At 68.0% G+C, this 109,847-nt stretch carries 114 protein-coding genes, 1 tRNA gene and 1 riboswitch (1 of these 116 only partly in view); of the genes, 60 read left to right on the top strand and 55 right to left on the bottom strand.

The window, feature by feature from the left end; genetic code table 11:
• Both ACGFH6_RS33700 and thiC read right to left on the bottom strand, forming a co-directional pair.
• A protein-coding gene (locus ACGFH6_RS33700; protein ID WP_393392088.1) for a transposase crosses the window boundary here: on the bottom strand, positions 1-68 show its start. It extends 490 nt beyond the left edge of the window; only the first 68 of its 558 coding nucleotides appear in the window; the start codon lies at positions 66-68; its stop codon lies beyond the left edge, outside the window.
• Between the two features lie 246 nt (positions 69-314).
• Complete coding sequence (thiC, locus tag ACGFH6_RS33695; RefSeq protein ID WP_393392085.1) at positions 315-1,934, bottom strand: phosphomethylpyrimidine synthase ThiC; 1,620 nt, start codon at positions 1,932-1,934, stop codon at positions 315-317.
• A riboswitch (TPP riboswitch) is annotated at positions 1,925-2,057 on the bottom strand. (Overlaps the previous gene by 10 nt.)
• A 51-nt stretch (positions 2,058-2,108) precedes the next feature.
• On the opposite strand from thiC, the gene ACGFH6_RS33690 reads away from it, so the two are divergent.
• Together ACGFH6_RS33690 and ACGFH6_RS33685 are read left to right on the top strand one after the other, a co-directional pair.
• Entirely contained in the window at positions 2,109-2,855 is a 747-nt protein-coding gene (locus ACGFH6_RS33690) for a lysophospholipid acyltransferase family protein (protein WP_393392082.1), read from the top strand.
• A gap of 144 nt (positions 2,856-2,999) precedes the next feature.
• Positions 3,000-3,524, top strand: coding sequence for a hypothetical protein (locus ACGFH6_RS33685; RefSeq protein ID WP_393392079.1), 525 nt, complete (start codon positions 3,000-3,002; stop codon positions 3,522-3,524).
• Positions 3,525-3,526: 2 nt separating this feature from the next.
• Here the strand turns inward: ACGFH6_RS33685 and ACGFH6_RS33680 are convergent, their stop codons facing one another.
• From ACGFH6_RS33680 to ACGFH6_RS33640, 9 genes are all read right to left on the bottom strand, one after another.
• Complete coding sequence (locus ACGFH6_RS33680) at positions 3,527-3,760, bottom strand: hypothetical protein (RefSeq protein ID WP_393392076.1); 234 nt, start codon at positions 3,758-3,760, stop codon at positions 3,527-3,529.
• A 13-nt stretch (positions 3,761-3,773) separates the two neighbouring features.
• Entirely contained in the window at positions 3,774-4,913 is a 1,140-nt protein-coding gene (locus tag ACGFH6_RS33675; RefSeq protein WP_393392073.1) for an anion permease, read from the bottom strand.
• A gap of 87 nt (positions 4,914-5,000) precedes the next feature.
• Positions 5,001-5,999: an anion permease gene (locus ACGFH6_RS33670; RefSeq protein ID WP_393392070.1), complete on the bottom strand. Its 999-nt coding sequence runs from the start codon at positions 5,997-5,999 to the stop codon at positions 5,001-5,003.
• 2 nt (positions 6,000-6,001) lie between these two features.
• Positions 6,002-6,634, bottom strand: coding sequence for a DUF47 domain-containing protein (locus tag ACGFH6_RS33665; protein ID WP_393392067.1), 633 nt, complete (start codon positions 6,632-6,634; stop codon positions 6,002-6,004).
• 139 nt (positions 6,635-6,773) lie between these two features.
• Entirely contained in the window at positions 6,774-7,082 is a 309-nt protein-coding gene (locus tag ACGFH6_RS33660; RefSeq protein WP_165554306.1) for a DUF202 domain-containing protein, read from the bottom strand.
• Positions 7,079-7,423 carry a YidH family protein gene (locus ACGFH6_RS33655; RefSeq protein WP_393392063.1) on the bottom strand — a complete coding sequence of 115 codons (345 nt, stop codon included), beginning with the start codon at positions 7,421-7,423 and terminating at the stop codon, positions 7,079-7,081. Before ACGFH6_RS33655 ends, ACGFH6_RS33660 begins: the two co-directional genes overlap by 4 nt.
• Positions 7,420-8,661 (bottom strand): glycoside hydrolase family 3 N-terminal domain-containing protein, encoded by a 1,242-nt coding sequence (locus ACGFH6_RS33650; protein WP_393392060.1) that lies wholly within the window; start codon positions 8,659-8,661, stop codon positions 7,420-7,422. The genes ACGFH6_RS33655 and ACGFH6_RS33650 overlap by 4 nt, the downstream gene beginning before the upstream one ends.
• Positions 8,662-8,663: 2 nt before the next feature.
• On the bottom strand, positions 8,664-9,149 hold the full coding sequence (locus ACGFH6_RS33645) for a MarR family winged helix-turn-helix transcriptional regulator (RefSeq protein WP_393392057.1): 486 nt from the start codon (positions 9,147-9,149) through the stop codon (positions 8,664-8,666).
• Positions 9,128-10,066, bottom strand: a complete 939-nt coding sequence (locus ACGFH6_RS33640) for a DMT family transporter (RefSeq protein ID WP_393392054.1) — start codon at positions 10,064-10,066, stop codon at positions 9,128-9,130. The genes ACGFH6_RS33645 and ACGFH6_RS33640 overlap by 22 nt, the downstream gene beginning before the upstream one ends.
• Positions 10,067-10,119: 53 nt before the next feature.
• On the opposite strand from ACGFH6_RS33640, the gene ACGFH6_RS33635 reads away from it, so the two are divergent.
• On the top strand, positions 10,120-10,725 hold the full coding sequence (locus ACGFH6_RS33635; protein ID WP_393392051.1) for a TetR/AcrR family transcriptional regulator: 606 nt from the start codon (positions 10,120-10,122) through the stop codon (positions 10,723-10,725).
• Here the strand turns inward: ACGFH6_RS33635 and ACGFH6_RS33630 are convergent.
• Positions 10,722-11,384 carry a potassium channel family protein gene (locus ACGFH6_RS33630; RefSeq protein ID WP_393392048.1) on the bottom strand — a complete coding sequence of 221 codons (663 nt, stop codon included), beginning with the start codon at positions 11,382-11,384 and terminating at the stop codon, positions 10,722-10,724. The two genes, ACGFH6_RS33635 and ACGFH6_RS33630, sit on opposite strands and share 4 nt — an antisense overlap.
• Entirely contained in the window at positions 11,381-11,899 is a 519-nt protein-coding gene (locus tag ACGFH6_RS33625) for an acyl-CoA thioesterase (RefSeq protein ID WP_393392043.1), read from the bottom strand. The genes ACGFH6_RS33630 and ACGFH6_RS33625 overlap by 4 nt, the downstream gene beginning before the upstream one ends.
• A 133-nt stretch (positions 11,900-12,032) precedes the next feature.
• Here ACGFH6_RS33625 and ACGFH6_RS33620 point away from each other — a divergent pair, with 133 nt between their 5' ends.
• Entirely contained in the window at positions 12,033-12,992 is a 960-nt protein-coding gene (locus ACGFH6_RS33620; protein ID WP_393392040.1) for a hypothetical protein, read from the top strand.
• Between the two features lie 48 nt (positions 12,993-13,040).
• Positions 13,041-13,658, top strand: a complete 618-nt coding sequence (locus ACGFH6_RS33615) for a hypothetical protein (RefSeq protein ID WP_393392038.1) — start codon at positions 13,041-13,043, stop codon at positions 13,656-13,658.
• Between the two features lie 14 nt (positions 13,659-13,672).
• On the opposite strand, the gene ACGFH6_RS33610 is transcribed toward ACGFH6_RS33615, so the two are convergent.
• Positions 13,673-14,296 carry a flavin reductase family protein gene (locus ACGFH6_RS33610; RefSeq protein ID WP_393392036.1) on the bottom strand — a complete coding sequence of 208 codons (624 nt, stop codon included), beginning with the start codon at positions 14,294-14,296 and terminating at the stop codon, positions 13,673-13,675.
• A gap of 21 nt (positions 14,297-14,317) precedes the next feature.
• On the opposite strand from ACGFH6_RS33610, the gene ACGFH6_RS33605 reads away from it, so the two are divergent.
• The 3 genes from ACGFH6_RS33605 (at position 14,318) to ACGFH6_RS33595 (ending at position 17,140) form a co-directional block, all read left to right on the top strand.
• Positions 14,318-15,262 carry a phosphotransferase family protein gene (locus ACGFH6_RS33605; RefSeq protein WP_393392034.1) on the top strand — a complete coding sequence of 315 codons (945 nt, stop codon included), beginning with the start codon at positions 14,318-14,320 and terminating at the stop codon, positions 15,260-15,262.
• 93 nt (positions 15,263-15,355) lie between these two features.
• Positions 15,356-16,390 (top strand): L-glyceraldehyde 3-phosphate reductase, encoded by a 1,035-nt coding sequence (gene mgrA / locus ACGFH6_RS33600; RefSeq protein ID WP_393392031.1) that lies wholly within the window; start codon positions 15,356-15,358, stop codon positions 16,388-16,390.
• A gap of 93 nt (positions 16,391-16,483) precedes the next feature.
• Positions 16,484-17,140, top strand: a complete 657-nt coding sequence (locus ACGFH6_RS33595; RefSeq protein WP_393392028.1) for a hypothetical protein — start codon at positions 16,484-16,486, stop codon at positions 17,138-17,140.
• Positions 17,141-17,321: 181 nt separating this feature from the next.
• Here the strand turns inward: ACGFH6_RS33595 and ACGFH6_RS33590 are convergent, their stop codons facing one another.
• Both ACGFH6_RS33590 and ACGFH6_RS33585 read right to left on the bottom strand, forming a co-directional pair.
• On the bottom strand, positions 17,322-18,299 hold the full coding sequence (locus ACGFH6_RS33590) for a TAXI family TRAP transporter solute-binding subunit (protein WP_393392025.1): 978 nt from the start codon (positions 18,297-18,299) through the stop codon (positions 17,322-17,324).
• Positions 18,296-20,326 carry a TRAP transporter permease gene (locus tag ACGFH6_RS33585; protein ID WP_393392022.1) on the bottom strand — a complete coding sequence of 677 codons (2,031 nt, stop codon included), beginning with the start codon at positions 20,324-20,326 and terminating at the stop codon, positions 18,296-18,298. Before ACGFH6_RS33585 ends, ACGFH6_RS33590 begins: the two co-directional genes overlap by 4 nt.
• Positions 20,327-20,444: 118 nt before the next feature.
• Between ACGFH6_RS33585 and ACGFH6_RS33580 the strand changes: the two genes are divergently transcribed.
• Complete coding sequence (locus ACGFH6_RS33580) at positions 20,445-21,110, top strand: response regulator transcription factor (RefSeq protein WP_012918592.1); 666 nt, start codon at positions 20,445-20,447, stop codon at positions 21,108-21,110.
• Positions 21,111-21,146: 36 nt separating this feature from the next.
• Positions 21,147-22,490 carry a sensor histidine kinase gene (locus ACGFH6_RS33575; protein ID WP_393392019.1) on the top strand — a complete coding sequence of 448 codons (1,344 nt, stop codon included), beginning with the start codon at positions 21,147-21,149 and terminating at the stop codon, positions 22,488-22,490.
• Between the two features lie 78 nt (positions 22,491-22,568).
• Here the strand turns inward: ACGFH6_RS33575 and ACGFH6_RS33570 are convergent, their stop codons facing one another.
• Positions 22,569-23,603, bottom strand: a complete 1,035-nt coding sequence (locus ACGFH6_RS33570) for a TAXI family TRAP transporter solute-binding subunit (protein ID WP_393392016.1) — start codon at positions 23,601-23,603, stop codon at positions 22,569-22,571.
• A gap of 188 nt (positions 23,604-23,791) precedes the next feature.
• Between ACGFH6_RS33570 and ACGFH6_RS33565 the strand changes: the two genes are divergently transcribed.
• The gene (locus ACGFH6_RS33565) at positions 23,792-26,812 is read left to right on the top strand and encodes an alpha-mannosidase (RefSeq protein ID WP_393392013.1); all 3,021 of its coding nucleotides are present in this window, start codon (positions 23,792-23,794) and stop codon (positions 26,810-26,812) included.
• Positions 26,813-26,861: 49 nt separating this feature from the next.
• On the opposite strand, the gene ACGFH6_RS33560 is transcribed toward ACGFH6_RS33565, so the two are convergent.
• Genes ACGFH6_RS33560 through ACGFH6_RS33550 form a run of 3 tightly spaced genes read right to left on the bottom strand, consistent with a single transcriptional unit; the run spans position 26,862 to position 29,553 of the window.
• Positions 26,862-27,713, bottom strand: coding sequence for an ABC transporter permease (locus ACGFH6_RS33560; RefSeq protein WP_393392010.1), 852 nt, complete (start codon positions 27,711-27,713; stop codon positions 26,862-26,864).
• On the bottom strand, positions 27,710-28,522 hold the full coding sequence (locus tag ACGFH6_RS33555) for an ABC transporter permease (protein WP_393392008.1): 813 nt from the start codon (positions 28,520-28,522) through the stop codon (positions 27,710-27,712). Before ACGFH6_RS33555 ends, ACGFH6_RS33560 begins: the two co-directional genes overlap by 4 nt.
• Complete coding sequence (locus tag ACGFH6_RS33550) at positions 28,519-29,553, bottom strand: ATP-binding cassette domain-containing protein (RefSeq protein WP_393392005.1); 1,035 nt, start codon at positions 29,551-29,553, stop codon at positions 28,519-28,521. Before ACGFH6_RS33550 ends, ACGFH6_RS33555 begins: the two co-directional genes overlap by 4 nt.
• 349 nt (positions 29,554-29,902) lie before the next feature.
• Between ACGFH6_RS33550 and ACGFH6_RS33545 the strand changes: the two genes are divergently transcribed.
• On the top strand, positions 29,903-31,228 hold the full coding sequence (locus tag ACGFH6_RS33545) for a cytochrome P450 (protein ID WP_393392003.1): 1,326 nt from the start codon (positions 29,903-29,905) through the stop codon (positions 31,226-31,228).
• A gap of 461 nt (positions 31,229-31,689) precedes the next feature.
• Here ACGFH6_RS33545 and ACGFH6_RS33540 read toward each other — a convergent pair whose 3' ends face one another.
• Positions 31,690-32,193, bottom strand: a complete 504-nt coding sequence (locus ACGFH6_RS33540; protein ID WP_393392000.1) for a DUF5709 domain-containing protein — start codon at positions 32,191-32,193, stop codon at positions 31,690-31,692.
• Positions 32,194-32,260: 67 nt separating this feature from the next.
• On the opposite strand from ACGFH6_RS33540, the gene ACGFH6_RS33535 reads away from it, so the two are divergent.
• Together ACGFH6_RS33535 and ACGFH6_RS33530 are read left to right on the top strand one after the other, a co-directional pair.
• Positions 32,261-33,415, top strand: coding sequence for an aromatic acid exporter family protein (locus ACGFH6_RS33535; RefSeq protein WP_393391997.1), 1,155 nt, complete (start codon positions 32,261-32,263; stop codon positions 33,413-33,415).
• A gap of 62 nt (positions 33,416-33,477) precedes the next feature.
• Complete coding sequence (locus ACGFH6_RS33530; protein WP_272949120.1) at positions 33,478-33,600, top strand: hypothetical protein; 123 nt, start codon at positions 33,478-33,480, stop codon at positions 33,598-33,600.
• A 225-nt stretch (positions 33,601-33,825) separates the two neighbouring features.
• Here the strand turns inward: ACGFH6_RS33530 and ACGFH6_RS33525 are convergent, their stop codons facing one another.
• Together ACGFH6_RS33525 and ACGFH6_RS33520 are read right to left on the bottom strand one after the other, a co-directional pair.
• Positions 33,826-34,275: an OsmC family protein gene (locus ACGFH6_RS33525; protein ID WP_393391993.1), complete on the bottom strand. Its 450-nt coding sequence runs from the start codon at positions 34,273-34,275 to the stop codon at positions 33,826-33,828.
• Positions 34,276-34,282: 7 nt separating this feature from the next.
• Positions 34,283-35,449, bottom strand: coding sequence for a phosphatidylinositol-specific phospholipase C1-like protein (locus ACGFH6_RS33520; protein ID WP_393391991.1), 1,167 nt, complete (start codon positions 35,447-35,449; stop codon positions 34,283-34,285).
• Between the two features lie 125 nt (positions 35,450-35,574).
• Between ACGFH6_RS33520 and ACGFH6_RS33515 the strand changes: the two genes are divergently transcribed.
• Complete coding sequence (locus tag ACGFH6_RS33515) at positions 35,575-36,192, top strand: TetR/AcrR family transcriptional regulator (protein ID WP_393391988.1); 618 nt, start codon at positions 35,575-35,577, stop codon at positions 36,190-36,192.
• A 73-nt stretch (positions 36,193-36,265) separates the two neighbouring features.
• On the opposite strand, the gene ACGFH6_RS33510 is transcribed toward ACGFH6_RS33515, so the two are convergent.
• Both ACGFH6_RS33510 and ACGFH6_RS33505 read right to left on the bottom strand, forming a co-directional pair.
• Entirely contained in the window at positions 36,266-36,673 is a 408-nt protein-coding gene (locus ACGFH6_RS33510; protein WP_393391985.1) for a DUF3592 domain-containing protein, read from the bottom strand.
• Positions 36,674-36,808: 135 nt separating this feature from the next.
• Positions 36,809-38,701, bottom strand: a complete 1,893-nt coding sequence (locus tag ACGFH6_RS33505) for a DUF5107 domain-containing protein (protein WP_393391982.1) — start codon at positions 38,699-38,701, stop codon at positions 36,809-36,811.
• Between the two features lie 88 nt (positions 38,702-38,789).
• On the opposite strand from ACGFH6_RS33505, the gene ACGFH6_RS33500 reads away from it, so the two are divergent.
• Together ACGFH6_RS33500 and ACGFH6_RS33495 are read left to right on the top strand one after the other, a co-directional pair.
• Positions 38,790-40,445: an FAD-binding dehydrogenase gene (locus ACGFH6_RS33500; RefSeq protein ID WP_393391979.1), complete on the top strand. Its 1,656-nt coding sequence runs from the start codon at positions 38,790-38,792 to the stop codon at positions 40,443-40,445.
• A gap of 75 nt (positions 40,446-40,520) precedes the next feature.
• Complete coding sequence (locus ACGFH6_RS33495) at positions 40,521-41,684, top strand: tannase/feruloyl esterase family alpha/beta hydrolase (RefSeq protein ID WP_393391976.1); 1,164 nt, start codon at positions 40,521-40,523, stop codon at positions 41,682-41,684.
• On the opposite strand, the gene ACGFH6_RS33490 is transcribed toward ACGFH6_RS33495, so the two are convergent.
• The 3 genes from ACGFH6_RS33490 to ACGFH6_RS33480 form a co-directional block, all read right to left on the bottom strand.
• Positions 41,668-42,606, bottom strand: coding sequence for a serine protein kinase RIO (locus ACGFH6_RS33490; protein WP_393391973.1), 939 nt, complete (start codon positions 42,604-42,606; stop codon positions 41,668-41,670). The genes ACGFH6_RS33495 and ACGFH6_RS33490 overlap by 17 nt on opposite strands.
• A 148-nt stretch (positions 42,607-42,754) precedes the next feature.
• Positions 42,755-43,480 (bottom strand): NIPSNAP family protein, encoded by a 726-nt coding sequence (locus tag ACGFH6_RS33485; RefSeq protein WP_393391970.1) that lies wholly within the window; start codon positions 43,478-43,480, stop codon positions 42,755-42,757.
• 35 nt (positions 43,481-43,515) lie between these two features.
• Complete coding sequence (locus tag ACGFH6_RS33480; RefSeq protein WP_393391967.1) at positions 43,516-44,946, bottom strand: PLP-dependent aminotransferase family protein; 1,431 nt, start codon at positions 44,944-44,946, stop codon at positions 43,516-43,518.
• On the opposite strand from ACGFH6_RS33480, the gene ACGFH6_RS33475 reads away from it, so the two are divergent.
• From ACGFH6_RS33475 to ACGFH6_RS33460, 4 genes are all read left to right on the top strand, one after another.
• Complete coding sequence (locus tag ACGFH6_RS33475; RefSeq protein WP_393391964.1) at positions 44,945-45,847, top strand: DMT family transporter; 903 nt, start codon at positions 44,945-44,947, stop codon at positions 45,845-45,847. The genes ACGFH6_RS33480 and ACGFH6_RS33475 overlap by 2 nt on opposite strands.
• Positions 45,848-45,974: 127 nt before the next feature.
• The gene (locus ACGFH6_RS33470; RefSeq protein WP_393391961.1) at positions 45,975-46,775 is read left to right on the top strand and encodes a sigma-70 family RNA polymerase sigma factor; all 801 of its coding nucleotides are present in this window, start codon (positions 45,975-45,977) and stop codon (positions 46,773-46,775) included.
• Positions 46,776-46,795: 20 nt separating this feature from the next.
• Positions 46,796-47,662, top strand: a complete 867-nt coding sequence (locus tag ACGFH6_RS33465; protein WP_393391959.1) for a hypothetical protein — start codon at positions 46,796-46,798, stop codon at positions 47,660-47,662.
• A gap of 38 nt (positions 47,663-47,700) precedes the next feature.
• Positions 47,701-48,585, top strand: coding sequence for a Ku protein (locus tag ACGFH6_RS33460; RefSeq protein ID WP_393391956.1), 885 nt, complete (start codon positions 47,701-47,703; stop codon positions 48,583-48,585).
• A gap of 1 nt (position 48,586) precedes the next feature.
• Here ACGFH6_RS33460 and ACGFH6_RS33455 read toward each other — a convergent pair whose 3' ends face one another.
• Both ACGFH6_RS33455 and ACGFH6_RS33450 read right to left on the bottom strand, forming a co-directional pair.
• On the bottom strand, positions 48,587-49,252 hold the full coding sequence (locus tag ACGFH6_RS33455; RefSeq protein WP_393391953.1) for a hypothetical protein: 666 nt from the start codon (positions 49,250-49,252) through the stop codon (positions 48,587-48,589).
• 58 nt (positions 49,253-49,310) lie between these two features.
• A complete protein-coding gene (locus ACGFH6_RS33450) occupies positions 49,311-50,609 on the bottom strand; it encodes an MFS transporter (protein WP_393391950.1) in 1,299 nt (432 codons plus the stop codon).
• A gap of 94 nt (positions 50,610-50,703) precedes the next feature.
• Between ACGFH6_RS33450 and ACGFH6_RS33445 the strand changes: the two genes are divergently transcribed.
• Both ACGFH6_RS33445 and ACGFH6_RS33440 read left to right on the top strand, forming a co-directional pair.
• The gene (locus ACGFH6_RS33445; RefSeq protein ID WP_393391947.1) at positions 50,704-51,180 is read left to right on the top strand and encodes a MarR family winged helix-turn-helix transcriptional regulator; all 477 of its coding nucleotides are present in this window, start codon (positions 50,704-50,706) and stop codon (positions 51,178-51,180) included.
• A gap of 39 nt (positions 51,181-51,219) precedes the next feature.
• The gene (locus tag ACGFH6_RS33440; protein WP_393391944.1) at positions 51,220-53,322 is read left to right on the top strand and encodes a thiamine pyrophosphate-dependent enzyme; all 2,103 of its coding nucleotides are present in this window, start codon (positions 51,220-51,222) and stop codon (positions 53,320-53,322) included.
• Here ACGFH6_RS33440 and ACGFH6_RS33435 read toward each other — a convergent pair.
• Positions 53,315-53,797: a DUF1992 domain-containing protein gene (locus ACGFH6_RS33435; protein WP_393391942.1), complete on the bottom strand. Its 483-nt coding sequence runs from the start codon at positions 53,795-53,797 to the stop codon at positions 53,315-53,317. The genes ACGFH6_RS33440 and ACGFH6_RS33435 overlap by 8 nt on opposite strands.
• Before the next feature lie 86 nt (positions 53,798-53,883).
• On the opposite strand from ACGFH6_RS33435, the gene ACGFH6_RS33430 reads away from it, so the two are divergent.
• From ACGFH6_RS33430 to ACGFH6_RS33420, 3 genes are all read left to right on the top strand, one after another.
• On the top strand, positions 53,884-54,480 hold the full coding sequence (locus ACGFH6_RS33430; RefSeq protein WP_393391939.1) for a hypothetical protein: 597 nt from the start codon (positions 53,884-53,886) through the stop codon (positions 54,478-54,480).
• A gap of 166 nt (positions 54,481-54,646) precedes the next feature.
• The gene (locus ACGFH6_RS33425) at positions 54,647-56,191 is read left to right on the top strand and encodes an aldehyde dehydrogenase family protein (RefSeq protein WP_393391936.1); all 1,545 of its coding nucleotides are present in this window, start codon (positions 54,647-54,649) and stop codon (positions 56,189-56,191) included.
• Complete coding sequence (locus tag ACGFH6_RS33420; RefSeq protein ID WP_393391933.1) at positions 56,191-57,348, top strand: NAD(P)/FAD-dependent oxidoreductase; 1,158 nt, start codon at positions 56,191-56,193, stop codon at positions 57,346-57,348. Before ACGFH6_RS33425 ends, ACGFH6_RS33420 begins: the two co-directional genes overlap by 1 nt.
• Here the strand turns inward: ACGFH6_RS33420 and ACGFH6_RS33415 are convergent, their stop codons facing one another.
• The 3 genes from ACGFH6_RS33415 to ACGFH6_RS33405 form a co-directional block, all read right to left on the bottom strand.
• Positions 57,349-58,005 (bottom strand): hypothetical protein, encoded by a 657-nt coding sequence (locus ACGFH6_RS33415; RefSeq protein ID WP_393391930.1) that lies wholly within the window; start codon positions 58,003-58,005, stop codon positions 57,349-57,351.
• A gap of 289 nt (positions 58,006-58,294) precedes the next feature.
• Positions 58,295-59,632, bottom strand: coding sequence for an aromatic amino acid lyase (locus tag ACGFH6_RS33410; RefSeq protein ID WP_393391927.1), 1,338 nt, complete (start codon positions 59,630-59,632; stop codon positions 58,295-58,297).
• Between the two features lies 1 nt (position 59,633).
• Entirely contained in the window at positions 59,634-60,647 is a 1,014-nt protein-coding gene (locus ACGFH6_RS33405; protein ID WP_393391924.1) for an ornithine cyclodeaminase family protein, read from the bottom strand.
• Between the two features lie 64 nt (positions 60,648-60,711).
• Between ACGFH6_RS33405 and ACGFH6_RS33400 the strand changes: the two genes are divergently transcribed.
• Positions 60,712-61,428, top strand: coding sequence for a hypothetical protein (locus ACGFH6_RS33400; protein WP_393391921.1), 717 nt, complete (start codon positions 60,712-60,714; stop codon positions 61,426-61,428).
• Positions 61,429-61,440: 12 nt separating this feature from the next.
• Here the strand turns inward: ACGFH6_RS33400 and ACGFH6_RS33395 are convergent, their stop codons facing one another.
• The 3 genes from ACGFH6_RS33395 to ACGFH6_RS33385 form a co-directional block, all read right to left on the bottom strand.
• Positions 61,441-61,827, bottom strand: a complete 387-nt coding sequence (locus ACGFH6_RS33395; RefSeq protein ID WP_393391918.1) for a pilus assembly protein CpaE — start codon at positions 61,825-61,827, stop codon at positions 61,441-61,443.
• Between the two features lie 64 nt (positions 61,828-61,891).
• Positions 61,892-62,263, bottom strand: a complete 372-nt coding sequence (locus ACGFH6_RS33390) for a hypothetical protein (protein WP_393391915.1) — start codon at positions 62,261-62,263, stop codon at positions 61,892-61,894.
• A 36-nt stretch (positions 62,264-62,299) separates the two neighbouring features.
• A complete protein-coding gene (locus tag ACGFH6_RS33385) occupies positions 62,300-63,016 on the bottom strand; it encodes a D-alanyl-D-alanine carboxypeptidase family protein (RefSeq protein ID WP_393391912.1) in 717 nt (238 codons plus the stop codon).
• Between the two features lie 177 nt (positions 63,017-63,193).
• Between ACGFH6_RS33385 and ACGFH6_RS33380 the strand changes: the two genes are divergently transcribed.
• Both ACGFH6_RS33380 and ACGFH6_RS33375 read left to right on the top strand, forming a co-directional pair.
• Positions 63,194-64,555, top strand: coding sequence for a sensor histidine kinase (locus tag ACGFH6_RS33380; protein WP_393391909.1), 1,362 nt, complete (start codon positions 63,194-63,196; stop codon positions 64,553-64,555).
• Entirely contained in the window at positions 64,534-65,301 is a 768-nt protein-coding gene (locus tag ACGFH6_RS33375) for a response regulator (protein ID WP_393391906.1), read from the top strand. The genes ACGFH6_RS33380 and ACGFH6_RS33375 overlap by 22 nt, the downstream gene beginning before the upstream one ends.
• Positions 65,302-65,314: 13 nt before the next feature.
• On the opposite strand, the gene ACGFH6_RS33370 is transcribed toward ACGFH6_RS33375, so the two are convergent.
• Positions 65,315-66,286: a GlxA family transcriptional regulator gene (locus tag ACGFH6_RS33370; RefSeq protein WP_393391903.1), complete on the bottom strand. Its 972-nt coding sequence runs from the start codon at positions 66,284-66,286 to the stop codon at positions 65,315-65,317.
• 92 nt (positions 66,287-66,378) lie between these two features.
• Between ACGFH6_RS33370 and ACGFH6_RS33365 the strand changes: the two genes are divergently transcribed.
• Together ACGFH6_RS33365 and ACGFH6_RS33360 are read left to right on the top strand one after the other, a co-directional pair.
• Positions 66,379-67,191 (top strand): dienelactone hydrolase family protein, encoded by an 813-nt coding sequence (locus tag ACGFH6_RS33365; protein WP_393391900.1) that lies wholly within the window; start codon positions 66,379-66,381, stop codon positions 67,189-67,191.
• Positions 67,192-67,238: 47 nt separating this feature from the next.
• Entirely contained in the window at positions 67,239-67,802 is a 564-nt protein-coding gene (locus tag ACGFH6_RS33360; protein ID WP_393391898.1) for an MSMEG_1061 family FMN-dependent PPOX-type flavoprotein, read from the top strand.
• 234 nt (positions 67,803-68,036) lie between these two features.
• Here ACGFH6_RS33360 and ACGFH6_RS33355 read toward each other — a convergent pair whose 3' ends face one another.
• Both ACGFH6_RS33355 and ACGFH6_RS33350 read right to left on the bottom strand, forming a co-directional pair.
• Positions 68,037-68,378, bottom strand: coding sequence for an MmcQ/YjbR family DNA-binding protein (locus ACGFH6_RS33355; protein WP_393391895.1), 342 nt, complete (start codon positions 68,376-68,378; stop codon positions 68,037-68,039).
• Positions 68,379-68,456: 78 nt separating this feature from the next.
• Positions 68,457-69,185: a GAF and ANTAR domain-containing protein gene (locus ACGFH6_RS33350; RefSeq protein WP_393391893.1), complete on the bottom strand. Its 729-nt coding sequence runs from the start codon at positions 69,183-69,185 to the stop codon at positions 68,457-68,459.
• Between the two features lie 111 nt (positions 69,186-69,296).
• On the opposite strand from ACGFH6_RS33350, the gene ACGFH6_RS33345 reads away from it, so the two are divergent.
• Genes ACGFH6_RS33345 through ACGFH6_RS33335 form a run of 3 tightly spaced genes read left to right on the top strand, consistent with a single transcriptional unit; the run spans position 69,297 to position 72,325 of the window.
• Complete coding sequence (locus ACGFH6_RS33345; RefSeq protein ID WP_393391890.1) at positions 69,297-70,373, top strand: alpha/beta hydrolase; 1,077 nt, start codon at positions 69,297-69,299, stop codon at positions 70,371-70,373.
• Positions 70,333-71,079 (top strand): esterase family protein, encoded by a 747-nt coding sequence (locus ACGFH6_RS33340; RefSeq protein ID WP_393391888.1) that lies wholly within the window; start codon positions 70,333-70,335, stop codon positions 71,077-71,079. The genes ACGFH6_RS33345 and ACGFH6_RS33340 overlap by 41 nt, the downstream gene beginning before the upstream one ends.
• A 10-nt stretch (positions 71,080-71,089) precedes the next feature.
• The gene (locus tag ACGFH6_RS33335) at positions 71,090-72,325 is read left to right on the top strand and encodes a RimK family alpha-L-glutamate ligase (RefSeq protein ID WP_393391886.1); all 1,236 of its coding nucleotides are present in this window, start codon (positions 71,090-71,092) and stop codon (positions 72,323-72,325) included.
• On the opposite strand, the gene ACGFH6_RS33330 is transcribed toward ACGFH6_RS33335, so the two are convergent.
• Positions 72,322-72,741: an ArsR/SmtB family transcription factor gene (locus tag ACGFH6_RS33330; RefSeq protein WP_393391884.1), complete on the bottom strand. Its 420-nt coding sequence runs from the start codon at positions 72,739-72,741 to the stop codon at positions 72,322-72,324. The two genes, ACGFH6_RS33335 and ACGFH6_RS33330, sit on opposite strands and share 4 nt — an antisense overlap.
• Before the next feature lie 262 nt (positions 72,742-73,003).
• Between ACGFH6_RS33330 and ACGFH6_RS33325 the strand changes: the two genes are divergently transcribed.
• A complete protein-coding gene (locus ACGFH6_RS33325) occupies positions 73,004-73,876 on the top strand; it encodes an amidohydrolase family protein (RefSeq protein WP_393391881.1) in 873 nt (290 codons plus the stop codon).
• A 6-nt stretch (positions 73,877-73,882) separates the two neighbouring features.
• Here ACGFH6_RS33325 and ACGFH6_RS33320 read toward each other — a convergent pair whose 3' ends face one another.
• Positions 73,883-74,293 carry a hypothetical protein gene (locus ACGFH6_RS33320; protein ID WP_393391879.1) on the bottom strand — a complete coding sequence of 137 codons (411 nt, stop codon included), beginning with the start codon at positions 74,291-74,293 and terminating at the stop codon, positions 73,883-73,885.
• A gap of 28 nt (positions 74,294-74,321) precedes the next feature.
• A complete protein-coding gene (locus tag ACGFH6_RS33315; protein ID WP_393391877.1) occupies positions 74,322-74,774 on the bottom strand; it encodes a DoxX family protein in 453 nt (150 codons plus the stop codon).
• Between the two features lie 100 nt (positions 74,775-74,874).
• Here ACGFH6_RS33315 and ACGFH6_RS33310 point away from each other — a divergent pair, with 100 nt between their 5' ends.
• The 3 genes from ACGFH6_RS33310 to ACGFH6_RS33300 all read left to right on the top strand — a co-directional run bounded on the left by ACGFH6_RS33310 (position 74,875) and on the right by ACGFH6_RS33300 (position 77,797).
• Entirely contained in the window at positions 74,875-75,528 is a 654-nt protein-coding gene (locus ACGFH6_RS33310) for a TetR/AcrR family transcriptional regulator (RefSeq protein ID WP_393391874.1), read from the top strand.
• Positions 75,529-75,634: 106 nt separating this feature from the next.
• Positions 75,635-76,063, top strand: coding sequence for a MarR family winged helix-turn-helix transcriptional regulator (locus ACGFH6_RS33305; protein WP_393391871.1), 429 nt, complete (start codon positions 75,635-75,637; stop codon positions 76,061-76,063).
• A gap of 12 nt (positions 76,064-76,075) precedes the next feature.
• Entirely contained in the window at positions 76,076-77,797 is a 1,722-nt protein-coding gene (locus ACGFH6_RS33300) for an MFS transporter (protein WP_393391869.1), read from the top strand.
• A 3-nt stretch (positions 77,798-77,800) separates the two neighbouring features.
• Here the strand turns inward: ACGFH6_RS33300 and ACGFH6_RS33295 are convergent, their stop codons facing one another.
• Entirely contained in the window at positions 77,801-78,817 is a 1,017-nt protein-coding gene (locus tag ACGFH6_RS33295) for a methyltransferase domain-containing protein (protein ID WP_393391867.1), read from the bottom strand.
• A 198-nt stretch (positions 78,818-79,015) separates the two neighbouring features.
• Between ACGFH6_RS33295 and ACGFH6_RS33290 the strand changes: the two genes are divergently transcribed.
• The gene (locus ACGFH6_RS33290) at positions 79,016-79,756 is read left to right on the top strand and encodes an SAM-dependent methyltransferase (protein WP_393391865.1); all 741 of its coding nucleotides are present in this window, start codon (positions 79,016-79,018) and stop codon (positions 79,754-79,756) included.
• A gap of 87 nt (positions 79,757-79,843) precedes the next feature.
• Here ACGFH6_RS33290 and ACGFH6_RS33285 read toward each other — a convergent pair whose 3' ends face one another.
• Positions 79,844-80,272, bottom strand: coding sequence for a VOC family protein (locus tag ACGFH6_RS33285; RefSeq protein WP_393391861.1), 429 nt, complete (start codon positions 80,270-80,272; stop codon positions 79,844-79,846).
• Positions 80,273-80,434: 162 nt separating this feature from the next.
• On the opposite strand from ACGFH6_RS33285, the gene ACGFH6_RS33280 reads away from it, so the two are divergent.
• A complete protein-coding gene (locus ACGFH6_RS33280; protein ID WP_393391858.1) occupies positions 80,435-82,246 on the top strand; it encodes a glycoside hydrolase family 2 protein in 1,812 nt (603 codons plus the stop codon).
• Here the strand turns inward: ACGFH6_RS33280 and ACGFH6_RS33275 are convergent.
• Positions 82,231-83,226, bottom strand: a complete 996-nt coding sequence (locus ACGFH6_RS33275) for a YeiH family protein (RefSeq protein ID WP_393391855.1) — start codon at positions 83,224-83,226, stop codon at positions 82,231-82,233. The genes ACGFH6_RS33280 and ACGFH6_RS33275 overlap by 16 nt on opposite strands.
• A 185-nt stretch (positions 83,227-83,411) precedes the next feature.
• Between ACGFH6_RS33275 and ACGFH6_RS33270 the strand changes: the two genes are divergently transcribed.
• Positions 83,412-84,185 (top strand): GntR family transcriptional regulator, encoded by a 774-nt coding sequence (locus ACGFH6_RS33270; protein WP_393391852.1) that lies wholly within the window; start codon positions 83,412-83,414, stop codon positions 84,183-84,185.
• Here the strand turns inward: ACGFH6_RS33270 and ACGFH6_RS33265 are convergent.
• Entirely contained in the window at positions 84,154-85,086 is a 933-nt protein-coding gene (locus tag ACGFH6_RS33265) for a LysR family transcriptional regulator (protein ID WP_393391850.1), read from the bottom strand. The two genes, ACGFH6_RS33270 and ACGFH6_RS33265, sit on opposite strands and share 32 nt — an antisense overlap.
• A gap of 108 nt (positions 85,087-85,194) precedes the next feature.
• On the opposite strand from ACGFH6_RS33265, the gene ACGFH6_RS33260 reads away from it, so the two are divergent.
• The 5 genes from ACGFH6_RS33260 to ACGFH6_RS33240 are packed head-to-tail and all read left to right on the top strand — an operon-like array spanning position 85,195 to position 87,923.
• A complete protein-coding gene (locus tag ACGFH6_RS33260) occupies positions 85,195-85,902 on the top strand; it encodes an SDR family NAD(P)-dependent oxidoreductase (protein ID WP_393391847.1) in 708 nt (235 codons plus the stop codon).
• A 5-nt stretch (positions 85,903-85,907) separates the two neighbouring features.
• Complete coding sequence (locus ACGFH6_RS33255; RefSeq protein WP_393391845.1) at positions 85,908-86,264, top strand: YybH family protein; 357 nt, start codon at positions 85,908-85,910, stop codon at positions 86,262-86,264.
• A gap of 44 nt (positions 86,265-86,308) precedes the next feature.
• Complete coding sequence (locus ACGFH6_RS33250; RefSeq protein WP_393391842.1) at positions 86,309-86,707, top strand: nuclear transport factor 2 family protein; 399 nt, start codon at positions 86,309-86,311, stop codon at positions 86,705-86,707.
• 10 nt (positions 86,708-86,717) lie between these two features.
• Positions 86,718-87,113 (top strand): VOC family protein, encoded by a 396-nt coding sequence (locus tag ACGFH6_RS33245; RefSeq protein WP_393391840.1) that lies wholly within the window; start codon positions 86,718-86,720, stop codon positions 87,111-87,113.
• A 24-nt stretch (positions 87,114-87,137) separates the two neighbouring features.
• On the top strand, positions 87,138-87,923 hold the full coding sequence (locus tag ACGFH6_RS33240) for an arylamine N-acetyltransferase (RefSeq protein WP_393391837.1): 786 nt from the start codon (positions 87,138-87,140) through the stop codon (positions 87,921-87,923).
• Here ACGFH6_RS33240 and ACGFH6_RS33235 read toward each other — a convergent pair.
• On the bottom strand, positions 87,886-88,518 hold the full coding sequence (locus ACGFH6_RS33235; protein WP_393391834.1) for a flavin reductase family protein: 633 nt from the start codon (positions 88,516-88,518) through the stop codon (positions 87,886-87,888). The genes ACGFH6_RS33240 and ACGFH6_RS33235 overlap by 38 nt on opposite strands.
• 65 nt (positions 88,519-88,583) lie before the next feature.
• Between ACGFH6_RS33235 and ACGFH6_RS33230 the strand changes: the two genes are divergently transcribed.
• Positions 88,584-89,285: an ArsR/SmtB family transcription factor gene (locus tag ACGFH6_RS33230; protein WP_393391832.1), complete on the top strand. Its 702-nt coding sequence runs from the start codon at positions 88,584-88,586 to the stop codon at positions 89,283-89,285.
• 62 nt (positions 89,286-89,347) lie between these two features.
• Entirely contained in the window at positions 89,348-89,587 is a 240-nt protein-coding gene (locus ACGFH6_RS33225) for a hypothetical protein (protein ID WP_393391829.1), read from the top strand.
• Positions 89,588-89,978: 391 nt separating this feature from the next.
• Here the strand turns inward: ACGFH6_RS33225 and ACGFH6_RS33220 are convergent, their stop codons facing one another.
• The 4 genes from ACGFH6_RS33220 to ACGFH6_RS33205 all read right to left on the bottom strand — a co-directional run bounded on the left by ACGFH6_RS33220 (position 89,979) and on the right by ACGFH6_RS33205 (position 92,176).
• Positions 89,979-90,641, bottom strand: coding sequence for an anti-sigma factor family protein (locus tag ACGFH6_RS33220; RefSeq protein WP_393391826.1), 663 nt, complete (start codon positions 90,639-90,641; stop codon positions 89,979-89,981).
• Positions 90,638-91,147 (bottom strand): sigma-70 family RNA polymerase sigma factor, encoded by a 510-nt coding sequence (locus ACGFH6_RS33215; RefSeq protein WP_393391823.1) that lies wholly within the window; start codon positions 91,145-91,147, stop codon positions 90,638-90,640. Before ACGFH6_RS33215 ends, ACGFH6_RS33220 begins: the two co-directional genes overlap by 4 nt.
• Before the next feature lie 49 nt (positions 91,148-91,196).
• On the bottom strand, positions 91,197-91,607 hold the full coding sequence (locus ACGFH6_RS33210; RefSeq protein ID WP_393391821.1) for a DoxX family protein: 411 nt from the start codon (positions 91,605-91,607) through the stop codon (positions 91,197-91,199).
• Positions 91,608-91,750: 143 nt separating this feature from the next.
• Entirely contained in the window at positions 91,751-92,176 is a 426-nt protein-coding gene (locus ACGFH6_RS33205; RefSeq protein ID WP_393391818.1) for a MarR family winged helix-turn-helix transcriptional regulator, read from the bottom strand.
• 52 nt (positions 92,177-92,228) lie between these two features.
• On the opposite strand from ACGFH6_RS33205, the gene ACGFH6_RS33200 reads away from it, so the two are divergent.
• Genes ACGFH6_RS33200 through ACGFH6_RS33190 form a run of 3 tightly spaced genes read left to right on the top strand, consistent with a single transcriptional unit; the run spans position 92,229 to position 93,467 of the window.
• The gene (locus ACGFH6_RS33200) at positions 92,229-92,816 is read left to right on the top strand and encodes a TIGR03086 family metal-binding protein (protein ID WP_393391816.1); all 588 of its coding nucleotides are present in this window, start codon (positions 92,229-92,231) and stop codon (positions 92,814-92,816) included.
• A gap of 54 nt (positions 92,817-92,870) precedes the next feature.
• Positions 92,871-93,251 (top strand): hypothetical protein, encoded by a 381-nt coding sequence (locus tag ACGFH6_RS33195; RefSeq protein ID WP_393391813.1) that lies wholly within the window; start codon positions 92,871-92,873, stop codon positions 93,249-93,251.
• A 48-nt stretch (positions 93,252-93,299) separates the two neighbouring features.
• A complete protein-coding gene (locus ACGFH6_RS33190) occupies positions 93,300-93,467 on the top strand; it encodes a hypothetical protein (RefSeq protein ID WP_165554299.1) in 168 nt (55 codons plus the stop codon).
• Between the two features lie 22 nt (positions 93,468-93,489).
• Here the strand turns inward: ACGFH6_RS33190 and ACGFH6_RS33185 are convergent, their stop codons facing one another.
• From ACGFH6_RS33185 to ACGFH6_RS33175, 3 genes are all read right to left on the bottom strand, one after another.
• Positions 93,490-94,137: a G5 domain-containing protein gene (locus ACGFH6_RS33185; protein WP_393391809.1), complete on the bottom strand. Its 648-nt coding sequence runs from the start codon at positions 94,135-94,137 to the stop codon at positions 93,490-93,492.
• Positions 94,138-94,294: 157 nt separating this feature from the next.
• Positions 94,295-95,281 (bottom strand): ArsR/SmtB family transcription factor, encoded by a 987-nt coding sequence (locus ACGFH6_RS33180; RefSeq protein WP_393391806.1) that lies wholly within the window; start codon positions 95,279-95,281, stop codon positions 94,295-94,297.
• A 95-nt stretch (positions 95,282-95,376) separates the two neighbouring features.
• Positions 95,377-96,042, bottom strand: a complete 666-nt coding sequence (locus ACGFH6_RS33175; RefSeq protein ID WP_393391803.1) for a hypothetical protein — start codon at positions 96,040-96,042, stop codon at positions 95,377-95,379.
• 164 nt (positions 96,043-96,206) lie between these two features.
• Between ACGFH6_RS33175 and ACGFH6_RS33170 the strand changes: the two genes are divergently transcribed.
• The 9 genes from ACGFH6_RS33170 to ACGFH6_RS33130 all read left to right on the top strand — a co-directional run bounded on the left by ACGFH6_RS33170 (position 96,207) and on the right by ACGFH6_RS33130 (position 109,678).
• Positions 96,207-96,282: transfer RNA gene (locus ACGFH6_RS33170), tRNA-Lys, on the top strand.
• A 123-nt stretch (positions 96,283-96,405) separates the two neighbouring features.
• Positions 96,406-98,196, top strand: a complete 1,791-nt coding sequence (locus tag ACGFH6_RS33165; RefSeq protein ID WP_393391801.1) for a tyrosine-type recombinase/integrase — start codon at positions 96,406-96,408, stop codon at positions 98,194-98,196.
• Positions 98,197-98,884: 688 nt separating this feature from the next.
• Positions 98,885-99,301 (top strand): hypothetical protein, encoded by a 417-nt coding sequence (locus ACGFH6_RS33160; protein WP_393391798.1) that lies wholly within the window; start codon positions 98,885-98,887, stop codon positions 99,299-99,301.
• 373 nt (positions 99,302-99,674) lie between these two features.
• Positions 99,675-100,646, top strand: coding sequence for an IS481 family transposase (locus tag ACGFH6_RS33155; protein WP_393391796.1), 972 nt, complete (start codon positions 99,675-99,677; stop codon positions 100,644-100,646).
• 113 nt (positions 100,647-100,759) lie between these two features.
• Positions 100,760-102,046 carry a DUF3892 domain-containing protein gene (locus ACGFH6_RS33150; protein ID WP_393391794.1) on the top strand — a complete coding sequence of 429 codons (1,287 nt, stop codon included), beginning with the start codon at positions 100,760-100,762 and terminating at the stop codon, positions 102,044-102,046.
• 771 nt (positions 102,047-102,817) lie between these two features.
• On the top strand, positions 102,818-103,363 hold the full coding sequence (locus tag ACGFH6_RS33145) for a hypothetical protein (protein ID WP_393391791.1): 546 nt from the start codon (positions 102,818-102,820) through the stop codon (positions 103,361-103,363).
• 611 nt (positions 103,364-103,974) lie between these two features.
• The gene (locus ACGFH6_RS33140; RefSeq protein ID WP_393391788.1) at positions 103,975-106,386 is read left to right on the top strand and encodes a hypothetical protein; all 2,412 of its coding nucleotides are present in this window, start codon (positions 103,975-103,977) and stop codon (positions 106,384-106,386) included.
• Between the two features lie 351 nt (positions 106,387-106,737).
• Positions 106,738-107,532: a helix-turn-helix domain-containing protein gene (locus tag ACGFH6_RS33135; protein WP_393391785.1), complete on the top strand. Its 795-nt coding sequence runs from the start codon at positions 106,738-106,740 to the stop codon at positions 107,530-107,532.
• Between the two features lie 646 nt (positions 107,533-108,178).
• The gene (locus ACGFH6_RS33130) at positions 108,179-109,678 is read left to right on the top strand and encodes an ATP-binding protein (protein WP_393391783.1); all 1,500 of its coding nucleotides are present in this window, start codon (positions 108,179-108,181) and stop codon (positions 109,676-109,678) included.
• Positions 109,679-109,847 lie beyond the last annotated feature (169 nt).

The following is a 109,847-nucleotide window of genomic DNA, read 5'->3' as shown; positions in this document are numbered from 1 at the left end:
CGGAGCAATCCGGTCCGCCGCGGCCGGCGGTTCAGGATGTTCAGTAGCTCGGGTACGAGATCGGTCATGCTTCGGCTGCCCCGCTGATCTACCGTGAGAACGAAGACCACTGTGCTGCACCTCCTTCCCGACGCTGTTAAGGCTACAGTCTTATTCACGTAGAGTGAAGGAAAAAACCTGAATCGGTTCATCCGATCACTCCTCGTGATCGCCTCGCAGAACCGCCGGTCCCCTAATTCTCCGCTGGATCCGGGGGCCGAGGCATCTCGACTCGCCCCCCGGATCTCACCGAGAGTCAGCGGGAAACAGGACGCTCACTCGGCGAGCGGCAGGTACAGCTTCTTGTCGTGGGCCTTGAAGGTCTCCGACATCTCGGCGAAGCCGGCCTCGATCGCCTCGGTGGAGGTCAGGCCGCGTTCCTCGGCGTACGCGCGGATGTCGGCGGTGATCCGCATCGAGCAGAACTTCGGGCCGCACATCGAGCAGAAGTGCGCGGTCTTGGCAGGCTCGGCCGGCAGGGTCTCGTCGTGGAAGGACCGCGCGGTGTCAGGATCCAGCGAGAGGTTGAACTGGTCCTCCCAGCGGAACTCGAACCTTGCCTTCGACAACGTGTCGTCCCAGGCCTGCGCCCCCGGGTGTCCCTTGGCCAGATCCGCCGCGTGGGCAGCGATCTTGTACGTGATCACGCCGGTCTTCACGTCGTCGCGATCCGGCAGGCCGAGGTGTTCCTTGGGCGTGACGTAGCAAAGCATCGCCGTACCCAGCCAGCCGATCTGGGCCGCGCCGATCGCGCTGGTGATGTGGTCGTACGCCGGAGCCACATCAGTTGCCAACGGCCCCAATGTGTAGAACGGCGCCTCGCCGCACAGCTCCTCCTCGAGCCGGACGTTCTCGGCGATCTTGTCCATCGGCACGTGCCCCGGACCCTCGATCATCACCTGGACGTCGTGCTCCCAGGCGATCTTCGTCAGCTCGCCCAGGGTCCGCAGCTCGGCGAACTGGGCCGCGTCGTTGGCATCCGCGATACATCCCGGTCGGAGACCGTCGCCGAGTGAGAACGTGACGTCGTACTCGCGCAGGATGTCGCACAGCTCGGCGAAATGCGTGTACAGGAAGGACTCCTGGTGATGCGCGAGGCACCAGGCGGCCATGATCGACCCGCCTCGCGACACGATCCCGGTGACCCGCCGCGCGGTCAGCGGGACGTACCGCAGCAGGACGCCCGCGTGCACGGTCATGTAGTCGACGCCCTGCTCGCACTGCTCGATCACCGTGTCGCGGTACACCTCCCACGACAAGTCGGCCGGATCGCCCTTCACCTTCTCCAGCGCCTGGTACAGCGGCACGGTCCCGATCGGCACCGGCGAGTTGCGCAGGATCCACTCCCGCGTCTCGTGGATGTTCTTGCCGGTGGACAGGTCCATCACCGTGTCCGCGCCCCACCGGGTGGCCCAGACCAGCTTCTCCACTTCCTCCTCGACCGAACTGGTCACCGCCGAGTTGCCGATGTTCGCGTTCACCTTCACCAGGAACTTCTTCCCGATGATCATCGGCTCGCTCTCCGGGTGCCGCCGGTTCGCCGGGATCACGGCCCGGCCGCGCGCGACCTCGGACCGGACGAACTCCGGGTCCATGCCCTCCCGCAGGGCGACGTACTCCATCTCCTCGGTGATGGTGCCGGCTCGCGCATGCGCCAACTGGGTCAGCGGCGCGCGCCCGGCGATCCAGTCCCGCCGAAGCGCGGGCAGACCGGCTTGTACGTCGATCCGCGCCGACGCGTCCGTGTACGGACCGGACGTGTCGTACAGGTCGAAGTGTTCGCCGTTGGTGAGGTGGACGCGGCGGGCCGGAACCTCCAGCTCGCCGCGATAAATCTTCTCCGAGCCCGAAATGGGGCCGGTGGTGACAGTGGGCCGAATCGTGCTGACAGTCACTGTGCTGCTCCCTACGCCGGAATTACCCGGACAGGTTCGGCGGTCGGCGGCGCCGGACAGGTGTCGTTCTCCTGCCAGCCGCCCTCTCAGCCCGCTACGGTGCGAGCTCCCGCGATCTCCAATTGTCACGGTTACTCTAACCCGTCGTCTTGACCGGGCCGGTAGCGTCGGGGGATGCGAGACCTCGTGTACCCGCCCGTGATCGGCTTCGCGAAGACCGCGTTCAAGGTGCTGGACCTGAAGATCCGGATGACCGGGACGGAGAACGTGCCGCGGACCGGTGGCGCGGTGATCGCGCTGAATCACATCAGCTATGTCGACTTCATCCTGGGCGGGTTCGGTGCGGTGCCGAGCAAGCGGCTGGTTCGCTTCATGGCCAAGGACGTGCTGTTCCGCAACCGGTACTCCGGCCCGTTGATGCGCGGCATGCACCACATCCCGGTGGACCGGTCGGCGGGTACGGCGTCGTACCGGGAGGCGATCCGCTACCTGAACGACGGCGAGATCGTCGGGGTGTTCCCCGAGGCAACGATCAGCCGGTCGTTCGAGCTGAAGGAGTTCAAGTCCGGCACGGTCCGGATGGCCGCGGAGGCCGGCGTACCGGTCATCCCGCTGATCCTGTGGGGGACGCAGCGGATGCTGACGAAGGACCATCCGCGCGACTTCTCCCGGCACCGCGCGATCGCGATCACCGTCGGCGAGCCGATCACGGTCGACACCGACGACGACGCGGCCGAGGCGACCGCGCACCTGCGCACGACGATGGCCGGGATGCTCGATCGGACCATCCGCGACTACCCCGAGCAGCCGGCCGGCGCCTGGTGGCTGCCCGCGTCGTACGGCGGTGGTGCCCCGTCACCCGCGGAAGCGGAACGCCTGGACCAGGAGGAGCTCGCCCGGCGGGCGGCCCGCCGCAAGTAAGCACACCGTCAGTAACGCGGACAAGACCTTGACCCCCGGGTGACCCCGAGGGTACGAAAGGCTCTTGTTGACAGTGCAGGAAACCTGGGGGGTCCCTGTGACGCCGGCCGGTCGGCGGCGGTACTCGGGTAGGCGGGGAAGGTTGTGTTCGATTCACCGGAAGAGCTGCATCTCTTCGAACCGGGGATGCTCGCGGTGGCACCGCATGTCGCGGAGCACATCCCGGACGCCGGCGTCTACTTCGTCGACTGGGCCGTCCAGGACCTGCCGGCGGACCGCGCCCGCGAGGTCGAGTCCGCTGTGAACGGCAGGCGCTGCCAGAACGGCTGGTTCCCGCTGGAGAGCCTGGACAGCATCGGCAGCCGGGGGTACTGGCGTGGTCCGCTCACCTACCTGGCCCGGATGACGGCCGACGACACCACGATCCTGCAGGAGTGGTCGGCCAACGGGCTCACCGGCGACGGCCAGAGCCGGATCGAGGCGACCGTGAACCACCTGCTCTACCAGCAGGGTCACGCGGCCGCGGCGACCTGGGCCGTCGCGGTCCGCCCGCAGACCTACCTGGACGCGGCGCTGCTTGGCGACCGGCTGGCCGCCGCGTGGGAGTACAACCTCGGCTCGATCCGCTCCAAGGACGTTGCCAAGTCGGTACGGCGCTGGAACCGCTGACGTCAGTGGAACTGCGGGATGATCAGGTACAGCCCGTAGAGCACGGCCGCCAGGCACGCGGCGAAGCAGAGTCCGGCCACCGAGGTGTCGATGATGGACGGCGGCTTCTTCTCGTCGATCGCCACCGCCCGCCGCGCCATCGCCGCCACTCCGAGCGCGAACACGACCGCCACCCCGACCCCGAAGATCAGGCTGACCAGGGCCACCTCACCGAGGGCACTCCAGTCCATGTGCATCGCCGTACTCCTCTCAGGCCGCCGTGGCCGTGGTCGGGGCGGGCGCCGTGCTGCCCGGGTACTCGTTGACGTTCTCCGCCGTCACCGGCCTGCGCCGCGCCGCCACATAGAGTCCACCGCCGGCCACGATCGCGAGGGTCGCGACGATGACGACGCCGGCGTTGCCGGTGTCGGCCACCCGGCCGGCCATGGCGCCGATGATCGCGGCGGAGGGCAGCGTGAACAGCCAGGCCATCGCCATCCGCCCGGCGACTGACCAGCGCACCTGCGCGAGCCGCTTGCCGAGGCCGGCGCCGAGGATGCTGCCGGAGCAGACCTGGGTTGTGGACAGTGGGAAGCCCAGGTGCGACGAGGTCAGCAGGACCGCGGTCGAGCTGGTCTCGGCGGTGAAGCCCTGCGGCGACTCGATCTCGGTCAGGCCCTTGCCCATCGTCCGGATGATCCGCCAGCCACCGAAGTACGTGCCCAGGGCGATCGCGAGGCCTGCCGCGAAGATCACCCAGGTCGGCGGGGCCGACCCCTGCGCGAGACTGCCCGAGGTGATCAGGACCAGCGTGATGACGCCCATCGTCTTCTGTGCGTCACCGGTGCCGTGGGCGAGTGAGACCAGTGATGCGGACGCGACCTGACCGGCCCTGAACCCGTCGTTGACCGACTTCTTCCGGGCCCGCTGAGTGATCTTGTAGGCCAGGAAGGTGCCCAGCAGCGCGACCACGCCGGCCACGATCGGCGCGGCGACCGCGGGGATGAGGATCTTCTGCACCACCGTCGCGAAGTTCACCGCGCTGGCGCCGGCCGCGATCCAGGTGGCGCCGATCAGGCCGCCGAACAGGGCGTGCGACGAGGAGCTCGGGAGCCCGAAGTACCAGGTCACCAGGTTCCACAGGATCGCACCGACCAGGCCGCCGAAGATGATCGGCACGGTCATCTTGGAGTCGTCGACGAGGCCGCTGGAGATCGTCTTGGCCACTGCGGTGGAGAGGAACGCGCCGACCAGGTTCAGCACCGCGGACACGGCGACGGCGACCTTGGGTCTGAGCGCACCCGTGGCGATCGATGTCGCCATCGCGTTGGCGGTGTCGTGGAAACCGTTGGTGAAGTCGAACACCAACGCCGTAATGATCACCACGACGACGAGAAACGAGAGGTCCATCGCTATCACTCCCCCTGGACGGACGGCGATACCGTCGATCGACGGTAGGCCCGGCGAGTGAATTCGAAATGAACTCTCGGCTGCGACTTACTCCAGGATCAGATGCGCAACGCCGTAAACGAGTGCGGCCACCAACCCGGCGGCAGGAATGGTCAGCACCCAGGCGGTCACGATCCCCCTCGCGACGCCCCAGCGGACCGCGGACAGTCGCTTGGTCGCACCGGAGCCCATCACCGCCGACGTGATCGTGTGGGTGGTGGAGACCGGCGCGTGCAGGCCGATCGCCATCACGTACAGGACCCCTGCGGCGACCGTCTCGGAGGCGAATCCGCGGGCCGGGTCCAGGTGGATGATCCGGCGGCCGAGCGTCCGCATGATCCGCCAGCCGCCGGAGTAGGTGCCGAGCGAGATCGCGGTCGCGGCGCTGATCTTCACCCACAGGGGGATGCCGTCGTTCTCGTTCACGTGGCCGGTGGCGAGCAGGGCGAGAAAGATCACGCCCATCGTCTTCTGCGCGTCCTGCAGGCCGTGCCCGAGCGCCACCGCGGCGGCCGACAGCGACTGCGCCATCCGGAAGCCACGCGTCGTCTTGCCAGGGTTGCGGTGCCGGAACAGCCAGAGGATTGCCAGCATCAGCAGGAAGGCCCCGGCGAAGCCGATCACGGGCGACAGCACCATCGGAATGACGACCTTGTCGACGATCCCGGACCACTCCACGACGCTCGCCGAGGCGAGTCCGGCGCCCACCAGACCGCCGATCAGCGCGTGCGTCGAGGAGCTGGGCAGGCCGAGGCGCCAGGTGATCAGGTTCCAGGTGATCGCACCGAGCAGTGCGGCGATCACGATCACCAGGCCGGGTTCGCCGGCCGGAATGCTGATGATGCCCTCGCCAATGGTTTCGGCCACCTCGGTGCCGGCCAGCGCACCGACGAAGTTGCACACCGCGGCCATCGCCAGCGCCAACCGGGGTGTGAGCGCCCGGGTCGAGACCGAGGTCGCGATCGCGTTCGCCGCGTCATGGAAGCCGTTGGTGTAGTCGAACGACAGCGCGATGACCACGACGGCGATGACGAGCGCCAGCTCCACGCTCAGCTCTCCTTGACGGCGATCTGCTCGACCGTGTTGGCGACGTGTTCGAAGGCGTCGATCCCGGCCTCCAGCAGGTCGACCACGGTCTTGAGCTTCATCACGGTCAGCGCGTCGTACTCCCCGCTGAACAGCTTGGCGACCAGCCGCCGATGCACCGCGTCACCGGTGTTCTCCAGCCGGTTGATCTCGATCCAGTACTCGGCCAGGTCCTTCATCGTCCGCAGCCGGGGCATCGTCTCGGCGGTCAGCTGCGCCATCCGCTGGAGTACCTCGATCTGCTCGGCGATCTCCTCCGGCAACTTGTCCAGGTTGAACAGGTGGACCGAATCGACGGCCTCCTCCATGAAATCCATCACGTCGTCGAGATCGGAGGCCAGCCGGTAGATGTCCTCGCGGTCGAACGGGGTGACGAACGTCGAGTTCACCCGGCGGATGATCGAGTGCGTGGTCTCGTCGGCCGCGTGCTCGGCGTCCTTCATCTGGGCGGCGATCTGATGGCTCGACGACAGCCCGGTTCCGGCGGTGCTGCCGAGCAATTCGGCCAGGATCCGGGATCCGTCCACGAGGTGGTTGGCGGATTCGGTGAAAAGGTCGTAGAACGTCGGGTCGTTCGGACGCAGACGTAACGGCACTTCAAGCTCCGGATGAACGAGGGACAAACCGTGAACATGCTAGGGGGAACACGCGGTTGACGCGGCATCCGCCTGGTCAACCTAGCGCGTCGGGATGAACTGGTGCGCACTGATGGGACCGGAGAGTAATCAGACTGTTTCAGCGAGTGATCACGGCGTACAGGTCGAAGAGGCCCACCACGAGCACCAGTCCGGCCGCGATCCGGAGCACCCGGTCGTGGCCGAGGGCATGGACCGCGGCACCTCCGGTCCGCCGGTAGACGGCGCTCACCGCCGCCCAGCAGGACAGGGACAAGACAAGTACGACGATGCCGAGGCCGGTGCGGACGTCCGACGTACCGTGGCCGGAGGCAAGCAACAGGACGCCGTTCGCGATCAGCCCGAGGGCGGTCCGGCGCCAGGCGAGCAGGGTGCGCTCGGGCTGCAGCCCGGGATCGGGTGTGCTCATCGCCACAGTGAGAAGATCAGGCCGATCAGGCCGACCACGGCGATCGTTGCCCCCAGCATCAGCGGCAGGCGGGTTAACGGGAGCGGCCCACCGCGGCGGATCGCGTCCAGGTTCTGCTGCCAGCGGCGGAAGGCGCCGGCCGTGGTGATGATACCGACAGTGACCAGAACGACACCGATGATGCGAGCGGGCCACCGGTCCGGACCGAGGTCAAGGAACTGCACCGCGGACAGACCGCCGGCGTAGCAGGCCAGTGAGGTCCGCAGGTAGGCCAGATAGGTGCGTTCGTTCGCCAGGGTGAAGCGGTAGTCGGGTTCGCGCTCTTCGTACTCCTCCGTCATCCGCAGCTCACCAGGCCGTACTTCTGCTTCAGTGTCAGCACACGCCTCACGCTACTGCTCAGCTGCGCGGAGAACGTCCTGTCCTGCTCGGCCTTGGACACCAGGGCGTTCACCATGGTGGCGGTCTGCGAGGCCGTGGCGTTGATCACGATGTCCCCGCCGGCCGCCACGAACCGCGTGGCCCGCTGCCCCACCGGCACCGACTTGACCTCCGCGGCCGCTCCGACGTCGTCGGTGATCACCACTCCGCCGAACCCGAGGTCTCCCCGCACCATCCCCTGGATGACGGTCCGCGAGAACACGGCCCGGTTCTTCGGATCGATCTTGGCGTACGTGACGGTGGCGATCATCACCATGTCACTCCCCGCCCGGACGCCGTCCGCGAACGGCTTGAGGTCGGCGTCCCCGCGGACGGTGACGTTGTCGACCACTCCGGACGAGAAGTCCGTGTTGCCGCGCACCCGGCCGAGCCCCGGGAAGTGCTTGACCGAGGTCATCACTCCGGCCGACCGCATGCCGCGTATGAATGCCTGGACCGGCGGCCCGACCTCGGCCGGGGTGTTGCCGTACTCACGATCCAGACTGCCGATCGGTGCGTTCTGACTCTTGAGAGAGCTCGGTACGACGTCCGCCACCGGAGCGAGGTTGAGGTTCACACCGGCCTCCTTGAGCTGGTCGCCCCAGTGGTCCGCGTTGCTGGTGAGCTTGGAGCTCGACCAGGTGCCCTGCACAGTGGCCGCGGGGATGCGGTCGAACCCGGGTCCCTTGAGGCGCTGGATCTGTCCGCCCTCCTGGTCCGCAGCGATCAGCGGCCGGACGCCCTTGACCGTGGCGGCTGTCCTGGCGGCAGCCATCGCCGTACGGGTGTGGGAGAGGCTGCCACCGGTGCCGAGCAGGAGTACGCCGCCGGGCTTCTGCTGCTGGACGATGGAGCGCTGGCTCGAGGTCATGCCGTTGGCGCTGATGCCGGTCAGGATCAGCTGGGCCGCCTTCTCGTCGAGCGTGAGGGCTTTGAGCTTCTGGTCGATGCAACTCGTCGGTGTTGCGGTCGGCGTGGGGGTCGGCGTCGCTGACGGCGTCGGCGTCGTGGGTGCCTCGGTGGTCGGCGGCTGCGTTGTCGGCAGCGGCACCGAGGACGAGGGCGCCGTACTCGGACCCGCCGTGGGTGGAGAGTCCGTGTCGCCGCAGCCTGCGAGCAGGAGAGCCGTCAGCAGGACCAGAGCGGCTGGATGCCTCATCGTCAGCGTCGCTCCCAGGCGGCGCGGTCGATTGTGTCGCCGGAGTGCCGGACCAGCGTCACGCAGAGGTCGTAGAGGTGCTCGACCTGCTCCTCGCTGAGCGCGTCGAAGATCGACTTGCGGACTTCCTCCACATGACCGGGTGCCGTCTCGACCAGCTTCTGCCGGCCGAGGTCGGTGATGATCGCCACCTGGCCGCGACGGTCGGACTCGATCGCCTCCCGCCGTACCCATCCGGTCTGCTCCAGCCGGTTCACCGCATGCGACAGGCGGCTGCGTGAACCAAGGGTGGCGACGGCGAGCTCACTCATCCGCAGCCGGCCGTCAGGCGCGTCGGACAACCGGACCAGGATCTCGTAGTAGGTGTGCGGGATTCCGGCATCGCGTTGCAGCTGCTGCTCGATCCGGGTGTTCACCACGCGCTGGGCCGCGATGAACGCTCGCCATGCCTGCTGCTCTGTCTGGTTCAGCCACCGGGGTTCCGCCATCCCCGCAGCGTAGCCAGTACGGCTCCGTCATGCTCGTTGAGCCTGATCAGCAGTACGGCGGCCGCACAGACCAGCATGCCGACCACCGCCAGCGCACCGATCGTCTCGTCGAACATCAGGAAGGCCGTCACCATCGTGGTCGGCGGCACGAGGTACAGCAGACTGCTGATCCGAGTGGCACCGGACAGCTTCAGGTTGACCAGGTACAGACCCCAGCCGCCGCCCGTTGCCAGCAGCACCAACCAGAAGACAGCACCGTAGAAGCCCGGCTCGTTCGGAACCGTCAGCTGGCCGGTGGTCGCGGCCAGCGCGACGAACAGCACGGTGGAAACGAGGCTCTGGATGCAGAGTGCGTCGAGCGAACTGGTGCTGGGCTTGCGGCGGCGTTCCAGACACGTGCCGGCGACCATGCCGAGCACGCCCCCGAATGGCACCAGGAAGAGCAGCGGTGAGAGGTGGCCGGCGTGGAGGTCGTCCGCGACGACGAGAGCCACTCCGGCGAGGCCGAGAGCCAGACCGATCCACTGACGTCGATCGACGGGTTCGCTCAGCAACGGTCCGGCGACTGTGGCGATCAGGATCGGTTGCAGCGACCCGATGAGGGCCGTGACGCCCGCGCTGATGCCATGGTCGATCCCGGTGAAGATGAGGCCCAGATAGACGAACTGGGTGAGGACAGCCATCCACACCTGGGTCACCAGGTCCCGCTTGGTGACTCGCGGGCGGCGGATGGCGAGGATCACCAGAGCCAGCGCGCCCGCGACCACATAGCGCCAGGCAAGCAGGTCGAAGGCGGTCGTGTACTGCGTCCCCCACCGGGCGCCGATGAACCCCGAGCTCCAGAACACGACGAACCCGGCGCCCGCGATCACAGTCACCGCGGGCAGACGTCGTACCGGAAGGGCCTGTGTGGTCATGAGGACACGGTAAACATACAGGTCGGTATACTGTCAGTGTGCTAGCTCAGGAGATGAGACTGCGGGTGGATCGCGGGCTGTCCGAGGAGGCCCGGCTGACGCCGGCCGGGGAGCGGATCCTGGCCGCGGCGTCGACGCTGTTCTACGAGCAGGGGATCCGGACGGTCGGCGTGGACACGATCGCCGCGGCCGCCGACGTGACCAAGAAGACGCTGTACGACCGGTTCGGGTCGAAGGATCGGCTGATCGCGGCGTACCTGGACCGGCGGAACCGGGTCTGGCACGCGTTCCTCGACGAGCAACTGGAAGCGCGCAACCCCGGTACGCCGGAGGAGGTCATCCTGGCGTTGTTCGGGGCTCTGACCGACTGGGTGGCGGGGTCGCGGAACGGTTGCGGGTTCATCAACGCGAGCGTCGAGCTGGCCGCGCCGGACCATCCCGCGATGCCGGTGATCGTCGGGCAGAAGCAGTGGATGCGGTCCGAGTTCAAGGCACAGGCGGAGCTGGCAGGGCTTGCGGACGCGGATGAGCTCGCGGATCGTCTGCTCCTGCTGCACGAGGGCGCACTGGTGAGCTACCGGGTGGCGGCGATGGACGATGCGCCCCAGGTGGCGAGCCGCGCGGCCGCCGACATGCTGGCCACGTGGCCGCGGATCTAACTGTTGCTCCGTCTCATGATGGTCAGACCGACCAGGCGGGACACCACCATGGCGACGTACCCGAGCCCGGCGAGCTGCTCGAGCATCACCACCGACCTGCCCCAGGACGTGATGGGGATGATGTCGCTCAGCCCCGTGCTCGAGAGCGTGGTGAAGCTGAGGAACAGCAGCTCCATCCAGGTGCGATCGCTGGCCGGGTCAACGGCTGCGGTGAAGCTGCCGGGCACGAGAGCCTGCACGACCACGTAAAGGTAGGCGAAACCCCAAGCCACCAAGGTGAACGTGGCACCGGTGGCGTACAGCTCGTCGGCGCTCACGTCATGGTCGGACAGCATGTAGCGGAGCAGGCTGTACGCCGCGTAGAAGTAGAAGGCGGCGTGTAGTACGCCGGAGATCGCGATCACCGGCTCGGTCGGGTTGACTGCGTCGACCAGTGACAGTGCGACGGCTGGGATGCCCAGACAGATGCTGACCCAGGTCAGCCCCGGCGTGGCCCGCACCGAGAACACGGCGAGTGCCAGTACGACGATCCCGAGGATCTCGAACGCGACCCGTCCGCCCCGGGATCCCTCCATCGCCGGATAGACCAGCACTCCGAGCAACTGCACCACGAGCAGAACTGCGGACGGGTGCCGCCGCGCACTCCCGACGACAGTCATGTCCCGGCCTCCCCCATCTTGCGGGACTCGATAATCGCCGCGCGGCGCGCCAGCCGGTGGTGCCGCCGGATCTCCGCCTCCCGAAGCCGCCGCCGCTCCTCGTCGGTCTCGGCAATCACCTGTGGGACCTCGCGAGGCTTGCCGTGCTCGTCGACCGCGACGAACACCAGGTACGCCGAGGCGACGTGCACCTCCGGTCCGACGGCGTCCCACCGGTCCGCGGTGATCCGGACGCCGACCTCCATCGAGCTCCGGCCGGTCCAGTTGACCTGGCCGCTCAGGTGGATGACGTCACCGACCCGGACCGGCACCAGGAACACCATCTCGTCCATCGACGCGGTGACCGCCGCGCCGCCGGAGTGCCGGGCCGCGACCACGCCGGCGACCGAGTCGACCAGAGTCATGATCACGCCACCGTGCACTGTCCCCAGCAGGTTGGTCTCGTTCTGCGCGGTGATGTGCGACAACGACAACCGCGTCACCGACGTCGGCCGGGACGACGGGGTGCTGGACATGCCGACTCCTTCTGGGTGGGGCCTTCTGGCGGGTCTGCGCAGACTATCCCGGGCGGGTTGTCCACAGGTTCGGAATCACCGGCCGCGACGGGTGCCGATCCTCGTACTTTCTCTGGGCGAGGAGGTGGTCCCGATGACCATCGACACCTGCACCGACCATGCCCAAGGCAACCACTCCGACCGGCCCGATCCGGTCCTGACTCCCCTGACCCGCGGCCAGGCCGCGCGGTTGATCAGCCTCGGCCTGTCCACCGCGGCCCGACTCGGTCTCGACGTCGCGTACGAGGGCGGCGCCGCCCTCGTCCCGGTCGAGCCGTCCGCAGCCGGCCCGGTCCTCGGCCTGAGCAACCTGGCCCGCGTCATCGCCCGGTACGACGAGGACCGCTGGCCGGCCCTGGTCGAGGAGCACTTCGTCCAACTCCGGGAACGGCTCCGCGAAGGCCCGCCAGAACCACCGACCGATCCCGAGCGGGACCTGATCCAGCGTCTCGTCCCCCGCGACGCACTGCCCACCGAATGGACCTCCGGGCGTCCCGACTTCCTTCCCGGGTTGCTGTCCGTTCCGTCGACCACGGAGGACGGTGTGGTCACCATGTACCTGGACCCCACCGACTTCGGTCTCACCTGGTCCGAGGCCGAACGACACGGCCTGATCAACTTGCGTCGGATCACCGATCACGTCGAATACCTGACCCAGGACGACCTCCGGATCGCCGCAGTCACCGGTTCCCCGTACGCCGCCTCTCGGGCCCTGGTCCTCGACACAGTGCTCCGGGAATCGCTCCACACCGAGACCCCTTCCTACGGCGTACTCGCGGCGGTTCCCTCTCGGGACCTCCTGCTGATCCATGTCATCGATGACCTCTCGGTCATCCCCGCCCTGGGCCTGATGCTGAACCTGAGCGCCCGCTCCCACAGCCACGACCCGGGTCCTCTGTCACCCGACGTCCACTTGGTCACCCGGACCACCGACACCCCGTGGACCTGGCATCCCGCCACCACTCCCTCCCCCGACCACACACCGCTACGGCTCTCCTCGCAGCTCCAGTCACTCACGCAGCAGCTGGCCGCTCGAGAATCTCCACCGACCTGAGTGCCACGCCGGGGGCCGCCCGGGCGTCCTCAGGGTGAGGTGAGGTGGATGCGCAGAGTTCGGCTGGGATCGGTCGCCGTGGTCGTTGCGGCTGTGGTTGGTGCCGGCGTCGTGGCCGGCTGCGGGGATGAGGCTGCAGGTGGCTTGCCTGCGATTCCGTATGCGTCGCCGGTGCCGTCCGGCAACGACCCTGCCGTGATGGCTGCCGCGGAGGTGCTGAATCCGTTGCTGCTCCAGGACTTCGCCGCTTCGTTCGCCGGCCTGGTGCTCGATCACGACAAGCGCGTCGTGATCGTGTACCGGAAACCTGATGCCGCTCTCGACGCTCGGGTGCGCGAGAAGGTGAAGGGCGTCACCGTGGAGCTACGCGATGCGCGGATGAGCCAGCGCGAGATGGCGGACCTGAGGGATCGGGTGATCGGTGACATCGGTTACTGGGGTGAGCGTGGTGTCGCGGTCAACGGTGCGGGGCCGAAACCGGACGGCTCCGGCGTCGAGGTGATGACGACGTCGGGCGACTCATCGGACCAAGAGAAGCTGAGAGCCCACTACCGAACCGATGCCATCCTCGTGACGCAGGGCCAGCCGGTCATTGCGGCCCCGATGACCGTCCCGGCCACGCCGCTCAAACGCCCCATCACCCCGATCACACCGCCACCCCGGTAGGACCTCCCCCGCTGTCAGGCAGTGGGGGGCTTGAAGTGGCCGGGCCAGTCGGAGTGGCGGATGCGGGTGATGGAGCGGACCTCGCCGAGGGTGGACCACTCGTCCTTGCCGAGGCGGGCCAACGGACGAAGGAGGTGGATGTCGGGGCGTTCGTCGACCATCACGGCCTCGTCGATGGCGAGGTGGCGGACCTGACCGATCACCACGGTGGAGTCACCCAGTTCGAGGGTGGTGTGCAGTGTGCACTCGATGGCGACCGGTGACTCCGCGACGCGGGGGACAGCGACTGTGCGGGCGGGTTCGGTGGTCAGACCAACGGCTTCGAACTCGTTGATCTCGGGCGGGAAGTTGGTGCCGGTGGCGTTGACCTGCTCGAACAAGGGCTCGGCGGCGAAGTTGACCACGAACTCGCGGGTCGCCTCGACGTTGTTCAGGCTGTCCTTGCGCCCGACCGAGGTGAACTGGACCATCGGCGGCTGCACACACGCCACGGTGAAGAACGAGTGCGGCGCCAGGTTGAGGACACCGTCGGCGGACCTGGTCGAGACCCAGGCGATCGGGCGCGGTACGACGATCGAGTTCAGCATCGCGTAGAACTCGCGCCGTCCGACGGTTTCCGGATCCAGGTCGACTCGCACGCTCGCAGTACATCAAATCCGGTGGACGCCGTGGCGCACCGGCTGAAGGATCGAGACGACGGACGCCGGACCACGACGGAGGTGCGTGTGGGAGATCACCACGATGAGCCGGGGATCGCCGAGATCGGGCGACGGCACGGGACTGCGCCGGAGCAGATCGTCGAGGTCGCGGGCGGGGTGGCCAACCGCGGCTTCGTGCTCGGCGAGGAGTTGTTCCTGCGGGTGTCGCGGCCGGGGTTCGAGGGCGATCTGCGCAAGGAGGCCGCGGTCGTGCCGGTCGCCCGGGCCGCGGGCGTCCTGACGCCGGCGATCGTCGAGTACGACGACAGTCGGGCGATCGTCGATGCGCCGTACGTCGTGATGCAGCGGGTGCACGGGGTCGAGCCGACCGATGGACCGCCGACGGGATTGGCGGAGCAGTTGGCCCGGCTGCACGAGCACGAGCAGACCGGGATCCCCGGGCTGCCTCGGGACGACCGGGACGATCCGTGGCAGACGGTCGACGGGCTGGCGGAGCGCGGGACCATCGACCTCGGGACGGCGAAGTGGCTGAGCGACTGGTTCACCCGGTTGTCCGGCCGGTTCGACCGGAACGAGACCAAGGTGCTGATCCACGGAGATGTTGCCTCGCACAACCTTCTGGCCGGTCCCGACGGTGAGCTGCGGGCGCTGATCGACTGGGGTGATGCCGCCCGGGCCCCGCGTGGCATGGACTTCGCCAAGCTGCCGCTCGAGCATGTCGCCGCGATCCTGCCGGAGTACGTCCACCACACCCAGTACGCGGTACGGGAGGAGGAGGTGGCTGCGGCCGCGCTGTGGTTTCACCTGGATTGGGGGCTGGGGAAGCTGACCGCCGACCCGTGGCCAGGGCAGCGGCACTGGACCGCGCCACCCGGCAGCCGGGTGCTCGGGCTGCTCAGGTTCTTCGCCGCCGGACCACCCGGGCCGTGGCGTGACCTGACCTGATCAAGAAGGCGGGGTTCTGGCTCTCAGTGCTGGGGTTTCTGCTGTAAAACAAGGGGTTTGCACTTGTCACGACATGCGGCAGACTGGGGTCTCGTGACTGACTACGTAGCCGCCCAGGACCGGTACGACGACCAGATGGCCTACCGCCGGACGGGACGCAGCGGCTTACAGCTGCCCGCGATCTCGCTGGGGCTGTGGCACAACTTCGGCGACGACAAGCCGTTCACCACCCAGCGCGACATCCTGCGCCGGGCGTTCGACCTCGGCGTGACGCACTTCGACCTGGCGAACAACTACGGCCCGCCGTACGGCTCGGCCGAGACGAACTTCGGTACGCACTTCGCCCGGGACTTCGCCAAGTACCGCGACGAGCTGATCCTGTCCACCAAGGCCGGTTACGACATGTGGCCGGGTCCTTACGGCCAGGGTGGCGGCTCGCGGAAGTACCTGCTCGCCTCGCTGGACCAGTCGCTGGCCCGGATGGGCGTGGACTACGTCGACATCTTCTACTCGCACCGGTTCGACCCGGACACCCCGCTCGAGGAGACGATGGGCGCGCTGGACGCCGCGGTGCGTTCGGGCAAGGCGCTGTACGCCGGCATCTCGTCGTACTCGGCGGACCGGACCCGGGAGGCGGCGCGGATCCTGCAGGAGCTGGGCACACCGCTGCTGATCCACCAGCCGTCGTACTCGATGCTGAACCGCTGGATCGAGGAGGACCTGCTCGACGCCGTCGGTGAGCTGGGCGTCGGCGTGATCGCGTTCTCGCCGCTGGCGCAGGGCGTGCTCACCGACCGCTATCTGAACGGCGTCCCGGCCGACTCCCGTGCCGCGCAGGGCAAGTCGCTGAACCCGGACTCGCTCACCGAGGACACCCTGAAGCACGTCCGCGCGCTGAACGAGATCGCCAAGGACCGCGGCCAGTCCGTCGCCCAACTGGCGCTGGCCTGGACGCTGCGCGACGACCGCGTCACCAGCGCGCTGATCGGCGCCTCCAGCGTCGCCCAGCTCGAGGACAATCTGGCGGCCGTCCGGAATCTGAAGTTCAGCCCGGAGGAGCTCGAGGCCATCGACGCCGACGCGGTCGAGGCCGGCATCAACCTGTGGAAGAAGAGCTCGGACAGCTAGAACCGGCCGGGAGGTTACGGTACGGGGTCGGGTGGTTGCGGTCACCCGGGGTTGGGCACAGGCTGGAGGAGAACCCTCCTGGAGGTGGTTGTCATGACCGCTTCGACGCTCGAACTGGCCTTGACCTACGAACATGCCCGGATCCGTGAGCTGGCTGCGCCGGCTCACCACCCGGGCGCCGCGCACCCCGAGCGCAGACATCAGACGGACTGGTTTTACGCCATCGCCGCGCAGCACCTGGCCGCCGCCGAAGACGTCCTCCTCCCACACGTACGCCGGCTCCCCGACGGCAGCAGCCTGGTCACCAGGTACGTCGGCAACGCGAAGGAGCTGGAGCGGTCACTGCGCTTCCTGAAAGGACGCCAGTACGGCGACAGCCGGGTGCAGAACCTGACCGACCTGGAGGTGTGGACGGCCGTCGACCGGCTGCTCGCCGAACACGAGCGGCTGGAGACGTCGTACACCCAGCAGATCTGCGAGCAGCTGGACGACTCGCACGTGAACACGCTGACCGAGGAGCTCCTGGAAGCCGAGGAGGTCGCGCCGACGCGGGCGCATCCGTACTCGCCGCACACCGGCATGGCGGGCCGCATGGTGCACCGCATGTGGCGAGTGGCCGACAACGCCTGGGACAGCGCCGAAGGGCGCGTCGTCCCGACCAAGTACCACGTGCATCCGAAACGCGATTCCGCCCTGTCCCACTACCTCTACGGCACCGCGATGCCGGAGGACCGGGAAGAGCAGCACTAGAAGCAAAGTGACCGGGCCCGGGTCCTCGGATGCCTCCGAGGGCCGGGCCCGGTCTGCCTGCTCTCACTGCGCCTGGTTGTGGGAGCCGGCGGGTCCCGCCTCCACTGCGCCTGGTGTGTGGAGGTGGGTCCCAACACCCTCCCCCGCTGCGCCTGGTGTGCGGGGGAGGGCGGTCAGGGGACTACTTCAGTCCGTCGATCGCCTTCTTCGCGCCGGGGTGCAGCGGCACCGGGTCGGTCTTCTCGGCGTTGTCGAGCGTGATGTCCTTGGCCGCCGCGTTCACCGCGACCAGGGCGTCCTTGTTGTCGTACAGCACCTTGGTCAGCTGCTCGGCCAACTCGTCCTTCATGTCCGTGCGGACCAGCAGCACGTTCGGCACGATGATCGTCGCCACGTCGGCCGGCTGCTTGTACGTCGCCGCCGGGATCGGGGCCTGACTGTAGACCGGACCGTACTTGTCCTGCATCTTCGGCAGCAGGTCGACGATCGGGATCAGCTTCACGCCCTTGCCCATGCTCGTGGTCAGGTCGGTGATGCCGCCGGTCGGCAGGCCACCGGACCAGACCAATGCGTCGATCGTGCCGGACTTCATCGCGTCCACCGACTCGGGCAGGCCGAGCCGCTGCGCGGTGACGTCCTTGGCCGGGTCCAGACCGGCGGCCTCGAGCAGCCGGCGGGCGATCACCTCGGTGCCGGAGTTCGGCGAACCGGTGGAGACCCGCTTGCCCTTCAGGTCCGCAATCGAGTTGATCCCGGCCGACGTACGGACCGCGACCTGCGTGTAGTTGTTGTAGAGCCGGGTCAGGGCGACCACGTCCTGCTTGGACTTGAAGCTGTTCTCGCCCTTCACCGCGTCGGCCGCGGTGTCGCCGAGCGAGAACGCGATGTCGTAGTTGCCGGCCACCAGGCCCTGCACGTTCTGCACCGAGGCGCCGGTCTCACTGGCGGTCGCCCGGTACCCGGACATCTTCTGCGAGATCACCGAGGCCAGCGCGCCGCCCAACTGGTAGTACACGCCGGTCGTGTTGCCGGTGGCGATCGTCAGCCGGCCGCCGGCCGCCGTACCGGAGCCGGTCGGTTCGCGCTGCCCGCCACAGGCAACCAGCGAGAAGACAGCAGCGAACGCCACCGCGGCGGTGGGCAGGCGACGGAGTCTCATGAGGGGACGGATCCTTCCTTCGGGGCGGCGGCGGCCTGGCGTTGCCGCCGGACCAGGTTGATGACGACGGCAACAAGTAGCAAACCGATTCCGGCCGTGATGGTTACGGGCGCGAGGTAAAGCAGCAGTACGGCCGCCGGGACACACAGCAAGCGCTCGGCCCAACTCGTGGCCACCACGATCCAGCCACCGGTCACCACCGCGAGAGCGGCGACGGCGAGCATCGACACGGCCAGCGTCCACAGCATGCCGACGAACGATCCCTGACCGAGCAGGTGTGCACCGTTGTCGGTCAGCACGAACGCGAACGGCACCAGGAAGGCCGGCAGCGTGTACTTCCACGCCTGCCACATCGTCGGGATCACCTTGCCGCCGGTGATGGCCGACGTCGCGACCGCGGCCAGTGCGGTCGGCGGCGACACCTCGGACAGTACGGCGTAGTAGAAGATGAACATGTACGCCTCGGGCTGCGTCACCCCGAGCTGCGTCAACGCCGGCGCGATGATCACCGCGGCGATGATGAACGACGCCGTCACCGGCACCGCCAGGCCCAGGATCAGGACGGCGATCGCCGACAGCAGCACGGTGAGGGACAGTACGACGGTGTGGTTCTCGGTCAGGCCGTGCGCAGCACTGACGATGATCTCGGCCAGGTTCAGCCCGAGTCCGGTCTGCGTGGTGACCGCGACGATGATGCCGGCGGTCGCACAGGTCGCCGCCACCGGCAGCACCGAACGGGTGCCCTGGGCAAGCGCTTTGAACAGCCGCGGGGCCGTCAGCCGGTGCTCGCGGTCCAGGAACGACAACCCGAACTGGATGATCACGGCGTAGACCACGGCCTTGAACGGCGGTACGTCGACCGCCATGAAGCCGATGATCACGAACAGCGAGAGGAAGTGGTACCCGAACCGCAGCAGCAGCCGCAGCGCCGACTGCTGCGAGATCTCGGCCGACGTGGTGCCGTGCCGGCGGGCGTCGATCTCGATCGCGAGCAGGATGCCCAGGTAGTACAGGATCGTGGGGATGACGGCGTACCCGAGCACGGTCAGGTAGGAGACCCGCAGGAACTCGGCGATGATGAACGCGGCCGCGCCCAGGGTCGGCGGCGACAGGATCGCGCCGATGCCGGCGGCGGCGAGCATTCCACCTGCCGGTTCGGGCGGGTATCCGGCCCGGCGCAGGATCGGCCACGACACCGTGCCGAGCGACACCGCCGTCGCCGTACCCGAGCCGGACACGCTGCCCAGCAGGAAGCCGGCCAAGGTGACCGTGCGGCCAGGCGCGGTCCGGCTGCGCTTGAAGGCGGCGAAGGACAGGTCGATGAAGAACTTGCCGGCACCGGAGTAGTCGAGCACCGCGCCGTAGATGGTGAACAGCACGATGTAGCTGGCCGCGACGCCCAACGGCGTGCCGTAGAACCCGGCCGTGCCCATCGTGAACTGCGCGATGATCGCGTCGAAGTTGAAGCCCTGGTGCGCCAGGGACCACGTGTAGGGCAGGTAGCCGCCGTAGTACGCGTACGCGATGAAGACCAGGCTGAAGACCGGCAGCACCCAGCCGGTGGTGCGACGGCAGGCCTCGAGCAACAGGATGAGCAGGACGGTGCCGGCCAGGATGTCGAGAGTCGTCGGAGCCTGACGCCGTTCCAGATAACCGTCGAAGTCGATCAGCGGGTAGACGCAGACCACCAGCGCGACCACGGCCAGGATCCAGTCGGTGATCCCGGGGTCGTCGGTGGCCCGGTTCTTGAACGGGTTGAGGAACGCCGGGACCTTCCAGCCCCGGTAGCAGAGCAGCGTGATCGGCAGAACGGCTGCGAGAAAGATCACCAGGTAAAACTGCGTTCCCTGTGGTAAGGGGAAGAACACCTGCCAGAGCACGCCGACGCTGACGATTGCGCACCAGACCGAAATCACCACGTCGAGGGCAGGCCTGAGCCGCCGAGCCGGGCGTTCCTGCTCGTACTCGGCCAGTTCTTCCTCGGAGGGCGCGGTCAAGCCGGCCCCCGTACCGATACCGACAGTCATCTACCGGTTCCCTCCTGTGTTCGGAAGGCTAATGTTGCCGAACACAGCACGCAGTCGCGTGATTACGTCTTTACCAAGATCTGACACACATGAGCGTCTCCTGGCCTACGATCACCGCATGAGTGGCGCGGTACGGATTCTGCTGGTCGAGGACGATCTCGATATCGCCAATGCCCTGATACCCGCGTTGCGGCGCTACGGCCTGATGGTGACGCACGTCCGGACGGCCGCGGACGCCCTCGCGGCGGACCCCGGCGACCTGGTCCTGCTGGACCTCGGGTTGCCCGACGGGGACGGCATCAACGTGTGCCGGCAGATCCGGACGGTGTCCGACGTACCGGTGATCGCGGTCACCGCGCGCGGTGAGGCGGCCGACCGTGTTCGCGGGTTGCGCAGCGGCGCGGACGACTATGTGGTCAAACCGTTCGCGATATCCGAGCTGCTGGCCCGCATCGATGCTGTACTTCGTCGTACCGGCCTTTTGCAGCCCCGCCCCCGGGTGACCGTCGGCGACCTGACCGTGGACATCGAGGCACGGACGGTGCAGGTCGCGGACAAGCCGATCAGCCTGACCCGCAAGGAGTTCGACGTGCTAGCTGTGCTGGCCGCCCACCACGGCCGGGTGGTGCCGCGCGAACAGGTCGCCCTGTACGCCTGGCAGTCCGTCTTCGAAGCCTCGTCGCGCACGATGGACGTGCACGTGGCGAGCCTGCGCGCCAAGCTCGGCCGGCCCGAGCTCGTGCAGACCATCCGCGGCGTCGGCTACCGCCTGGGTTCGGACTGACCGTTGCGCCGTCGACTGCTGCAGTCCCTTGTTCCGATGGTCGTCGCACTGGCCATCGTGGCCGTCGTACCGCTGGCCAACTACATCGCCACGAGTACGTCGCGCACCCTCTTCCTGTCCCGCAGCAACGACGCGGACTGGTTCGCCGCCATGGCCGAGGCGCCGCTGCAGTCCGGGGACATCGCCAACCTGCGCGAGATGGCGGTCCGCTATCAGGAGCTCTACAACACCCCGGTGTTCGTCGTCGACGTCGACTCACGCGTCGTGGCGACCTCGGTCTCCGGCGTCGACGTGGACGAGCCTGACCTCCAGGCCGCCCTGCACAGCACGCTGGCCGGCCGCCTGCCACCTGAGCCGCCGGCCCTGTGGCCGTGGCGGTCCGGCGAGATGGTGGTGGCCCGTCCGGTCGTCAACAACGGCAGCGTGCTCGGCGCGGCGGTCCTGCGGGTCCCGACCGAGGAAGCCCGCGACCAGGTGCAGCGGGGTCTGCTGCTGCTCCTCGGCGGACTGCTGATCAGCATCGGCGCGATCATCATCGGCATCGTCCGGCCGATCACCCGCTGGGTGCTGCGGCCGCTCGGCGACCTGGACAATGCCACTCACCAGATCACCCGAGGCGCACTGGACACCCGGGTGTCCACCGACGGACGCGCACCGGAGCTGCGCCGCCTCGGCGACAGCTTCAACTCGATGGCGCTCAGCCTGCACCAGGCCCGTCAGCGTGAGCGGGAGTTCGTCGCCGACGCCTCGCACCAGCTCCGGACGCCGCTGACCTCGGCGCGGATCCACATCGAGGGCCTGTCCCGGCTGTCGCCGACCGCGCGGTTCGCGCTCAGCGACATCGACCGGCTCGGCCGGATCGTCCAGCGGCTGTCCCGGCTGGCCGGCTCGGACCGCCCCGGAGCCGATGCCGAGGGCAACAACGAAGAGCCGCTGGACCTGGCCCAGGCGGTGAAGGAGCGGCTGGTCGGCTGGAAGGCCGTGTACGCCGCCGACGACATGGAACTGATCATCGGCGAGATGGTGCCGGGCGGTGTGGGCCCGGAGCTCGAGGTGGACGACATCCTCGACGTACTGCTCGACAACGCCTCCAAGTACGGTGCTCCGCCGGTCGAGGTGTCGGTGACGCGGGACGGCACCGAAGTGGTGCTGTCGGTCCGCGACCACGGGCTCGGCCTCGGCTCGCGGGACCTGAAGAAGGTCGGCGAGCGGTTCTGGCGCAGTGCGCACCACCGGGAGATGCCGGGCACCGGCCTGGGGCTGGCGATCGTCCGCTCCGAGGCGGCCCGGGTCGGCGGCCGCGTGGTCGCCCGTCCGCCGATCGGCGGCGGCCTGGTGATCGAGGTTCGCGTCCCGCTGATCGACGACTACGACGCCTAGGTCGTGTCTGGTAATCCCGCGCATTAGGCGGGGGAGTACCAGACACGGCCTGAGCCGGACGTACGGCGTACGCCCTGCTCAGATGTGGTTCTCGCGGTACCAGCGCTCGGCGGCCGGGTGCAGCGGGATCGGCATCGTCGCGATCGCCGAGCGCGGGTCGAGTGCGCCGGCCTCCGGGTGTGCCGCGATCAGATCGTTCTGGCGGCGGAACAAGGTGTTGACCGTCCACCAGGCCCACGAGTCCGACAGGTTCGGCTTGGCCACGATGTAGTTCGGGATCGCCAGCGTCGGCACCGAGCTGGCCAGCTTGTACGCCGAGGGCGGGATCGCGGACACCACGTAGCCGCCGAACTCCTTGAGGGCGATCGTCTGGGCGACGTTGCCGATGTCGAGCAGGCGGAAGCCGATCGAGTCCTGCAGCTTGCCGATCGGCTCGGTCGGCACGCCGCCGCTCCAGATCAGCGCGTCGATGCCGCCCCTCGCCTTGGGGTCTTCGGCCTTGGCCTCCAGCGCCTTGACCGAGTCCTCCAGGCTGAGGAACCGCTTCGTCACCTTCACGCCGGCGGTGTCGAGGATCAGGTCGGCGACGATCCTGGTGCCGGACGTCTGCTGGCCGACACTGACCACCTTGCCCTCGAGGGCCGTCAACTCCTGGCCCTTGAAGGCCATCGGCACGACCACGTGCACGTAGTTGTCGTACGCCCGGGCCAGCGCGCTGAACTTCAGCTTCCCGGAGGCGAACACCCCGGTGGCCTCGTACGCCGCCAGCGCGGTGTCCGACGTACAGAAGCCGATGTCGGCCTTCTGGCTGGACACCTTGATCAGGTTGTCGACCGAACCGCCGGTGACCAGTGGCTGCAGCGTGACGCCGGTGACCTCGCTGATCAGCTTGGACAGGTCGATGCCGAACTGGTTGTAGACGCCGCCCTTGTTACCGGTCGCGAAGATGCCCGGCCCGTCCGGTGCCGGCTCGTCGGAACGGCCGCGGGAACATCCGGGGACTGCCATCGCGGCGACCGCCGCGGCCCCCAGACCGAGCAGGCTGCGCCGGGTCATTCCGTCGGGTCTGAGGAGGCTGTTCCTGTCGGGGGTGAACAGGCGGGGGCGATCCATGCAGGACAACCTAGACAACATCCGGCTCTCCGGGTAGTTACGTACCCTGCCCGCAACCGAACCGCTACCCGCAGGTACTGCGGTGAACTGCGTCTGGACGCGTACGGGGTGGGTGTGACAGCGTTGTCATGCAGCGGTCGCGCGGATCGCGTGAGCAGCCCATTCAGACCTGGCCGGAGGATGATTTCGTGCACGACGACCGTCAACTCATCGAGGAGCGGCTCCAGCGCGCCCTGCGGGAGCGGATCCGCCCCGCGATCTACGGCGCCTCCGTCCCGCTGGACATCGAGGTGTGGCACGCCCCCGGTGAGCCCGTGTCCCCCGCCGAGGCACTCGCCCAGACCTACGAGCCGGCCGCGATCGGTCTGCCGTGGGGTGCGGCCTGGGGCACCGCGTGGTTCAAGTTCAGCGGCCAGGTCCCGGCCGAGTGGGCCGGCAGCGAGATCGAGGCCGTCATCGACCTCGGCTTCAGCGGCGGCCCCGGGTTCTCCGCGGAGGGCCTCGTCCACACCACGTCCGGCAAACCGCTGAAGGGCCTGCACCCGCGGCAGACCTACGCCCCGCTGTCGATCCTCGGCCCCGACGGTACGCCGGCGCACGCGGGCGACCGGATCGAGTTCTACGTCGAGGCGGCCGCGAACCCCGAGGTCCTCGGGTCGAACGCGTTCGCACCGACCGACGTCGGCGGCAAGCCCGAGCCGGGCGGTACGCCGATCTACCGGCTGGCCCGTGCCGACGTCGCCGTCTTCAACGCCGAGGTCTGGGACCTGATCCTCGACCTGGAGGCGCTGGACGGCCTGCAGCAGCAGTTGTCCGTGCAGGAGCCGCGCCGCCGGGAGATCCTACGGGCGCTGAGCCGCGCGATGGACGCCCTGGACTACGAGAACGTCGCCGCCACCGCCGCGGACGCCCGCGCACAGCTGACCGACGTACTGAGCCGGCCGGCCCACGCGAGCGCGCACCAGCTGTCCGCGGTCGGGCATGCGCACATCGACTCCGCCTGGCTCTGGCCGCTGCGTGAGACCCGCCGCAAGGTGGCCCGGACGGTGTCCAACGTCGCCACGCTGGCGCAGGAGTATCCGGAGCTCGTCTTCGCGTTCTCGCAGGCCCAGCAGCACGCGTGGGTGAAGGAGAACTACCCGGAGGTGTGGGAGCGGCTGAAGAAGGCCGTTGCCGACGGCACCATCGTTCCGGTCGGCGGCATGTGGGTCGAGTCCGACACCAACCTGCCCGGCAGCGAGGCGCTGGCCCGGCAGTTCGTGCACGGCAAGAAGTTCTTCCTGGACGAGTACGGGATCGACACCCAGGAGGTCTGGCTGCCGGACTCGTTCGGCTACACCGCGGCGCTGCCGCAGCTGGTGAAGCTGTCCGGGTCGAAGTGGTTCCTGACCCAGAAGATCTCCTGGAACAAGGAGAACCGGTTCCCGCACCACACCTTCTGGTGGGAGGGCCTGGACGGGACCCGGGTGTTCACCCACTTCTCGCCGATCGACACCTACAACTCCGACCTGTCCGGCCGGGAGCTCGCGCACGCCCAGCGCAACTTCGCCGAGAACGGCGCGGCGACCCGTTCGCTGGTCCCGTTCGGGTACGGCGACGGCGGTGGCGGCCCAACCCGCGAGTTCGTCGCGACCGCGCGCCGGGTGGCGAACCTGGAGTCCTCGCCGCGGGTGACGATCGAGTCCCCGACCGAGTTCTTCACCGCCGCCGAGGAGGAGTACCACGGCCACGCGCCGGTCTGGTCCGGTGAGCTCTACCTGGAGATCCACCGGGCGACGTACACCTCGCAGGCCAAGACCAAGCAGGGCAACCGGCGCAGCGAGCACCTGCTCCGCGAGGCCGAGCTGTGGTCCGCGGCAGCGGTCGTTGCGGGCAAGCTGGACGCGTATCCGTACGAGGACCTGGACCGGATCTGGAAGGCCGTGCTGCTGAACCAGTTCCACGACATCCTGCCGGGCTCGTCGATCTCCTGGGTGCACCGCGAGGCCGAGGAGACCTACGCTCGGTTGGCCTGGGAGCTCGAGGCGATCATCGCGAAGGCCCAGCAGGCGCTGGCCGGTTCCGGCGACGCCCAGATCGTCTTCAACGCCGCGCCACACGGGCGCAACGGCATCGCCGGGCTCGGCGCTGGTGTCGCAGTCGGCGAAGGCCAGGCCGTGTCGGTGCAGGACGGCGTACTGGACAACGGGCTGATCCGGGTCACGATCGACGACCGCGGCCTGATCACCTCGCTGTACGACGTCGAGGCCGGCCGCGAGGTGATCGCGCCGGGTGCCGTGGGCAACCTTCTGCAACTGCACGTGGACACCCCGAACAACTGGGACGCCTGGGACGTGGACTCGTTCTACAAGAACAACGTCCGCGACGTGACCGAGGTCGACAGCGTCGACTTCAGCACCGACTCCGGCGTCGCGACGGTCATCGTGAAGCGCTCGTTCGGCCGGTCGTCGGTCACCCAGACGCTGCGGCTGCGGCCTGGCACGAAGCGGGTCGACATCGAGACCACGATGGACTGGCACGAGGCGGAGAAGTTCCTCAAGGCGGCGTACCCGGTCGACGTGCACGCCGACCGGTCCGCGTCCGAGACGCAGTTCGGGCACATCTTCCGGCCGACCCACCAGAACACCTCGTGGGACGCGGCGAAGTTCGAGATCGCGGCGCACCGCTGGGTGCACGTCGGCGAGCCGGGGTACGGCGTTGCCGTCGTCAACGACTCGACGTACGGCCACGACATCAACCGGACCGCCCGCGAGGACGGTGGCACGACCACCACGATCCGGACGTCGCTGATCCGCGCACCGCGGTTCCCCGACCCGCAGACCGACCAGGGCGTGCACACCGTCAACCACGCACTGGTGGTCGGTGCCGGGATCCCGGAGGCGATCGAGGAGGGCTACCGGATCAACCTGCCCGAGCGGGTCGTCACCGGTGCCGACGGCACCGAGCCGATCGTTGCCGTCGACAACGGCAACGTGATCGTCGAGTCGCTCAAGCTGGCCGACGACCGCTCCGGCGACGTCGTCGTCCGCCTCTACGAGTCCTCCGGCGGCCGCTCCCGCGCCACCGTCACGCCGTCGTTCGGCGCGGCGTCGGTGACCGAGGTCGACCTGCTCGAGCGTCACCTGGCGGACCGGGACCTGCAGGACAACGGAGTCTCCTTCGAGCTCCGCCCCTTCCAGATCCTGACCCTTCGCTTCAAGCGTTCCTGACCCCCCACCCCGCGCCCGGCGCCGCGACAGCGGCGCCGGGCGCTTGTGGTCAGGAGCTGGCGCTGGCGTACGACCGCAGACCGCGCCGCCACAGCAGCCGAACGAGCGTCAACGCCACCACGGCGAGCCCGGCACCACCGCCGACCGGCCACCACCCGAGGTCCCCACCGAGCGCCTGGACCGGGAAGGTCGAGGCGAACGCGACCGGGAACACGAAGGTCAGGAATCCACGCACCGGCACCGGGAAGAACACCAGCGGATACCGCCCGGCCTCGACCAGGTTGAGGTAGATGCTCCCGATCGGCCCCACCGACTGCAGCCAGAAGGCCAGGAACGACATCGCCGACCAGACCGCCGTGAGCAGCACCAGGCCGCACGCAGCCAGCGCCAGAGCCTGAACGACCTCCAGCGGGTCGGGGGTCGCCCCCGACTGCACCAGGCCGATCACCACCACCGCGAGCCCACTGACGACGTTGCTCAGCTCGGCCACGTTGATCCACCGCAGTGTCAGGTAGAACTGGCTCGACACCGGCCGCAGCAGCACCACGTCGAGTTCACCCTCGGTCAGGTACGACGTCATCCGGTTCAGGTTCGGCGCGATGAACGCAGCCATCAGCCCGGTGACGATCTGGTACATCCCGGCCAGCGTGATCACCTCGGCCCGCGACCAGCCGTGCAGCTGACCGGTGAATCCGAACAGCAGCAGGACCGGCACGATCCCGAGCCCGAACTGGACCAGCCCGACCAGCAGGGTGGTGACGAAATGCGCCCGGTAGTGCGTCTCCCGAACTACCGCCTGCGCGAGGAACCGACGCCACAGTCGCAGGTGGCGCCACTGCTTGTGCAGCCGATTGCGATCCAGCGGCGCCCGGTCGCCGGCGTACGTCCGCAGCTCGCTCATGCGCCCACCGCCGAGTACGCCCGGATTCCGGCCGACCACACCAGCCGCGCGAGCACGCCGAAGCCCACGACATAGGCCAGCTGCATCCCCAGGCCGGCCAGCAGGTCCGGTCGGCTCAGACCACCCGCGACGATCTCGACCGGGAACGACACCGTGTACCGGAACGGCTGATAGTCGACGAACGTCCGGGACCAGTCCGGCATCAGCGCCAGCGGTACGACGGAGCCCGACAACACACTCGCGATGATCAACCGGGCCTGCGCCAGCGCCGCGACATCGTCCATCCAGAACGCCAGTGACGCGATCAGGATGTCGATGGTGAACACCAGAACCGCCGCCAGTACGAGGCTGACCGCGAACACCACCCAGCGACCAGGTCCGGCCGGGATCTTCATCGAGTCGCGGAAGATCCACCACAACCCACCGATCATCGGCACCAGCGCGAACGCCTTCAGGAACTTCTCCGACAGGTTGTTGCTCACGAAGCCCAGCAGCAGCGACGCCGGACGCACCATCCAGCGGGACAGTTTCCCGAGCCGGATGTCGTCCGCGAGGAACCCGGTCATCCACGACGAGGTCGCCATCGTGACGAAGCTGAGCAGCACGAAGTACGTCGTGATGTACTGCTCGTCGATCGGGAGCCCGGCCCCGTTAGCGATCGCTGTCCGCCAGATCAGCAGCGAGATGACCGGAACGCAGATGTTGGCCGCCATGAAGATGACCCAGGCGCCGCGGTAGACGGACTGCTGGACGATCTCGGCCACGGTCATCCGGCGCAGCACCCGGGCGTTGCGGACGAAGGTGTTCATGACGCGTCCCCCGACGTACTGCGGCGGACGAAGAGGTCGCGCATGATGTCCTCGACATCGGCGTCCGCGACGTCGAGGTCGACCAGCGGGCCGAGGCGGGTCAGCTGCTCGAGGACATCCCCGGTTCGCTCGCGATCGACCTCGAGCCTCACCAGTTGCCCGGAGCTCTCGACCGCGCCGACCCCGTCGAGCGAGGTCAGGCGGTGGCCGTCGACGGTGGTCGCGTACGTCGCCTGGACGAGTTTGCGTGGCCGCGTGGTCCGGACGAGTTCGTCCAGGCCGCCGTCGTACTGCAGGCGGCCGTGGTCGATGATCATTACCCGCGAACACAGCGCCTCGATGTCGTCCATGTCGTGACTGGTGACGAGGATCGTCGTACCGCGCAGCTTGTTGACCTCGGCAAGGAAGGACCGGACCCGCGCCTTCGCGACGACGTCGAGGCCGATGGTCGGCTCGTCGAGGAACAGGATCTCCGGGCCGTGCACCAGCGCCGCCATCAGCTCGAGCTTCATCCGCTCGCCGAGGGAGACCTTGCGGACCTGGATGTTCAGCAGGTCCCGCACGTCCAGGAGCTCCGCGAGTTCGGTCACGTTGTGCTCGAACTCGTCCTGGTCCAGCCCGTACATGTCCTTGTGCAGCAGGAGACTTTCCATCGCCGGGATGTCCCACCACAGCATGGACTTCTGGCCCATCACCAGCGCGATCCGGCGCAGGTAGTCGTGCTTGCGGTCCGACGGGGTGGAGCCGAGCACCTCGAGATCGCCGGAGGTCGTGTAGAGCAGGCCGGACAGCATCTTCAGCGTGGTGGTCTTGCCGGCGCCGTTCGGGCCGAGCAGCCCGACCACCTCGCCGCGGTGGATGCCGAAGCTGATCCGGTCGACCGCGAGCCGGGTCTCGTACTTGCGCCGGACCAGGCTGGTCAGTGCGCCGCCGAGCCCGGCGCGCTGCTGATGGAACGTATAGGTCTTGGTGAGATCCCGCGCCGCGATCACCCGCGGCTGCATCGACGGGACGTCAGAAGAAGAATTCATGAAGGGAGCACCGCTTCCAGAGTCGACTGAACACAGGACCGGGCAGCGTCACTGCGCTGAGCGCGGGAGCTGCCGTGACACCGTCGAACTGGATCGACCGGGGGGCCTCTCGGCTCCTCCCGAGTGCGCGATTCCCCAAGGCCGCGGCCCTGGTGGCTCCGACGGACGCTAAGTCAACTGACGTCCGTTATCTCGACGAGGTGCGGGCATCTCCGCTCAGGTCCTTCCGACGTGCGGCTACCGGAAGTCACGGTAGACACCCGGGAAAGCGGTGTCTACCGGTTTGCCGCGGCTCACGGCTTGGTTCGTACGACGCCCGTCGTTCACCCGGCTGACGTAGCGTGAAGGTATGGCTTCGACACCCTTGCTCGGTGGCCGGACGCTCGACCGGCAGACGGCGCGCACCCTCCCGCCGGGTCCACGGTTGCCGACGTTGGCGCAGACCGTGTTGTTCGCCAGTCATCGCCGGACGTTCTTCCCCCGGATGCGGGCGAAGTACGGCGACGTGTTCACGATCCGGCTGGTCCCGTCCAGCCGGGTGTGCGTCGTCCTGAGCCGGCCCGACCACATTCGCGAGGTGTTCGGCAGTCCGCCGTCGGTGATGCACGCGGGCGAGGGCAACACAGTGCTCAAGCCGATCATGGGCGCGCACTCGCTGCTCCTGCTGGACGACGAGGACCACGTGCGGATGCGGCGGCAGTTGATGCCGGCGTTCTCCGGTCAGGCCTTGCGTGGGTACGCCGGCATGGTGCACGAACTGGCCCGCGCCGACGTCGAGACCTGGCCGATCGGCAAGCCGTTCAAGGTGCATCAGCGGATGCGGAACCTGACGCTGGAGATCATCCTCCAGGTCATCTTCGGCGTGACGGACCGCGACCGGCTGAACCAGCTCCGGCCGCTGCTGGACAAGATCGTCTCGGTCTCGCCGGTGATCATGCTGGGTGGGTTCTACCCGGCCCTGCTCCGGGTGCGGCCGTGGCGGACCTACCTGACCGTGCAGCAGCAGGTGGACGAGATCCTGTACGACGAGATCGCCAAGCGCCGCGGGAACCTTGCCGGACGCAACGACGTACTGTCCCGGTTGCTTGCCGCCGGCACCTGGTCGGACGTGGAGCTGCGGGACCAGTTGGTCACGTTGCTGCTGGCCGGGCACGAGACGACCGCGACGGCGCTGGCGTGGACGTTCCACGAGCTGGCCCGGAGCCGCGAGGACCTGGAGTTCGGTCAGCGGGCGGCGGACGCGGGCGCGGACGACGAGCTGGAGGCGATTCTCAAGGAGGCCATGCGGCTGCATCCGGTCGTGTACCAGGTCGGCCGGCGGCTGACCGAGACCGCGGACATCGCCGGCTACCGGCTGCCCCGGGGTACGACGATCATGGCCGCGGTCGGGCTGGTGCACCGCGACGGCGATCATTTCCCGATGCCGCAGGAGTTCCGGCCGCAGCGGTTCCTGGACGACGACCCGCCGGCGCCGGGGACCTGGATGCCGTTCGGCGGCGGGGCGCGGCGGTGCATCGGAGCCGGCTTCTCCCTGATGGAAGGCACCGAAATCCTCCGCGCCGCCCTCGCCACCTACAACGTCACCGCCCCCCACCCCAAACCAGAACCAGCCCAACCCAAAAACGTAACCCTCGTCCCCAGCCGAGGCGCCGAAATCCAGGTCACGCCTCGCTAACCCCGCCACTGCATGATCTGTGCGGCTAGCCGCCATTCGGCGGTCACCTGACGCCGCGCGGCGACCGCTGCCCCCCAACCGCGCGCACCGCGCGCTTCTCCTCCAACCCACGGGTCGTAGGCGGGGCTCGTCAGTCCTCGGCGTACTCCCCCAACCAGCCCACCGACAGGCAGCCCCTCCCGCCGGCTACTGCCAGCCGGGGACGCTGTCCGCATCCCGCCTCACCAACCCGCCACGAGGCGGGCAGTTGACGCCGTGCGGCGGTCGCTTCACCCCAACCTCGCCCACCGCGCGCTTCTCCCCCGCCCCGCCCGCCGGAGGCGGGCTGTCAGTCCTCGGCGTGCTCCCCAACCTGCCTGCCGGAGGCGGGCTGGTCAGTCCTAGGGTGCTCCCGCAACCTGCTCGCCGTAGGCGGGTTGTCAGTGCTCGGGGTGCTCCCGACCTGCCCGCCGGAGGCGGGGTCAGTCTTCGGGGTCGGTTACGTCGCCTAGGTCTACGTTTTCGTAGGAGGGGAGGTCTTCCTCGTCTTCGTCGTCCAGTTCGAAGTTGTCCTCGTCGTCGACTACGTGGACGGCGGCTTCCTCGGCGGAGGCGGCGGCGCCGTCGAAGCCGACGTCCTCGGCGACCAGTTCATCGTCGTCGTCACTGTGCGCGCCCTCGTCCGGCGCGACCAGGCGGCCGGACCGGACCACGCCGACCTCGGGTCCGCCGACGTCCTCGCCGTCCTCGGCGTACGGGTCGGCGTCCGGCTCCTCCTGGGCGATCCGCTGGTCCAGCGACTCCCCCTGCAGCGCCTCGTCGGGCGTCGTACCGAATCCTTCACCGGCGGACCACTTCTCCGGCGGCGAGTAGCCCTCGTCGAGCAGGTCGTCCACGCCACGGTCGTTCAGGGTGTCCGTGGGCTGCAGCTGGTCCTCGTCGTCGACGCTGTAGCTGCCGTAGTCCTCACGGTTGTTCTCGGTCATGACCCAACCCTGACCTCCTGCGGGCGGTGAAGCAAGCTGGCGGGCGGTTGCCTGGACAATGGGGTCCGTGGATCCGGTCAGGCTGACGTTGGACCAGTTGCGGGAGCTGCGCGACGACATCGCGCCGCAGGCCGTCCTCCGCTCGCGCGCGTCGGTCCGGACCCGGGTGGACCGGTGGCGCAGCCGCGTCTTCTTCATCTCACAGTGCGCGATCGCCGCCGGCGTCGCCTGGGCCCTCGCCCGGTACGTCCTTGGTCACAGACAACCGTTCTTCGCGCCCGTCGCGGCGATGGTCTGCCTCGGGTTCAGCTTCGGTCAGCGGCTGCGCCGGGTCGCCGAGGTGATGGTCGGCGTGGCCGTCGGGGTCGGGGTCGGCGACCTGTTCGTCCGCGTCTTCGGCACCGGGATCCCGCAGATCGTGTTCGTGATCGCGCTGGCGATGAGTGTCGCGGTCCTGCTCGGCGCGGGGACCCTGATGACCACGCAGGCCGGGGTCCAGGCCGCGATCGTCACCACCCTCCTGCCGAACCCGGGTGCCGGCTTCAGCCGCTGGCTCGACGCGGCCCTCGGCGGCCTGGTCGCGGTGGCCGCCGCCACCATCGCGCCGGCCACCGCGATCAGGCGCCCGCGGCAACAAGCCTCCGGGGTGCTGAACGAGTTGGCCGAGATCCTGATCGAGACCGCCGACGGCCTCCGCGCCCGGGACGAGGAGGCTGTCACCGACGCGCTCCGCCGGGCCCGCGCCAGCGAGTCCCAACTGGACGACCTGCGCAGCGCGGCCGACGAGGGCGTCGCCGTGGTCAGGCTGTCGCCGTTCGTCCGCCGGCACCGCGGCCGCGTCCAGGAGGTCGCCGACCTCGTCGTACCGCTGGACCGGGCGATCCGGAACATCCGCGTCCTGGTCCGTCGCTGCGCCGTCTCGGTCTGGCGTGACGAGGCGATGCCGGCCGAGTACCCGATGCTGCTCGAACGCCTCGCCGACGGCACCCGGCTGATCGCCGAGTCGCTGTTCGAGCCCGCCGCCGACGTCGCCGCACATCGCGTGCTGGGCGAGCTCGGCCGCCGTACGGCGGAGATGCCACTGCCCACCGGTCTGTCGGCCGTCGTGGTGCTCGGGCAGATCCGATCGACCGTCGTCGACCTGCTCGAGCTGACCGGTACGTCGTACGACGAGGCCCGGCGACTGATCCCGCTCCGCCTCGACGGGCTGGATGAGAAGTAGGTCACACGAAGAAATCCGGCCGGATCGCCGTCATACCCCGGGGCCGGGTGCGTCTCACTGGCATGACGATCCACCGACTGATGACCTCGATGGCCAACGAGCAGGTCCGCCGGCTCGAGGACCTGCTGGCCGTCGACACGACCCAGACCACCGACGACCGGAGCGACGCCGCCGCCGAGCAGTAACTGGCGCGAACCGGACGAACGGATCCAGGCGGCGCCGCCCGCACGGTCTTCCCCACCGAGGTAGACCGCGCGGAGAACGCACCAACGCAGAGGCGCCCCGTGCGAGGCGCCGCCGGATCCGTCCGGGTGCACCACCACAGAGGTGCACCCCACAACCACCCGCCGGCTGTCCTGACGCCGCTTGCGCGAGGCTCAGGCCGGACCGGCGGGTGGTTTTTGTCTGTCTCAGCCGATTCCGGCCACGACCACCTCGGTGGTGACCGAGTTGGCGATGAAGCACTCCAGGTGGGCCCGGTGGTGGATCCGCTCGAGCGCTTCCGCGTCCGGCTCCGGACCGCCCCAGACGATCTTCGGGTTCAGCGTCACCTGGGTGATCGCCAGCCGCCCGGCCTCGTTCTTCGCCATCACGCCGACCGCGTGGTCGTCGTACGCGTCGACGACCAGCCGCTTGCGGGCCGCGATCGCCAGGAAGGTCAGCATGTGGCAGGACGACAGCGCCGCCACGAACGCCTCCTCCGGGTCGACCGGGCCCGGGTTGCCCAGGTACTGCGGGTTGGCCGACCCGGGCACGGTGATGCCGCCGTCGAAGCGCCACTCGTGGTCGCGGTTGTAGCTGTCGTAGGTGAACTCGTGCCCACTCCGGCTCCAACTGACATCGACCACGTGCTCCGACATGCTCAGGTCACCTCTCCGCGACGTTCCGGCACCACTGCGGCGCCGACACAGGATTGCATCGTACGGCGGTGTGCCCAGGCAGCTTCGCGACGAAGTCGCTGTCGTAGCGGGCGGCCATGCCGACGACCGGGAAGTCGGTGGTCACCACCTGCGCGCCACTGGCCAGCGCGATACCGACCCGGCTGGTGTCGTTGTCCCGGATCGTCGCCAGCGGCTCGTCCGAGCGGGTACGGATCAGGTAGCCCTTCGAGACCAGCCGCTGGATCTCGGCCTGGTTGGCGCCGCGCGGGTCGTTCACCTGCGTGATCGCGGCATCCGGCTGCCCCTCGGGACCGCGGGTGAAGACCGCCCGGCCCTCGAGGTTCGGCTTGCCGGCCAGGTACAGGTCGCGGATCGCGCCGGGTCCGCCGTTGTCGAAGTAGAACAGCACCTGGCCGCGGACCGCGTCGAGCTTCGGCCAGCCCTTGGTCAGCACCGACTGCTCCAGCGTCAGGCCGGGCTTGCGTACGTCGTCCGCGGTGAGCAGCTTCTTCTCCGGGAAGACCGACCGGATCTCGCGGTCGACACCGTCGAGGGCCGCCGCGTCCCACGGCGGCGACTGCACGCCACCGGCCGCGACCACGTTCGGGTCGGACTGCTTGAGCTCGAGGTTGATCGTGATCGGCACGTGGTCCGGGTGCTTGTCGGACCAGGACTTCACCTGCTGCAGACACAGCACGAAGGTGTCGCAGTTCGTGTTGTAGTCGAAGTCCGGGATGTGCATGATCTTGATGCCGGGCTTGGCCATCGCCGGGTCGGTCAGCGGACCCTGTCCGGTCAGCTTCCGGATCAGCGGGTACGTGTAGAGACCGCCGGCCGGGTCCGGGAGCAGGTCGAGCTCGAGGGTCCGGATGTTCTGGTCCTCCAGCTGCGACGGGATCGACGCGTGCGAGTACCAGAGGTCGACCGAACCGGGGTTCTGCGCCTGCTGGACCTTCTGCTCGGCCGGGCTGAGCTCGCGGTGGTAGGAGTTGTGCGACCCCATCATCTGGATCTGGTTGAGCCGCAGCCCCGAGTTGTCGGCCTGGCCGGCGGACTGCGGGGCCTGGTGGTCGGCGATCGCCGTACCGGCCAGGCCGGACGCTGCGATCGCGGCGGAGGCCAGGCCGGCGACGACCGTTCTGCTGATGCGCATGCGGAGACTTCCCCTCCTGTGGCGGGTCCTCAGAGTGTCGATCGGTGGAGATGACGCCGATCTGACGGCAATCTGTCACAGGAAGGTGGCAACGAAGGTCCCCTCGAAGATGGACAATGAGCAACATGGTGACATCGGGGGCGTATCCGCTGCGCCGGACGCCGACGCAGGACCGGGCCAGCAGGCAGGTCGAACGCATCCTGGACGCGGCGTGCGCCGAGGTCGTCGCGCGCGGGTACGACGCCGCGTCGACGAGCGGGATCGCGAAGCGGGCGGAGATCGCGGTCGGCAGCGTGTACCGGTATTTCCCGGACAAGCGGAGCCTGATCCAGGCGATCGAGCGGCGGAACCAGGCCCGCTACACCGAGGCTGTCCGGGAGCGGCTGGCAGAGGTGTCGACCTGGCGGCAGGCCGTGGACGTCACGCTGGACACGTTCCGCGAGATGCACCGCACCGATCCGGGTTTCCGCGCGGTCGTCCTGAGCGGGCTCGGCGATCCGGACCTGGAGATGCAGCCGGGCGAGTTCGACGACCAGCACGCGGGTGAGTTCGCCGAACTGCTGTCCGTCCGCTTCGGCGCTCGCGACACCCGGGACTTCCAGCTGGCGGTCACCCTGAGCATCACGATGGGCGAGTCACTGGCTCACCTGGCCGACCGATTGCCGGCGGACGAGGCGGAGTACGTCCTGGCGCAGGGCCGCCCGGTCCTCTACAACCTGCTCGCCCCGCACCTGCCCTCCTGAACGGGAAAACCCCCGCTCGAGGCGAGGGAAGTAGGTCGGGGCGGAACCAGGAGCCGTACGGCGACTCCTGGTTCTAGGGCAGTGGAACCGGGTCCGAAGACCGCGGTCCGAGCTGGGGCCAGTGGCTGACCCGGCCGGCGATGCGGGCCCGGCGCGGCGTCCGGACGTCGTAGCAGACGATGACCCGGTCGCCCTTGCTGTAAGGAATCCTGCCGCCCACCGGGAACCGGCGGTGGACCTCGAAGGGTCCCTCACCGCGGCGGGTGCAGTACTCGATGGTGACCTCGGTGTACTCCGTCGGTACACCGCCGTCCAACTGACCGCGGACCGGGCCACGAACCCGGATCACCTGACCGGCCGTCTTCTCTTCTGTACCCGAAGGGATCTCGTCCCGCCGGACTCCGGCGAGCACATCCAGCACGATGCATGCCGTGATCAGCAGCACCAAGCCGAACCCACCGAGCACAACGATCGTCAACATGGCACTCACCCCCGACGCGTCGCCCGCGCGACGCGGTCGTCGTAGTCGAACTGCCTTGTGCGGCCCTTGCCGCACAATCGTGAGACGCCAAGCGAACCTGGTCGGTTCCAGGTCAGGACATAACAATTTGCTGAGTCAGTTCTCGCCCATGCCGAACTGGTACTGCGCGGGCACCGGCCGGTTGGTTCCGAGTGCCTCCTCCGCGGCAAGCCAGTAGTCCGTCAGCGGGTTGGCCCCCTCCCGAACCGTGGCCAACTGGATGCCGTCGGCCAGCAACTCGTGCGCCTTCTGCGCGTCGCCGGTGTCCAGCGCGTACCTGACCCGCAACAACCTGATCCGCGGATCATCCGGAGCGCCGTCGAGCATGCGGGCGGCCCGATCCAGGTCGAGATCCAGGGCGAGCGCAACCGCCTCCGCAACCAGCGGTACCAGGTCAGGCCGCAACGCCACCGCCCGCTCGTAGTACGACAACTCCCCGGTGACGAACCCGAGATTCCGCAGCGCGAACGGGTTCTCGCCGGCCTGCGTCCATGCCTCGATCGCACCGTCCCGATCGCCGTCGTAATGCCGAGCGACACCCCGGTGGTACCAGACCAGCCAGTTGTCGTCCGCGTGCTCCAGCAACTCCCGCCAACTCACCAACGTTCCATCCGGTACGTCGTCTGTCGCGGGCAACCGCCCGTCGAGCAACGGCAACCACGCGCGCTCCCGCGAGGTCATCGTGTCGTCGGCGAACGGCGTACCGGCGGAAACGGGCCAGCCGGTCCGGGCGAGCTCGAGTGCGCCCCAGCCTGAACCGACAGCCAGGCGCTCGACGGGCGCCTCGTCCACGACCGTCAGCCAGAGCCGCTCCCGGTCGGCGAGCGTGTCGACCACGGGGCGCAGGACCGAGGCGGCCGCGGTGCGGGCTGTCCGCCAGTCGCCGGAGTGTGCGGCCGCGGGATCCATCGACAGCCGGCCGTAGGCCTCCAACCAATGCCATGAAGTTGCTGCGGGCAACTTCAGGTGCTCCAGCTGGGTCCGCGCGAGCCCGGCCTGGATCTCGGCGTACCCGTGTCCCCCGAGGCCCGGCGCGAGCCACTCCTGCCAACGGTGGCCGCCGGCTCCCTCGCCCCAGACGAACAGCTTCCGCCCGCGCAGCCGATCCGTCGACGCCTGCGCCAGACCGTTGCCCTCAGCATCCACCGAGGCGATCCACGGCCACTCGTCCGGCAGCGGCTCGAAGAAGAAGTCGACCGCCCGCGGATGCTTCATCGGGTAGGTCAGGTCGATACCGTCGAAGTCGGGGACGCCGATCAGATCCAGCCGTCGGCCCGGCGCCGGTGCGGCGGCGTACCCGAACCGCCAGGCCTCGTCGGCCGGCACCAGCACCCGCGTCTCCGGCGACTGCTCGACGGCGATGTTCGACCACCAGTACGCCGGTACCTCGCGATCGGAAGGGTTCTGCAGCCGTACTCCGACGTAGAGGAACTCCGAGTCGGCCGGCAGCCAGAAGTCGAGCTGGGTGACGAGGTTGCGGGTTCGTTCGAGCTCCCACAGCCGCAGGATCGGCGTACCGTCCGGGCCTTCGACGCGAGCGGCGTGCATCGGGGCGCAGGTGCCGGTCCAGTGGCCGGTGCTGCCGACGTTCCACTCGACCCCGCCGGCGAACCAGGCGTTGCGCAGGGCGAGGTTCGCGGGCTGGAAGACGGGATTGCGGTACAGCAACTCCTGACCGCTGGCCTTGTGCACGAGCGAGTAGAGCCGTCCGCCGAGACTGGGCAGGATGGTCGCGCGGACGTGGTCGTTCTCCAGCATCAGCGCGGGGAAGGTCGTGTCGACCAGGTCGCGGTCGTAGCCGTCCTGGTTCAGGCACGGCAGCGTGCTGTGCAGCCGGCCGTACTGGATGTTCTCGCGCAGGTCGGCCGGAACGTCGGCCAGGTTCTGCACTTGGTGCAGTTCCTGATGACTGCGCAGCGGTGCGAGCGGGTTCTCCGCTCCGAGCGAGGCGGCGGGCAGAACGAGATCATGCGCGGAAAGGATCGTCACGACGCCAATCCTTGCAAGTTCGCGCACGTCCGTCCATCGCCTTCGGTTGTCCGCTATACATGGACCACCGATCGGTGAGGGGACAGTGATGGACGCGGATGTGATCGTCGTCGGGGCGGGTCTGGCCGGGCTGGCCGCGACCGCCGAACTGGCCGACGCCGGCCGGAAGGTGCTGCTGCTGGACCAGGAGCCGGAGGCCTCACTCGGCGGCCAGGCGTTCTGGTCGTTCGGCGGCCTGCTGTTCGTCGACTCACCCGAACAACGCCGGATGGGGATCAAGGACTCGCGCGATCTCGCGCTGCAGGACTGGCTCGGCTCGGCCGGGTTCGACCGGCTGGACGACGAGGACAAGTGGGCCCGGCAATGGGCCGAGGCGTACGTCGACTTCGCCGCCGGCGAGAAGCGTCCGTGGCTGCATGCCCAGGGAGTGCGGTTCTTCCCGGTGGTCGGCTGGGCCGAACGCGGCGGCTACAACGCGGACGGGCACGGGAACTCGGTGCCCCGCTTCCACATCACCTGGGGCACTGGGCCCGGTCTGGTCGCGCCGTTCGAGCGCCGGGTCCGCGAAGCCGCCGCCAAGGGCCTGGTGGAGATCCGGTTCCGGCATCGGGTGGACGAGTTGACCGTCACCGGCGGCGTGGTCGACGGAGTCGCGGGCAAGGTGCTCGAGCCGAGCGGCGTCGCGCGGGGGGTCGCCAGTTCGCGGGCCGAGGTCGGCGACTTCAATCTGACCGCGCAGGCCGTGATCGTGACCTCCGGCGGGATCGGCGGCAACCACGACCTGGTCCGCTCGCAGTGGCCGAAGCGGATGGGCGAGCCGCCGAAGCGGATGATCAGCGGCGTCCCCGCGCATGTCGACGGCCGGATGCTCGCGATCACCGAGCAGGCCGGCGGCCGGTACGTGAACCGCGACCGGATGTGGCACTACACCGAAGGCATCCAGAACTGGGACCCGATCTGGCCGATGCACGGCATCCGGATCCTGCCCGGACCGTCGTCGCTGTGGTTCGACGCGACCGGCAAGCGACTGCCCGTGCCACTGTTCCCCGGGTTCGACACTCTCGGCACGCTCGAGCACATCATGCGGACCGGGTACGACTACACCTGGTTCGTCCTCACCCAGAAGATCATCGAGAAGGAGTTCGCCCTCTCCGGCCAGGAGCAGAACCCGGACCTGACCGGCAAGGACATCAAGGGGGTGCTCGGCCGGGCCCGCGGCGGCGCGACCGCGCCGGTGCAGGCCTTCATGGACAAGGGCGCCGACTTCGTCGTCCGGGGCAACCTGCCCGACCTGGTCCGCGGCATGAACGACCTGACCGGCGACAAGCTGATCGACCTCGACGACCTGGAGCGCCAGATCGTCGCGCGCGACCGCGAACTGGCCAACACGTTCACCAAGGACCTGCAGATCACCGCGCTGCGCCAGGCCCGGCACTATCGCGGCGACAAGCTGATCCGGGTCGCGTCGCCGCACCGGATCCTCGACCCGAAGGCCGGCCCACTGATCGCCGTCCGGCTGAACATCCTGACCCGCAAGTCCCTCGGCGGCCTGCAGACCGATCTGGACTCCCGCGTACTGCGCACCGACGGTACGTCGTTGCCCGGTGTCTACGCGGCCGGCGAGGTGGCCGGCTTCGGCGGCGGCGGCATCCACGGCTACCGATCACTCGAGGGCACGTTCCTCGGCGGCTGCCTCTTCACCGGACGTACGGCGGGACGCGCGGCAGCCAGAGCGGTGTCGTAGGAGACCACCCGGAGGCGCACGGTTGTGTGCTCCGACCCTCTGTCTGGCGAAGGAGGCGACTTCTAGCGTGACGCCATGCGCCGCCTCGCCTTGTTCTCAGCCGTCCTGCTGCTCACCGGTGTGACCGTGCCGGCCAGCGCCCATCGTCCGGTCCGGGTTCCCGGTGCCCAGCATCAGGAAGTCGCCCGTCTCGCCGACCTGACCACCACCGGGACCGTTGCCTCGGGTCACACCAACCCGGCCGACTACGCAGGTCTGACGCACGCGGGTCTGCCGTCGCCGTCGGGTATTCCCGGAGTCCAGATCGACGGGTACTTCCCGGACAACTCGCGCACGAACACCAACCACGGCTGGAACCACGACTCCCAGTTCGTCGTCCGGCTGCCGGATCGGTGGAACGGCGGCCTGGTCGTCTCCGGGTCGCCCGGCGTACGAGCGCAGTACGCGAACGACAAGGCGATCTCGGACTACGTGCTCTCGCTGGGCTACGCGTTCGCGGCGACGGACAAGGGCAACACCGGCGCCGAGTTCCACACCGACGGGGTGCGGCCGGGCGACGCGATCGTCGAGTGGAACCTGCGGATGACGCAGCTGACCCGTGCCGCCCGGGCGACAGTAGGGCAGTACTACGGCCGCGCGCCGCGCGAGGTGGTTGCCGCAGGCATCTCGAACGGCGGCTACCTGGTCCGCTGGCAGCTCGAGAACCATCCGGAGCTGTACACCCGGGGCGTCGACCTCGAAGGAACGCTGTGGACCGCGAACGGACCCAACCTGTTCACGTTCCTGCCGCGGGCGATCAGGGGCTACGAGCAACAATCTCCGGAGCTGATCACCGGCGCCGGCTTCGATCCGAAGTCCGATTTCCTCTGGGACTACCACTACACGGTCTACTGGAAGCTGACTCAGCGGATCTACGCCGCCGAGCTCGATCCGTCGTACACCGGCAGTGAAGCCGACTACGACTACGCGCGCCGGCCCGAAGCACACAAGGCGATCCGGCGGATCGCGCTGACCGGCAGGATCGGCAAGCCGCTGGTCACGATCCAGGGCACCTACGACAGCCTGCTCCCGATCACCCAGGACTCCGACGTGTACGCCGCGATGGCTCGCCGGACCGGACTGCACACGTACCTGCGGGTCGAGGCGGGCAACCACGTCGACGGTCTCGTCGACGCCCACCCCGACCAACTGGTACCACTCGTTCCCTTGCTGCAGCAGGCAATCAGAAGACCATCGTGAGGAGGTCGGCGAACAGTTCCTGTTCGTCGATCTCCAGCCCGCGGTTGGTGAACCAGGTCGCCATGTTGTGGCAGTCGCGCAGCAGGAAGTCCATACCCTTCGGATTGCCGACGATGTCGATCACCTGGGGCAGGTCGATCATCACGATCCGGTCCCCCTGGGCGAGGACGTTGTACGGCGACAGGTCTCCGTGGGCCAACCCCGCCCTGGCCAACTCGCGCATCCCGTCACGGACCTGCTCGAAGTACTGGCCGAGCAGGTCTTTGGACGGCCGGACCTGGGCGAGCCGTGGCGCCGCCCCGCCTTCACCGTCGTCGATGAACTCCATCAGCAACTCGGTGCCGTCCACCTGCACCGGGTAGGGGACCGGCACGCCGGCCTTCCACAACTGACACAGCGCGCCCCACTCCGCGCCCGCCCATTGCCCGGCGGCGACGTTGCGACCGTGTGAGGTCTTCTTCGCCATCGCGCGGGTGTCGCGGCTGTTGCGCGTACGGCGTCCTTCGACGTACGCCGTACTGCGGTGGAAGGACCGGTGTTCCTCGGTGCGGTACCGCTTCGCGGCGAGCAGCGAGGAACGGGCCGGGTTCGCGCCGATGGCTTCGACGGCCCGTTCGACCAGGAAGACGTCGGCTTCCTTGCCGGTTTTGAGGACGCCGAGCTCGGTGTCGATCGCGGCCTGTTCCGTCACTACCCACGAGGGGCGTGGTTCCGGGCCGCGAGAACCGCGCTCGACGTCCAGCCAGGTGGACCAGCGCTGATCCGGGCCCAGTTGCTCGTCGACTTCCTGGAAGCGGAAGACGAACGCGTCGGCCGGATCAGGTTCGGACTCGTCGCCGGTGAGTTCGCCCCAGCGGGAGTCGAGGTCGGAAGGGTTATCGGTGAGATCTTGCTCGGTGGTGCGAAAGACGTCGGAAGACATCCGGTGTGCTCCTGAACTGTGAGGTGAGACTGATGCGGACATGCCGCAGCACAGTGATGGCCATCCGTCAGCCTCCCTAGGTCCAGGCAGCGTTCGTCGCCGCACGGTTGCTTCAGGATGCACGCCCGCTCGGGGACGCGCAACGCATTTACCGGAACTGCGATCTGGCGGTCGGACGCAGCCGCAGTTCCTGGGCCGGCGCGGCCGAGCGGCAGACCAGTTCCGGCAGCACCTGCCGCTGCCAGACCGCCGACGCCGCGAACCGCCGCCGATGCTCGTCGTACGCCGCGTCGTCCGGGAAGCGGGCGAACCAGGCCAGCACGATCTCGTCCCGCAACGGCAGCCCAGGAAAGTTGTTCTCGGCAACCAAAGTCTCGAACACGGCGACCGGCTCGGCGCCGGTGGCGGTCAGCACCGGTACGGCGTGATCGGTGAAGAACTCGACGAAGCCGTCAACTGCCGCACCTCGGTGGTACACGGCTCCGGCCACGACCGAGTCGGGGACGTCCGTCGTACCTCGCGCTGAGCGGGGTGAGTCCGGCCGGGGATAGGTGGTGCCGAGGTGAACGGGCGTGAGCAGGAGCGCGTTGTCGGAGTCGATCATGGTCCGGTTCGCCGTGGCGGCGTGCTCGCGCCAGATCGGCCCGTAGTAGAAGGCGTTCAGCGCATCGGCGCGGGTCGGCAGGTCGGGGAAGCCGCGGATCCAGACGAACCGATCCGGCTCGTCGAGGTCGCGGAACTGGCCGACGATGTGCATCCCCGTCGCTTCCTGCCCCTCGACGAAATGTTCGTCGAAGACCTCGATCAAGGTGTCGCGTTCCCCTGGATGCAGCGTGTACTGCCGCAGGTCCACCACGGCGCAACAGTCGTCCATGGGTCCAGTCCAGCACTGAAACCTGACAGATACTGTCAGGCTTCGGCGTTCGCCCGCACCACCGCGTCAAGTCGCTCCGCACCGCGCACGATCTCGTCGACGGACGCCGCACCCGCGTAGCTGAGCCGAAGGTGGCGGGTCGGTCCGCCGGGCAGATAGAAGTTCCGGCCCGGGCTGACGGAGACACCCTGGCGAAGGGCTTCGGCGACGACCAGGTCGTCCCGCAAGCCGTCGGGCAGGGAGGTCCAGATGTGATATCCGCCGGGCCGGACCGCGTGAACCGTGAGGTGCGGACACCGCTCCGCCAGGCTCTGCGTCAGCGTCTCCCGCCGATCCCGCAAGGCTGCGGCCAGCCGGCGCAGATGAGTCGCGCAGGAAGGCGAAGTCATCAACTCGAGCGCCGCCTCCTGCATCGGGCGAGGTACGAAGAAACTGTTGACAACATGGCTGTCCCGCAGCCGTGCGTACGCCGGTCCACGCGCGGTCACGGCCGAGACCCGCAGGCTCGGTGACGTGGGTTTGGTCAACGACCGGATGTGGACGACGTGACCGTCCGGATCGTCCGCCGCCAGCGGTTGCGGCAGATCGGGAGCGTCGTCGTGCACCAACCGCCGAGTGAAGTCGTCCTCGACGACGAAGGCCCCAGCCGCTCGTACGGCGTCCATCAGCCGGGCCCGTCGCACCGGCGCGAGAACGGCACCGGTCGGGTTCTGGAACAGCGGCTGGCACACCAGCACCCGCGCTCCACTGCTCGCGAACGCCTCCGCGAGCAGTTCCACCCGCAGTCCATCCACATCGAGCGGCACCGGAACGCACCGCAGTCCCGCCGCCTCAGCAGCGGCCAGAGTCCCCGGGTACGTCGGTGATTCCACGAGTACTGCCTGACCCGGATCGGTCAGCGCCCTGAGCGCGGTCACCAAGGCGGTCTGGCCGCCCGAACTGATCAGCACGTCATTGGCGCCGATCGGCCCCTCGCGTCCGCCGATGTCGGCGGCGAACCAGGCCCGGAGCTCAGGAATCCCCTCGGCCGGCGAGCGTGTCCAGGTGCCGGGCCGGCGGCCCGCTCGTCCCATCGCATCGGCCAGTGCCTTGCTCGGCTGGAGCGATTCGTGCAGGTAGCCGACCGAAAGATCCACCACCCCGTCCGCCTGGGTCGACAGCATTCCCAGCATCGCCGTGGTCTTGAGACGCCGACGGTTCCCGAGAGCGCTGTCCTGCCAGGAGACATCCGCCTGAGCGACCCTCCGGCGCAGAGCGCGGTCACTGACGAAGACCCCGGATCCCGGACGCGAACTGACGAGCCCCTCGGCCATCAGCACAGTCACGGCCCGCGAGAGTGTGACCGGGCTGATTCCCCACCGCCGGACCAAGGTGCGGCTGGACGGCAGCCGACCGCCCGGGCCGGCAGCGGTGACCTCGGCCCGCAGCCGCCCGACGACGACAGCCAGACTGCTATCGTTGTCCATGACGGCACACGATAGCGCTACTGTCCCGAGGCGAGAAGCGATACCGACCAGAGCCGGGACCATCGCAGCCCTCGTCGCCGTCGCGTCCTTCTCCTTGAGCTTCCCGGCCACCGTGTGGACGACCAGAGGCATGGGTCCGTGGACGGCGACCGGCGCTCGTGGCCTACTGGCCGGGATCCTCGCCGCCGTACTGCTCGCCGCTCTCCGCGTCCGTCGACCGCAACGCAAGGACCTACCGGGTCTGATGATCGTTGCCGGTGGTTGCGTCATCGGCTTTCCCTTGCTGACCACGCTGGCCTTACAGACGTCGACCACCGCCCACTCCGCAGTCGTTGTTGGTCTTCTGCCGATCGCGACCGCCTCGGCATCGGCACTGCTGACACGGCGCCGGTTGCCCGCGATGTTCTGGCTTGCTGCGTGTGCGGGCGCGGCAGCCGTGGTGGTCTTCACACTCAGCCAGCATCACGGGTCCGTTTCAGTCGCAGACCTGTATCTGCTGGCCGCTCTGGTCGTGTGCGCGCTCGGCTATGCCGAAGGCGGACGCCTCGCCGGGCATCTGCCCGGCTGGCACGTGATCGCCTGGGCCGTCGTACTTGCCTTACCAGTCAGCATTGCCATCACGCTGATCGCCGTACCGCGGGAACCGTTGCAGTTGTCGGCGTCGAGTCTGCTCGGACTTGCTTACATTGCTGGGATTTCGCAGCTCGGCGGGTTCGTCGTCTGGTACCGCGGCATGGGCATCATCGGGGTCGCGAAGGCCAGTCAGTTGCAACTCGCCCAGCCGCTGCTGACGCTGGTGTGGTCGGTCCTGCTGATGAACGAGCACCTTCCGGTGACCGCGCCGATCACCGCGGTCGTCGTACTGCTGTGCATCGTCGCGACCCAGCGGGCGCGGACTTGACGTGTTTCAAACACCTGTAACACCTCGCTACTTGAAACCCGCGGCTGAGTTTGATCTGGTGGAGTCAGTGGTTCAGCCCTGATGCCACCCGACCTGCACGATACGACGACACGACGAGGTCCCTCCCGTGACGATCGCAGCTGTCAGCGTTGAGGATTCCAAGCAGCGCATAGCCGAAACCACCCATGAACTCCTGCTCGAAGCCCATGAGGTGCCGGATCCGCGGCACCAGGAACTGCTCGACGAGGTGGTGATCCTGAACGCACCTGTCGCCCGCTCGATCGCCTCGCGCTACCGCAGCAAGGGCGTGGACCCCGACGATCTCGAGCAGGTCGCCTACCTCGGCCTGGTGAAGGCCGCGAACGGCTACCGGCTGGACGCGTCCACAGCGTTCCTCTCGTACGCCGTGCCGACGATCCGGGGCGAGCTGAAGCGCTACTTCCGCGACTGTGCGTGGACGGTCCGGCCGCCGCGCCGCGTGCAGGAGATGCAGGGCAGCATCGCGGCCGCCGAGCCTGAGCTGATCCAGCGGCTCGGACATGTGCCCAGCGCCGAGGAGACCGCCGAGGCGCTCGGCACCGATCCGGCCGAGATCGCCGAGGCCAGTTCGGTCCGCGGCTGCTTCAGCACGCTGTCGCTGGACGCGCCGGGCACGGTCGACGGCACGATCAGCCTGCTCGACACGGTCGCCGACGACGAGGACGGCTACGACCTGGTCGAGGACGTCCACACCCTCACGCCGGCCGTGGCGAACCTCGGCGACCGGGACAAGCGGATCCTCGAACTCCGGTTCCGCAACGGGCTGACCCAGGAGGAGATCGGCCACGAGCTGGGCGTCAGTCAGATGCAGGTGTCCCGGTTGCTGCGCGGCATCCTGGAGCGGCTGCGCGCCGAACTGGTCGTGCGTCCCGGTCCCACCACGGGGTAATTCCGGGTAGCGTCGCCGCCATGGACTTCGAGGAGGCGGCGGATGCGCTCTACGCGGCGCCGGCTGCCGATTTCATTGCTACTCGCAACGAGCTGGCCAAGCAGCTGAAGGCCGACGGCGACCAGCTCGGGTCGACCCGGCTGAAGGCGATGCGCAAGCCGACGGTCGCGGCCTGGGTGACGAACCTGATCGCCCGCAAGCTGCCGGACGAGCTCGACGACCTGCTCGCACTGGGCGACGAGTTCCGCGAGGCGACCGCCGATCTCGACGGCGACCGGCTGCGCGAGCTGACACCGCGACGTCACCAGATGCTGGACAAGCTCGCCAAGGAGGCCACCCGGGTCGCCGGTGACGAGGGCCAGAAGGTGAGCGCCGACGTCGGGCAGAAGCTGCGCGAGACGCTCGATGCGGCGCTGGTGGATCCGGCCGCGGGCGACGCCGTACGCGAAGGCCGGTTGAGCAGCGCGCTGCGGCACGTCGGCTTCGGGGTCGTCGACGAAGCCGGCGAACCGACCAACGTCACCCCGCTCACCGACGAGCGCCGCCAGGCAGCTCGCGACCGGCGCAAGGCACAGCAGGCCGAGGCCGACGAGGAATCGGCCGCCGCCCGGAAGAAGCGCGAGGCCGCGGAGCGCAAGGAGGAGGAACGCGAGGCCGCCGAGAAGGCGAAGGCCAAGAAGGCGTTCGAGGACGCGGTCACCGCGGCCCAGGAGGCCGAATCCACGGTCGAGGATCTCGACACCCAGCTCGACAACGCACGCGAGGCGCTGGCCGAGGCCCAGGAGTTGGTACGACGGCTGGGCGGGGAGCTGGACGACGCCCGCCGGGCCGCCCGGGACGCGCAGAAGCAGAGCCGGGAGGCGCGCAAGCGGTACAACCGGCTCTGAACTGGGTACCGGGCGGGGCGGTACGAGAGGAGAGACGGATGGCGCGGTCGATCTGGAGCGGATTCATCACGTTCGGACTGGTCTCGGTGCCGGTCGGGCTGTACAGCGCCACCGACGAGCACCAACTCGACTTCCACCAGTTCCAGAAGGGCACCTCGGACCGGATCCGCTACAAGCGGGTGAACGAGCGGACCGGCCGGGAGGTGGACTTCGACAAGATCGTCAAGGGTCACGACGTCGGCGGCGGCGAGTACGTGATCGTCGAGCCCGACGAGCTGGACGAGATCGCGCCGGGCAAGTCCCGGGCGCTGGAGATCTCCACCTTCGTCGACCTGGACGACATCGACCCGATCCACTTCCAGAAGAGCTACTACCTGGGTCCGAAGGACGGCGACAACGCGTCGTCGTACGCGCTGCTGCGAGACGCGCTGGCCAAGACGAACCGGGCCGGGATCGCGAAGTTCGTGATGCGTGGCAAGGAGTATCTGGCCACGATCCGGGCCAAGGACAAGGTCCTGGTGCTGGAGACGATGTTCTTCGCCGACGAGATCCGCGATCCCGCTGACGAGCTGGACGACCTGCCGGGCAAGTCGTCGGCGGGCAAGCAACTGTCGATGGCGACCGACCTGATCGAGGCGATGAGCGGTGAGTGGAAACCGTCCGCCTACAAGGACACCTACACCGAGCGGGTGAAGGAACTCGTCGTGTCCAAGCACAAGGGCAAGGAGGTCGTGTTCGCCGAGGAGGAGCCGCAGGCCACCAACCCGACCGACCTCGTCGCCGCGCTCCGCGCCAGCGTCGAGTCCGCGCGCAAGTCCCGCGGCACGAGGAAGTCCCCTGCGAAGAAGGCCGCCGCGAAGAAGAAGACCACGGCGAAGAAGGCGACCGCCAAGAAGTCGGCCAGGAGCAAGAAGGCGGCCTGACTCACAGGGCGGTGGGGCCGTCTCCCGGAGTGGGGAGCAGATAGCTGCCCGGATCGGCGGGCGCGCCGGCTTCCAGCCAACGGTGGAAGCCGTCGGGGTTGCGGCGTTCGAACTCGTCGAGGCAGATCCGGCGTACTTCGGCGACTGCCTGGCGGTCGCGTGGGCCGGCGCCTTGGGCAAGCTGGGTAGCGGTCTCGGTCCAGACGCCGCACAACTCCTCGATGCTGAGCGGGCACTGCAGCGACGCGATCAGCGCCTCGTCCTCGAACCCCTGCCGCTCGGTCAAGCGCTCGAGCTTCCGCCGCCGCCGCGACGGACGGTGCCGCCGCTCCGGCAGGACCAGGTCGAGCAGCACGAACAGCGTCGCCGCGACCAGCGCCACCGCGAATCCGACCGCGCCCCAGGCCAGCAGACGCACCAACCCTGGCAAACACAGCACAGCAGCGGCCGCAGCGGCCGCGACGGTCACCGACGACTGGTACGGCGCTTCGTCCGACACGTACCGGATCACCGCGGCCAGCGGCCAGACCAATGCGAACACAACGGTCAGCAGGATCACCGCCGCGAGCGGGCCCAGCAGCAGGACGCCCGCAAGCACCCCTGCTGTCCCCACACCGAGTCCGGCCGCGATCGCCATCCGCCGCATCAACGCGGAACGACCCCTCACCGGAGCTCACTCGTCACCACAGAACACCTCACGTATCACCCACCCCGTAACCACACCTCTACCCCGCAGAACGAACAGCCCCTCTGCACCGTTCCCCGCCCAGGGGCCGCGCAATCAGGCGGCGCTGGGCGAACCGGCCGGCGTGACGGGATGGTCCAGCGGGTGAGCGATCTCGTCCGACAGCATCCGGCCGAAGTACACGACCAACAGTGACACCACTGCCGGGCCGACACCAGCGACGATGAACACCGCCGTCAGTCCGAACACGGCACCCGCCGGTCCGGCCAGCGCCATCGACAACGGCATCAGCAGGAGTGAGACGAAGAAGTCCAGGCTGGAGATGCGTCCGCGCAGGCGGTCCGGGACCCGGCGCTGCAGCAACGTGCCCCAGATGACCATCGCGGCCGACCCGGGCGAACCCGAGCAGCACGAACGGCAGCGAGCCGACGCCCCACATCAGCGTCATGACGGTCAGGTACCGCCGCGGCAGGCTCCGGGACGAGATCAGCAACGCACCTGCCGCACCGCCGACGCCGAACGCCGCCAGCACCAGACCGAAGTCGCTCGGCCCACCACCGAGCTGGTCGCGAATCGCGAACGGCAGCAGCACCTCCAGCGGCCCGAGGATCAGCAGCACGAACACCGTGCCGAACAGCAGCGACGCCAGCAGCCACCGGGTACGTCGTACGTAGGCCCATCCTTCGCGCAGGTCGCCGAAGATCGTCTGCGGCACCTCGTCCGACGGCGCCTCGTCGGCAGGTGCCGGCACGCGCATCGCGAGGACGCAGCCGGCGGAGAAGAAGTAGGTCAGCGCCGTGATCAGGATCGCGATCCCGGGCGACATCGCGGCGATTGCGAGACCGCCCAGCGCCGGGCCGGTCGCCTGCTGCGCCAGCGGCCGCAGCGTCCCTTCGAGCCCGTTCGCCGCGAGCAGCTCGTCGGCCGGCAACAGCTTCGGCACCAGTGCCGTGTACGCCGGGATCAGGAACGCCTCCCCGGCTCCGATCAGCACGGCCGCAGTCGCCAGATGCCAGACCTCCAGCAGCTCGGTCAGTGCGAGCCCGGCGACGACCAGCAGGACCAGACCGCGTACGCCGTCCGCCGCGACGATCACGCTGCGCTGCGACAGCCGGTCCGCCGCGATCCCTCCGAACAGCACGCAGACCACCAGCCCGATGCTGTACGCCGTCGTCACCACGGACAGCTGCACCGGTCCGCCGCCGAGCTCGATCACCTGCCAGGCCAGTGCGACGAGCCAGAGTCCGCTACCGAGCAGGGCGACCGCCAGCCCGGTCCACAGCAGCCGGTAATCCCGGTGCCGCAGCGGACGCACCGCCTTCCAACGGATCGAGCCCACGACATCCCCCTCTCAGCGTCCGGTCAGCATACACAGGAGAACAGTTCACATGTCAACAGTTGTATTGTGCACTCGTCGTCGTAGACTGCTGTCCATGCCGACGAAGCAGATGAGTGCCGTGCAACTCGAGTCCTGGCGGGCGCTGTACCGCGCGGACACGCTGCTCTACGCCCATCTCGACAACACGCTGCGCAGCCGGCTCAAGATGGGCTACTTCGAGCACGAGGTCCTGCGGGCCCTCGACCAGGCCGGCGGCCGGATGCGGATGGCCCCGCTGGCGAAGGAGCTGATGATCTCGCGCAGCGGCGCGACCCGGCTGATCGGCAAGCTCGAGGACAAGGACGGCTGGGTGGTCCGCCGGAACACGCCCGAGGACCGCCGGGCCACCTGGGCCGAGCTCACGCCGGCCGGGCGGGAGGCCCTCGCGGCTGCCCAACCCGTGGTCGAGGCTGTGGTCTCGACGTTCTTCGCCGATCATGTATCAGATGAGGACCTTCGACGCGCGAGTCGCATCCTGGACGTCCTGGCCGACGCCAACCCGAACGACGACGGCTTCGACTGCGGACTCTGACCGCGCCCGCCCCGCCCCGGCCGACGCAGGATCCGCCCGGTGACCGCCGTCGACGAGCGGTACGCCGAGCGCGTCCGCGCCCTCAAACCCGTCCCGTGTGACTACACGGCCGACCAACTGCGGAGCCTGTACGACGCTCAGCTCGGCAGCCGGCACGCGGACCTGGCGGCCCGCTGGATGCAGTCGCAGGGGCAGGGCTACTACACGATCGGATCCGCCGGCCACGAGGGGAACGCCGCGGTCGCCGCCGCACTCCGGCCCACCGATCCGGCGCTGCTGCACTACCGCTCCGGCGCGTTCTACCTCGCCCGCGCGGATCAGGCCGGCTCGAAGGAAGGGCTGCGGGACATCCTGCTCGGGGTCGCGGCCGCGACCAGCGAGCCGATCGCCGGCGGCCGGCACAAGGTGTTCGGCCGGCACGACCTGGCGATCATCCCCCAGACGTCGACGATCGCGTCGCACCTGCCCCGGGCGATGGGTGTCGCGTTCTCGCTGGCCCGGGCGGCGAAGCTCGGGGTACCGTCGCCGTGGCCGTCCGACGCGATCGTGGTGACCAGCTTCGGCGACGCGTCGGCGAACCACTCGACCGCGACGGGCGCGATCAACGCCGCGCTGCACGCGTCGTACCAGGGCCTGCCGATGCCGTTGCTGCTGGTCTGTGAGGACAACGGGATCGGGATCAGCGTGCGGACCCCGGACGGCTGGATCAGGCAGGCCTACGGATCGCGGCCCGGCCTGCGGTACTTCGATGCCGACGGCACCGATGTGGCCGCGGCGCTGACGATGGCGACCGAGGCGGCCACCTTCGTCCGGCGGAACCGGCGGCCCGCCTTCCTCCGGCTGCGGACCGTCCGGCTGCTCGGCCACGCCGGCTCCGACGTGGAAGCGGCGTACCGATCGCCCGCCGAGCTGGTGGCCGACGAGGAGCTGGACCCGCTGCTCGGTACGGCGAGGCTGCTACTGGGCGCCGGGCTGGACGCGGACGACGTGATCGAGTTGTACGAGGACAAGCGGTCCGAGGTGATGCGGATCGCGGCCGAGGTGTCGGGTCTGCCACAACTGTCGTCCGCCGAGGCCGTCGCCTCCCCGCTGCGGTTCCCCGACCCCGAGGCGGTCGCGGAGGCGTTGCCCCGACCCAGTCGTACGACGGAACGGTTGACGCTGAGCCAGTCGATCAACCGCGCTCTGGCCGACGTACTGGCGTCGTACCCGGAGGCGATGGTGTTCGGCGAGGACGTCGGCCGCAAGGGCGGCGTGTACGGCGTCACCCGCGGACTGCAGAAGTCGTTCGGACCGGCCCGCGTGTTCGACACACTCCTGGACGAGCAGTCGATTCTCGGGCTCGGGCTCGGCGCCGGAGTCTCGGGGTTGCTGCCGCTCCCGGAGATCCAGTACCTGGCGTATCTGCACAATGCCGAGGACCAGTTGCGCGGCGAGGCGGCGTCGCTGAAGTTCTTCTCGCAGGAGCAGTACTCGAATCCGATGGTGCTGCGGGTCGCGGGCTACGGCTACCAGAAAGGGTTCGGCGGCCACTTCCACAACGACGACGCGATCGCCGTACTGCGGGACATCCCGGGACTCGTGATCGCGTCACCCTCCCGGCCGGACGATGCGGCCGCGATGCTGCAGGCCTGCGCCGCGGCGGCGCGATCGTGCGGCACGGTCAGCGTGTTCCTCGAGCCGATCGCGCTCTATCACCGGCGCGATCTGTACGACGACGGCGACGATCAGTGGCTGACGCGGTACCCGGACCAACCGGTGCCGATCGGGCGCGGCCGGACGTACGGCGACGGGACGGACCTGACTCTCGTCACCTTCGGCAACGGTCTGCCGATGAGCCTGCGGGTGGCCGCGCGGGTGCCCGGCGTCCGGGTGCTCGACCTGCGGTGGCTGGCGCCACTTCCGATCGAGGATTTGTTGCGTGAGGCAACCGCCGCCGGACGCGTGCTCGTGGTCGACGAGACCCGGCGGTCCGGCGGCGTGTCCGAAGGCGTCCTGGCCGCACTGATCGACCACGGCTACACCGGCCGGCTGGCCAGGGTGACGTCGGAGGACTCGTTCGTCCCGCTCGGCGACGCGTCCCGTCAGGTGCTGCTCAGCGAGCGGACGATCGAGATCGCGGTCCGCGAACTGCTCAGGTGAACAGCCGCTGCCAGAGCGACTTCTTCGGCGCGGTTTCGGCGGACTCGGCACCTGACGGCTTGCGCACCGGCTCGGGCCGATCCGCCTTCCACTGCGCCAGGACCGCCTCCTCGTCGACAGTGCCGACCGGAACGACCGGGCCGGTGGTGTCGCGAATGCTGACCAGGATCCGCTTGTTCAGATCCGCGAGATAGTCGCGCACTTCGGACTCACGGCGCATCCGGGCGACCGTCTCCTGGACCTTCTGCTTCTCCTTGCGCAGCAGCACCGCGGGTGGCAGCAGCGCCTCGGAGTCGATCTGTTCGCGGCGGATGAAGTCCTTCACCCACCAGTCCGGATCGTGGGGATCGGCCAACTTGGTCAGCGGCTTGCCCTGACCCGCGAGGTTGTCGAACTCGCCCCGCTTCTGGGCCTGCCGGATCTGGACGTCCACCCAGTCCTGCTGCGACATGTTGGCTGGCTTGCGCTCGGTCATGCCCACACCTCATCTGTCTCATCGACAGTTGCTTCCGGGCGTCAGCCTACCGGCTTGTGAATGCAATCACAAGACATACTGGAGAGGTGGACCTGACCGACGAAGAGATCGCGGCGATGACTCCGGCCGAACGGCGGGACCTGATCCTGCGGCTGGTACCGCACCAACCGGGCGGGATGCCGTCACTGCGGACGATCGAGCGGATCCGCAAGTGGCGGACCGCGCTGATGCTGGTCTGCGCGCTCGCGCTGATCCCCTGGACCGTCTATCTGGCGATGACCCTGCCCAGTCACTACGTCGCCCGGAACTGGGTCGCCACCTGGGTCGGCTTCGACATCCTGCTGCTGACGATGCTGGTGCTGACCGCTCTGGCCGGGTGGAAGCGCAAACAGCTGGTCTTCCCAACCGCGTTCGCGACCGGCGTCCTGCTGATCTGCGACGCCTGGTTCGACACGATGACGAGCCACCGCGGCGCCGACCTCACCCAGGCGCTGCTGAGCGCCTTCCTGGTCGAGCTCCCGCTGGCCTTCATCCTGATCGCCGGCCCGCTCCGCCTGCTCCGGTACGTCGCGATCCGGCACGGCATGATCAGCCCGAAGTCGCACCTGTGGCGGATGCCGATCCCGATCCCGGATCTCTACCCGGGCCACGAAGTCCCACCACCCCCATCCCCCCACCCCTGACCGTCCCCGTCTGATGGGCTGACCCAGCCGCGTGCGGGTTGGCCAACCGCACGCCACTGGCCAACCCGCACGCGCGTGGGTTAACCCATCAAACGGGGAAGCGTGGGTTGGCAGGGGGTGGGGTGGTGGGTGAGGGTGGGGGCAAACGTGCGCGGAGGGATGCTTCATGGCGACTGAGGTTCTGTCGGTGATCGGTGGCGAGCGAGTGGCGGAAGCGGTACGGCGTACGCCGTCGACCAACCCGGCTTGGCTCAGCGAGGTGGTCGGGACGGTGGGCAGCGCGGGGCCTGAGGTTCTCGTCAGGGCCGCCGAGGCTGCCCGCGACGCCCAGGCCGCGTGGGCCGCGACGCCGGCTCCGCAGCGAGGTCAGGTGATCGCGAACGTCGGCCGGCTGATGACCGCCAACAAGGAGCGGCTGGCGGCGCTCGTCACCCGCGAGATCGGCAAGCCGATCGCGGAGGCGCGCGGTGAGGTGCAGGAGATCATCGACACCTGCGACTTCTTCATCGGCGAGGGCCGCCGGCTGTACGGCCAGACAGTTCCGTCGGAGATGCCGGACAAGCAGTTGTTCACGTTCCGCCGGCCGGTCGGCACGGTCGTCGTGATCACGGCCGGCAACTTCCCGGTCGCCGTACCGTCCTGGTACATCGTGCCCGCGCTGCTGTGCGGGAACACGGTCGTCTGGAAGCCGGCGGAGTACTCGGCCGTGGTGTCCGACGCGTTCTACGAGATCTTCGCGCACTCCGGCGTACCGGCCGGGGTCTTCAACGTCGTGTACGCGGACGGGCCGGACACGTTCACCGGACTCGAGCAGGCACTGCAGGCCGGGCTGGTGAACAAGGTCGGCTTCACCGGATCGAGCGCCGTCGGCAGCCGGATCGGTGAGTTGTGCGGCCGCCACCTGCAGACGCCGTGCCTGGAGCTCGGTGGCAAGAACCCGATGGTGATCACCGAGGACGCCGATCTCGACCTGGCCGTCGAGGGCGCGTTGTTCTCCGGCTTCGGTACGGCGGGTCAGCGGTGCACCTCGCTCGGCACGGTGATCGTCCACGAATCGATCCACGACGACTTCGTCGACCGATTCAGCCGTGCCGTTGCGGACGCGGCGATGGGTGATCCGGCGCAGGACGTGCTGTTCGGTCCGTTGCTGGACGAGAAGTTCGCCGCCGGGTTCGAGAAGTCGCTGGGCTGGATCGCGGCGCACCACCAGGTGATCGGCGCGACCGGCCGGGTCAGCGCGGACAACCCACGGTCCGGATTCGTCGGGGATCCCGCGGCCGGGCTGTTCTACCACCCGGTGATCGTCGACGGCGTCCGTCCGGACGACGAGTTGTTCATGAACGAGACGTTCGGTCCGGTCGTCGGCATCACGACGTACTCCGCCCTCGACGAGGCGATTGCCCTCGGCAACAAGTCCGGCTACGGCCTGTCCAGTTCGATCTACACCACCGACCCGAACAAGGCGTTCCGGTTCGCTCAGGGCATCTCGGCCGGCATGGTCAGCGTGAACAACTCGACGTCCGGCGCCGAGGCGCACCTGCCGTTCGGCGGCAACGGGAAGTCCGGCAACGGCTCCCGGCAGAGCGGCATCTGGGTGCTCGACCAGTTCACCCGGTGGCAGTCGCTGAACTGGGACTACTCGGGCAAGCTGCAGAAGGCGCAGATGGACACCGAGACGGTCGAGGCCGACCTCTCCTTCCAGCTGCCCTGATGGCCGCGGCCCTGCCGGACGCCGCCGACGTGGTGATCGTCGGCGGCGGCGTGATGGGCGCCAGCATCGCGTTCCACCTCGCCGAGGCCGGGGTGGAACGCGTGCTGCTGCTGGAGCGGAACGAGCTCGGCTCCGGTTCCACGTCCAAGGCGGCGGGCGGGGTCCGCGCGAACTTCTCGGACGAGCTCAACATCGCGCTGGGTGCTCGCAGCCTGGAGGCCTTCGCCCGGTTCGGCGAGCGGCCAGGGCAGGAGATCGACCTGCATCGCGTCGGCTATCTCTTCCTGCTGGAGACCGGCGATCAGCTCGAACTGTTCCGCGAGAGCACTCGGCTGCAGAACGCGGCCGGTCAACCGACCCGGATGATCGACGTCGACGAAGCAGTTCAGCTCGCGCCGATCGTTGCCCCGGACGGTCTGGCCGGTGCCTGCTTCTCCCCGGCGGACGGGCACTGTACGCCGGAGTCCGTCGTACTCGGGTATGCGACGGCCGCCCGCCGGCTCGGCGCGACGCTCGTCACCGGTTGCGAGGTTCTCGGCATCGAGACGAACGACAACGCCATCCGGGCGGTCCGCACCAGCCGTGGCGACGTCCGGACCCGCACGGTGATCTGCGCGGCGGGCGCGTGGTCGGCGGAGCTCGCCGTACCGCTCGGGGTCGACCTGCCGGTCACCCCGCTGCGACGGCAGATCGTTGTGACCGAGGCGATCCCGAATCTGCCGCGGAGCATGCCGATGACGATCGACTTCAGCAGCACGTTCTACTTCCACCGCGAAGGGCTCGGTCTGCTGGTCGGAATGTCCGATCCGGACGAGGTGCCCGGCTTCCAGCTGGACCGCACCGAGACCTGGCTCCCGCGACTGACCGCCGCAATGGAACGCCGCGCGCCGTCACTGCTCGACGTCGGCCTGACCGGCGGCTGGGCCGGGCTCTACGAGGTGACACCGGATCACAACGCGCTGATCGGCGAGGCCGACGGAGTGTCCCGGTTCCTCTACGCCACCGGCTTCTCCGGTCACGGCTTCCTGCAGGGACCCGCGGTCGGCGAGATCATCCGCGACCTCTACCTGGGCCGCGAGCCGTTCGTCGACGTCAGCCCGCTGGACGCGCGCCGGTTCCGGTACGACGGCCGGCGCGCGGAGTGGAACGTGGTCTGATCAGGGCTCGTTGCGGGGATCGTCGGCCGGGTCGTCCGGCCAGTTGTCCGGATCGCACCACTCCGGATCCCAGCCGCGCTGGATGCAGTACTGCCGGAGGATCTCCTCGCGGCTCGGAGTGGTGGTGCTCGGCCGCGGCGGCTTCGTGGTCCTGGTCGTCCGGGTCGGCTTGGGATCCGGCTTCTCCTCCGCCTTCTCGGTGGTCCGGGTCTTGGTCGGCCGCTGTGTCGGCTGGGTCGTCTTCGTGGTCGGCGGCACGGTCGTCTTCTGTACCGTCGGCGGCACCGAGGTCGGCTGCGTCGTCCGCGGCGGCACGACCGGGGTCTGGGTCGCCGAGGGGGTCACCGAACGGTCGTCGACCACCGGCACGGCCTGCGAGTCGCCGGAGTCACCGCTGAACAGGCCGATCGCGGACAAGGCCCAGAAGTTGATCCCGAGGAACAGCACCGCGGCGCCGATCCCGGCGTACAGCACTCGGCGGGACGGGCCGCCGTACCGGCCGACCGGACCGCGGACCGAGTTGCCCTTGCCGTCGATCCAGAATCGCCAGCCTTCCGGAGGCGGTGGCCAGGACGGGTCGGGACGCCAGGTTTTCGGTGGGACCCAACTACGGCGGGGCGGCGACGGCCAGGTCGGAGGGACCACGAACCGCTTCAACGAACTCCTCCATCTCCGCCCGGACCACGTCAGGCTAGTGGATCGGCCGGTTGGGCCGACAGCCCGGCCAGGTCAGCTCTTCGTTCAGAATCCCCGCCCGCACAGTGGCCAACGACACAACCCCACCGCAGGCTACTTGCGGCTTGCGAACCGTCCGCGTGTCGCGCTGGATTTTTCGATCAACCCATGGCCGAGCTCGCTGAGAACTCAGGCAGGCTGACCTCACTTGAATCATCCGTTCCGGAGGAAATCCACCTGCACAGTCGCAGAACGCCGTGGCCGGTCAGAGCTAGAGCACGGACTCCAGCAGTCTGGTCAGGTCCTCGCCGAACGGGCGATCCGCGTCGATCGGAGGTACGACGTCCGCGACGGCCTGATGGAGGTCGCGGAGGCCGACCGGGATCGGGCGCTTCGACAGGGCGAAGGCCTGATGCACCGCCAGGAGCTCGCAGGCGGTGACCTCGCGGGTCAGCCGGACGGCTTCCGCGAGGGTGCCGACCGCCTCCCAGGAGAAGGTCTGCACATCCTCCTGGCCGTTCGACGTCTCCGCCGTACTGATTGCTGAGGGCAACGTCAGGCGGCGGAGCAGGTGGGTGGTGGCGACCGCGCGTTTGTGGACAGCGACCAGGCCGGCCTGTGGACCCGGCTCGTGCGCGAGCTGGGCCTGGAGCCCGGTGACGGCCGGGTCGAGCAGGCGGTGCAGCCGCGCCGCGGAGACCTCGGCCGCGTGTGCGAGGGCCGCGGTCAGGTGGTCGCAGTACGCCGTGAGGTCGATCCCATGGAAGCCGGCCGTGCCGATGAACTCGCCATCGAGGTATGCCGGTGAGTCGGTGACGCCCGTGAACGCTCGGTCGACCGCCTCGTCCAACTGGCTGATGGACCGCCGGACGTGCGCGACGACGTGCCCCGCAACGCGGAATGACACCGGTGCTTGGAGTGCCCGGGGTTCGGGCTCCGGACCGGTCAGCTCGCGGATCCGCGCGAACTCGGCTGCCAGGACGTCATCACCCCGGCCCAGCGCCGGATGGTACGGGGCACGGTTCGCCCCGATCACCGCAATCGCGCCGGCGCCGACCGCGGTCAGGTGGTCGGCGAGACGGTGTGCACGCTTGGCCTGCAGAGCAGCCCGCCCGGTCGCACCCGGCACGCCCGCAAGCAGGGAGATCCCCTCCTTGGGACCCACCTCGACCGAACCGAACGCATGGGCCAGCGGAATGATCTCGCCGGCCGAACCCGCTCCTTCGGCGGGGATCTCGGGAACCCATCCGCTGTTGATCATGGCAACCAACTGCTGGATCAGCTCGACCGAGACCCCGGCGTCACCGGTGAGGAACGTGCGCAGCCGGCCGATCAGAACGGCTCGGGCCTCGTCGGGCGGGAGCCAGGGAGGTCCGCCGACCGCTCGGCCGAGCAACAGGTTGCGTTGATGCAGGCGTTGCTCGTCCTCGGTGAGCCGGCGCTTGCTCAGGTTACCCATCCCGGTGTTGACGCCGTACACGGCTTCTCCGGAGGCAAGTGCGGCGAGGAGGTCGGTTCGGATCGCGGCCAGGTGATCGAGCAGCGGCTGCGCGATGGTGATCGGTTCGGGACTGGCGGGGTCGAGGTCCGACGGCTGGTTGATCAGCATGTCAGTGGAACCGGAGCATCGTGCCGACGTCGGCGGCCTCGGCCTTGCGCAGGATCAGGTGGGCGATCGCGACGTCCAGCAGCGACAGCCCGCGATGCCAGAAAAGGTTGCGCTCGGCATCGTTCTCCCGGCCCGGCTTCTGACCGGCGACGATCTGCCCGAGCTCGGCGTACAGGGTCCGCGGCGACAACCGGCCGGTGTCCACGTGCCGGCGCAGCGCTCCGAACCGGCCGGACTGGGCCTCGCGCCAGTCGTCGACGACGACCTTGTCCATCACGTCGAGCAGGTCGAGCTCGACCGCGCTGATCGTCCCGTACGGCACGACGAAAGCGCCGGGCTTCACGGCGGCCGTGCGGAGCAACGGTTCGGGCTCGGTCAGCCGGGTCGCCTCGACCAGGACATCGGCGCCGTCGAACGCCTCCTCGGCCGTCGCCACCACGCGCACCGGCGTCGACAGCTCCGCGGACAGCTCGGCCGCGAACTTCTCCCGCGATTCCGGCCGCCGCGACGTCACCCGGATCTCGTCCAGCTCAAAGAGGTCGTCGAGCATCGTCACGTTCCACCACGCGGTCCCGCGGGCACCGGCGTGGGCGAGGATCTTGCTGTCCCGCCGGGCCAGGTGGCGGGCGCCGACCGTGGTCATGGCGCCGGTCCGCGCCGCGGTGATCATCGTCGCGTCCAGCACCGCGAGCGGTACGCCGGTCGTCGGGTCGAACAGCGTCGCCATCGCCAGCTCGCTGGGCAGACCCTTCTGGTAGTTCGGTACGAAGTCACCGACCACCTTCACACCGCTGATGCCGTGCTCGCCGAGGCCGTCCAGATGCCCGCGCAGGATGTTGAAGTGGCCGATACCGCCGTTGTCCGGCATCAGGTGCACGCGCGGTTCGAAGCTGGTCCGGCCCTCGCCGTGTTCGCGGACCGCCTCCTCGACCGCGTCCACGATCTCCAGCCTGGTCAGCCCGAGCGAGTCGATCTCCGGACCACTCAGGAACCGCAACCAGATCCCGTCAGCCACCCGGCCTCCTTCGGTCGTTGTGATTCGATACTAAAGTTCCGGATCGCTGCGCTACGTTCGGGCCATGGAGTCGACCACACGGACGCCGGACCGGACGGTGATCGGGCACTCGACCACCGACAAGGTGGTGCTGTTCGGTGGACTTCCCCTGATCGGACTGGTTCTCGGCTTCTTCCTGCCGCGGATCGCGGACTGGGCGGCGCGGCAGGACTGGGTGCCGTTCCAGGGGCCGCTGAAGCTGATCTCGGGATGGGACGGCTGGTGGGTGATCGCGGTCTGCATCGTGATCGGCTTGGTGGCCGGCGTGCTCCTGGCTGGGATGGCGCTCGAGGACACGCTGAAGGTCACCGTCACCAACAGGTCGGTGGAGTTCTTGAAGAACCAGAAGACGGTGACCGTGCCGCGGGAGCAGGTGACGGTCGCGTTCCTGGACGGCAAACAGATCGTGCTGCAGGACTCGACCTCGCGCGAGCTGGCGCGGGAGAAGCACGATCAGCTGAAGTCCGACGCGCGGCAGATCCCGGCCGCGTTCCGCGCCCATGGCTATCCCTGGTCCGACGCGGGCGATCCGCACGCGGCGCGGTTCCGTCGCTGGGTCGAGGACGAACCCGACCTGCCGCCGGCGGTCAACGCCGTACTGAAGGTGCGGGCCAAGGCGTTCGGCCAGGGCGACAAGGGCAAGGCGGACCTGCGCGAGCTGCGCGGCGAGGTGGCGAAGCTCGGCTACACGGTGAAGGACAGCGACAAGAAGCAGTACTGGCGGCCGACCACGCCGCGGTGACTCAGCGCCGGTTCAGGCGCCGAGGAGGTGGATGACAGCGCCGGCGTACGCCTGCTCGGCGTCGTCGGCCAGGTGGATGCTGTCGGTCAACTCGACGACGTACCCGTCGGGGACCGCCTCGAGCTTGCGGAAGTGGTCGCCCAGCAGAGCGCGCAACTGTTCCTCGCGCGGCAGCCAGACGACCTCACGCTGCTCGATGCTGTCCAGGGCCCACTCGGTGGTGCCGTTGAAGCCGATCACCTTGCTGCCCTGGTAGTCGTGCACCTCGACGGTCATGTCGCTCACCACGAACACGTCGTCGTCCATGTCCCGGTCCGGTACGACGAAACGATCCCCTGCCGCGGGTGCCCACAGCACCCCGGCCTTGCGCAGTCGCCCGGCCTGCTCAATCGTGATCACCCCTCCATCCTCCCCACGCCACGCAAACCGCGCAGGTTCGCGCGAGCCGCCCGCCCGGCGCGGGTCAGCGGTTCAGGGCAGTCCGGAGCTCGGCGGCACGGTGGGAAATGCGGTCCCGGCACTCGTTCGTCAGCGGCAGCTCGAGCAGCGCGGTCGCCTGCAGGTGGCTCAACCCGAACTCCTCCCGCAGCCGCTGGACGGCGATCACCCGGTCGGTGGAGGCGTTCAGTACGTCGGCCACCTCGTCGCGGCGCTCGAACGCGGCCAGTACGCCGTCGTAGATCTCCAACTGCGTGTACGCCGACCGATCCGGTTCGGGCACGATCGCCACGTCTTCCTTCTCACTGGCGCGGATCACCTGCCGCCAGAGCGCGGGGACAGCGAGCCGGGCCCGGGTGTAGCGCCGGGGCATCGGCTGGGCGTAGGTCATGGTCATGGTCGGCTCCTGTTCGGGGTTGTCGGATCGGTCGGCCTAGCTGGGCCCGGCCACGCCGTACGGTTCGCGCGGCGGGCACTTCTTCCCAGGCGATGTGAGCGCCTCGAAATGCCAGGGTTCGTTGTCGTAGCGGCGGCAGACGCCGTACCGCCAGCCGTTCTTGTTCAGCCAGGTCATGGCGGCCGCCGGCCCGATGTCCACGGCCTTGCCCTTCACATGAGCGGAGTACTTGGGCGGCAGCACCCAACGCGTCGCCGCCTTGTACGAGCCGTACTTCTTGATCGCGTCGTTCAGCAGCCGCTGCTGCTTGGAGGTACTGCGCCGGCCGGAGGTGATGCTGATCGTGACGCCGTCGGCCTTCGCGGCCGTCATCGCCTTCTTCAGCCGCGTCCGCAGCGTCGGCGACAGCCCGTTGATGCTCTCCTCGCCGTACTTCGGCTTGGTCGTGGCCGACTTCTCCGGCTTCGGGGTCTTCGTGGGCGGCTCGACCGGAGTGGTCTTGTGGGTCGACGGCCGCGCGGGCGGTGGCGTCGGCGTCTCGGTGACCAGCGTGGTCGGCGGAGCGGAGTTCGCCGGAGCGTTCACGGTCGAGATGACCGGCTCCTTGTCCGCCGCCAGGCCGAGCATCTCCCCCAGTTGCGCGTGCCACAGCACCAACGATCCGACGGCCAGCACCGCCACGCCTGCACCCGTCACGGACAGCAACCGCAGCTTGTCCGAACCGGTCCGGCGCGGTGGCACGTCGTTCGTCATGGGGTACAGCCTCTCGGATCAAGCACGGTCGCCACATCGGCCCCAGGGACCGTCCTCACATCCCGGAAGTAGCCCCTGAGTATCAATTCGGACGCCGAGCCTCCTCCAAAAGTTGGAGAGGCTGCCCCTCCGGGCAGATGAAGCCTTGGCGAACAGCGGCTGACTACGCTGGGCGACATGTGGAGTGTCTGGCGTCGGTTGTCGCAGTTGCAGCAGGATGTGCTGCTCGCTGCGGTCATCGGCGTGGTCTGGTTCGGGGTGCTGAACCTGATCAACGACAGCGGCCTGCGCCCGCAGAACCCGGCCGTGTCCGTCGTCACCGGCGTCTTCCTGGTCGCCACGGTCGCCTGCGTACGGCGGATTCCGCGGACGACGCTCGTGGTCGTCTCGGTGCTGTACCCGTTCCTGTACGCCGCGGTCGGCACCGGCCTGGCCGCGCAGGTCGGGATCAGGGTCTTCGGCCAGCCCGAGATCAGCGACGCCGCGCTGCAGTCCGAGATCCACCTGGTCCCGCTGCTCGTCGTCGGGTACCTGGCCGCGTCGAGCGGCGTACGGCGGTTCACCTGCCTGTTCTTCACCATGGGCAGCCTGGCCGGGCTGATGATCGGACTGCCGACCGTGGTCGCCATCGTGCTCGGGCATGCGAACCGGGACATCCTGAGGGGCGACCGCTACCAGAACCTGCCCACGGACCTGGCCAGTCTCTACAGCTACATCGACGTCTCGCTGTTCGTCTTCGCCGAGGCGCTGATCTGCGGCATGGTGCTGCTCGGCGCGGACGCGCGCCGACGGCGCAAGAACGTCGCCCTGCTGCAGCAGCGGAACGCCGAGCTGATCCGGCTGCGCGCGGTCGAGGCCGAGCGGGCCGCGGTCGCCGAGCGGACCCGGATCGCCCGCGACCTGCACGACGTCATCTCCCATCACGTCAGTGCGGTGGTGATCCGGGCCCAGGCCGCCGAGCGAGTGGCCGACCAGCGACCCGAAGTACTGCGGGAGGCGATTCGCTGGATCATTGCCAGCGGCAAGGAAGCGCTGACCGCGATGCGGGAGACGGTCCGGGTACTCAACACAGCCTCACCGAACGCGGTCGGGGCGTCCCCGGACTCGGGTGGCGGGACCGCGCCCGTACCCGATCTGTCCGACGTGGCACGGATGGGCGAGCGGTTGAAGGCGGTCGGCATCGACGTGTCGATGAGCCTGCCGCCGCGGCAGCGGCAGCTGACCTCGGCCACCGACCTGACCGCGGTCCGGATCATCCAGGAGGCGCTGACCAACGTGATGGTGCACGCGAAGGCGACCGCGGCCCGGGTCACCTGGCAGAGTGGACCGCAGGGCGAGCTGTTGACCATCGACGACAACGGCAGCGGCGGACCACCGCCGGTGAACGTGCTGGAGTCCGCCCGGCGGAGCGAAAGCGGCCGCGGCAACGGACTGATCGGGATGCGGGAACGGGCCACAGCGGTCGGCGGCACACTGGCCGTCGCGGCCGGCCCACTGGGTGGATGGAGGGTGCAGGCATGGCTGCCGCCACAGAACTGACCGGACCGGACGCCGGTCCGATCCGGATCCTGGTTGTCGACGACCAGGGCGTGATCCGGATGGGCCTGGCGATGATCCTCGACCACGAACCAGACCTCACCACGGTCGCCCAGGCCGGCGACGGCGAAGAGGCGCTCCGGCTCGTCGATGAGTACGACCCGGACGTCGTACTCATGGACATCCGGATGCCGGTGATGGACGGACTCGTCGCCACCGAACGGATCACGACCGCCAACAAGGCGGCTGGTCGGTCGCGTCCCGCGGTCCTGGTGCTGACCACGTTCGACGACGAGGCGTATGTGCTGAGCGCGGTCCGGGCTGGGGCATCCGGGTTCCTGTTGAAGGACACGGATCCGGATCTGTTGGTGTCGGCTGTGCGGGCGGTGCATCGTGGGGACTCGCTGGTCGATCCGGCGTCGACTCGCGTGCTGCTGGAGCGCTGCATGGAGCTGGAGCGGCAGGTTGGGGGTGGTACGGCGGAGCCCGCGCCGGCGCAACCGGATGGGCGATGGACCGGGTTGCTTGGGCAGCTGAGCGAGCGGGAACGGGAGATCCTGGTGTGGATGGCGCGCGGGCTGTCCAACCGCGACCTCGCCACCAAACTGTTCGTCAGCGAGACCACGGTGAAGACCCACGTCAGCAGCGTCCTCTCCAAACTGGGCCTGTCCAGCCGGGTCCAGGCGGTCGTCGTCGCCTACGAAGCCGGCGTAGTCCGCCCGGGCGAAGCCGAGGTCCGCTGGGACTGATCCCCTCCATGGGTCAGGTGGTCGATCGGCGGAAGGCTGTTCGGTAGGTGCTGGGACGTTGGCCTGTGTGTTTGGTGAAGAGGGCGGCGAAGGTGCCGGGGTTCTTGTAGCCGACTGTGGTGGAGATGCTGGCGATGGTTCGGTCTGTGGTCTCCAGGAGGTGGCGGGCGCGGGAGACGCGCGAAGCCTGGAGGTAGTCGAGCGGGCTTTGGTGGGTCTCGTCTGCGAAACGCCGGAGCAAGGTGCGGGTGCTGACCTTGAAGGTGGCGGCCAGGGCGGTGAGGTCGTAGCGGTCGGCCAGGTTCTGGTCGAGGTGGCGCATGACTTCTCGCGAGAACTCGCTTCCGGCCTGCGGCAGCAGCCGCGCGTCGACGTACGGCGTCTGTGAGGACCGCGCATCGTCGACGAGCGCAAGTCTCGCGGTCGCCCTGGCCACGGAGGTTCCGCTGTGTTCCCGGATCAGGCCCAGCGCGAAGTCGTACATGGCACTGAACGACCCGGTCGTCGTCACCCCGCTGTCGGTGACGACCAACTGCTCGGCGCGGACCTCGGCGTCGGGGCAGCGGCGGGCCAGTTCGTCCGCGAAGATCCACGAGGTCGTCGCCCGGCGGCCGGCCAGCAGACCCGCCTCCGCGAGCAGGAACGCCCCGACACAGATCGAGACCACCGCGTTGCCGGTGGCAACATGTGAGCGGATCACCGCGAGTTCCGCGGCGAGCGGCGCCAGCATCGTGTCCAGGAGAAGGTCCGGCGAGAGCTCGAACCCAGGTACGACGAGAACGTCGACGTCACGGACCGCGGAGACCGCCAGCCTCGCACCACCCGACGCGGTGACCTGACGGCGCGGCGACATGATCGACACTTCGTACCCGGCCCCGTCCGGGCCGCCGAGGTGGGTGGCCATGGTCAGCAGATCGGGTACGCCGTACACCTCGGACGCGAAGCATCGCGGATACGCCAGCACACCGACCCGCAGTACACCCATCTCCAGGCTCCTCGTCGCTCGTGGCGAGATTACCTCCAACTATGGCGATCTGGCCGCTCGTCGTACGAGGTTCCTGGCAGCACGCTGTCGGCATGAGCACACGTGACGACGAGATCGCGGACTTCTTCCGCCAACTCATCGAGGTCGACGGGGTGGTGAAGACGGTGTACGTCGCGGGGTCCGGGCCGGCCGTGGTCGTGATGCCGGAGATGCCCGGTATCAGCCCGGACGTCCTTCGGCTGGCGCGGTGGGTGCGGGATGCCGGCTTCACCGTCTACGTCCCGTCGCTCTTCGGGATCGACGGCGCCTACCCCACGGCCGACGGCGGTTCGGAGGTTACCCGTCGCGCCTGCGTCAGTGCGGAGTTCCGCGCGTTCGCGGGAGGCGGGACGAGTCCGGTGACCGCGTGGCTGCGTGGGCTCGCGCGGCAGGCACATGCCGAGTGCGGCGGTCCGGGTGTCGGCGCGATCGGTCTGTGCTTCACCGGCAACTTCGCCCTCACCATGGCGCTCGAGCCGGCCGTCATCGCGCCGGTGGTCAACCACCCGTCCCTGCCGCTCGACGACCCGGCGGGACTCGAGCTGAGCGACGAGGACGCGCGTGCGATCCGGGATCGCGTCGACCGGGACGGGCTGAGCGTTCTGGCGTACAGGTTCGACAATGACCGCTGGTGCACCGGCCAACGGTTCGCGGCGTACCGGGCACTCCTCGGCGACGCCTTCGACGGTCGCGTCCTTCCGGGCAGCTCCGCGAAGACCGACCCGCCGCCGTTCTTCCGTGAGGTCGTCGAGACACCCCACAGTGTGGTGACCGCGCATCTCGTCGACGAGGACGGACACCCGACCGTCGAGGCCAGGGACGAGATCCTCGGCTACCTGACCAATCGCTTGTTGCCGACTGACTGAATGCGGCGGACTGTCACTGCGTCTCGGCCTCGATCGTCTCCGATGTCATGGAACCCTTCACACTGGTCGCCTCGGTCGAACAACTGGAGGCGTACGGCGTACCAACACCGACGGTCCGCGACAAAGTCATCAACACACTCGAGGACGTTCACCGCTTGTGGATCGCCGCCACGAGCCTGGTCTTCGTGGCCACCTCCTCGGCCGACGGCCGCTGCGATGTCTCGCCGAAGGGTGACCCGCCCGGGTTCGTACGCGTCCTCAGCCCGACCCGGCTCGCGATCCCCGAACGTCCTGGCAACCGGCGGATGGACGGATTCCACAACATCCTGGAGAACCCTCACGTCGGACTCGTCCTGATCATCCCCGGCCGCGGCGACACCCTGCGCATCAACGGCCGGGCCCAACTGGTCACCGATCTCCCAGACTTCGACGACCTCGTGGTCAAGGGCCACCGACCGTCGCTGGCCCTGCTCGTCGACGTCGAGGAGGTCTTCTTCCACTGCCCCAAGGCCTTCCGCCGCTCCCGCACCTGGAACCCCGACACCTGGCAACCAGCCGCCGCCCCACCGCCCGCCAACATAGCCCTGGCGCTCTGCAGGTTTCCTACGTGAACAGGTAGAGGCCGAGTGCGGCAACAGCGATCACGATGAGGATGGCCAGTACCTGGGCTCGGGCCGACGCTTGGCGGCGGTGGGGTAGGAAGTCTCCGGTCATGCTTCCAGGCTGCCGGGAGAAACCGCCCCGCCCATCGGTCGTCGGGACGGTTCTGGCGCGACGTCAGTAGGCCCAGGAAGTACAGCGTCTCCTACCAGAGGATGAGATGGTTGCCGTAGGCCCCTGAGTGACTACCGTGCGAAGTATTCGGCCTGGACCTTCTTGGGTACGACCATGGCCCAGGCGTCCAGGATCAGTTCGCGGAGTTCGTCGTACTCGAGAGCGTCGAGGCGGACCTGGATCCAGCGGAAGCGCTCGTCGGACGGGCGAGGGGGGAAGAACTTGTCCGGTTCGGCGGCCAGCGCGGCCGCGCGTTCCTCGCGGGGGAACGCGATCCCGATCGTCTGTTCGTCCGGCGCGACCGCCAGGTAGACGATCTGCCCGACCCGGTACTTGATCGAGTCCCGCACGAGCACCTCGTAGCTGCGCGGCAGATCGGCCGTCACCGCCCGGATGTCCTCCAGTCCCACCATGAGCTCCTCCAGAAACCGCAGTCGTGAGAACCGACGTTACCGAGGAAACCTTTCACCGGGCTTTCAGTCCTTCCGGGATCAGCCTGTGGACGGCGGGACCTGATCCTTGGCCGGGCCGGTCGGGAGTCGCCGGGTCTGGATGAGGTGCTGTGCGACGTCGCGCAGCTTGGTGTGGGTGTCCTGGGAGTAGCGCTTCAGGACCTCGAACGCGCGATCGCCGTCCAGTCCGTACCGTTCCATCAGGATGCCCATCGCCTGACCGATCAGCTTCCGGGCGTCGACCGCCTGGGCCAGGTTCTCCTGACGGCGCGCCGTCGCCACAGCCACCGAGGCATGCCGAGCGAGGATATGGGCGACGGCGACGTCGTCGGCGCTGAACGCGTTCGGCAGCGCGGCGTAGACGCTGAGGATCCCCGCGCCCCGGCCACCGAGCAGCATCGGAACGTGGATCACACTGCGCAGGCCGAGGCCGATGAGTAGTTCGCTCCACCGCGGCCAGCGCGGATCGGTCGTCACGTCCCGGACGTGCAGCGGGCTGCCAGACGCTGCAGCCGCCGGCATCGGGCCTTCGCCGGTTTCCGACTGATGCCGGTAGATCGTCTCGACGACCGGATCGGTCACGGCTGCGACCTCGAGGCGCCCGCCCCGGTGGCTCAGGACCAGTCCGGCGGCGTCGCCCCCGACCGCCTGCACAGCGGATCGGACGACGGACTCGACGGTCTCGTCGACATGTTCCGCGTCGTGGAGGCTGAGCGCGAGTTGCGCGAATTCCACGGCCAGCGAGTAGTCCGATGGGTCGTGCCGCACGGTCCCCTCCCAAGAATCGCGCTAACCCACATCGCACCCCAGCGACACGTCGATTATGCCTCGGTGTCCACCGTTTCCACTACCGGGATCCGGTCGGCGTACGGTGGTCTGATGCCTGCTGTGGTGAGTGGTGTCGAGGGCGCCGAGGTGGTGTTCCGCCTCGGCGATCCCTCGCACGCGTTCACCGGGGTGAAGCTGTGGCAGGAGCTCGGGCTGGCGGCCGAACTGCTCGAGTTCAAGCAGGTGGACCACGGCTGGGAGCTGCGGTTGCCCCGGCCGTCGGTGCGCCGGATGGAGTACCTGTTCGACATCGCCGACCTGGGGATGCGGACCGACCCGACCAACCCGCGCGTCGTCGGCGGGGCGTTCGGGGAACACTCCTGGCTGCCGATGCCCGGGTACGTCGAGCCCGCGTGGATCACCGTCCCACCGATCGCGTCGGCGCTGACTCCGCTCGGTGTGGAAACCCCGGTCGGCGAGGTCGACGTTCACGTCTGGGCGCCCGAAGGCGTCGCGCCGACCTTCGAGCTGCCGCTGCTCCTGTCCCACGACGGACCGGAGTTCGCGACGTACGCCGGTCTGACCCACTACGCCGGCGCGATGGTCGCCGGGGCCGTGCTCCCGCCGTTCCGGCTCGCGCTGACCCGGCCCACGACCCGCAACCTCTGGTACGCCGCGAATCCGCAGTACGCCGGCGCCCTGACGCAGTACGTGCTGCCCGCGATCGAGGCGCAGTACCGCAGCCGGCGGCCCGTGCTGATGGGCGCGAGCCTGGGTGCGCTGGCCGCCTTGTTCGCGGAATGGCACCATCCGGGCACCTTCGACGGGCTGTTCCTGCAGTCGGGGTCGTTCTTCACCGCCGACACGGATCCGCAGGAGTCGCGGTTCGAGTTCTACGCCCAGGTCACCGCCTTCGTCGGGCAGGTGCTGACGGCAACCACGCCGCCCAGTACGCCGCTGATCGGGATGACCGCGGGGACGACAGAGGAGAACGTCCACAACAACCGGGTGATGGCCGCGAAGCTGGCCGAGCTCGGGCTGGAGGTGAGGTTCGACGAAACGCCGGACATGCACAACTTCACAGCATGGCGTGATGTGCTGGATCCTGAGCTGACGGAGCTACTGCAACGGTGCTGGGGTGGGGCAGATGGAGCGGGAGCAGGTCGAGTTGGAGGCGCCGGGGGTTGACCGGCGGGGCACGCTGATCCGGTACGGCCATTTCGGCCGCCCGGTGCTGGTGTTCCCGAGCGAGCAGGGCCGCGCCTGGGACTACGAGAACAACGGCATGGTCGACGCGGTCGCGGACCTGATCGAGGCCGGCCGGGTGAAGCTGTACTGCGTCGATTCCTTCGACCACGTCAGCTGGTCGGACCGCAGCATCCAGCTCGAGGACCGGGCCCGGCGGCACGGGCTCTACGAGTCCTGGATCCTGGAGCAGGTGGTCCCGGCGATCGGCGCGGACTCCCCCGGCACCGCCGACATCATCACCACCGGCTGCAGCCTGGGCGCCTTCCACGCGCTCAACTTCGCGTTCAAACGGGCCGATCTGTTCCCGATCGCGATCTGCCAGTCCGGCAACTACGACGCGGCCAGCTGGCACGCGTGGGGTGAGCGCGGCGACGCGACGTACTTCAACAACCCGGCCGACTACCTGCCGAATCTCGCCGGTGACCACCTGGAGTGGTTGCGCACCCGGATCTTCATCCTGCTCACGGTCGGTCAGGGCGACTGGGAGACGAACCCGACCGGGTCGTTGCCGTCCGCCCACGCGACCGCCGCCGTACTGAAGGCCAAAGGCATCCCGCATGAGCTCGACCTGTGGGGGTACGACGTAGCCCACGACTGGCCCTGGTGGCGCAAGCAGCTCGCCCACCACCTGCCCCGATTCTGTTAGGAGTCTGACTGTGGCTGACCGCTCACGGCATTTGATCGGGTTGTTGCTCGGGGCTGAAGAGGACTGGCCGCGGGCGTTCGAGGCGCTGTTGCAGCGGGTCGGGCCGGTCACCATCGACGGGACCGAGCACGAGTTCGGGTCCCGGCGGCTGACCATCGAGCCGTTCGACCTGAACGACCCGGTCCGGGTCGGGCTGGTGATCGACCGGCTCGCCTACTGGTACTACCACCCGCGCGAGTGGCTCAAGAAGGCCGCGCTGATGAACGGCACCTACCTGCTGAACTCCCCGTTCACGTTCCAGTCGATGGAGAAGCATTCGGCGTACTGCGCGATGCTCCGGCTCGGGCTGAAGATCCCGCGGACCGTGCTGGTGCCGTACAAGAACCCGGTCGACAACGTGCGCTGGGCGTACACGTCGGCGCAGTACAACAAGGCGTTCGACCTGGACGCCATCGCCGAGGACCTCGGCTATCCGATGTACATGAAGCCGTTCGACGGCGGCGGCTGGCGGGGCGTGTCCCGGATCAACGACAAGGTGGACCTGCATCGCGCGTACGACCAGTCCGGCGAGATGCTGATGCATCTTCAGGCGACGATCGAGTACGACAAGTTCGCCCGGGCCCTGTCGATCGGCGCCGAGACGATGGTGATGGACTTCCGCCCCGACGAGCCGATGCACAACCGGTACGCCGTCTCGCACGACTTCCTCAGCCCGTCCGCCGGGCACGAGGCGGTGGCGATCAGCCGGATCGTGAACGCCTTCTTCGGCTGGGAGTTCAACTCCTGCGAGATGCTGGTGAAGGGCGACTCGGTCCACCCGATCGACTACGCCAACGCCTGCCCGGACGTCGCGGTCACCTCGCTGCACTACTACTTCCCCTGGGCGATCAGCGCACTGGTCAAGTGGTCGGTGTTCTCCCTCGCGACCGGCCGGCGCAGCTCGGTCGACCTGCACACCGAGCGGTACTTCGCGATCGCGGACGACGAATCGCTCGACTACAACGCGAAGATCGAGGCCTATCTGGCCCTGGCCGACGAGCACTTCGAGACCACGAAGTACCACGAGTGGTGCGCCGAGCACCTCGCCGACTTCGACGCCCGCGTCCGCGACTGGGTCGCCGGCCCCGACTTCGACCGCCTCCTGACGTCGACCGTCGCCACCACCTACCCCGAGCACGAGCAGGACGAGTTCATGGCCCATTTCCGGGGTCTGACCAGCCTCTGGCTCTCCGACCAGGCCGGCTAAGCGGTCTGGTCGGCTTCCAGGGCGGCAAGGATCGCCTGAAGCGCGGTGACCCGGTGCGGCGGGATCGCGAAGGTTCCGCGCGCGGGGGTGTGCAACCAGCCTTCGGCGGTCAGGTGGCGGAGGTGGTGGTAGATCTGACCGCTGGTGCCGAGGCCGTCGACCTTGCTCAGCGAGCTGACCGTCGCACGCCCGCGCACGATCTCGCGCAGCAGGGTCAGCCGGACGGGGTTGCCCAGCGCCGCGAGGGCCGGCGCGACATCTGACCAGTCACTCCATGCCCGGAGCTCACTGAGCGCCCGGGCCGCTTCGGCCTGCCCGGCGGAGGTCCGCCGCCTGGCTCCTCCCCGCGTGTCCGCTGCGGATTCCAGCGCGGCGATCCGCCGTTCCAGCTCCGCGAGCCGGTTATCCACAGCCATATCCACACTGTGGATAGTACGTAGGTACGTAGTTCTTGCAAAGCCTGCACGTGAGGTACGTCGCTTCGCGGTCGCGCTGAGCGGCCTAGGTCGTGTCTGGTAATCCCGCGCCGTAGCGAGCAGGTGCTCGGTGCGGTGCATCGGCGTGCTGGAGCGAAGGTCTCGATGCGGAGCATCGTGGCCTTTGCGCAGTGCGGCGAGGTGCCGTGCCGAGTGCCGCGCAGTAGGCGGGGGATTACCAGACACGGCCTAGGCTGGGCGGGTGCGAGACAGCGACGTACCGGCGTGGTGGCGGCGGCTGGGGCTGGACGGGCTGGTCGATGTGCACGTCCACTTCCTGCCGGATCAGGTGATGAACGCGGTCTGGGCGTACTTCGACCAGGCGCCGAAGCACTACGGCACCGAGTGGCCGGTCACCTACCGGACCTCGGTGGAGGAGCGGCTGAAAACCCTGGAAACGCTGGGGGTTCGGGCCTTCCCCGCGCTGGTGTATCCGCACAAGCCCGGCATGGCCGAGTGGCTCAACGCGTGGGCCCGGGACTTCGCCGCTGCGACGCCCGGATGTGTGCGGAGCGGGACGTTCTATCCCGAGCCGGGTGCCGCGGACTATGTGCGCGAGGCGCTCGAACGGGGGACGCGGATCTTCAAGGTCCACGTCCAGGTGGGTGACTACGATCCGCGCGAGGACGAACTGGACGACGTGTGGGGTCAGCTCGCGGAGGCCGGCGTACCGGTGGTCGTGCACTGTGGATCCGGCCCGATCCCCGGCCGGCACACGGGTCCCGGACCGTTCGGCGACGTACTGCGGAAGCACCCGCGCCTGACCGCGGTCATCGCCCACCTAGGCATGCCCGAGTACGCCGAGCACCTGGCCCTCACGTCGTACCCGAACGTCCATCTGGACACGACGATGGCTCTCACGCCCTTCACCGAGTCCCTCATGCCGTTCCCCCGGGAGTTGACGCCTCGCCTGGCCGACCTTCAGGACCGCATCGTCCTGGGCACGGACTTCCCCAACATCCCCTACGAGTACGCCGTCCAACTCTCCGCACTGGAGTCGCTGGATCTCGGCGACGACTGGCTACGCGCCGTCTGCCGGCACAACGGCGCCCGCCTACTCGGCCTCTCGTGCTGAGCGGAGTCAGTCGGACTCCTTCGTCATGGTGGACTCGTAGCCGCCGCCCGGCCACGCCCAGGCGCCGGTGTTGCGGGTGAAGTCGTCGTTGAAGGTGCCGACGAACTTCGCCGGCGAGTCGGGTCCGCCGAAGTAGATCGTCAGTTCTTTGCCGTCCAGCACATAGGTGTACTCGAGGATCTCGCCGGATCCGCCGAAGAAGTGCGAGCGGATGCTGTCGGTCTCCTTGTCGTAGCCGATGTACTCGACTCCGCGATTCGCGGTGTCACCGGCACCGAGGTCGACCTGCTGGACCAGCCAGCCGCCGAACTCCGCCCAGGCGTACCGCACGGTGCCGGTCGACTCGGGGCCCTCGACGCGCCAGGTGCCGAGCAGGGGCTCGAGCGAGCGCAGTTTGTCGATCGCGTTCTCAGTCATCGTCTTGTCCTGTTCTGTCACGGCGGGGTCAGCGGGTGATCATGGCGCGGAGTTCGCGCCGGCGGATGGTGACGACGGCGGCCGCGAGGGCCAGCAAGACCAGCGGCAGGGCGGGGCTCGTGCCCAGTACGGCGACGTTGGTCACCGCCGCGCCGATCAGAAGTAGGGCCAATCCGAACGCAGCGAGACCGGCGAGCGGTCGGGCCATCCGACCGAGTCGTCCGGCGGCCAGCGGCAGCAACAGTCCGAGGGCTCCCGCGATCTCCAGTATGCCGATGAGGACTCGAAGCCCTTGTCCGGCGCCGATCGTGGTGAACATGTCCACCATCTGGGGGTCGCCGGTCAGCTTGGCCACGCCACCGAATCCCACCGGCACGGCCAAGGCGATCGAGGCGGTCCAGAGGCCGATGGTGGCTGCTCGCCCACGTCGCCAACTGTCCGGTACGACGGGTGTTGCCGTGATCGAGGTGTTGGTGCTCATCGCAGTCTCCTGAGGTAGTCTTTGATCTAATGCACCACCTGGTGCACTTGTGACCATACTTTGCACTACTGCACCAATGAGTGCAAGAGGGAGACGAGCAATGGCCGAGGCGGCGACCGGCACCGAGTACGAGGACCCGCGGGTACGACGGTCCCGCGCGATGATCACCGAGGCGGCCGCCGCGGAGTTCCTGGCGAAGGGCTATCAGGGGACGAGCATCGATGACATCGCCGCGGCGGCCGGCGTCGCCAAGCGCACCGTCTACAACATCTACGGCGACAAGGAACAGGTCTTCCGCGCGATGATCACCGCGGCCATCGCCACCGCCGAGTCCTACTCCGAACGACTCGGGACGTCGGGCCTCACCGACCGGCGGACTCGATCCGAAGCACCGCTGGAGGAACGGCTGGTCGACATCGCCCGCGACCTCGCGCAGGCGATCCACGGCGGACCGGTGATCCGCCTGCGGCGCCTGGTGATCGGCGAGGCGGAACGCTTCCCCGACGTGGCGCTCGAGTACTACCGACGCGCACCTCAACTGGTGATGACCCGGCTCGCCCAGGCCCTGGCCGAACTGGATGCCGCCGGCCACCTCGCCGTACCCGACCCGGAACTGGCCGCGGAACACCTCGCCTTTCTGGCCATCGGCGCATCCCTCGACCGGGCGATGTTCGACCCCGATCGCCAACTGGACGCGGCCCTCGCCCGCGCCGATGCGGGCGCCCGAGTCTTCTACCGCGCCTACCGCCGCTGACCGCCGGATCGAGTGAGCCTCAGATCACTTTGTGCTTCGGCCCGGGCAGATACATAATGAGGTTATGCAGATACATAACCCCATTATGTATCGTGAGGGCTCCGGCATGGAGCTCCTCGTGGTGCTCGAACAGCTCGTCCAGCTCGTTCGCCCCGTCGGAGGCTTGAGCAGCGCCGCTTCGTCCACACTGAGCCGCCTCGGGCGGGCGGGACCACAGCGGATGACAGAGCTGGCGCAAGCCCAACGCATCTCCCAACCCGGGATGACCCAACTGGTCACCCGGATGGAACGCGAGGGCCTGGTACGGCGTACGACGAGCACCAGCGATCGACGCGGCGTACTCGTGGAAGCGACCGAGGCCGGACTGGACCTCTGGGCACGCGTGCGAGCCGAACGCGCCGACGTCCTGCAGGAGCTCCTCGACCGGCTCGACCCGCAGGACCGGACCACCATCTCCGCCGCGCTCCCCGTGCTCACTCAGCTCGTCGAATCGGCGTACGACGACCAGCCGACCACATCGGCGACCCCACGTTAGGAAGTGCCCTCCATGGCTTCACCCCACGGGACGACCTCGACCCCGTTCAAGCAACCACGGGCGGTCTGGGCCGTCGCGTTCGCCTGCGTCATCTCGTTCATGGGCATCGGTCTGGTCGACCCGATCCTGCCCGCGTTGGCCTCCAGCCTGCAGGCCACTCCGAGCCAGGTGTCGCTGTTGTTCACCAGCTACCTGGTCGTGACCGCGGTCGCGATGCTCGTAGTCGGCTGGTTCTCCAGCCGGTTCGGCGCCAAGCGGACCCTGATCATCGGACTGACCCTCATCGTGGTGTTCGCCGCCCTGGCCGGTTCGTCAGGATCGATCGGTGGCATCGTCGGCTTCCGGGCCGGCTGGGGCCTGGGCAACGCGCTGTTCATCTCCACCAGCCTCGCGGTCATCGTGGCCTCGGCCAGCGGCGGCTTCGCGGGCGCGATCATCCTGTACGAGACCGCGCTCGGTCTCGGGATCGCGGTCGGACCGCTGCTCGGCGGTGAGCTGGGCAGCATCAGCTGGCGTGGGCCGTTCTTCGGCGTAGCGGTGCTGATGGCCATCGCGCTCGTGGCCACCGCCGTGTTCGTGCCATCACTTCCGAAGCCCGACCACAAGACATCGCTCGCGGCGCCGCTCAAGGCCCTTCGGCATCGGGGCCTGCTGACGATGGGACTGATGGCGCTGCTGTACAACTGGGGCTTCTTCACGATGCTCGGCTACGCGCCGTACCCCATGGAGCTCGACGCCCACCGGCTCGGCCTCGTGTTCACCGGCTGGGGACTACTGGTCGCCGCCTTCTCGGTGTTCGTCGCCCCACGCCTGCAGGCGAAATTCGGCACGGCACCGGTGCTGTACGTCAACCTGCTTGCCCTCGGCATCGTCATGGCCGCCATCGCCGCGGGCGTCCACACACCGACCGTGGTCATCGTCGCGGTCATCGTCAGTGGCGCGTTCATCGGCATCAACAACACGCTGACCACGCAGGCGGTCATGCTCGTGTCGCCGGTCGAGCGGCCGGTCGCGTCGTCGGCGTACGGCTTCGTCCGGTTCATCGGCGGCGGCCTGGCGCCCTTCGCCGCCGGAAAGCTTGCCGACGCCACCAACCTCAGCGTCCCGTTCTATCTCGGCGGCCTGGCCTTCCTGCTCGCCATCGCCGTACTCGCGACCGGCCATCGGCTGGTCAGCGCGGCGGAGCAGACCCCGGCCGAGGGGTCCCCGGTGCTTCCGTCGCTGCAGCGGGTCGGAGCCGCTCCGTCAGCGGAGTACCGGCCGGTCATCGTTGCCGTCGCCGCCACCGACGACGCGGCCGCGGTCGTCGACGCTGCCGCCGTCATCGCTCGCAACGCCGGCACCACGCTGGAGGTCGTCCACGTCCGCGAGACCGCTGTCGTCGAGGAACTGGCCCTCGATGCCGAGGACGCCGAACAGGCCCACGCGGCCGTCGCCGCTCACCTCGATCGGCTTGCCGCACACCACATCGCCGCGACCGGGCAGGTACTCACCAGCGTCGGCGACCATGCCGCCGCCGGCCGCGCACTGGCCCGCCATGCCACGGACGTCGGCGCCCGTGTCATCGCACTCGGCCGGTCGCCGCGCGGACCAGTCGCACAGTTCGGCGACGGCAGCATCACCTCCGCCGTAACCCACGCCGCAACCTGCACAGTGATCCTGCTGGAGCCCGACAAGGATCCGGACACACTGACGGCAGCCAGGCTACGAGAGCTGAGAGACAGAGCCGCCTAGGCTTCAGCGTCGCTCCCGCGGTCGGGCGAGGACGTAGGCGGTGGGAGTGGCGCCGTTGTACTTGAGGAGACGTTGGCGGGCCAGCTTGAGACCTCTCTGCTGCTCGATCGCCTTGTGAAGTAGGCGTTTGTCTTCAGTGAGGAGTACGGCGCGACCGTCGGTGGTGAGGACTCGATTGATCTCGGACAGGGCGGCCGGGTAGAGGGTGCGGTTGGCGTGGTGGGTGCCGACCAACTTGCCGAACGGGAGGTTGGTGACGATCCGATCGACGGTGCCGGCGGCGTACGGGAGGGCCTCTGCTGCCGCCTGCGCGAGGCGACCTAGCTGTTGTCGATTGTGGTCCGCGATGGCGAGAGCCCGCGGGTCGCGGTCGGTCCCGAGGACGCGAGCTGTTGGTTGCCGGCGGAGTGCGGCGAGAAGGATGGTGCCCGTGCCGCAGAACGGGTCGACGATGCGTTGACCCGGCTGGAGTTTCGCCAAGCGCACCAGGACTTCCGCGACGAGCGGGGTGGTTGACCACGGCAACCGTTCCAACCGCCCGAAGCGCCGCATCCACGACAGCGGACCGACCTCCGCGATCCAGCCTTCCGCTGTTCGGGTGAGGTTGACGTCCCAACTGCCAGGCTGATTGATCCAGCGGAGCTCGCGCTCGATCGCGGTGATCACGGAGTACCTGACTCCCGGATCGTCGCAGCCGACCCGGAAGCCGATGGGGCTCGGCAGGGTTGCGAGTACGCCGGTCTCCCCCGATTGCTCGAGTGGGTGCAGGAAGTCGTCGTGGAGGGCGATCGCCACCGTGGAGTAGAGAGAACAAGCAGCGATCTCGCTCAGCCGGCCGTCGACTGTGCAGGCAACGGACTCGCTGGACAGCTGATGGATCGAGTGGACCGACGGCAGCGAGCGAAGCTCCTCCATGAGGAGATCCGCGGCGCCATCGAGGGTGCAGAGTACGAGACGGTCGGTGACATGCTGATCGAGGCCGGGCGTGAGGACGCGCCCCGGCGAGGAAATGCCGGACATGCGGAAGCTCCTGAAGAGTCGCGATCGACAGAACAGTCGAAGCGCGGCGCACGCACCTCACGGCAACTCGAAGAGACGGCACGACAGAAGTCGATGCCGGAGTGCCACACCGTGGCGCGCGCCTTCAGAAACGCATCATCACCACGACCCTAAGCGATGGCACCCCTCCGATCATCTGCTTTTCAGTAGAATTCCGGAGTGGTCAACGGAGCGCGCATACACACGACCGAACAGTTGCTCAGCATCCTCGACCAGGTCGTGGCGGCGAGCGCCCGCGGAGATCGATCACAGTCATCCGCGGCCGAGTTCTGGACCGAGATCCTGACGAGACCGGGCCACCCGCTCGCCACCCAACTGCCGGACGAACCGCTGGTCGACTGGCACGAGCGCGGGTTGCTCGGGGACCTGGACGGCGCCCGAGTGCTCGACATCGGCTGCGGGTCCGGTCGCAACAGCAGATGGTTCGCCGAGCAGGGCGCGACGGTCGAAGGCATCGACCTTGCCGCGCCACTCCTCGAGTCCGTCCGGCCCGGCATGCCCGACTCGGTGAACCTCACCGCGACAGATGTCCTACGAGATCCCTTGCCGGCCGGGCAGTACGGCGTCGTGTACGACTCCGGCTGCTTTCATCACATCGCCCCACACCGCCGGATCACCTACCTCGACCGCGTGCTGCCGACTGTGCGCGAGGGCGGCCGGTTCGGCATCGTGACGTTCGCCGCCGAACGCATGGAGACACCAGCCGACCTGGACGTCGTGATGAGCGGAGATACGTCCGGAGGCATGGCCTTCTCCCTGGACGACCTCCGAACCGCCTTCACCGCCCTCGAACCCCTCGAGGTCCGCGCCGTGCACCCCGACCGCAGTGGCACCTTCGGACTCGACTTCCTCAACGCGGCCCTCTTCAGCAACGCTCGAGGCGTGCGGACCAACGGGTAGGACACCGACGAGACGGTGTACACACCAAGCTCTCCACGCTGGCGCGCACTACCCCACGACCTAACACCTCCCGTCCTTACGCACCACCTAAGGCCACGAGGTCATGAACTCACCGGCTAAAGCGATATGCCAGACGTGGCCGTCCGGATCGGCGAAGGCCCCGTCGTAGCCCCAGTCCTGCTCGCCCGACGGCCGGACGATCTCCGCGCCGGCCCGCTCCGCGCGCGCCAGCAGGTCGTCCACGTCGGCCCGCGTCGGCAAGCTGAGGGACACGACGCACTCGCTCCGTCCTGCCGTGGCCTGCTTCCGTCCGCTGAGCACCCAGCCGAACCCGACCTTCGGGATCAGCATGACCCGGACGTGGTCGCCGAGGGTGAGGCGCAGCGGCTCGGGTACGCCGTCGCGGTCCGGCTCACCGGGTGTGGTGAATCCCAGCCCGGACCGGTAGAACTCGTACGACCTCCGGCGGTCCGCGATCGGCAGGGCAATGGTCACGATGGTCGGCTCGACCTGCATGTGGAGTCTCCTTTTCCGGTTGTCCTTCACCAACCCGACGAACCAGGGTGCCCGAGACCGACACCGACCCTCGAACCAACACCCGGAAGACCCATTGCTGGGCGCATTCCAACGTTGTAGTGTCGTGCCGACCCCCTCAGAAACCACGTCACGGGAGTGCTCATGACTCAACCTCGTGCGGAGTACCCGCGCCCGCAGTTCGTTCGTCCGGAGTGGGTGAACATGAACGGCGAGTGGCAGTTCGAGATCGACCGGTCGGACTCCGGTCTCGAGCGCGGGGTCCGGGAGCGAGAGCTCGCGCAGCGGATCACCGTGCCGTTCGCGCCGGAGACGAAGCTGTCCGGGATCGAGGACGTCGACTTCATGGAGGCCGTCTGGTACCGGACGACCGTCACGATCCCGGCCGACTGGTCCGGCAAGGACGCCGTCCTGCACTTCCAGGCGGTGGACCACGACGCGACCGTGTGGGTGAACGACGTCGAGGTGGTGCGGCACCGCGGTGGGTTCACGCCGTTCAGCGCCAACCTCCGCCAGGTCGCCAAGCCCGGCGAGGAGGCGACCATCGTCGTCCGCGCGCGGGACAGCCGGTACGGCGCGCAGGCCCGCGGCAAGCAGTCGACGAAGTACTTCAACCACGGCTGCCACTACACCCGGACGACCGGGATCTGGCAGACCGTCTGGCTCGAGGCGGTGCCGACCGTGCACCTGGGCCGCCCGCGGATCACCCCGGACGTGGCCGGCTCCAGCTTCCACCTCGCCGTACCGGTGTCGGCGAACAAGCCGGGCTGGAAGGTCCGCGCGATCCTGACGGACGCCGACGGCGAGGTCGTCACCCAGGAGGTCCGCGCCGACCTCGACCTCGCGCCGCGGCTGACGCTGCAGGTCCCGGCGGATCGCGTCCGCCTCTGGGACACTACCGATCCCCACCTGTACGACGTCCGCCTCGAGCTGATCGATGCCGACGGCAACGTTGTGGACGGCGCGGACAGCTACGCCGGACTGCGGTCGGTGTCGATCAACGGCCAGGCGATCCTGATCAACGGCAAGCACGTGTTCCAGCGGCTGGTGCTGGACCAGGGGTACTGGCCCGAGAGCCTGATGACGGCGCCGTCCGACGAGGCGCTCGTCGCGGACATCGAGCTGGGCCTGGCGGCCGGGTTCAACGGCGCACGGCTGCACCAGAAGGTGTTCGAGGAGCGGTTCCTGTACCACGCGGACCGGCTCGGCTACCTGGTCTGGGGCGAGTTCGGCGACTGGGGCGAAAACCTTGCCGATGGCACCCAAGAGGACAACCAGCAGCCGACGGCGTCGTACGTGGCGCAGTGGCTGGAGGCGGTCGAGCGCGACTACAGCCACCCGTCGATCATCGGCTGGTGCCCGCTGAACGAGACGCACCAGTTCCTGCACGACCGGATCACCCAGCTGGACGACGTCACCCGGGCGATGTTCCTGGCCACGAAGGCGGCCGACACGACCCGGCCGGTGCTCGACGCGTCCGGATACTCGCACCGCGTGCCCGAGACCGACGTCTGGGACTCGCACAACTACGAGCAGGACCCGGCCGAGTTCGCCCGGCAGATGGCCGGCCTCGCGGACGGAGCGCCGTACGGGAACACCGGCGGGCACGAGCAGCGGCCGATCTCCCAGCCGTACGCCGGTCAGCCGTACTTCTGCAGTGAGTTCGGCGGCATCTGGTGGAACCCGGAGGAGGCCGCGAAGTCGGCCGGTGACAACCGCACCGAGTCGTGGGGCTACGGCCAGCGGGTGGTCGACGAGGAGGCGTTCTACGCGCGCTTCACCGGTCTGGTCGACGCGCTGCTCGACGACCCCCTGATGTTCGGCTACTGCTACACGCAGCTGACGGACGTGTTCCAGGAAGAGAACGGCATCTACCGCTTCGACCGCAGCAACAAGCTGGACGTGCCGCGGATCAAGACGGTGCAGACCCGCCCGGCGGCCTACGAGAAGGACTGAAGTCCGAGGCTTCCCAACGCGACCAGGGCCCACAGGATCGCTCCGAGCAGGAGCGGCCGGGGCCCTGCGTCGCGTAGTTCGCGCGGCCGCAGCGACAGGCCGATCGCGACCAGGGCCGAGGTGATGAGGCACGTGCCGATCAGGCTGAGCGTCGGGAGCCATCCGTCCGGCACGAGCCCGGCCGAACGCAGGCCAGCCGCGGCGACGAAGCCGATCAGGAACATCGGCACGAGCCGGCGCCACGGGAGACGTGTCCGCGGGTGGTCCGGGTCCTGGCGGTCGGCGGTCCGCGCGTCACGGCGGGACTTGAGCACGACCAGGGTCAGGACGATCGGGACGAGCATCAATGAGCGGGTCAGCTTCACCACGAGGGCCTGGTCGCCGGCGTCGGCGCTGTAGGCGTAGCCGGCGGCGACTACCGATGAGGTGTCGTTGATCGCAGTGCCCGCCCACAGGCCGAAGGCTTCCGGGCTGAGGCCCATCAGGTGGCCGAGGGGCGGGAAGGCGAGGACGGCGACCACGTTGAAGGTGAAGATCGTCGCGAGCGCGTAGGCGACCGATGATCGCTTGGCACCGATGGCGGCGGTCGCCGCGGCGATCGCGGAGCCGCCGCAGATCGCCGTACCGACTCCGATCAGGGTCTGGGTGTCGCCGCGTACGCCGAGCAATCGGCCGAAGACCCACGCGCCGCCTAGTGCGATGGCCAGCGTGCCGAGCATGACGGGAAGTGAGGAGGCGCCGACACGGGCCACTTGCTGGAGGGACAGGCCCGTGCCGAGTACGACGATCGAGACCTGGAGCAGGTTCTTCGCGGCGAAGTCGTATCCCGGTCGGCACCGCTCAGCCCGCAGGGTGGGAATCAGCAGGCCGGAGAGAACCCCGAGGACGATGCCGAAGACCGGTCCCCCAACCACAGGAACGAGCCGTCCCAGTGGGACGGCGACGGCGGTGAGGAGAAGCACGACCCCCAAGCCAGGCATCCGCCCGACCACTGAGTGGAACCAAGGCAGGTGTTGGGTCCGTGAGACGGCACCAAGCGGAGCGTGCGGTGGCCTAATCTCGACCTGCACCATCGGCCCGGTTCCTCCCGCTGAAAATGTACGCACATTTAAGCTAGGAGATGACCGGACATTTGGCAAGCCCACTCCCGGGAGGCAGGACCCTGATGATCCAGCGCAGGCTCGACCGCACCGGCGGCCAGCCGCTGTGGAAGCAGCTGCAGCAGGACCTCGTGCGGCGGCTGCGGTCCGGGGAGTTCGACGACACGTTCCCCGGTGAGCTCGCGCTCGTCGAGGACTACCAGGTCAGCCGGCACACGGTCCGGCAGGCGCTCGGGAAGCTGCGCGCGGACGGCCTGATCGTGGCCGAACGCGGCCGTCAGCCCAGGGTCGCGACCACGCCGGAGATCCGCCAGCCGATGGGTGCGCTGTACAGCCTGTTCTCCTCGGTCGAGGCGTCCGGCCTGACCCAGCACAGCAGCGTCCGCGCACTCGACATCCGGGCCGACGGCGTCATCGCGAGCCGCCTCGACCTGGAGGCGTCGAGCCCACTGCTCTACCTGGAGCGTCTCCGCTTCGCCGGCGACGAGCCGCTGGCGCTCGACCGCGTCTGGCTGCCCGCCTCCCTGGCAGAACCACTCCTCGACGCCGACTTCACCCACACCAGCCTCTACAACGAGCTGGCCACCCGCATCGGCGTCCGGCTGGACCACGGACGCGAGGACATCCGCGCCGTCGTACCCACCCCGGCCGAGCGCGCCGTACTCCGCTGCCCGCCCGAGGCGGCCGCGTTCTCCATCAACCGCCAGGGCACGTCACAGAGCCGTCCGGTCGAATGGCGTCACACCCTCGTCCGCGGCGACCGCTTCGCCCTGTCCGCCGAGTTCTCCGAGAACCTCGGCTATCGCCTCACTCCGGCAGCGGTGCAGCACCAGGCCTGAAAGGATCGTCCGCCGGCAGCCAGGCGCCCTCCGGCCCGAGGTCAATGGCAACGTCGCGGCTCAACGCCTCGACCGCGGCCCTGACGGCCGGCCGGGTCTCGCCACGCCGCCACACCAGCGCCCACGTCCAGATCGGCACCGGTTCGACGACCGGACGCCGAACGAGACCACGGGGCAGCGGCGTCGCGTCCCGCTTCGGCGAACTGACCACCGGCCGGCCCAATCGACGTACCTGATCGAAGAACGCCGACCCGGTGATCCCGTGGTCGTCGATGCGCACCACCGACGCCCCGGTCGCGCGGGCGAACTCGACGGCGTACAGGTTCCATGACGCCCAGGTCGCGGTGTCGGCATCCACGAGTACGACGGTGTCCCGCGCGCGAACCGCGGTCTCGTCGGCACCCGGCGAGACCGCGAACAGCCGGTCCGCGCCGATCAGCCGCCCGTCCAGGTCCTGCTCGGCGAGGTCGGTCGCGCGCACCCAGCAGATCGCCAGATCGATGCTGCGATCGGCGACCCGCTCGGCCTGGGTGTGCGACGGCATCACCCACGCGTCGACCTGCAACTGGGCGACCCCGGAGACCCGCTCGGCCAGATCGGCCGGCCGCCAGCTGACGTACCCGAGTCGCACCGGTTCGGTCGTCGCGAACCCGGCCGCGGTCCGGCGAAGGCCGTCGGCCTGATCGAGCAACGCCCGCGTCTGCGGCAGCAGCGTCTCGCCGAACGCGGTCAGCGTGACGGTACGGCGATCGCGCTCGAACAACCGGACGCCAAGATCACGCTCCAGCGCCTTGATCTGCTGCGACAGCGAGGGCCCGGCGATGTGCAACCGGGCGGCGGCGCGACCGAAGTTCAGCTCCTCGGCGACCGCGACGAAGTACCGCAACTGCCGCAGCTCCACCCGCTGATCGTAGTAGGCCGAGCCTCTCAGTAGGGAGGAAACCGGTCGTGGAAAACAGCACATGGTTCGACAACGATCGAAGTACCAAACCTCGAGAAAGAGAGAACCATGAGTTCCCAGAAAGTCGCCGTCGTCACCGGTGCGTCCCAGGGCATCGGCGCGGCACTCGTCACGGCGTACCGCAAGCTCGGGTACGCGGTGGTCGCCAACTCCCGCACGATCACGCCCGCCGACGACCCGCTGGTGCTGACCGTGCCGGGCGACGTCGCCGAGGCCGGCGTCGGGACCCGGATCGTCGAGGCCGGGCTGGACTCGTTCGGCCGGATCGACACCGTCGTCAACAACGCCGGTGTGTTCATCGCCAAGCCGTTCACCGAGTACACCGACGCCGACTACGACCAGGTGGCCGGCGTGAACCTGCGCGGCTTCTTCGATCTGACCCGGCGAGCGATCGCCGCGATGGTCGAGCAGGGCGGCGGTCACATCGTCACCATCACCACCACGTTCGCCGACCACGCCTTCAGCAGCGTGCCGTCCGCTCTCGCGTCGCTGACCAAGGGCGGACTCAACTCGGTCACCAAGTCCCTGGCGACCGAGTACGCCGCTCGCGGCATCCGCGTCAACGCGGTCGCGCCGGGCGTCATCCGTACTCAGATGCACCCGGAAGAGACGCACGAGTTCCTGGCCGCCCTGCATCCGGTCGGCCGGCTCGGTGAGATCGACGAGGTCGTCGACGCCGTCACCTACCTGGAGACCGCAGCCTTCGTCACCGGCGAGATCCTCCACGTCGACGGCGGCCAGCAGGCGGGCCACTGATTCCGATGAACGATCTCGACATCCTGCACGGCGTTCTCGACCAGTGGAAGGACGCCATCATCGAGCACGACCCGAAGCGGGTCGCGTCGTACTTCACCGAGGACGCGATCTTCCAGGGTCTGCACCCGTACGGCGTGGGCCGCGACGCCGTGGCCGAGTACTACGACTCACAGCCGCTCGGGCTGTCGCCGTCGTACCGGATCCTCGAACACCGGCGACTGAGCGAGGACCTGATCCTCGGGTACGTCGCCGTGGACTTCGCGTTCACCGACCGGCCGGAATTGTCCGTCTACCTGAGCGTCGTACTGCGGCGGACCGGCGAAACCTGGCTGATCGACCACTATCAGGTTTCCCGGCTATAGTTGGTGAGGCCAACGTTGGCCAACCCAATGAAAGAGGAACGACGATGACAACCGAACGGTGGGAGATCGAGGATCTGTTCGCGCGACTGGCGCGGGTCCTGGACGAAGGGACGCCGGAGGACATCCGGCAGGTCTACACGAAGGACATCCTGGTGCGGTCTCCGCGCGGCGGGGAACTGCGGGGCATCGACGAGGTGCTCGAGTACCTGCGCAGTACGGCGGTCGACGGCGAACTGACCCAGCACGTGCACAGCGACATCCTGGTCAGCGTCGACGGGGACCGGGCCGAGACATCGGCCAACCAGCTGACCTTCTTCTATCGCGACGGCCAGGCGCCGCACCGGCGTGCCGGGCTCCGGCTGAAGTACACGGCCGTCCGGACCGGTGAGGGCTGGCGGTTCGAGGAGGCGAATATCGGCCGCGCCTGGGTGCAGGAGGACTGATACTGACCTCATGACAGTCAAAGAGTTGCGGTTGGTCGTGACAGCGGACGACTACGACGAGGCGGTGGCGTTCTACCGGGACGTGCTCGGCCTGGCCGAACGCGAGTCGTACGAGTCCGAAGACGGCCGGGTGACGATTCTCGATGTCGAGCGGGCGACGCTCGAGATCGCGGATCCGAACCAGGCCGACTTCATCGACCGGGTCGAGGTCGGCCGGCGGGTGGCCGGGAAGTACCGCGTCGCCTTCGAGGTCGACGACTCGGCGGAGACCACCAGGACTCTGGCCGCGGCGGGCGCCACGGTGATCGCGGAGCCGACCCGCACACCGTGGAACTCGCTGAACGCCCGGCTGGAGGCGCCGGGCGGACTGCAGCTCACCCTGTTCACCGAGCTTGACCTCAAGTGAACTGGAAGTGTTGAGGTAGGCGTCATGTGGCAGATCGAAGAACTTGACCTGGACGCCTACCTCGACCGGATCGGGCATCCGAAGGTGGCGGCGTCGGCGGAGAGCCTCCGCAGCATGCACCGCGCCCACGTGCTGGCGATCCCGTTCGAGAACATCGACGTGATTCTCGGCACGCACCCCGGCATCGGCCTGGACGCGATCCAGACCAAGCTCGTCGGCCGGCAACGGGGCGGCTATTGCTACGAACACGCTCTGCTGTTCGGCGCCGCCCTGGAGCGGCTCGGCTTCACGGTGGATCGCCGCGTCGCGCGCGTACAACCGCACAAGGCCGGACCGCGAACCCACGCACTCCTCAAGGTCGGCGTGGACGGGGAGGAATTCCTCGCCGATGTCGGATTCGGCGCCGGTCAGCTCTATCCGACTCCGCTGAAGGACGGTGTGGTCGTCGACCAGGGCGGTTGGGACCACCGCCTCACCCTCGACGGTGACGTGTGGACGCTGGCGAAGAAGACCGCGGACGGCTGGATCCCGCAGCACGCGTCGAACGACGAGCCAGTACGCCCGATCGACTACCGGGTCTACCACCACTACGTCTCGACCCACCCGGACTCCCCGTTCACCGGACGGCCGGTGGTGATGCGCGTTGCCGACGGCATCGTCCGTCGCCTGGTCGGTGACGACCTCACGACGGAGTACGCCGACGGCCGCGCCACGCACCGCGCCGTACCGGCGAACGAGCTTCCCGAGGTGCTCGCCGGCCTGGACGTCGTCCTCAGCGACGAAGAAGTCGATCGGCTTCGGCTGCTCTAGGCGTCTCGGTGCGGAACGACTCACCGAGTTCGCCGCCGAGGCCGAAGTAGTGCCGGAAGTTGTAGATCAGCGGCGACCACGCGCCCGGATCGACGTACGACGTCCCCGGTACGACGATCCGGTGGTCGGCGTGCACCCGCAGTACCTTGGCCTGGATGATCAGGAAGTTGCCATCGGCATCGAACTGGACGTCGGCGGCGGTTGCCTCGAACTGCAACGGGCATTCGGCGACGCGGGGTGGGCCGACCAGCTCGGAGTCGGCTGGAGTCAGGCCGGCCGCGGCGAACTTCTCGCGCTCGAAGCGGAACCGGGCACGCTTGTGCTCCGGCACCGGGTCGCGCCCGGTCAGTCCGGCGATCCGTTCGACCGCCTGCCACTGGTCCGGCGCCGGGAAGTTGATCACCAGTTCCGGCCGCTGCTGCAGGTTGCCGGCGGTCTGGCCCGAGGCGCTGACGCCCAGGACGACGACATCCCCGAGTGACCACGCCGAGGACATCGGCGCCAGGTTGAAGGTCTCGTCGTCGTTGACCGTGCTCAGCAGCGCGACCGGCGTACCGACGTACAGGATGGACGGTTCGATGGTCAGATGCGTCATGGGTTCGACGCTAGGCGGCGGTCGGTTAGGCCGGGACCGAACTGTCGGAGCGGCATGATGGACTCATGAGCACGCAGACGGAAGGACAGGAACTGGCTTCCTGGGCCCGGATGCTGGCCGACGCCACCCGGGCGACGGTCTGCCTCGCGCTGCTCGACGGACGTGCGTGGACGGCGACAGAACTGGCCCGGCTCGCGAAGGTCTCGCGGCCGACGATCAGCGAACATCTGAACCTGCTCGTCGACGGCGGACTGCTGAGCGAGGTCCGGCAGGGACGGCACCGGTACGTGAAGCTCGCCGGCCCGGACACGGCCGAGTTGATCGAGGGCCTCGCGGCGCTCGCGCCACGTCGTACCGAGGTCGCGAACAGCTTGTCCGCGGTCAGCAAACGGGACGCGTTCGCGCGGGCGCGGACCTGTTACGACCACCTGGCCGGCAAGCTCGGCGTCGCGCTGGCGGATGCGATGACCGAGCGCGGCCTGCTCGACTGGTCCGACGGGATCACGCTGACGCCGGAGGGCTCTGCCTGGCTGGACGATCTCGGCATCGTGCTCGAAGGGCGCCACGGCCGGCCCGCCGTACGGTCGTGCCTCGACGTCACCGAACGCCGGCCGCACCTCGCCGGCGCGGTCGGTGCGGCCCTGTGCAGCCACGCACTGCGTGAGGGCTGGGTCACCCACATCCCCGGCGGTCGGGCCCTGAAGGTGACCGGATCAGTGCGTGAGTTCGGTCTCGGCGTCGGCGTGATCCGCGAACTACAGCCCTAGAACAGCGTGAGAAACACGCGGCGGGGGAGGCGCCTGGCGCCGAAACCACCTAGCCTTCGGCCATGACTGAGTTCGAGCCCGACACCGACCTGGTGTCCCGCCTCCCGCTACCCAGCCATGTGGTCGTCCACGCGGACGACCAGTGGCGTCACGGCTGGTTGATCGGCCGTGAGCACGAGGAGACGGGATGGACCGGTCTGGTGCAGTACAAGGGCGACGACGGGACAGAGCGGACGGAACGCCTGCCGGCGGACCGGATCGCACTGCCGGAGTCGGACGGCCCAGGCGAACGAGCGTCATAGCGCACCGCGCAGTCCGTGGAAGCGCTGGATTTCCGAGGAGGGGATAACAGCGCGAAGGCCCCCGGGGAGGTTCACCGGGGGCCTTCGTGCGTAACGCTGCCGGGGCGCCTGGCGGCGAAGAAAACCCCGCCCCAGGCCCTTCGGGCGGTTGACCTGGGACGGGATCCTCAGTGGCGTTACACACGGTGTATCGCTGGTGACGTGCTGAGTGTTACAGGAATCCGGCGAAATTCTTCCAGACAGCTCACGGTCGGCGCTGCGGCGCCGGAACCGCCGCGACCCCGGTGCACGTCCCTGAACACCGGGGTCTCGATTCGGCGGCCTCTCGAGCGACCGTCGCTCGTGACGTTCAGGTGCCCCGTCAGGGGAGGCTCATTCGTGCCGACAGTGATCAGAAGTGCACAGCGAGCAGAACCCGCCCGGTCTCGGAGCTGCGGATGTCCAGGGCCCGGATCTCTTCGCGCCGCAACTTCGTCGTCGCGGCCGGCTTGACCGTCGTTCCCGGAGACGCGGTCCAGCTCGCGATCAGCTGGGCCTTTCCCGACGAGTCGGTGACGTACAACTCGTAGCCCCGCGCCCGTTCGCTGGGCGTGGCCAGTTCGTCGTACCGGCAGCTGATCTCGATCGTCGTACCCCAGCGTTCCGGCACCAGCCGGGCGTCGGCGGACAGCTTGCTGGCCACGGTCTGCGCGAGTACGACGTAGTCCCCCTGCGGCTCCTCGTGGGTGAGCGGGATCGCGATCACCGCGCCGATCACCGCGGCGACGACGGCGACTCCGGTCACCACCGCGCCCAGCCGAATGCGCTGCTTGCGGCGATCGCGCTGGACAGTGCGCACCAGGTCGGGCAGCAGATTCGGCGGCGCCTCGGTGATCGTCGCGAGCGCGCGGTCGTCCGGCAGCGCGGCCATCGCGCTCGGTACGGCGGCGAGCGACGCGACCTCGGCCGAGCACTCGTCACACGTGCGCAGATGTTCCTCGTACTCGCGCCGGTCCTTCGCCGACAACGACCCCAGCAGGTACGCCGCATCCCATTCGCGGTACGGATCACTCACTGGCTCGTCACCCCCCTCTCCTGCAACGCGAGCTTCAACGCCCGCAGTCCGTAGTGCAGCCGCGACTTCACGGTGCCCGACGGAATGTTCAGCTCCGCGGCGATGTCGGTGACGGTACGACGGCCGTAGTACGCGCGAACGATCACCTGCCGATGTTCCTCGGACAACTGTGCCAGCGACTCGGCCACCAGCCAGGCATCCAGTACGGCGTTCGCGTGGTCAGCGCTCGGGTTCTCCGGCAGGTCGCCGCTGGCCACCTCGCGGCTGACCCGGGCACTGCGCCGGTCGTCGATGACGAGATTGCGCGCCACCGTGAACAGCCAGGCCCGGGCCCCGGCTTCGTCCTCGGTCAGGATCTGCGGCCGGCGCCACGCCCGCAGCAGGGTCTCCTGGACGACGTCCTCGGCCAGCCGGTCGTCGCCGGTCAGCCGGACCACGAACCGCCACAGCGCGGGAGCATGCACGTCGTGCAGCTCACGCAACAGCGCCGCGCGGTCATCGGCCATCGGCGCTCCTGCTCTGTCGTGCGGAGTGCTCATGATCCGGCTGCTCCGGTCACTCCGTCGCTGCTGCCAGCTTCTCGCGTACAGGTGTCGGTCGCTCCACCGACCACGTTCCATTGCCGAGGAATGCGATCAGCAGGAAGGCGAAACAGAACAGTGCCGCCTTCTCGCCACCATTCTGCACAGGCAGCAAAGCATCAACCTGGTGAACAGTGAAGTAGGCGTAGGCCATCGATCCGGAACACAGCAGCGCGGCGTACCGGGTGGCGAGCCCGATCATCACCAGCGCACCGGCGGCGAACTGGATCGCGGACGCCCACCAGGACGGCCAGGCGAACGCCGGCACCTGCCTGGTTCCCAGGACGCCGAACAACGCGGCCGCACCGTGGGTGGCGAACAGGAAGCCGACGACGATCCGGAAGACGGCGACCACTTCTGACTGATAACGCTCGAGCACCTTCATCAGGCCTCACTCTCGAGGGTGTTGGGGCGGGGGTGGTGCTCTCTTCTTCACGATCGACGGCCGCGTTCGGTTCAACGGATCGTGACGAGAACGTCACACTCCGAATCGGTTGCGATCTCACCCCAAGCTTGGTAGCGGAGGCCCTATTTGGAGGTGTGGAGTGCACGGAGGGCGCGGAGGAAGCCCTGGCGGTCGGCGGCCGGGAGCTTGGCCAGCAGCCGCTCCTCGCGAACCCGGATGCCCTTGCGGACAGAGCGTCGTACCCGGCGGCCCTTGGCGGTGATCGACAACAACCGGACCCGGCGGTCGTCAGGGTCCGGCGTGCGCTCGATCAGGCCGGCGTCCTGCAGTTCGTCGAGGGTGCCGATGATGCGGGACTTGTCGGCACCGATCGCCTCCGCGAGCGCGGACTGCGTGCGCACCGGGGTCTCGTCCAGGGCGACGAGCACGGAGTAGCCCCACATCGAGACGTCGTGCTCGGCGAGCACCGGCATCTCCTCCGCGATGAGCGTCCGCACCAACGGATACAGCATCGCGGCGAGATCGGGGCGCTCGTCCGCAGCGGTCACGCTGCCGAAGATAGCACTGGCGCAATCATATGCTCGCGCATATGATGTGCGCATGCCTACTGTTGATTACGTATCCCTCGACGCCGCGGCGGTCCGGGCCAGCATCGACCTCGCCACGCGGATCACCGATGCCGACCTGTCCAAGCCGACGCCCTGCCGGGCCTGGACTCTGTACGGCCTGCTCGCCCACATGGCGACGCAGCACTACGGCTTCGCCGCCGCCTCCCGGGGCGAGAGCGGCGAACAACTGTGGAAGGTTCGCGACCTGGGCGACGAGCCGGCCAAGGCCTACATCGCGTCGGCCGAGCACGTGCTGGCCGCCTTCGCCGAGGACGGCGTGACGGAGCGGACGTTCCCGCTGACCGAGTTCGGGGCGGACTTCCCCGGCCACCAGGCGATCAGCTTCCACTTCATCGACTACGTCGTGCACTCCTGGGACGTCGCCGCAACCCTCGGCACCACCGTCACCTTCACCCCCGAGGTCCTGTCGGCCGCGCAGACCGTCGCCGACGTCGTACCCACCGGCGAAGTCCGCCTGGTCCCCGGCACGCCGTTCTCCCCCGCGCTGCCGTGGAACGGCGACAACCCGCTGGACCAGATCCTCGCCCACCTCGGCCGGAACCCCTCCTGGCCCCACTGATCTCACCGGTTCCAGCCTACTGCGCTGGAGGTCCCGCCGTGTCACGATCGGGCCATGGACCTGCTGTTGAACCGCGGAGAGACCCTCCCGATCAAGGGCCGGAACGTCACCGTCACCCCGGCCGACGTCGAGTGGCTACCCCGGATGCGCTCCTACCTCATCGGGGTAGCCACCACCGGCGGCACGGCAACCTACGGCTCCATGAAGACCGACCTCGGCATCCCGCACGCCATCAACGGGCTGGGGCGCCTCCTCGACCTGCTCTCCGAGGACTGCCTCCGCCGCGACGAGCCCTCACTGGCCAGCCTGGTGGTCAGCAGCACCACCGGCGAGGTCGGTCTCAGCTACTCCGGCAACGCACCATCGGAGCGGACCCTCGTCTACAAGCACTGGCGTGGACCCCGATTCGCCTGGGAGCCTATTGATAGTCGATAGGATTCGGGCGATACTCGATGAGTTCCTGTCGGGTGTCGGGAGGTCTTGATGAAGTACGTCGTTGCCGTCGTGGCAGTTGCTCTCGGCGCTGCCGGTGTCATCTACGGAGCATCGGACGACTCGCCGGGACTGCAGTTGATCGGAGTCCTGCTGATCATGGGCGCGATCGCGGCGAGCATTCTCAGCGCCCGCCGCGACCACAACCAGACGACCTAGTGCCCTGCACTGGACGTCTTCGCTAGTCCTCGCAGCCGACACCGTCGCCGTCGCTGTCGAGGCGGTAGATGTCACTCCCGATCACGCGGACCGGGCCGGCGACGTACTCCGGGCCGTTGCCGCTGCCACCTGAACAGTCGACGTCACTGGCGATCGGGACGCAGCCGCTGTAGTTCGGGTCGCAGCCGGACGGCTCCGGCTCCGGCTCCTCGACCTTGGTACCGACCACGGTGACCTGCGAGCGCGGCTCCTTCGACACCTGGTCCCGCAGCAGGTCCTTGTCCGTCTGGACGCCGTTCACGTAGGTGAGCTGGTAGGTCAGCTTGCGGGTCCCGTTCACACCCGTTGTCCGGATGGTCTTCTCGCCCTTCGGCATCGACGAATCCGTGACCGTCTTCTTCTTGAAGGGGATGGTGCGGAACTCGACGACGGTCTTCTTGGTGGTCGTCGGTGTCTTCGTGGTCGGCGTCACCTTGGGCGTTGGTGTTGGTGTTGGTGTCGGTGTCGGTGTCGGCGTGGCCGTGCTCTCCGGTGTTGGTGTCTCCTGGGTGCTCACGACCACACTCGGTTCGGCGACCTCCGTCGTACTCGGAGCCGGTCCGCAACCAGTGGCGAGTACGCCGATAGCCAGCACGCTGCCGGCTGCCAGCGCAGCACGATACAAATGCACGATTCCCCCCAACCCGCCGGCGGTTCCCCCCGCGGCGGGAGTGTCAGCGCCCGGACCTCCCGGGCGAAGACTGATCCATACCACTGCGATGGATCGTGCCGCGAGGGGCAGCGGCCGAACCGACTCGGTTTTGTGACGTGACCGTCCGGTAGAGGGTTCAGGCCTGCGTGCCGGTGAGGATGTGGGTGCCGATCGGGCTGATCGTGTGGCGGACCGCGTTGCCGGCCCGGCGGGTGGTGACGAGGCCGGTGCGATGCAGGACTCGTGCGTGTTCGCTGGCCGATGCCAGTGAGATGCCGGCCCGTGCGGCCAGTTCGCTGGTGGAGCACGCGCCTACCGAGATGCTTCGCAGTACGGCGGCCCGCGTACGACCGAGGAGGTCGGCCAGGGCACGTTCCGGATCAGCGGGTTGCGCGGTCGGCTCGGACCAGGCCGGGTCGTGCGTCACCGGGTAGACGAGGACCGGCGGCAGGTCCGGGTCCGCGGGCATGATCGGATGCCGCCAGCAGAAGAACGACGGGACCAGGCGCAGGCCGCGGCCGCGCAGGTACAGATCCCGGTTGATGTGGCGCATGTCGACGTGCAGCACCGGCGGACCCCACTGCATCGCGGGGTGCAGCGTCTTCGCCAGCTTCTCGAAGCCGCCGGTCGTCACGGTGTCGCTGCGCAGCTTCACGTCGCGCGCGATTGTCGGCGACATCGACGGCAACTGCGGCGCGATCTTGGTGCGGTGGAAGTGCTTCAGGCCTTCGCACACCTTCTTGAGTACGCCGGGATCCCCGGCCGCCAGACGTTGCGTCCAGCCCGGCAAGCGGACCTCGCCCGACAACCGCCGCAGTTCCTGCTCCAACTGGTGTTGCGGCGTTGCCGCCACAGCGGCCAGCCCGGCGTCGAGACCGTTCACCGACGCGGCCGGAGTGAGAAAGTCCGGCGAGTACCCGACCGGTGGTGCGAGGACGAGCAGCTCACGCTCGAGCTCGGTGAGCTTCGCCCTGGCCCGCTGCCGCCACGCCCCGAAGACCGACGGTTCGTCCTCGGTCTGCAGCATGTGCATGCCGAGCAGCACTTCCCACAATGGATCGGGCGTGCGGCCGATCGTCGTACGCGCCAGATCGGCGCAGCCGAAGTGGATCCGGAAACCCATCGTCTTCCTCCCCCGAGGAAGCGAGCACGCCAGTCGACACCCCCAGCGCGACCGCTCTGACTACTGTGCAACACACAGCGTAACCGGCGCGGGGGTCAGCCGTCGGGCGTCGGCGCGCCGACGCCTGTCATCGCCGCGAAGAGTACGCCGGCGAGCAGCCCGACGACTCCCAGCACGATCAACGGCCCGGCGGTGATCGGCGGCTCCGGCACCTCCTGCCGGAACAGGGCGAACAGACGTTCCTCCGCGGGCCGTACCTCGCGCAGCAGTTCCGCGGACGGGTGCTCCTTGGCGCTGAAGTCGTCGAGTGTCTGCAATGCCGCCTGAGCCGCGACCACCGCGGCGCGGACCACAGCCACGATCACGACTCCGGACGCCACGGTCAACACACCGATCACCGCCGCGGTCGTCTGCGCCATACCGCCCTCGGTATCGGACCACGCGGCCCGCAAGGCCACGAACGACCACCAGCCGAAGAACCCCAGCACCCCGGAGGCCAGCCCGGTCCCCCAGACCACCCCGGTCAGCGGATTCTGCATCTTCACCGCCGTCGCGAACGCCCGTACGTCAGTGGCCAGGTCCCCCGCGTCCCGGACCAGCCCTTCGTACGCCGCCAACGCGTCTGCCCGTGCCTTCAGCTTCACCGAGATCACGATCCGGTCCGCCAGCCCGAGCGTGCTCGCCTCGCCGACGATCCCCTTCCAGGCATTCACCACTTCCGAATGCAACCCGGCGATCGCCGCCCGCTCCACAACCCCCATCGAGTCCCCCTGACCCCAGCGCACGCCCCCACGCACGCCCTTCCCCTAGGCCGAGAGTACGCCCACCACCCCCACCCGAACAGTCACCAGCCGTAACCACCTCAGCCCCCACCGAGCAACCACCTGGACAAACCTGACACACTGTTCCCCTCACCCTCGTGAGAGGGCCTCTAGCTCAACTGGCAGAGCAGCGGACTTTTAATCCGCGGGTTGTGGGTTCGAGTCCCACGGGGCCTACCATCAGAAAGTGGCCTCTGACCTGCAAAAACAAGTCAGAGGCCATTCCTCTGAGGAGGTCAGCTAGCCTCTCGGACTCGCGTCGTGACACGGTCCGTGACGCAAGTTGGGTCTAGACTTGCCCGCATGGCCAAGGCGAATGATCGCAAGAAGCGCGATCGCGGCGGCATCGATGCGCTGCCGAGCGGCGCCATCAGAGTGCGCGTGTATGCCGGCATCGACCCGGTCTCGAAGCGGCGTCACGACCTGACCGAGGTCATCCCGGCCGGCCCGGACGCCGAGAAGCTGGCCGAGGAAACCCGCGTCCGGCTGCTCAACCAGGTGTACGAGCGCCGTAACCCGCGCACCAAGGCCACGGTCAACCAGCTGCTGGACAAGTACCTGTCCGAAGCCGATCTCGAGTTCAACACCCTCGATGTCTACAAGGGCTACGCCGACAAGCACATCCGCCCACTCCTCGGCGACCTGAAGGTCGGCTCCCTCGACGCGGGCATCATGGACTCGTTGTACGCCGAGCTCCGCCGGTGCCGCGACCACTGCAGGAACACCAAGGGCCAGATCGACCACAGAACCACTCGCAAGCACGAGTGCGACGTGCGCTGCCGCCCGCACACGTGCAAGCCCCTTGCGGCCTCGACGATTCGCCAGATCCACTTCATCCTGTACGGCGCTCTGCGTCGCGCAGTCCGCTGGAAGTGGGTCACAGCCAACCCGATCGCAGACGCCGAACCCCCAGCGGCCCCGAAGGGCAACCCGCGGCCGCCAAGTCCCGAGCAAGCCGCCCGCATCATCAACGAGGCCTTCAAAGACCCCGACTGGGGAGCTCTCATCTGGCTGATGATGATCACCGGCCAACGCCGCGGCGAACTCTGCGCGATCCGCTGGCACCACGTCGACTTGGACAATGCAGTACTTCACCTGGAGAAGGCGATCGGCCAACGCAGCGGGAAGAAGTGGGAGAAAGGCACCAAAGCCCACCAGGACCGCCGCATCACCCTCGACCCCGAGACCGTCGAACTGCTGCGTGAACACAAGGCGCGCGCTCTCGCCCGAACCGCGGCACTCCAGCTCGAGCTCGCTGACGATGCTTTCGTCTTCTCGCTAGCTCCGGACGGGTCTACGCACCTGATCCCCGACTCCGTCACGCAGCGATATAGCAAGCTGGTCAGCCGCTTGGGAATTAAGACCACCCTCCACAAGCTCCGCCACTACTCCGCGACCGAACTGATCGCCGCCGGCGTCGACATCCGAACCGTCGCCGGCCGCCTCGGCCACGGTGGCGGCGGAACCACCACCCTTCGCGCCTACACAGCGTGGGTCTCCGAATCCGACCAACGCGCAGCCGGCAGCCTTGCCTCCCGCATGCCCACCCGCCCCGGGATCGCCGCCGCACCAGCCATCGGTATCACCGAGCTTGTCCCGACAAGCCCCTACGAGAAGATCGCCGTCGACCTCCGAGCCCAGATCCTCCAGGGCACCCTCCGGCATGGCCTTCCCATCCCCTCCATCAAGGATCTCGCCGCAGCCCACGGCACCTCAGTCTCAACAGCTCAACGAGCGGTCAAACTCCTCGACAAGTGGGGGCTCGTGGAGCTCAACTCCGGACGACGCACCCTCGTCAAGCACGTCGCTCCAGACGCCCCGACCAGCGTTGAGCCAACCATCGGTCACCCCGACAAAGCTCGCTTGTCCGACGGACAGCCTCGGCCCCTCGACCTCGAGGTCCGTCTCCTCGGCGACCCGATCGCCAAGTTCCGCGCCGAGGCCGATCCCGAAGACACGTCCGATCTCCGCCAGCTCCTCGTCGGCGCCATCCGCCGCAGCGGCGGCAACCTAACCGAGATCGGCGACTACGAACTCGTCGTCAGCCTGGCTGGCTCTGCAGACGCGACGACAACCTTCGTGGCGACTAGGTAGCCGACTCGAGTCAACCGACGGAACCGCTGAAGGAGAGTCACGCGCCAGTCCACCAAACTACGGTGAGTCGCCAGCCGCTCGCCGACGCGCTTGCCACGTTGGAACTGACGACCTTCTCATTACGAGGAGGAACGACACAGCCGCATCTGGCCTCTACCAGCAACTTTGCCATCGTTCGCTTCGCACCACGACAACACAGCCCGCAGGAGTTAACACCACTTCGCACCACGATCCGCACCACGCGCGGCGTTCAGCCCGACGGGTAGCAGGCGAACTTGCCGCGCTCGTGGGGCGGCAAGATCCAACTGGTGCGGACCCGCAATACGGGCACCCTCGGTTGTCGTGCAAATTCGCCGTTGAGAATCGGGCGGTGCCGACTTGTTAGCCAGGCTCCCTGCACAACGCGTTTCTCAACACGGAGATCTGCTGCGTCGCGCGCTGGCGGCGGTCCCGGACAGAGGTGTCGAGAAACGATCGATTCTCAACATGTCGATGGAGAGGCGATCAGTCCCGCGCCGACAGGTCTGATGCCAGGTGCTTGTTTGTGGTCGCTGACGCTCCAGCACTTGCCCAGGCAGCCCAATCTTCGCTGCACCTACATCCTGGTCCGGAACGATGCCCTGGTTGCACTCTGGAGGTCGGGCTGGGTCGTCAGGGTTTGGAGGCCGCGATGCAGTGGGGACCTGTCATGGACGTTCGGATCGCCTTTGGCACAGAGGAAGAGGCCGCGGCCATTGGGAACATCGTCAGGGAGCTGGATCCGTCTGCGAACGTTTGGGGTCCCGGAGGCGTCGGTATCGATCCGATTGCCTGGATCGCAATCACTATGCCGCTGTCCATCTTCGCGAAGAAGTTTCTTGATCTGGCAGCTGCCGACAGCTACCACGCGCTGAAGGCATGGGTCTCCCGCATCTTCGCGGCCAGCCGACGGCCTGGAAACAGCATCGCTCTCCGAGACGTGGAGTCGAAGCGCACCATTTGGCTGGCCTCAGACCTGCCGGATGAGGCGTATCGCCAGTTGCTGAGGCTTCAGCCCGAAGAGTGCGGGCCCGGAAGGCACATCACCTACGACCCAGATCGCGGGTCATGGACGGCTTCCCGCTGAGGTTGCAACGAACGATCGATTCTCAACACCCGTCTGATCTGCGGCAAAGCCGACTGGCGTAGCGGCCTAATATTTTGCGGCGCTCGAGAGATACCCATGACGCCCGTCCGATGCGAAGCTGGAAGGTATCCGCCGTGCCGCGGGCACCGCCTCCGACGACACCTGAACAGAACGAGGCGATGGACTATGGCGAACTCGCTTGGTATCACAGACGAGGCCAAGGCCCTCTTCGCGGAGAAGCTCGGGGACAACTTCCTCAACCGGCTAGATGTAATGACCACGAGGGTTGTTGACGGCGTGGCTGCTTGAGATGTGAGAAGACCTCCGGCTGGGTGTGAGTTGCTGACGCCCACACCGCACAACCGGAGGTCTTGTGTTCCACCGTAATGCCCGGCTGACTTTGTATGGCCGCAGGTTGCTGATCGAGCGTGTTGTGGTCCAGGGCCGTCCTGTGGCTCATGTGGTGAAGGAGCTGGGGTGTTCGCGGGCCACCGGTTACAAGTGGCTGGCCCGGTGGCGAACCGAGGGTGATGCAGGTCTGCGGGACCGGCCCAGTACGGCGTACCGGTTGCCCCACAAGACACCGCACGAGGTGGAGCAGCGGATCTGCCGGCTCCGGACCGAACGCAAACTCGGACCCCGCCGGCTGGCGCCGCTGCTCGGCGTCCCGGCCTCGACCGTGCACGCGGTCTTGACCAGGCACGGCCTGCACCGGCTCGCCTGGCTGGACCGGCCCAGCGGCGAACGCATTCGCCGCTACGAACGCGACACTCCCGGCGAACTCCTGCATGTGGACGTGAAGAAGCTCGGCCGGCTCCGCGACGGCGGCGGCTGGCGGGTGCTGGGCCACGACAGCCCCGAACACCGCCGGGCCCGCAACGCCCCACGAGTCGGGTTCGACTACGTGCACTGCGCCGTCGACGACCACACCCGCCTGGCCTACGCCGAAATCCACCCCGACGAGAAGACCACCACCTGCGCCGGCTTCCTGCATCGCGCCGCAGAGTACTTCGCCGACCTCGGCATCACCCGGATCGAACGCGTGATGACCGACAATGCCCTGGTCTACCGCCGCGGCCGCGCCTGGCAGCAAGCCCTGGCCGACCTCGGCGCCCAGGCCCGCTTCACCCGCCGCTACCGACCCCAAACCAACGGCAAAGCAGAACGCTTCAACCGCACCCTGCTCGACGAATGGGCCTACGCCCAGCCCTACACCAGCAACCAGCACCGCGCCGAGGCCCTACCCACCTGGCTCCACACCTACAACCACCACCGCAACCACACCTCACTCGCCGGCAAACCACCCATCACCCGCGTCAACAACCCTGCTGGTCATTACAGCTAGACGCTAGCGTCACGTTCGACCTGGGACTTTCACGGCACCTCGACGAGAGAATCGCTGAGTTTCAGACCGGTGGTTCAGCGGTGCGGCTCCGCCGCACCAACTCTGGTGCACTGATGGACCTCGGCGGACCCAATCCTTCGGCAAGCACGCTGGCGTGTGTGCTTCCAGCGAGGGGCAACGCCGCCGTGGTTAGGGCGGCATCGCGGGCTATCGGGGGTGGTGTAGGGCCGAAAACATGCGCGCTCATGTTCGTCAGCCAACGCTTTGTACTCCCACCGGACCGGGGAGATCCAGCTCATCTCAGTATTGGATACGCCGACGCCGTAGTTGTCTTCCACATGACCGACAGTGGCGGCGAGTACGTCCGGCTCGATCGCAACGGTGCACATGTCGCTCGCAGAAGGGTCGCGATCCCCAGCCGCCGGCCCGGGTGGATGGTTCGATCGGACGAGAGGCTCGCCGCTCGGGACACTCTTCCGCCGGCTGCCCCCGGATTCGTCACGGGATTCGACTCACCTACCAAGTTCCGGCAGGTTCCGGTCCGTCCCGTTGGCACCGCCAAGCTGAACGAGTACGGCGTCTTCAACGGCATCAGAGGTGTGATGGTGCATACGGTCCAGGTCGACCAGTCTGCTCACCTCGTCTTCAGGTATGCGCGCTCGTTGGCGGGCGATGGGGCCGTGGTCTCGCAGGCCCTGGCCCCGCAGCGCGACGATCGGGAGGCGGAGGTCTGGATCTCGAGACCACTCCCGGCGGGTCCACCCGAACCCAGCCGCGCGCCGCAGGGGATGTATTACGGCGACCCGTTGTGGGGTTGTGGTGGTCGGTCGAACCCGGACAACTGTTTGGAGTGTTGCGACACCAAGGAATCAACTGCAGTAACCATGGGCATGGGCATCGGCAGTGCGACTGGCGCGGCCGCCATCGGTGCCGGCGCCTACGCGGGCGCGCTCACTGGTGTTTGGGCTGGGCCGGTCGGGGCCGGCGTAGGCGCTCTGGTGGGGTGCCTCATCGGCGTCTTCGTCGCTCTCCTCGCCTCCAACGAGTGCAACGCGTCTTGTCACGACCTGTTCCCCCGCAGCCCGAGCACCGGATCGTCCAAGTATCAGTTGACCGCAGTCGTGCGCGGCAACAAAGGTCAAGTGCTCGGCTACTTAGGCGAGGATGAACAGGGCCTTGAGTGGGCACTCACTCGAGAGGACGGGGTGGCCGCGGTTTCCGGTGGCCTCGATGTTGTCGTCCGTGACGAGCAAGGGAACGAGGGTTCAGTCGTGGTCGCGGAGCGCGATGGGTCGGAGTACTTGAAGACGTACCCGAACAGCAGACTGGCCGACAACATCCTCGAACAGCTCGTCGTGTACGGGGAGTTGCCAGGTAAGACGGGGCTGGAGCTGGGCTGACAAACCACACTTCGACCAACTCGAAGACAGCACTTGTCGTGGGCGGCGGTGTCGCCCACTACGAGCTCAACCAGCCCAGGTCGCTGACCATGCCGCGGCTAGAACGAATGTGGCGGCCGCCAGACGCGGCCGCGGCGGTCCGGGTCGTCGTCGGGGTCCAGTCGCCGCGGAGCCTTGATTGCCGCGGCGGTCGGGGGCGCAGGACCTCGCGGATGGCCTCGATCTTTGTTCGGCCGTTCTCTCTGGGTTGTCGAGTATGCGGTTGACCGCGGCAACTTTGTCGCCGGCGTCCGTCATTCGCGATCGTCTGCGGGTACCGGGTCGTGCCGGGGGAGGGGCTTAGAGGAGCAGCGACGTGAGTTCCGGATTGCGGGCGGCACCCAACGTCACAAATCGAGCCATCCCCAAAGGATGATCGCCCCACGACCATCGCGCCAACAGCCAGAGGAAGTTGGTCGCGCCCTCACACAACGGCAACCTGTCGATCAACGGCGAGCAGTTCACGCAGAACTACAACGCCGGCGGCGACGTCGCGCAGCTTCTCGCGTTGTGAAACGGTGCAGCGACAGTTCTAGGCTTCCCGCCGCCGCGTTCGCTGGTCTGGGGTGGAGGGTCCAGCCACCATTGCGGGTGGCGGGTCGGAATCGACCCTGACTCCGGCGTTGACGCCGCCGCGCTGGAACCAAATGCTCTCTTGCATGAGGTCTCGTTCGAGATCGTGTTCGTCTGCGTCGGGGCCGGCCGTCAACATCGCCACGAGGGCACAGCACCATGGCAAGCATCGTCGGATCCTGGAACATCCGCGCCACCTGGAGCTTCGGCCCTGGCGCAGGCAAGGAATTCAATATCGGGGAGGTGGCCTTCAACGCAGACGGCACCTGGACCGAGGACGACGACAACAGCGGCCGCTGGTTGCAGGTCGGCGACCAGGTCGTCTGGAACGTCACCGTCCCCTCTGGGGTGTTGGTCTACTCGGCCAACATCCAGCCCGGTCAGGTCCTGCCGCATGAGGCCTCAATGACAGGAATCATGGGCTGGCTGCGCCAAGGCAGCAACCATGGCGGTTTCCGCGCGAAGCGCTTGTTCGACGAACTCGTGGTCGCCAGTGTCGGTGTCCCAGAAAACAACAGCGACCCGCTGCTTGGCCCGGTGGCTGACCGCAGCGACGACCGCCAGCTTTCGTGCCCTGCCCATGTGCTCACCCTGCGTCCGCGAGTTTGTCGACGTCGGCGCGCTCGCGGAACTCGGCGCCGATGTAAAGCACCTTCGGCTTCTCCAGTTCGCGTCACGAACCGTGTCACGCGCGCCGGCGAGTAGCTAGTCGACGCCTGAGCAGCATAGTCGGCTACGTTGCAAGCCTGGCCAGGAGAGTTCACTCATTGAGCGAACTCTCCTGGCCTGTTTAGGCGGCTGAACATCGCTAGCTCGTGAGAGGATTTGCCCTCCGCTGTGCTACTGGTGGTAGAGGAGGGATGACTGTGGCTCAGCTGCCTCATCCGATCCGCCCCTGGCGCCGACGGCCGTGGACCCTCTTCGCGATCGTGGGTGTTGTCGGCGTAGCGGGGTGGTGGTGGGTACCACTCGTACTCGGCGCGGTCTCCGAGTTCAATGGGCTGAGGCTTGATGAAAAGGACAGCGTTTCGAGTATCGTCAGCATGCTGTTGGGGATCGTCTCGCTACTGACGTCGATCGTGCTTGGCGTGCTGCAGCATCGGCCAGCCGCGGCGCGTACGCCCGACAGCAGCTCCGTCGCGGCAACCCGCCTGCGTAGTCATCTTGGGCGGAGACCCGGTCTACGACTCATGGGCGACCGGGATACTCGACCCCTCGCGCTGCGGGTCCACCCGGCCATTGATCTCCGGCCGACCGAATCTGTCTCCCGAAAGCGTTGGCGGTGGCCCGATTCCCGCCGATCCCTTGACAATGACGTGCCGACGTTCGTTCACCGAGACATATCACCAGAGTTGGTCGACTGGATGAGGGGCGCACGGCGAACCGGTGGGTTCCTGGTCCTGGTCGGCAACTCGAGCGTGGGCAAGACGCGCCTTCTCTTTGAGACGGCCAGAGAGGTTCTCCCGGATTTTGCTCTACTTGCGCCCGATCTCGGCGACGGGGAACTCGTGAAGACCGTAGCATCGGCCCCGCTGCGAGAATCGAAGGGCCTGGTTGTCTGGCTCGACGAACTGCAAAGGTTCTTGCCTGGTCCCTACTTCGTGGAGAGCGCTGGGGAGGGCCACGTCCCGATAACTTCAACCGCAATAAGGCAGCTACTAGAGGCCAAGACGCCGGTCATCATTGTGGGCACGCTGTGGCCCGAGTTCGACGTCAAGCTGCGTGGGATCAGTGGGACCGCATCGGGGGAGGTGAGCAGTCCGCGCTACCAGCAAGCTGTTGACATTCTTGAGCAGGTTAGCCGGACATTCTTCGTCGACACGTTCTCCGAGTCGGAGAGGGCTGCCGCGATTGAACTGGCTGCTCGTGATCCACGCTTGGCACAGGCGGTGGTCAACCGCGACTTCAACGTCACAGAGACACTCGCCGGCGCGCGTGAGATTATGCGCCGCTACCAGCAGGCTCCTGAGACTCACAAAGCCATCGTCCACGCCGCGTCTGATGCACGCCGGCTAGGCGTCCTCTCTCCCATCCCGCGAGACCTGCTCTTTGACATGGCACGCGGGTACTGGACTGGAATACAGGCGAGACCGGACTGGTTCGACGATGCGCTTGCAGAGTTGTGCAATCGGAGCCGTCGCCAAGACAGGGCGACGGCTCCTGTCATCGAAATTCCGAACGCGGATCGAACAGAAGTGCGGGGATTCACCCTCGCCGACTATCTACTTCAACACTTGTCGAGAGCGCGTCGATACCAGCTGGTGCCTGAACTTGCCTGGCGAGCACTCATGAAGCACACCGACGATTTCAACGACCTCCGCAGGCTGGCGTCGAGTGCAGCAAATCGCCTGTATTACTCCGAGGCCGAATCGATCTACCGGGCCCTGGTCGCGAGAGCAGACCGTGTGGCGCTCGCCCGGCTCGGCAACCTGCTGACCAGACGGCGCCGCGCGTCGGAGGCAATTGACCTTCTCAGCGAACATCTGGCAAGTGGAGACCGGCACATTGTTCCGCAACTGGCTTCCCTCCTAGCAAGAATGGGCCGCATCGACGAACTGCGAGAGCTCGCAGAGACGGGCGATTCACGTGCATCACAGCTACTTGTTGACGTATTGGTCAAGAATCGCGATCCAACGGCCCTTGCTGCGATCGCGGCCAGCGGGCGTGCCTACGCGAGCCGGAAAGCTCTCAAGCGGGCCTCTATCGAGCAGGTCAGATCGTTGGCGGCAATGGGCTACGAGCCAGCGGTCCGCCGCCTCGTCGATCAACTGACCCGAGACGGCCAGACTGACGAGTTGCGATCGCTAGCGAATAGCGGGGCGAGGGTCGCGCAGCGTGAATTGGCGTCGATTTTATGTCGTGAAGGTCGGCTCGCTGAGTTGCGTATACGAGCTGGGCAAGGCGATCGATATGCGTCCCTGGCGTCTACCGTTCTTCTCGCCAGACGCGGCGATATCGCTGGGTTGCGCGAGATGGCTGATGCTGGGGAGTACGGAGGTGTGCTGGGCCTCGCCAATTTCTACAGTGACCGCGGCCAACTCGGCGACTCGATCACAGTCTTGCGGAAATACCTGGCCGCCGGCGACAACGCGGCGATCGTCGCTCGCCTGGCAAAGGCTCTAGTCGCCAACGGGCAACCCGCCGCTGCGATCGAGCTCCTTGAGCAACATCCGACGGCTGCGAAGGCGCACCTCGCCATCCTCCTTGTCGACGCCAACCGCACCAGGGAGGCAGTCGAGGTCATGCGAAAGCGACCCGGGGTGGGCGGACAGCAGGCCGCACACCGATTGGCGACCGCCCTGTGGAGGTCTGGAAGACGCGGGCCGGCCATGTCGTTGTTGCGAGATCTCGCACAGCGCGGCGATGGCGGCGCGGCGGACCGCTTGGCGAAGTTTCTAGCTGAGGACGGGCAGACCGATGAGCTGCGCGCGCGGGCTGCTTCGGGAGACAGGCATGCGGTTCGAATGTGTGCGAGGATCGCTGCCGATGACGGCCGCATTGCCGACGCGATTGCGCTGTTGCGAGGTGCCATCGACGCCGGTGACGATGGCGCATGCATCTTGCTCGCTCGACTACTGGCGACACGAGGTGACGTCGATGCGCTAATGAAGGAGGTGGACGCTGGCATGCCCGGAGCCAGCGGTTATCTCCTCGATGCGCTGAATCGCCGCGGAGATTCTGAGCGCGCCAGCCGCCTAAGGACAGAGGGCCTAACACCGCCCGCCTAACCGCCACGTCAGCCGCTCGGCGGAGCTGGGCTCGTCGCAGAACCGACTGGATCGGCGGCGAAAGATCGCCTGTCGCATCGAACCGACGACCTTCTTCATTACGAGGAGGAACGACACGTCCGCATCTGGCCTCTACCAGCAACTTTGTCATCGTTCGCTTCGCACCACGGCAACAGATCCGCATGAGTTGACACCCCTTCGCACCACGACCCGCACCACGAGAGTGGCCGGCGGCGTCGGCACCATGCACCAACACTGCCGACGGTCTTAGCAGTCTCGTCAAACGCCCGCTCGCTGCCGCGACGCGTCTCGGCTTCCATCTCACCGGTTCGATGCGGCACACTCTGGCGCGTGACTGGGGTGGAGATTTGGGATGACATCAACGAGACGCTGGCCGCAATCAAATGGCCCGTTGTCGTCGTTCTGGGCGGATGGTTCCTGCGGCGGGAGTTGGCAGGCCTCGTTCGCAGACTCTTGAAGATCGAGGCCGCGGGTGCAACGGTCGAGTTCGATGCAAAGCAGGAGACGCTCGTGCTCGGCGCCGAGGTCAGCGAGAGCGGCGAGCGAGTCGTTAATTCGGCCATAGGGGTGCAGCGAGTCACGAGCTATGCAGATGGACTCGTGAGCGGATCGACTCCCGCGGAGCACGAGCCCCACCCAGCCCAACAAGCCAACGGGGAGGCCAAACCAGATTCAACTGACACTAGGCTTCGCGGCGCCGACGACCGTCAGAGCCTTCAGACGCTCCGCGAGGATCTAGTGACGCTCATCGAAGCCTCGTTCCAGTCCGGCTTCGTCGCCGGCGTCGGGGCCGAACCTGGCGGAGGCATCCCGCGCCCGACGGTGCGTTGGAGTGGTTCAGAACCTCGCATCACAGGCTGGGAGTACGAGAGCGGAAATGCAGCGCTTCGCGAGCTCGTCGGTGCACGTCTTAGGAAACTCCGAGAGGCTGCCGGGATCAGCCGGTCCGATGCCGGCTGGTCGATCCGGTCGTCGGAATCGAAGGTGGCTCGCATTGAGCGCGGCCTGACCGGCGTCCGCGGCAGGGACGTAGAGGACCTACTCACGCTGTACGGAATGACCGAACAGACAGAGCGGGCTGAGCTAGTAAGGCTCGCGGAGGCCGCACGCGGTGCTGCCGCCTAAACAGGAGCGACCAGCCACCTTCTATGCTGCTGATGACGCCGCGATGTGCCAGCAGAGGCGCAGACGACGATCTTCTAGGCGCTCAGCCAGACGGCACCGGAGGCCACACTTCCCGTTGGAACGCGACGGTCGGTGGATCCGCTCGGATGCTCTCGCTGTGGGGCCGCCGGGGTGCATATGGACGGTGTCGTAGACACGCCGTAGACAACGTCATAGGTCGGATGCAAGACGCGGCCGCGCTGGTATCCCGTGGCATCTCCTCACGCTGACAGGCGGTCAGAAGGGCACACGTCTGGCGACACTGTGCGCTGCGAGCACCTAGCGGCAGCCGTGGGATCCTGTGCACATGAGCAGCTTTGTCGCGGATATCCGGCGGGCGCGCCGTCTGGGCGAGCTGCCAGAGCGCTTCCGTCCGGCAGATGTTCGACGTGCCTGCCCCGGATGGGCCGACCATACCTACGGCGTCTTCCTGCCAAAGCACAGGCGAGGCAATCCGGGAGGTTACTCGGAATACTTCGAGCGACACGCCGATGGCACATACAGCCTGATCAACTAACACTACGCACCGCCTCGATTGAGCCGCCGGTGGCAGAGCGATGACGGGCCACCTAGCTGTAGCAGAACGGCCATCCGGCATGATCAGCGCATGACGCCACCTCCTGGGGCCTTGGATCCGGCCGCCTTGGCAGCCCTTGCTGATCGCCTCATCGCGCTTGAGAGCGAGACGTCATGGTTGGAGTTCAAAGAGAACAAGGCCGAACCAAATGACATCGGCGAGTACATCTCGGCACTCGCCAACTCCGCTGCCCTAGACGGCCGGCCGCACGGATACATGATGTGGGGCGTCGCCGATGCTGATCACGCGCTGGTCGGCACGACGTTTCAGCCAGACTCGAAGAAGATCGGCAACGAGGACCTGTTCCCTTGGCTCGTTCGAGGACTTGAGCCCCAGATCGACTTTCGCTTCTACACCTTCGAACATCGAGGAACGCCAGTCGTGATCCTCCAGATCCCGGCGGCGACCCAGCGTCCCGTGCAGTTCCTAGGCACCGAGTACGTCCGAGTCGGAAGCTACAAGAAGAAGTTGAAGGACTTTCAAGATCACGCCCGCCGACTCTGGCGCCTTTTTGACCCCGAGGCCTTCGAAAACGCACCGGCCGTCGACCACCTGTCAGTTGAAGAGGTGATCCAACTGGTCGACTACCCCTCGTACTTCAGCCTGATGAGCGCGCCGCTGCCCGAGAACCGCGCACTCATCTTGGAGACGCTGGAGCGGGAGGGCATCATCTCACACGACATCGCACGTGACTGGTCTATCTCAAACTGGGGAGCCCTGCTCTTTGCAGCTGACCTCAGCAAGTTCCCATCCCTTTCGCGCAAGGCAACGCGGGTCATCCAGTACGAGGGAGTCTCCCGCATCAACACGATCAGGGAGCAGGTCGGCGTACACGGGTATGCCTCGGGGTTTCAAGGTCTGGTGCGATATGTCACCGACCTCCTCCCCACGAACGAGGTGATCAGCCAGTCCCTCCGCAGCTCGCACTCTCTCTACCCGCAGCTAGCGCTGCGAGAACTGATCGCCAACGCCCTGGTGCACCAGGATCTGGCGATCTCCGGTTCGGGGCCGATGATCGAGCTGTTTGATGACCGAATCGAGATTACGAACCCCGGAGTGCCACTCGTTCAGCCCGAGCGTTTCATCGACGGCCCGCCGCAGTCCCGGAACGAGCGCCTTGCCAGGTCGATGCGCCAGATGGGAATCTGCGAGGAGCGTGGGAGCGGGTGGGACAAGGTCACGTTCGAGGTCGAGTTCAATCAGCTCCCACCGCCGCTGATCGAGGTCCACGAACTGCATACGCGAGTGGTGTTGTTTGCGCCACGCCCGCTCTCTGCCATGGAGCGAGAGGAACGGCTTCGAGCGATGTATCAACATGCGTGCTTGCGGTACGTCAGCCGGCAGCCGATGAACAACACGACTGTGCGCGAACGTTTCGGGATCGCTCCTCGGAACAGCGCTCAGGCCTCACGACTCCTCAAAGAGGCTGTCGAAGCTGGCCTGATCATGGTTTACGACCCGACCGCGGGCGCTCGGAACATCCGCTATGTTCCGTTCTGGGCAGACCCCGAGCGCTCGGACTTCACCTGATCGGACGCTGCGGCTTGCCGCGCCTCCGCTCAGAGGCGCCAGCCAGACTGAGACTTTCTTGATCGGAACGTGTAAACGGTCCCTCCAGCACGCTCCACAACCGGGCTCCCCGTAGCCCGAACAGGCCTCTGACCTGCGGTTTTACCCGTCCAGCTCCCGCTCAAAGTTT

Origin of the sequence: Kribbella sp. NPDC049227, assembly GCF_043197265.1 — a bacterium.
GTDB lineage: Bacteria > Actinomycetota > Actinomycetes > Propionibacteriales > Kribbellaceae > Kribbella.
Note: the sequence above shows the minus strand (reverse complement) of the source record. Positions and strands in the feature narration are given on the sequence as shown.

Bases quoted from the DNA above. Each gene is read 5' to 3' on its own strand.
- ACGFH6_RS33690 (WP_393392082.1), top strand. From the start codon at position 2,109: ATGCGAGACCTCGTGTACCCGCCCGTGATCGGCTTCGCGAAGACCGCG.
- ACGFH6_RS33680 (WP_393392076.1), bottom strand. From the start codon at position 3,760: ATGCACATGGACTGGAGTGCCCTCGGTGAGGTGGCCCTGGTCAGCCTG.
- ACGFH6_RS33675 (WP_393392073.1), bottom strand. From the start codon at position 4,913: ATGGACCTCTCGTTTCTCGTCGTCGTGGTGATCATTACGGCGTTGGTG.
- ACGFH6_RS33660 (WP_165554306.1), bottom strand. From the start codon at position 7,082: ATGAGCACACCCGATCCCGGGCTGCAGCCCGAGCGCACCCTGCTCGCC.
- ACGFH6_RS33655 (WP_393392063.1), bottom strand. From the start codon at position 7,423: ATGACGGAGGAGTACGAAGAGCGCGAACCCGACTACCGCTTCACCCTG.
- ACGFH6_RS33650 (WP_393392060.1), bottom strand. From the start codon at position 8,661: ATGAGGCATCCAGCCGCTCTGGTCCTGCTGACGGCTCTCCTGCTCGCA.
- ACGFH6_RS33645 (WP_393392057.1), bottom strand. From the start codon at position 9,149: ATGGCGGAACCCCGGTGGCTGAACCAGACAGAGCAGCAGGCATGGCGA.
- ACGFH6_RS33640 (WP_393392054.1), bottom strand. From the start codon at position 10,066: ATGACCACACAGGCCCTTCCGGTACGACGTCTGCCCGCGGTGACTGTG.
- ACGFH6_RS33635 (WP_393392051.1), top strand. From the start codon at position 10,120: ATGAGACTGCGGGTGGATCGCGGGCTGTCCGAGGAGGCCCGGCTGACG.
- ACGFH6_RS33630 (WP_393392048.1), bottom strand. From the start codon at position 11,384: ATGACTGTCGTCGGGAGTGCGCGGCGGCACCCGTCCGCAGTTCTGCTC.
- ACGFH6_RS33625 (WP_393392043.1), bottom strand. From the start codon at position 11,899: ATGTCCAGCACCCCGTCGTCCCGGCCGACGTCGGTGACGCGGTTGTCG.
- ACGFH6_RS33620 (WP_393392040.1), top strand. From the start codon at position 12,033: ATGACCATCGACACCTGCACCGACCATGCCCAAGGCAACCACTCCGAC.
- ACGFH6_RS33615 (WP_393392038.1), top strand. From the start codon at position 13,041: ATGCGCAGAGTTCGGCTGGGATCGGTCGCCGTGGTCGTTGCGGCTGTG.
- ACGFH6_RS33595 (WP_393392028.1), top strand. From the start codon at position 16,484: ATGACCGCTTCGACGCTCGAACTGGCCTTGACCTACGAACATGCCCGG.
- ACGFH6_RS33590 (WP_393392025.1), bottom strand. From the start codon at position 18,299: ATGAGACTCCGTCGCCTGCCCACCGCCGCGGTGGCGTTCGCTGCTGTC.
- ACGFH6_RS33585 (WP_393392022.1), bottom strand. From the start codon at position 20,326: ATGACTGTCGGTATCGGTACGGGGGCCGGCTTGACCGCGCCCTCCGAG.
- ACGFH6_RS33580 (WP_012918592.1), top strand. From the start codon at position 20,445: ATGAGTGGCGCGGTACGGATTCTGCTGGTCGAGGACGATCTCGATATC.
- ACGFH6_RS33575 (WP_393392019.1), top strand. From the start codon at position 21,147: ATGGTCGTCGCACTGGCCATCGTGGCCGTCGTACCGCTGGCCAACTAC.
- ACGFH6_RS33570 (WP_393392016.1), bottom strand. From the start codon at position 23,603: ATGGATCGCCCCCGCCTGTTCACCCCCGACAGGAACAGCCTCCTCAGA.
- ACGFH6_RS33560 (WP_393392010.1), bottom strand. From the start codon at position 27,713: ATGAGCGAGCTGCGGACGTACGCCGGCGACCGGGCGCCGCTGGATCGC.
- ACGFH6_RS33555 (WP_393392008.1), bottom strand. From the start codon at position 28,522: ATGAACACCTTCGTCCGCAACGCCCGGGTGCTGCGCCGGATGACCGTG.
- ACGFH6_RS33550 (WP_393392005.1), bottom strand. From the start codon at position 29,553: ATGAATTCTTCTTCTGACGTCCCGTCGATGCAGCCGCGGGTGATCGCG.
- ACGFH6_RS33545 (WP_393392003.1), top strand. From the start codon at position 29,903: ATGGCTTCGACACCCTTGCTCGGTGGCCGGACGCTCGACCGGCAGACG.
- ACGFH6_RS33540 (WP_393392000.1), bottom strand. From the start codon at position 32,193: ATGACCGAGAACAACCGTGAGGACTACGGCAGCTACAGCGTCGACGAC.
- ACGFH6_RS33530 (WP_272949120.1), top strand. From the start codon at position 33,478: ATGACGATCCACCGACTGATGACCTCGATGGCCAACGAGCAGGTCCGC.
- ACGFH6_RS33525 (WP_393391993.1), bottom strand. From the start codon at position 34,275: ATGTCGGAGCACGTGGTCGATGTCAGTTGGAGCCGGAGTGGGCACGAG.
- ACGFH6_RS33520 (WP_393391991.1), bottom strand. From the start codon at position 35,449: ATGCGCATCAGCAGAACGGTCGTCGCCGGCCTGGCCTCCGCCGCGATC.
- ACGFH6_RS33515 (WP_393391988.1), top strand. From the start codon at position 35,575: ATGGTGACATCGGGGGCGTATCCGCTGCGCCGGACGCCGACGCAGGAC.
- ACGFH6_RS33510 (WP_393391985.1), bottom strand. From the start codon at position 36,673: ATGTTGACGATCGTTGTGCTCGGTGGGTTCGGCTTGGTGCTGCTGATC.
- ACGFH6_RS33500 (WP_393391979.1), top strand. From the start codon at position 38,790: ATGGACGCGGATGTGATCGTCGTCGGGGCGGGTCTGGCCGGGCTGGCC.
- ACGFH6_RS33495 (WP_393391976.1), top strand. From the start codon at position 40,521: ATGCGCCGCCTCGCCTTGTTCTCAGCCGTCCTGCTGCTCACCGGTGTG.
- ACGFH6_RS33490 (WP_393391973.1), bottom strand. From the start codon at position 42,606: ATGTCTTCCGACGTCTTTCGCACCACCGAGCAAGATCTCACCGATAAC.
- ACGFH6_RS33485 (WP_393391970.1), bottom strand. From the start codon at position 43,480: ATGGACGACTGTTGCGCCGTGGTGGACCTGCGGCAGTACACGCTGCAT.
- ACGFH6_RS33475 (WP_393391964.1), top strand. From the start codon at position 44,945: ATGACGGCACACGATAGCGCTACTGTCCCGAGGCGAGAAGCGATACCG.
- ACGFH6_RS33480 (WP_393391967.1), bottom strand. From the start codon at position 44,946: ATGGACAACGATAGCAGTCTGGCTGTCGTCGTCGGGCGGCTGCGGGCC.
- ACGFH6_RS33465 (WP_393391959.1), top strand. From the start codon at position 46,796: ATGGACTTCGAGGAGGCGGCGGATGCGCTCTACGCGGCGCCGGCTGCC.
- ACGFH6_RS33460 (WP_393391956.1), top strand. From the start codon at position 47,701: ATGGCGCGGTCGATCTGGAGCGGATTCATCACGTTCGGACTGGTCTCG.
- ACGFH6_RS33445 (WP_393391947.1), top strand. From the start codon at position 50,704: ATGCCGACGAAGCAGATGAGTGCCGTGCAACTCGAGTCCTGGCGGGCG.
- ACGFH6_RS33435 (WP_393391942.1), bottom strand. From the start codon at position 53,797: ATGACCGAGCGCAAGCCAGCCAACATGTCGCAGCAGGACTGGGTGGAC.
- ACGFH6_RS33425 (WP_393391936.1), top strand. From the start codon at position 54,647: ATGGCGACTGAGGTTCTGTCGGTGATCGGTGGCGAGCGAGTGGCGGAA.
- ACGFH6_RS33420 (WP_393391933.1), top strand. From the start codon at position 56,191: ATGGCCGCGGCCCTGCCGGACGCCGCCGACGTGGTGATCGTCGGCGGC.
- ACGFH6_RS33410 (WP_393391927.1), bottom strand. From the start codon at position 59,632: ATGCTGATCAACCAGCCGTCGGACCTCGACCCCGCCAGTCCCGAACCG.
- ACGFH6_RS33400 (WP_393391921.1), top strand. From the start codon at position 60,712: ATGGAGTCGACCACACGGACGCCGGACCGGACGGTGATCGGGCACTCG.
- ACGFH6_RS33390 (WP_393391915.1), bottom strand. From the start codon at position 62,263: ATGACCATGACCTACGCCCAGCCGATGCCCCGGCGCTACACCCGGGCC.
- ACGFH6_RS33385 (WP_393391912.1), bottom strand. From the start codon at position 63,016: ATGACGAACGACGTGCCACCGCGCCGGACCGGTTCGGACAAGCTGCGG.
- ACGFH6_RS33380 (WP_393391909.1), top strand. From the start codon at position 63,194: ATGTGGAGTGTCTGGCGTCGGTTGTCGCAGTTGCAGCAGGATGTGCTG.
- ACGFH6_RS33375 (WP_393391906.1), top strand. From the start codon at position 64,534: ATGGCTGCCGCCACAGAACTGACCGGACCGGACGCCGGTCCGATCCGG.
- ACGFH6_RS33370 (WP_393391903.1), bottom strand. From the start codon at position 66,286: ATGGGTGTACTGCGGGTCGGTGTGCTGGCGTATCCGCGATGCTTCGCG.
- ACGFH6_RS33365 (WP_393391900.1), top strand. From the start codon at position 66,379: ATGAGCACACGTGACGACGAGATCGCGGACTTCTTCCGCCAACTCATC.
- ACGFH6_RS33360 (WP_393391898.1), top strand. From the start codon at position 67,239: ATGGAACCCTTCACACTGGTCGCCTCGGTCGAACAACTGGAGGCGTAC.
- ACGFH6_RS33355 (WP_393391895.1), bottom strand. From the start codon at position 68,378: ATGGTGGGACTGGAGGACATCCGGGCGGTGACGGCCGATCTGCCGCGC.
- ACGFH6_RS33345 (WP_393391890.1), top strand. From the start codon at position 69,297: ATGCCTGCTGTGGTGAGTGGTGTCGAGGGCGCCGAGGTGGTGTTCCGC.
- ACGFH6_RS33340 (WP_393391888.1), top strand. From the start codon at position 70,333: ATGGAGCGGGAGCAGGTCGAGTTGGAGGCGCCGGGGGTTGACCGGCGG.
- ACGFH6_RS33330 (WP_393391884.1), bottom strand. From the start codon at position 72,741: ATGGCTGTGGATAACCGGCTCGCGGAGCTGGAACGGCGGATCGCCGCG.
- ACGFH6_RS33320 (WP_393391879.1), bottom strand. From the start codon at position 74,293: ATGACTGAGAACGCGATCGACAAACTGCGCTCGCTCGAGCCCCTGCTC.
- ACGFH6_RS33315 (WP_393391877.1), bottom strand. From the start codon at position 74,774: ATGAGCACCAACACCTCGATCACGGCAACACCCGTCGTACCGGACAGT.
- ACGFH6_RS33310 (WP_393391874.1), top strand. From the start codon at position 74,875: ATGGCCGAGGCGGCGACCGGCACCGAGTACGAGGACCCGCGGGTACGA.
- ACGFH6_RS33305 (WP_393391871.1), top strand. From the start codon at position 75,635: ATGGAGCTCCTCGTGGTGCTCGAACAGCTCGTCCAGCTCGTTCGCCCC.
- ACGFH6_RS33300 (WP_393391869.1), top strand. From the start codon at position 76,076: ATGGCTTCACCCCACGGGACGACCTCGACCCCGTTCAAGCAACCACGG.
- ACGFH6_RS33295 (WP_393391867.1), bottom strand. From the start codon at position 78,817: ATGTCCGGCATTTCCTCGCCGGGGCGCGTCCTCACGCCCGGCCTCGAT.
- ACGFH6_RS33285 (WP_393391861.1), bottom strand. From the start codon at position 80,272: ATGCAGGTCGAGCCGACCATCGTGACCATTGCCCTGCCGATCGCGGAC.
- ACGFH6_RS33280 (WP_393391858.1), top strand. From the start codon at position 80,435: ATGACTCAACCTCGTGCGGAGTACCCGCGCCCGCAGTTCGTTCGTCCG.
- ACGFH6_RS33275 (WP_393391855.1), bottom strand. From the start codon at position 83,226: ATGCCTGGCTTGGGGGTCGTGCTTCTCCTCACCGCCGTCGCCGTCCCA.
- ACGFH6_RS33270 (WP_393391852.1), top strand. From the start codon at position 83,412: ATGATCCAGCGCAGGCTCGACCGCACCGGCGGCCAGCCGCTGTGGAAG.
- ACGFH6_RS33260 (WP_393391847.1), top strand. From the start codon at position 85,195: ATGAGTTCCCAGAAAGTCGCCGTCGTCACCGGTGCGTCCCAGGGCATC.
- ACGFH6_RS33255 (WP_393391845.1), top strand. From the start codon at position 85,908: ATGAACGATCTCGACATCCTGCACGGCGTTCTCGACCAGTGGAAGGAC.
- ACGFH6_RS33250 (WP_393391842.1), top strand. From the start codon at position 86,309: ATGACAACCGAACGGTGGGAGATCGAGGATCTGTTCGCGCGACTGGCG.
- ACGFH6_RS33245 (WP_393391840.1), top strand. From the start codon at position 86,718: ATGACAGTCAAAGAGTTGCGGTTGGTCGTGACAGCGGACGACTACGAC.
- ACGFH6_RS33240 (WP_393391837.1), top strand. From the start codon at position 87,138: ATGTGGCAGATCGAAGAACTTGACCTGGACGCCTACCTCGACCGGATC.
- ACGFH6_RS33235 (WP_393391834.1), bottom strand. From the start codon at position 88,518: ATGACGCATCTGACCATCGAACCGTCCATCCTGTACGTCGGTACGCCG.
- ACGFH6_RS33230 (WP_393391832.1), top strand. From the start codon at position 88,584: ATGAGCACGCAGACGGAAGGACAGGAACTGGCTTCCTGGGCCCGGATG.
- ACGFH6_RS33225 (WP_393391829.1), top strand. From the start codon at position 89,348: ATGACTGAGTTCGAGCCCGACACCGACCTGGTGTCCCGCCTCCCGCTA.
- ACGFH6_RS33215 (WP_393391823.1), bottom strand. From the start codon at position 91,147: ATGGCCGATGACCGCGCGGCGCTGTTGCGTGAGCTGCACGACGTGCAT.
- ACGFH6_RS33210 (WP_393391821.1), bottom strand. From the start codon at position 91,607: ATGAAGGTGCTCGAGCGTTATCAGTCAGAAGTGGTCGCCGTCTTCCGG.
- ACGFH6_RS33200 (WP_393391816.1), top strand. From the start codon at position 92,229: ATGCCTACTGTTGATTACGTATCCCTCGACGCCGCGGCGGTCCGGGCC.
- ACGFH6_RS33195 (WP_393391813.1), top strand. From the start codon at position 92,871: ATGGACCTGCTGTTGAACCGCGGAGAGACCCTCCCGATCAAGGGCCGG.
- ACGFH6_RS33190 (WP_165554299.1), top strand. From the start codon at position 93,300: ATGAAGTACGTCGTTGCCGTCGTGGCAGTTGCTCTCGGCGCTGCCGGT.
- ACGFH6_RS33180 (WP_393391806.1), bottom strand. From the start codon at position 95,281: ATGGGTTTCCGGATCCACTTCGGCTGCGCCGATCTGGCGCGTACGACG.
- ACGFH6_RS33175 (WP_393391803.1), bottom strand. From the start codon at position 96,042: ATGGGGGTTGTGGAGCGGGCGGCGATCGCCGGGTTGCATTCGGAAGTG.
- ACGFH6_RS33165 (WP_393391801.1), top strand. From the start codon at position 96,406: ATGGCCAAGGCGAATGATCGCAAGAAGCGCGATCGCGGCGGCATCGAT.
- ACGFH6_RS33160 (WP_393391798.1), top strand. From the start codon at position 98,885: ATGGACGTTCGGATCGCCTTTGGCACAGAGGAAGAGGCCGCGGCCATT.
- ACGFH6_RS33150 (WP_393391794.1), top strand. From the start codon at position 100,760: ATGGACCTCGGCGGACCCAATCCTTCGGCAAGCACGCTGGCGTGTGTG.
- ACGFH6_RS33145 (WP_393391791.1), top strand. From the start codon at position 102,818: ATGGCAAGCATCGTCGGATCCTGGAACATCCGCGCCACCTGGAGCTTC.
- ACGFH6_RS33130 (WP_393391783.1), top strand. From the start codon at position 108,179: ATGACGCCACCTCCTGGGGCCTTGGATCCGGCCGCCTTGGCAGCCCTT.